The organism is Enterococcus sp. PF1-24 (genome assembly GCF_029893325.1).
Taxonomy (GTDB): domain Bacteria; phylum Bacillota; class Bacilli; order Lactobacillales; family Enterococcaceae; genus HY326.
Map to the genome: position 1 here is coordinate 1 of NZ_JARXWL010000007.1, position 115,194 is coordinate 115,194.

Below are 115,194 nucleotides of genomic sequence, written 5' to 3' on the forward strand. Positions count from 1 at the left end.
AATAAAGTGTTTGTACAGTCTTGCGACTGTTAAGCTCAATTGAATTGATTCGCTAGCATATTGCTTCGCTTTTTTAAATAATGTTTGTGTTCTTACCTATAGTAAGAACGTCCTACACATTTGGTTCGTTTTCTTTGTTCAGTTTTCAAAGGTCTACGTTGTTGCAAATGTTTCAGCAACTTTTATATCATAACAGTTAGCAATCAAATTGTCAACTGTTTATGAAACTTTTTTTGTAAAAAGTTTTGATATTTAATTGTTGTGAAACTTGCTTCAGATAACAGTTTTGTTAGTAGTGTGAACTGCTAAGTTTCTGTTTCCTTTTGAAGCGACTTGATTAGTCTATCATGGTGAAAAGTTTTCGTCAACTCTTTTTTTCAAAAAGTTTAAAAAGTTTTTTTCGTTATGATTGCGTCTCAAGCACAGGTAATAATATAACAAGTATAATGGGAGATTGCAAGTTGTTTTTGTGATTTTTCTGAAGTTTTTTTGATTGGTGAACTCTTCATGATTATTACTGTTATAACGTTCGTGATTTAACGGCATTCATACATTAATAGTTATCTAATTGTATGATTTTATAAAGACTTATCAATTGATTTACATAGACTACGCTTATTTTCATCATGCAAGACAAATCATTTCATTTCTTATATAGCATCGGAATAAATCGTATACCTGTGACAGTTTGCTCTACATCAGTATCTTCAAACCCTAAGCGCTGATAAACTTCTTTAGCATATGGTGATGAATTAACAGTCAATTGGTTAGCAGAAGAATTATTCAAAGCTGTATCAAATAATTTTTTCCCAATTCCTTGTCTATGGTATCTACCGTCAACAAAAAACAACGCTATATGGTTCCCACTTTTTCTAGTTGCAATTATCCCAACAAGTTTTTTGTTTATATAAGCTCCCCAAATAGCAAGTTGATTCATAAACGCTTGATTATTTAACGCCGTATCAAAAAATGCTTTTATGCCATCTTCAGAGTAATCAGGTGCTTCAAACTCCATAAAAACATCAGTAATCAATTTCGTTACAGCTTGCATATCGTTATCATTATTTATTAGTTGTATATCCATTGTTTTCAATCTCCCATTGCCTATGAAATACAAATTTTCAAATTTAGTATATCAAAATACTCTCTAAGTACAACAGATTCCTTACAATAAAAAAGAACCCTCCCGCAATTTTGCAGGGGGTCAGTTATTTTTATCTCATTGTTGGAAATAGTAATACATCTCTGATTGATTGTGCATCAGTTAACAACATCACTAAGCGATCAATACCGATTCCCAAACCGCCAGTTGGTGGCATACCGTATTCTAAAGCTTCTAAGAAGTCTTCATCTACGCCATGAGCTTCGTCGTTTCCTTGTTGACGTTCTTTTTCTTGTGATTCAAAACGTTCTCTTTGATCAATTGGATCATTTAATTCAGTGAAGGCATTAGCAAATTCTTTACCTACAATAAATAATTCGAAACGATCAGTAAAACGACCATCTTCAGGATTTTTCTTCGCTAATGGTGAAACTTCTACTGGATGACCGTAAATGAAAGTCGGTTGGCGCAAAGTATCTTCTACAAAAGTTTCAAAGAATTCATTGATAATGTGGCCAACTTCCATTGCATCAGTAATTTCAACATTGCGTTCTTTAGCTAACGCTCGCGCTTCTTCAAGCGTATAATCTTGCCAGAAATCCACTCCAGTTTGTTCTTTAACCGCATCAACCATGTGCAGACGTTTGAAGGCGTGGCCTAAATCAATTTCTTCACCAGCATAAGATAGCAAAGTTTTACCTAAAACTTTTTCAGCAACGTTGTGGTAAATACCTTCAGTTAAGTTCATTACATCTTGGTAGTCAGTGTAAGCCGTATATAACTCTAACATTGTAAATTCTGGATTATGTGTCGTGTCAGTACCTTCATTACGGAAAACGCGGCCAATTTCATAAACTTTTTCCATACCGCCGACAATTAGGCGTTTTAAATGAAGTTCTAAAGCAATCCGCAAGTACAATTCCATATCTAACGCATTATGATGAGTAGTGAAAGGTCGCGCTGCCGCACCACCGGCTTCATTGTGTAAAGTTGGTGTCTCCACTTCGATATAACCTAAACCATCTAAATAGCGACGAATTTCACTAATGATTTGGCTACGTTTCATGAAACGGTCAAAACTTTCACGATTACTAATTAAATCTAAGTAACGTTGGCGGTAGCGTTGTTCAATATTGGTTAAGCCGTGATATTTATCTGGTAAAGGGCGCAAAGCTTTTGAAAGCAATGTGATGCTTTGGGCTTTAATTGAAACTTCCCCCATATCAGTTTTCATAATTTGGCCAGTTACTCCAAAGAAATCGCCTAAATCACTATGTTTGAAAATTTCGTAAGCTTCATCGCCTACAGCATCTTTACGAACATAAATTTGAATTTGGCCTTCACGGTCTTGCAAGTGAGCAAAGCCAGCTTTACCTTTACCGCGACGAGTCATCATTCGACCAGCTACGCTAGCAGTTAACTCCATATCGGCAATTTCTTCTTTTGTATAGTTATCAAATTTTTCATGTAACTCTTCTGAATTATGAGTACGGTCAAAACGTTTTCCGAAAGGATCAATCCCTTGTTGTTGTAATTCTTCCATCTTTTGACGACGCACCAACATTTGGTCGTTCATTTCTTGTTGTGTTTGTTGTTCCTGTGACACGAAAATTCCTCCGTTCTCCATAATAATCTCTTACTTATAATGCCAATGAAAAGAAAAAAAAGCAATAGTTTAAAGCAAAAGTTTTCATTTTAAAGAAAAAAATTGCTTGACTAATGCTTTAATTATTAAACTTTAATTAGTTGGCTGCACTTTCAATCTTATCAACAAATTCATCTAAAATTTGAATAATCGTTGCTTGATCTTCCGCTTGATTAATCGCTACTTTAACTTTCGCTGCTCGCGGAATGCCTTTTAAATAGTAAGAAGCGTGTTGCCGAAACTCTCTAGCCGCCACTTTTTCGGTTTTCAAATCAACTAATCGTTGCAAGTGAACTTTAGCAATTTCGATTTTTTCACGGGGCGTCGGTTCCATAATTAGTTCCCCAGTCGCTAAATAATGTTGAGTACGCTGAATCATCCAGGGATTTCCTAAAGCCGCCCGACCAATCATCACGCCGTCTGCTCCCACTTCTTCTAACATTCGCTTAGCATCTTCTGGCGTACACACATCGCCGTTCCCCATAAAAGGTACGTGCAAATGTTTTTTAACTTCTTTTAAAATTTCCCAGTTAGCTTTGCCTTCATACATTTGCACTCGCGTTCTGCCGTGCATCGCAATCGCCGCTGCCCCAGCCGCTTCAGCCGCCAAAGCATTTTCCACAGCTAAAATATGTTGATCATCCCAACCAATCCGCATTTTAACCGTAACTGGAATCTTGACATTACTAGCGACCGCTTCAACCATTTCGTGAATTTTATCAGGGTCTAGCAGCCACTTAGAGCCAGCATCAGATTTAACTACTTTATTCACCGGACACCCCATATTGATATCGATAATATCAGCTTCCGTGTTTTCTTCAACAAATTTAGCCGCTTCAACTAAACTATCTTTGTTGCCACCGAAGATTTGTACACTTAAGGGATGCTCTCTTTCATCAATATAAAGCATCTCTAAGGTTTTTTTATTGCGAAAATGAATGCCTTGGTCACTAATCATTTCACAGACAACTAAGCCTGCACCAAATTCTTTCACCGTTACCCGAAAAGCAGCGTTGGTAATCCCCGCCATCGGTGCTACCACCACACGATTAGGAATTTCTACTGCGCCAATTTTCCACGCTTGCTTGTTGCTACTCATTTTCTCCCTCCAAAATCTCTTGTTTCAATGCTTCTAATTCAGTTTCGTTGTACAAGTACTTGTTATTACAAAATGAACAAACTGCTTCTGCTTGATGGTCTTCATCAATCATCCCTTGAATTTCTTCCACACCTAAAGTTATAATCGCTTCTGCAAAGCGTTCTTTAGAACAGTGACATTTAAATTCCACCGGCATTTTCTCTAAAACATCAATTTCGTCTACGCCTAAAACTTGTTGTAAAATTTCTTCTGGTGTTTGACCTTCAGCTAACATTTCAGAAACTAAACGGGTTTCAGCTAAACGCTCTTCAATTTTAGCAATCACGGCTTCATCAGCGCCAGGCATCATTTGAATCATAAAACCACCAGCCGCTTTAATGCTATCGTCAGTATCCACTAAAACACTTAACCCTACCGCTGAAGGTACTTGTTCCGAAACAGCTAAATAATAAGTGAAATCTTCGCCAATTTCCCCTGAAACAATCGGGGTTTGGCCAGAAAAAGTTTCTTTCAAGCCTAAATCTTTAATCACCGTAAAGATGCCTTCGGTTCCTACTGCACCGCGAACATCAATTTTACCAGCCGCATTCGACGGTAAACTAATATGAGGATTTTTAATATAGCCTTTCACTTCGCCTTTGCCGTTACTGTCAACGACAATCGCACCAGCCGGTCCATCCCCTTGAATTTTAACCGTTAATTTATCTTCACCTTTAACCGTCGCTCCCAAAAGCAAGGCACCAACCATCGTTCGACCTAAAGCGGCTGATGCAGTATGCCAAGTATCATGACGTTTTTGAGCTTCAGCGATTGTATCCGTTGCTTGAACTGCATAAGCCCGAACAAAACCATCGTAGCATAAAGTTTTAATTAAATAATCACTCATTTGTTTCACTCCTACTTCGTTTTAATGTTTCATTTTTTTCTCTACATATATCTATCATTTCATTAACTTAGTCCTTATGTATTTAGCTAAATAATTCAGCTGGCTTCACTAGCTGCAAATTTATAGCCCTGATATTTCAATAGGTCATTAGTGAATAATACTAGCTAGTAAAACTTTTTTCAACTCTTTTGTTTTATTTTATACCAGAATTAGTTCACAGCCACAAAGAAAGGTGAGATAACCAACGTTATCTCACCTTTCACATTTAGCTATTTGCTTTTACTCAGAATCAGTTGGTTCATCTTCTGGCGTAATTTCTACAACTTCAGCATTTTCAGCTGCTTGTTGTTTTTCTTCCGCTTGTTTTTGGGCGTCTCTTTCTTCTAAAGCACGTTTAGCTTCTTCGAAAGTTTGCGCTTCTTTTTCACTTGGGAAAGTTGTATCTTGATCGGCAGGCATTTGACCTTCTTCAAATAAAGATTTAATTGCTTTGGCATCCAATGTTTCAAATTCCAATAATTTTTCAGCAATTAATTTATGTTGGTCACGATGACTTTCGATAATTTCTCTTGCTTTTGCATGAGCTTCATTTAAAATACGACGAACTTCTTGGTCGATTTCAAAAGCCACTTGTTCAGAGTATGCTTTCGTTTGACCATAGTCACGGCCTACAAAAACTTGGTGATTACCTTCATATTGAACAGGGCCTAATTTTTCACTCATACCGTATTCAGTAACCATACTCCGGGCTAAAGCAGTTGCTTGTTCAAAGTCATTTGATGCACCAGTTGATTGAACATTGAAGATAATTTCTTCTGCTGTCCGTCCACCTAATAAACCAACGATTTGTTCAAACATATCTTCTTTAGTCATTAAGAATTGATCTTCTTTTGGTAAAGCAATCATGTAACCGCCAGCACGGCCACGAGGAATAATAGTAACTTTATGAACCACTCGAGCACGGCTTAAAACTAAACCAACGATTGTATGACCAGCTTCATGGTAAGCAATCATTTCTCTTTCGTGTTTGCTGATGACCCGATCTCTTTTAGCTGGTCCAGCAATTACGCGATCTTCTGCTTCATCCACATCAGAAGCATCAATTTTCTTCTTATTACGACGAGCAGCAACTAAAGCCGCTTCGTTTAAAACATTTTCTAAATCAGCACCGGCAAAACCTGGTGTTTGTTGCGCTACTACTTTCAAATCAACATCGTCTGCTAACGGTTTATTACGAGCATGCACTCGTAAGATTGCTTCACGACCTTTAACATCAGGACGACCGACTAAAATTTGACGGTCAAAACGACCTGGACGCAATAACGCTGGATCTAAAACATCCGAACGGTTAGTAGCGGCAATTACGATAACCCCTTCATTACCATCAAAACCATCCATTTCAACTAACAATTGGTTTAAGGTTTGTTCACGTTCATCGTGTCCGCCACCCATACCAGCACCACGTTGACGACCTACCGCATCAATTTCATCGATAAAGATAATCGCTGGTGCATTTTTCTTAGCATTTTCAAATAAATCACGCACACGACTAGCACCGACCCCAACGAACATTTCGACAAAGTCAGAACCAGAGATTGAATAAAACGGTACGCCAGCTTCACCAGCCACAGCTTTCGCTAGTAAAGTTTTACCTGTTCCGGGAGGGCCCTCTAAAAGCACACCAGCCGGAATCCGCGCCCCTAATTCAACGAAACGACGAGGATCTTTCAAGAATTCTACCACTTCAACTAATTCTTGTTTTTCTTCTTCCGCCCCTGCTACATCAGAGAAACGGACACGGTTAGCTTTTTTATCAGCTTCTTTGGCTTTGGATTTACCAAAGTTCATGACACGACCATTGCCGCCACCGCCGCCACTTTGTTGGCTAATCATCATATAAAAGACGAATAACACAAGTAACATTGGTACGAAACTAACTAACAGAGAAAGCCATAAACCACTTGAAGATTCTTCTTTCATTTTAATTTCCACGTTGTTGTCTTCTGCTAATTCAGTGACATTACTTAAAGTTGAATCATTTGGTAAAACGATTGTTGTAAACTGGCTGACTTTACCACCAGTACCGCCTAAAATTGATAGACCACCATCATTTTTAACTGTTTGATCCCGCTTATACTCACCGGTAATTTTATAAGCCCCACTAACGGGTTGAATAGAGAAAGATTTAACATTTCCGTCTTCTAACTGCTCAGTAAATTCCGAATACTGAATCTCTGCTGATTGAGAACTACCATTTCCAAAGAAGAAAGATACTCCCATAATCATCGCTAAGATTACGAGGATGTAGTATAAGGCGTTTTTCATCAAGCCATTATTTTTTTTATTCATATGCGTCCTCCTTGTTTAAAACCGCGATAGAGCAATCATCTATTTTTTCAATATTACTAGCAAAATTCCAGGTTTTTGCTACAAATATCTTAAAATACACTCTATAGCTAACTCGTAAATCTATCTCTTTAAATTTATGAATCAATTTTGACCATTTCATTGTACCACAACTAGCAACAAAAACAGAACTAATTTGATTGATAAATTTCAGGTTTTAAAACACCCACATATGGCAAGTTACGATAAGCCTCTGCATAATCCAAACCGTAGCCGACAACAAACTCATTTGGCACTTTAAAACCAACATAATCTGCTTCTAGTTCAATGACACGACCTTCAGGTTTATCAAGTAAAGTAACGATTTTAACTGAGTTCGCTTTACGGTATTTAAATAAATCAACCAAATAAGCTAACGTCCGACCACTATCAATAATATCCTCTACAATAACTAAATCGCGACCTTCAACATTGGTATCTAAATCTTTAACGATTTTAACTTCACCAGAAGAAACAGTGGCATTACCATAACTAGAAACATCCATAAAATCAATTTCTAATTGGGTATCAATTGAACGCACGATATCCGCCATAAAAGGTACTGCCCCTTTTAAAACACCTACGATTAACGGATTTTTCCCCCGATATTCATTCGTTAACTCAGCCCCTAATTCTTGACAGCGAGCGTCAATCTCTTCTTTTGATAATAAAACTTTTTCAATATCATTTGCTAACATACTTCATGTCCCCCTTATTTTTATCCATTTTAAAGTATTTATTTTTTTATTTAAATTTATAAATCAATGTGTACAGTATTGTATCAGTTTCAGCCGCAATACTCAAATTAGCAAAAACATAAGGCAGTAAAGCCAATACCTGTTCTGTTTGGTTCACGAGCACCCAAGCAGCGTCTCGCTCTCTCGTCGTAATTTTTTTATCAATAAAATAGCGACTCAGACGTTTAGTTAATTGCGGACTTAAAGCAATTTTATCGCCATCTTTTCGGTGGCGAATACTGAAAATCGCACTTTTTTCTGCTTTGAAAGAACCGGTAAAAGTTTGCCAATCCGCCACTTCGGCTGGCACTCGCACTTTTTCTGTCGCTGGAAAAATGCCTACCCATTCATTTTCTGAAAGATAAATGCTGTCCGCCAACTTAAACTCAGACTGCTGACTAGGCTTTTTTTTCAAAAAATATAAATTTTGATATTCCCGTAACAATTGCCACTGATTTTCAAAATCCATTTGCCATTGTGAAGTATCACTGGCAAGTAATCGTAGCAACTGTTTTAGCTGCCGCTGTTTACTTCCTACACCTTCTGCTAATAAAGTCTTCTGAAAAAAATATTCCCAAAAATAATATTTTTCACCAGCTGTTAATGCCTGCACATCAGCCACAACCACTTGGTAGCCATTATCAGCCACGCTAACCATTTGCTGATATAATTTTGCCATTTGCTGATTAATTATTTCTTGCGCCCAATTCACTTGCTGAGAAAAATCAGCAATGTGTTGCAAACTTTCAGTATTTTCTTTAGCTAACTGCGGCAAAATGTGATGCCTCACGCGATTCCGCTGATAGTCATCAGAAAAATTACTTTCATCTTCAAAGTACTGAATCTCGTAGGTTAAAGCAAATGCTTGCAATTCTTTTTTAGAAAAACTTAACAAAGGACGAATCAAACGACCACTAGCAAAATCCCGCACTGGTAAAATCCCTTGATGACTTTTAAAATCACCGCCACGCATCGTTTTCATTAAAAAAGTTTCCACTTGATCTTCTTGATGATGGGCCGTCAGTAATGTATCAAAGCCTTCTGTCGCCATCACCTCTGTAAAAAACTGATAGCGAAAATCCCGCGCCGCCGCTTCCGTTCCCACAGCTTGTGGTTTTTGCCAACGCGTTGTGTAAAAAGGTAATTGTGCCGTTAAACAATATTCTTGCAAATAACTTTCTTCTATTAAAGAAGCCTCACGTAATTGATGATTGACGTGAGCCACGCCTAAATGAAAACCAATTTCCCCTTGTAACTGTTGCATCAAGTGCAGCAAAACCATTGAGTCCACCCCACCAGAAACAGCTAACAGTAAACGACTCTCTCTTTGCCAGTAATGTTTTTCTAAGCCGATTTTTTTTAACTTAGCCAGCAGCTGATTCAACTTAAAATTCGCCTCGCTTCGCAATTTCAAGATTTTTTATTTCTATCAAAAAAAGAGAAGCAGACACACAGCCATTGACAAGCGTCTGCTCTCCTCTTACTTTTTTATTTCATATGACATAATTTAGTTGCGACGTCCGCCACGTCCGCCACGTTTACCTTCAGTATTTCTCTTTAAAGAAGTTAAGCGATCATCGCTGTCTTTCAAGAAAGAACTCATTAATGAATCGAAGTCTTGTTTATTATTGGCAGGTTGATTTTGACCAAAAGATTTCTTTGGAGCTGGTCTAGCTGGGCGTGGTTCCCGCTTAACAAACTCCCGCTTTTCTTGTGGTGGTTGCTCTTGTGTTTGTCGAATTGACAAACCAATTTTACCATCGTTACCAATTGAAGTGACTTTAACCGTTACCTCATCGCCAACACTTAATACATCATTAATATCTTTAATATAGCCATTTGATACTTCACTGATGTGTACCAAACCCGTTTTTCCAGAACCTAAATCAATAAAGGCACCAAAATTAGTAATTCCTGACACTTTCCCCTGTAACTTTGCTCCTACTTCGATTGACATAAAAAAAATGTTCCTCCTATTGTTTTTCACTCTTTCAATTTATATGAAATATATTTGTTTACTCTTTCATAAAGATAACTAAACTCACTGCAAAATTATTCGTTGCCTTGGTTTTCGTTAGCACCATCTGCTTCAGCGTTGGTAGTAGGATTACTACTTATTGCTTCATCGGCTTTTTTAGGTGTATAAATGTAGACACTTTCCCCAGGGCGAGAATAATAATAATCCCGTCGCGCTAATTTAGCTACATAACTTTCATCTTTCAGCAACTCAATATCCATCTGCAAATCTTCAAGATTTTCTTCAGCTGCTTGTTGCTCTTGTTGCGTTTCGACTTTTAAATCAGTTAATTTTTGCAACCGTTGATAATCGCTAAATAATTGGAAACCAACAATTGTGAAAACCACTAACGTAATCCCTAAAATCGCAGTTAACCTGCGCTTTTTAAAGACTAATTGTCGTTGTTGCCGTTGAAAATGAACATATTGTTCTTTTGCATATTCGGTATTCAGTTGGGTAATTTTTGTTTCTTTCGTTCTTTTACTCAAAAAAACCGCCTCATTCTTTCCCGTTATCTGTCTCATTATACCAACATCTAACAGCCTTGTCTAACCAAAATCGTTGAAATTCCCTTAAATTTCTTCTGTTGTTTGAATCCGTTCTTCTGAAACCACTGTATACATTTTGGCAGCATCATCTTTTTTGGTTGATTCATGCAGTTCAGCTACTTTAACTGTTAAGATTTTATTACCAAATTGCACTCGTAATTCATCGCCAACTCTAACATCGCTGGAAGATTTCGCTACTTTGCCGTTAATTTGAATGCGACCTTTATCCGCTACTTCTTTTGCAACAGACCGCCGCTTAATAATTCTTGATATTTTTAAAAATTTATCTAAACGCATTTTATTTTCCCCTCTTTAATAAACGTAATATTTTTTCACCTAGTGGAAACATTAACCATTCCCGCAACGTAAACAATTGCCAGTAAACAGCAGCAGTTATAAAACTACTTGCCCCGACAGCCACACTAACAACACTCCACAGCAGGGCTTGCCAACGCTTTTCTGCTAATTGAAAAAAATCAATGCCCACTAACAAAAGCCCGACTGTTAGCCCCATTATACCAAGACATTTAAGTAATGTGGAACCAAATTGATGTTCTCGCAAAAAAAAATTAATTTTTTTCGGCATAAAACAGATGAAACACAGTAAAGTCGCCGTTAAACCCAGCAAAGTCGCTAAGCTAGTCCCCACCGTTCCTAAGTAATAAGTTAGCGGACCAGTTGCGATAATTTTGATCAACAAACCCACACTAGCAGCTTTTAAAGCTGGCAGAAAGCGATTTTCACTTTGAGCAATGCTTTGATAAGCTTGAATCGCCCCCATCAAAGCTACCGCTAAAACAAACAAGGTTAAAGTCAGCTCACCGGCATGATCTTTAAATAAACTAAAATTAATTAACGGCGTTAACAGCGCTAAGCCCAGCGCCGCAGCGGCAGCTAAACTAACAGATAAACGCAAATAAATGCGGGCTAATTTTTCAAATTGCCCTTGATTTCCCGCTAACAAACGACGGGTTAAAATTGGCAGAAAACTGGCACTTAAAGCAGTGGCAACGACTAAACCTAATTGCACCAGCGGTTGTCCGCGATCAAAAATCCCTTTATCAATTTTAGCCGCTTGTTGCGATAATCCCTGTGCCACCAAACTATTTTTCGCAAAAAAGGCATCGACTAATTGAAACAAAATCAAGTAGCCACTATAAATGGATAATAAGCCACCTTCTAATAAAAAACGACCCAACAAGCCAGTTGATTTTTCCGCTGGTATCTTTACAAAATCAACAAGCTCAAGGCTTTGACGATTTAACTTACGGTCGTAACAATGTAGTAGTAGCAAAGCCAAACTACCACCAACCACCGCTCCTACCATCGCTAGCGTTCCCGTTTGATAAATATCCCACGCAAATTGCTGGAAACAAAAAGCAGCAATTAAGATAACTCCCACCCGCAACACTTGCTCAACAACTTGTGAAATTGCCGTGGGTGTCATTTGCAGGCGACTTTGAAAAGCTCCCCGATACGTCGCTAATCCCGGAATCAATAAAAAAGTAAAAGAAACCACTTGAATAAGGGGCTGTAAAGCTTGATCCCCCATTAAATGTGCGATTAAGCCACTACCAAAGAAAACAATCCCCCATAATAGCAAGCTCAGTCCCGTTAATAAAGGCAACAATTGTTGTAAGGCATTTTTCTCTGCAGCGGGGGTTTTAGCTTCTGCCAAATATTTTGAAATAAATTGTGGTAAGCCGCTAGCAGCTAAAGTCATCGCCAATCCATAAATCGGATAAACTTGTTGGTACACGTAAAAACCTTCGTCGCCAACGATATTTTGAAAAGGTACGCGATAAATGGCACTTAAGATTTTCACAATTAAAGAAGCACCGGTTAAAATCGCAGCACCTTTAATCATATGACGCATTTCTTTTTGTGGCATTTATCTCCCTCCTCGCTTTTAATTTATTGTTTTTTCTGTTTTTGATATTTCAATTGTCGTAACGCATGTACGAAACTAATGATTTCTTGCAACATTAACACCCGACTTAAATCTTTAGGAATCGTTAATTTAATCACCATTTTTTCTTTTTCCACCCCTAAAGATGCTCGTAATTTCGTAGCAGCTAAGGCTTCAAAAATTTGTTCCACTGAAAAAGTTTTCGTACCGACTTTACTTAACACCACCCGCACCACTTGTTGCTGTTTACGAATCACTTCCAACAACGCGCAATCGCCGTCCATTTTCAACTGACCAATCATTAATAAATAAGATACTTCATCAGGAAACTCACCAAAACGATCTAGCAAATCAGCTTCTAGCTCTTCTAACATCGCTTGGCTCTCTAACTCCCGCACCCGTTTATAAATTTCAATTTTTTGCCGTTCATCTTCGATATAAGTAGTTGGTAAATATGCATCAATCCCCAAATCGATTTCCACCGAAGTTTTTTGAATTTGGGCGTTTTTCCCTTGTTTACGGGCAACTGCTTCTGTTAACATTTGTGAATACATATCAAAGCCGACCGCATCAATAAAGCCATGCTGTTGGGCACCTAATAAATTCCCGGCTCCGCGAATGGATAAATCTCGCATGGCAATTTTAAAACCTGAACCTAATTCAGTAAAATCTTTAATCGCTTGTAATCTTTTTTCGCTGACTTCATTAAGAATTTTTTGTGGTTCATACATGAAATAAGCATAAGCCACTCGATTACTACGCCCGACCCGCCCCCGTAATTGATACAAAGTCGATAAGCCCATGTAATCCGCATTATCTACTAATAAAGTATTGGCATTAGGAATATCTACCCCCGTTTCAATAATCGTGGTAGTTACTAAAACATCATATTCCCCTTCAACAAATTCAAAAAGCGTATTTTCCAACTGAACTTCGGTCATTTGACCGTGAGCATAACCAATTCGCACTTCCGGCACCAACTCTTGTAGCTCTTCGACTTTTTGTTCAATCGTATCTACGCGGTTATATAGGTAGAAAACTTGTCCATCTCGCGCCATTTCCCTTTCAATCGCTTCACGAACGGCACCGGCATTGCGTTCCATCACATAAGTTTGAATCGGGTAACGATTAGCTGGCGGCGTTTCAATCACCGACAAATCGCGCACTCCTAACATGGACATATGCAAAGTTCGTGGAATTGGTGTAGCGGTTAAAGTTAAAACGTCAACTTGCGAGCGTAACTGTTTCAAGCGCTCCTTGTGTTTCACACCAAAACGCTGTTCTTCATCAATAATTAACAACCCTAAATCACTAAACTCCATATCTTTAGATAAAATCCGATGCGTTCCCACTACGATATCGACTTTGCCGGTTTTAATTTCTTGCAAAGTTTCCGCCTGTTGCTTTTTCGTCCGGAAACGGCTCAACAACCCAACATTTACCGGGAATCCTTCAAAACGATCTAACATAGTTTCATAATGCTGTTGCGCTAAAATCGTTGTTGGCACTAAAAAGGCAACTTGCTTGCTTTCTTTTATGGCTTTAAAAGCCGCTCGCAAAGCGACTTCGGTTTTACCAAAGCCCACATCGCCAACTAACAGACGATCCATCGGGCGAGCTCGTTCCATATCCCGTTTAATTTCAGCCGCACTCCGCAATTGATCTTCCGTTTCAGAATAAGGGAAAGAATCTTCAAACTCTTTTTGATATTGATCATCTGGTGCAAAAGCATAGCCTTTTTCCGACTCTCTGGCAGCATATAACTGAATTAAATCATCAGCAATATCTTCAATTTTAGCGGAAACTTTGCGTTTGGTTTTCGTCCATTCGCTACCGCCTAATTTATTAATTCGCGGCAATTTCCCTTCAGCCGCTACATATTTTTGAATTAAATTCAGCTGCGTCACGGGAATAAATAATTTAGCATCATCTTGATAAATAATCGACATATAATCTTGATGAACGCCGTCAATTTCTAACGTCTCCATCCCAACGTATTTACCAATCCCGTGATTAATATGAACAATGTAATCACCGACTTTTAGCTCGTTATAACTTTTTAAGCGTTCCGCATTAGAGACTGTTTGACGACGAGCACGTTTTTTTGTAGTTTTCTGGAAAATTTCTTTTTCGGTAATCACGACAATTTTTTCTTGTAGCAACTCAAAACCGGTTTGCAAATTGCCTTCGATAAATTGTAATTGCCCAGGAATCAGATTATCGGCGGTCGTTTCAACACCTTGAATCTCATAGTCTCGAAACATTTCATCCACTTTACGAATCCGCGCTTTAGTAGGCAGCAAAACAACGACCGTCTGCAATTGTTTTTGCCAACGATCTATTTCTGTTTTTAACAAAGGCATCTGGCCGAAAAATTGTTGCATATTACGATATTGAAAATCGATGATAGTGTTAAAACGTAAATTGCCCATGCCTTTTTTAAATAAAGAAAAGAAAGTAGTGTTTAACGAACTTTTGGTAATTAAATTGTGGCCTTCTTTCATAAATTGTTGCTCTGAAAAAACCCGCATTTCTTCTAAACGCTGTGTCTGCCATTCACCAGCTTCACGGTCAATTTCGCGATTGGTTTCCAACAAACGGGGGTAATCATCCATAAATAACAACATTTCTTCATCAAAATAATCCATCAAGGTGCTAGCTTCTTGATATAAGAAGGAAGTGTAATAATTAGCGATTTCACCCGGAACACCAGCTTCCCAAGAACTAATTAACTGACCAAAATAATCTTGTAGAAAATTCTTTTCCGTTAAATCTTGCGTAATCGCTAAACGCTTTTGCAAAGCTTCTTGCAACGCCACAATCCCTTGGTTTAAATTATCAGTCGAAAAAATCAATTCGGTAGCAGGACTAATCACGATTTCTTCAATGGTTTCTACAGAACGTTGACTGTCAGCTTCAAAATAGCGCAAAGAATCTATTTCTTCATCAAATAATTCCACTCGCACAGGATATTCACTATTTAAAGGATAAATATCAATGATGCTTCCCCGTAAACTAAATTCCCCAGGACGCCCCACCATACCTTGTCGTTCATAGCCCATCAGCGTCAATTTTTCTGCTAAATCATTCATGGCGACAACACCACCGATTTGCCAATTAAAATGAGCGGCTTGCCAGGTTTGTTTGGTAGGTAAAAATTTTCGTAGTCCGGCAATCGGCACGACAAAAATACCTTTTCCCCCACTAGTTAAAGCATCCAGCGCGACAATCCGTTGTTCCCGCGCTTCTGGTGAGGCAAAGGCCATTTCCGCCGTTAACATTTCTTCTACTGGAAACAAGAAAACTTCTTCAGCAGGTAAAACATTTATTAAATCATCGACTAAGCGATTGGCATAATACAAATTAGGCGTAGCCACAACGACACTTTTTTGTAAGCATTGATAGGCACTTACCATAATCAGCATCTTAGCCGAACTAGAAACCCCTGTCAGTAATTGCCGTGTATTTTTTTCTAATAAGGTTTCGTGCCATTGGCGAACCACCGTGTGTTGCCCCACAAACTCGATTAAATTCATAATTAAAGCTCCTTGTTCGTATTAAGGTATTAAATTTCCTTTGAAAATTTAGTTCGATTCTCACGCCGTATATCATTCCACTACTGCGCTTGAATAAGTGGAAGCTAGTTTAAATCAAGGAAATAAATTTTTCGGAAAAATTCACCTTTTTTTCTCACTACGCATACCATTCAACTACTTGTAACGTTGGTAAGTTGAACTGGCAACTAACATCCTTGTTCGTTTCAAGGTATTAAATTCTCATTAAAAAAATTAATTAAACTGATTCATTGTATCGATAAAATTATTTTTTTCCATATAAAATCCTAAAGCAGCAACGGCTTGGTCAAGGCTGTTTTCAATTAGCGGTTGATCCTCTTGGTCAAAAGGACTTAAAACATGATTAACGACACTCATTTTACCTTTCGGGCGACCAATACCGACTTTAACTCGATCAAAAACTTGATCATTTAAATGAGAAATAATGCTTTTTATGCCATTATGGCCGCCAGCACCACCTTTTTGGCGCAAGCGAATTTTACCAACATCTAAATCCAAATCATCATAAACAACTACCATTTCATCTGGATAAATCCCGAAATACGTCATTAATGGTACTACCGCTTTTCCTGATTCATTCATAAAGGTTTGCGGCTTAACTAAAAGAATTTTTTCACCGTTTACGAAAAATTCGCCGACTTCTGCTTGAAAACTATTTTGTTTGAAACTAACCTGATATTTTTCAGCTAAACGGTCCATCACCATAAAGCCAATATTATGTTTTGTCTTTTCATATTTTGTACCAGGATTTCCTAGGCCTACAAACATTTTCATATCTTATACCTCATCACTTTAGGGAATTAAGTCAAAAAACTTCATACAATTCATATTATATGAAAACCCACTTCCTCTAAGCCTTCCTTAAAAATTACAGTTTGCTTTGCATAGCACAAAATACTGGATAGCACATCGCTACCCAGTTTCTTCAACTTACTGAGTATATCATATTGGGCAGGGAGTTGTCCGCCTTTTTAAGTAAATTTAGCAAGATTTAACGAAAATTCTCCTTTGAATTTCTGCCTTTTTTTCAAACAACTAAGCAAAAAAACTAGTACAGCTAAAAAAACTGTTTTATTTTTCGAGCGTATTGCATGACAGATTAAAAAATAATTGTTATGATAAAGACATAAAAAAAGAATGATAGCACTTATTAGAGATTAGGAAGGACTGCATTATTATGCCTAAACATCAAAAAATTATTATCGTCGGAGATGGCGCGGTTGGTTCTAGCTACGCTTTCGCCCTTGTAACCCAAAATATCGCTCAAGAAATTGGCATCATTGATATTGCTAAAGAAAAAACAGAAGGTGATGCGTTGGATTTATCTCACGCTTTAGCTTTTACTTCACCTAAAAAAATCTATGCCGCTGAATACAGCGACTGTTCTGATGCTGATTTAGTTGTTTTAACCGCTGGTGCTCCACAAAAACCTGGCGAAACTCGTTTAGATTTAGTCAGCAAAAATTTAAAAATCAACCGTGATATCGTTACACAAGTGGTCGCTTCTGGTTTTGACGGCATCTTTTTAGTCGCTGCTAACCCGGTAGATATTTTAACTTATGCAACTTGGAAATTCTCTGGTTTCCCTAAAGAACGCGTAATCGGCTCTGGTACTTCACTAGATTCCGCTCGTTTCCGTCAAGCCATTGCCGAAATGATTAACGTTGACGCCCGTAATGTCCATGCTTATATTCTTGGCGAACATGGGGATTCTGAATTTCCAGTTTGGTCTCACGCCAATGTGGCCGGCCTACAAATTTACGAATGGGTGAAAAATAACGACGTCGACGAAGAAGCTTTAGTTAATATCTTCTTTAAAGTTCGTGATGCTGCTTACACTATTATCGAGAAGAAAGGCGCGACTTTCTACGGAATTGCGGTTGCACTAGCCCGTATCACTCGTGCAATTTTAAATGATGAAGATTCTGTTTTCCCCCTTTCTGTTTATTTAAATGGTGAATACGACCAAAAAGATATCTTTATCGGCGCCCCAGCCATTGTCAATCGCCAAGGTGTTAAACAAGTTATCGAAATTCCTTTATCTGACGCTGAAAAAGACCGCATGAATGCTTCTGCACAACAATTGAAAGCCGTCATTGATGAAGCTTTCGCTAAATTGGATGCCGAATAAATTTTATTATTCAGTTTCACTCTCGCTAGCCATGGCTGGCGAGAGTCTTTACATATTCTTACAAATCATTTTTAAATACCATATGTTATTTAATTTTTTTAAAAATATTCGTAGTTTCTGTACCGCAAACATGCCAATTTATGGTATTATATAAAATGGCATGTCCAATTTATGTTGAAGCATGTCGCTAATGTAAACAATTCGATTTAAAAATCGTTAGAATAAATGGAAGTAAGGAGCTTTTCCCATCATGAGTAGAGTAGCTAGACATCAAGAAAAACAACAAAAATCCCCGTCAAATTTCAAGTTCAACCTAAACGTAAAAGACTTATCAGTTATTATTCCGGTCGTCATCATTTTACTGTTAGCTTTAGCTTATCTTTTCGGTGGTGTTTATTATAATAATAAATTTACTAGTAAAACCTCTATTAACGGTTTAAGCGTCGGCGGATTAAACGCCAAAGATGCTCAAAAGTTGTTAGATGAGCATTACGCTACTCAAGATTTCTCAATTACCGACGATGGCAAAGAATGGAAAAGCATTCCTTTTTCTGAACTAGGTGTTAAAGCCAATTACGGCGATAAAGTAGCTACTGCATTAAAAGAGCAAAACAACTGGGCTTGGCCGGTCGCTTTATTTAAAAAGACCGATTTAAAGATGGAAGTCACTTCCGTTAACATTGACCAATTAAATACTTCCTTACAACCGATTTTCACAGAAATTGGCACTTTAAACGAAACTCGTAAACCAACGAAAGATGCGGCTTTAGTAAAAACTGATGCTGGCTTCGTAATTGAAAAAGAAGTGCAAGGAGACACTATTCACGTTAATCATTTCCACGAGGGTATGATTAATACTTTAGTTTCTGGTCAAAGCGAATTAGAGCTACACGATTATTTACATCAGCCTGGTGTTACTACTGAAGATACCAGTTTAAAAGAAAAAGAAGCTTCTTTAAACAATATTGCTAAAGTTAACGCGAATTATTCTATTAACGGTCAGCTAATTAATATTCCAACAACGCAAATCATGGATTGGTTAATTTTTGAAAATGGTGAAATTTCACTGAACCAAGATAAATTAACCACTTACGTCACTGATTTAGCAATCAATTATGATACTAGTGTTACAACTTATGGTAACCCTTCAACTTTCAACTCTACTTTAGCTGGTGAAATCACCGTACCAGCCGGCACTTATGGCTGGAGCATTTTAATCGCTGATGAAGTTGAAGCTTTAAAGCAAGATATTTTAGCTGGTGGCGAATTTACACGCTCACCAATTGTTGATGGTCCAACTGGCGCTGATCATCCATTAATCGGCAACACTTACGTGGAAGTCGATTTAGCAAACCAACACATGTGGTATTATCAAGATGGCGCTGTCGTAATTGAAACAGATGTCGTAACAGGTCGCCCAGGTATGAATACCGTTCCTGGTGTCCATTATGTTTGGAACAAACAAAGTCCTTCTATTTTAAGAGGGGATAATGGTGATGGTACGAAATACGAAACACAAGTATCTTACTGGATGGCGATTGACTGGATTGGTATCGGCATTCACGATTCCAACTGGCAATACGCTTATGGTGGTTCACAATACTTAAACGGCTATGGCTCTCATGGCTGTATTAATACCCCACCAGCTATCGCTGCCCAAATGTATGATATGGTGGCTATTCATACACCAGTTATCGTTCACTAAAAAATTAAAAATAGAGCATACGCTGTTTGGGCGTATGCTCTATTTTTTATATAATTTTAACCAACTACTTAGCGTTTTTTGCGTTTCTTTCCTTTACCTTTAAATAATTGTAGCCACAATAACGTTCCTAAGACAGCGGTCAACGCCCCCACCGAATCCAATAAGATATCTTGAAATAACGGGCTACGTCCACTGGTTAACATTTGATGATATTCATCTAAAGCCGCATAACCAGTCGCCGCCAACCACACCAAGACGGCAACGAAAAAGTATTCCGACATTTTTTTCGAAGTTCCTACAAATAAACTCCAACTCATGATAAAGTAAGTGAAAAAATGCGCCCCTTTGCGAATAAAAAATTCCACAAAAGCAAAATAGCCGGAATAAGCAACGCTGACTTCTTTCCCGCCATAAGTAAAAGCAATCCCACTTAAGCGACTTTCCAAAGGCTTACTAGCTAACCATTTTTCCAACAAAGGAATTAAAGATTGCTCCTCGTAGGGTTGTGAAGAAGAATAAAAAAGAATCCCCATCATCACCAAAGCAACTAACCAATAAAAATTGCCATTACGCAATTGTTTTTGTAACATCTCTACTGTCATCCTCATTTGATTATATTTTGTCTTTTCATTTTACCACTGAAACAGCTACTGTGCAGAAAATTTTTTACCTAATAAAAAAAGCCAAGACATTAATGAAATTAATATCTCAGCTATTGCTATTTGTGCTAAAAGTTTATAGTAACTCTTTTCGTAAAGTTGCATCTGCTTTTGCTGATAAATATTTAGGAGCGATATCTAAAACAGTATAAGCACCAAATAGTTTTTCCTGTGCCAAACGCCCACAAGCGCGAGCATAAGCAACTAAAACACTGGCAGTAAATTCGGGATTGCTTTCTAAATCTAAACGATATTCAATCACTTGCTTAGTCGTTTCCCCGGTAGTACCAACATGGAGCACCATGCCGCCGTGGGGCATCGCTTTATGATCACGATTCAATTCCTCTTGTGAAATAAAATGAACCTCAGTATCATAATCCGCAAAATAATTTGGCATCGTTACGATTTCTTCTTTAATCGCTGCCGCATCAGCACCTTCTTCTAAAACAATAAAACATTCTCTAAAATGTTTATCACGAGTTGTTAAAGTCAATTTTTCGCCTGCTTTTAACTTTTCAATAATTTCTTGATTAGGCACTGTGTATTGAGTCGCATCCGCCACGCCGGCAATTCTTCTTAAAGCATCCGAATGCCCTTGGCTAACCCCTTTTCCCCAAAAAGTATAGCTTTCCCCTTGTGGTAAAACACTTTCCGCATACAAACGATTCAAGCTAAACAAACCAGGATCCCAACCCGTTGAAATAATTGACACCGTTTGATGATCTTTAGCTACTTGATCAACATTAGCAAAATGCTCTGGAATTTTCGCATGGGTATCAAAACTATCAACAGTATTAAAGCTTTTAGTGATTTCTGGCGTTTGCACAGGTAAATCCGTTGCTGAACCACCACAAAGAATACAAACATCAATTTCAGCTTTTTTACTTTGCAAATCATCCATATGGTAAGCAGTTGCGCCTTCAGTTGTAACTTTTTCAGGTGCTCTACGAGTAAAAACTCCCACTAACTCCATATCAGGATTTTGTTTTAAAGCCCGCTCTACCCCACGGCCTAAATTACCATAGCCAATAATTGCAACTTTTGTCATTTAAATCACTCCTCATTCGTATTTTTGTATTAATTTTTCTTTGAAAAATTAGTTCGATTCTCATTACGCATATCATTCCACTAGCTTTTTTTACTTTGAATAAGTGGAACTGACATCCTCATATAAATATAATTAAAATTTAATCGAATCTCCATAAAGTCTATTATGATTATACTATAAAACTTGTTAAATTCCAGAAATTTTCACTAATGTTTTTAATGTTTTTCTTCAATTTATTTTTTCTTTTCATAAAGATTGCCAATCATAAACAAAAGTGCCACAATATAGCTATATTAAAAATAATCAATAAGGAGTTTTGCTCAATGACTATCGCAATTAATTGGGATTTAGAAAGTATTTTCGCTGGTGGAAGTGAATCCAGCGCCCTGCTTTCTCGTATGGAAGCCTTGCAAGCAGAAATCACCGCTTGGCAGACATTAGTTAAAAACTATCAGGGTAACAGTATTGCTGATTTGCAAACAATCTTGCAACAACAAGGAAAACTTACCAACGGCTTTTCACAATGCGCTACTTTTATTACCGCTCTAACTTCAGCCAATACCGCTGACACTAAAGCTATCGCACTCCAAAATAAACTTTATGCTTTGCTACCTGAAATTAAAAGTGTTGAAACAACTTTTTCAAAAAAATTAGCCGAAATTAGCGACAGCGATTGGCAAGTAATTTGTCAAAATATTGAAATTCAACCAGTAGCTTTTCGTTTAACTGAGATTCGCAAAGAAGGTCGGCAATTATTATCTGAAAATGAAGAAAACATCATTCACACTTTAGCGTTAGACGGCTTAAACGCTTGGAGTAGCCATTACGATACACTTGTGGCAACCATTCAAATTCCTTTCACTAACGAAGCTGGCACTACTGAATTGCTTTCTGCTGGTCAAGCCTTCAATAAAATGATGAGCAGCCCCGATAAAGAAGTTCGTAGCCAATTATTCGCTGCTTGGGAAGAAGCTTGGAGCGACAAAGCGCCGCTTTTAGCAGATACCTTAAACCACTTAGATGGCTTCCGGCTATCAACTTATAAACTTCACGGGGTAGCTGATTTCTTACAAGAACCATTGGAATATAATCGTCTTCAAAAAACTACCCTAGATACTATGTGGGCAACGGTCACGAATAACAAGCAAAGAATCATGGATTACTTAACCCGCAAAGCGCAACTTTTCGGCAAAGAAAAATTAGATTGGCAAGATCAAGACGCGCCAATTATTTTAGGGGATTTACAAGAAAAAACCTATACTTTTGATGAAGCTGCGGCTTTTATCACGAAACATTTTGCAAATTTCAGTCCTAAAATGGCAGAATTAGCGAAAATAGCTTTCAATAACGCGTGGATTGAAGCTGAAGACCGCCCCGGAAAACGTCCTGGTGGCTATTGTTCTGAATTACCAGAGTCACAAGAATCACGAATTTTTATGACTTATAGCAATTCCGTGAATGAAGTAGCTACTTTAGCGCATGAATTAGGTCATGCTTTTCACAGTTCTGTTTTGTGGGATTTACCACCAATCAATCAGAATTATGCCATGAACGTTGCCGAAACAGCCAGCACCTTCGCTGAGTTAATCGTCGCTGACGCTACGTTAAAAGAAGCGACTACTGTTGAAGAAAAAATTAACTTGCTAGATACGAAATTGCAAAATGCCGTAGCGATGTTTATGAACATTCACGCTCGTTATATTTTCGAACAAAATTTCTACAACGCTCGTCAAAATCGTTTTGTAGCCGCTGAAGAAATTAGCGAAATGATGTTAGCCGCGCAAAAAGAAAGTTATTTAAATCAATTAGGCAGTTACCACCCTCATTTCTGGGCAGCTAAGTTACATTTCTTTATTGATGATGTTCCTTTTTATAATTTCCCCTATACTTTTGGCTATCTATTCAGCATGGGGATTTACGCTTACGCTAATCAACATCCTGGTAATTTTGAAGATCAATACATCGCCTTATTAAGAGATACCGCCGTGATGACTTCTGAAGATTTAGCGAAAAAACACCTAAACGTTGATTTAACCCAACCAGATTTCTGGCAAAGCGCCATTGATATGGTTTTAGCAGATATCGACGACTTTATGGAATTGACAGCAGCATTTGTTTAAATAATTGAAAAAGTTCTTTAGTTCCTCACGAGCTAAAGGGCTTTTTCACTATAGATTTTTAATTTTTCTTAACATTCCAAGCGCAAACGTTTGTTTGTTCGCAAAATTTATGGTATAGTTACTAATGGAATTTCGTTATCAGTCAACGCCTTTCTATCAACAACTATGAAAGGAGAATGCACTATGACATTCGATAACAAAAAAATGCAATACCGGGTAACCCTAAATACGGATTTGAATTTATTTATCGCCTTCGATAAAATGAACCCAAATCATTTCGCAACAGGGATTACCATCGAAAAAGCAGTTGAAGAACTTCAAAAAACTGCCTAATTGTTAGAGCTATTAACCTTTAGTTTTAACAACTAAGAATCAAATTTTTTCTAGGAAAATTATTCCCAAAACCTTAAAGGAGTTTCTCTGATGGAAAATTGTAATTCTTCAAATTAAAAGCACCTTGCTAGTAATGAGCAGGGTGCTTTTGTTTTTTATTATGTTATTATTATCTTAGGTGGTGTTATTCATGAATAAAAACTTACTAAATACTTTTAGCTATTTCGGCTTACCGCTATTCATTCCAATCATAATTGCTGGTCTCTTACACTTTTTCTGGCAATTTCCGATGGCAATTTCTTGTATTGTCATCTATTTACTGTTGCTTTTTTTGCTTTTACCAGAAGACAATCCTTTCGCTGCTAGCTTGGATTATCGCACTAAACGCTATGATGCCACTTATAAAACTAATTCACCGACCTTTAAAAATAAACTGCTAACCAGAGAACTGATCCGCATGCTGCTGATTGTCATAGCTGTAATCATTGCTATTGCACAGCTTTGAAATAAAAAGCCCCTCACAAAAATTTTGTAAGGGAACTTGATTATTTTTGTCCGTAATAAGCACCCGGACCATGTTTTCTAAAATAATGTTTATCCAATAAGTATTGTGGGATTGTTTCACAATGAGGTTGAATAATTTCATTCATATACGCCATTTCAGCAACTTCATCTAAAACAATACTATTATCAACAGCTTTCGCTAAAGTTTCACCCCAAGTAAAAGGTCCGTGACCACGAACAATTACCGCTGGGATAGCTAGCGGATCAAGCTGTCTGTCATTAAAAGTTTCCACAATAACCTTGCCAGTTTCCATTTCGTAAGCCCGCTCCACTTCTGCCACTGTTAGCTGTCGCGTGCAGGGAACAGCCCCGTAAAAAGTATCCGCATGAGTGGTGCCGTAAGCCGGAATATCGCGACCAGCCTGTGCCCACATCACTGCGTGTTTTGAATGCGTGTGAATCACAGCATTCACTTTTTCAAAATGCTGATACAAAACAACATGCGTTGGTAAATCAGAAGATGAATTTAACCCCTCTGCCAATAAATTCCCTGCTAAATCAGTCACTACCATATCGGCAGCTTTCATCGTTTTATAAGGAACTCCACTAGGTTTAATTACGATTACCCCTAATTCACGATTGATTTCACTGGCATTACCCCAAGTTAGTTTTACTAAACCGGCTTCCGGCAAAGCTAAGTTCGCCGCAAAAACCCGTTCTTTCATGCCTTGAATGATTGCTTCTCTATTCAAGATAACCAGCCTCCTTCAAATAAGGGAATAAAAACTCCTTCGCCTTCTGAATTTCTTGCGCTGGTTGTTCACTTGTTTCACTCCACATTTCAATCAAAAATGGTCCGTGATAATTTAAACGTCTCAAAGTTTTTAAACAACCTAAGAAATCCACACAGCCTTCACCAAAGGGAACTTCTTTAAATTTCCCAGGGAAATCAACAGTTACAGCCAAAGTATCTTTTAAATGAATAGCCGAAATTTCGGAGATCCCCATCTCTAATTCATAAGCTACATCATTTTCTGGCCAAGCTGATAAATTCCCTAAATCAGGGTAAACCTGTAAATAAGGGGAAGGAATTTGTTCTTTAATTTTTAAATAGCGGGTAATTGAGTTAATAAAAGGATCATCCATAATTTCAATGGACAAAACGACTTCTTTGGCTGCCGCAATCGCTACGGCTTCCTTTAAATTTTCTACAAAATAAGCTCGTGAAGTTACGTTTTTTTCTTCATAATAAACATCATAGCCCGCTAATTGAATCGTTCGCACCCCCAAATCAGATGCTAGATCCACTGCTTTTTGCATAATCAATAGTGCTTCTTGACGCTTTTCAGGGTCTGCTGAACCAAAAGGAAAGCGACGATGACCACTTAAACAGATTGATAAAATTTTTACCCCCGTTTGATAAATGGCATCCACCACAGATTTCCGCTCTGCTTGCGTCCAATCTAAGCGACTTAAACGTTCATCGGTTTCATCAATCGACATTTCTACAAAATCAAAGCCTAGTTCTTTCGCCATTTCTAATCGTTTAAGCCAAGTTATATTTTTCGGTAAAGCTTTTTCATAAATTCCAATTGTTGTCATGATGCTTAACCCCAAATTCGTTGAATCTCAGCTTTAAAAGCTTGGGCAGCTACAACAGGGTCTTCAGCAGCCGTGATTCCGCGACCAGTAATAAAAGTATAAACATCCACACCAGCAAATAATTTCAAGGTATCTACATCTAAACCACCCGTAACTGAAACTCTAAAACCCATTTCAATTAGTTTTTTCACACGGTTTAAATCTTTTTCACCCCAAGTTTCACCAGCAAATAACGCATCGCGACTTTGGTGATAAATTGCTTGACTAATACCGGCATCTAACCATTGCTGCGCTTGTTCATAAGTCCAGTCCCCATATAATTCAACTTGGACTTCTTCAACTTCTTTGGCAGCAGCTTTCATGGTAGGAATAGTGGCACAACAAATAACCGTCATCCAATCCGCGCCAGCATCAGCACAATTTTTTGCTACTGTACCGCCGGCGTCAGCACATTTTGTATCGGCAACTACTTTTTTATTAGGAAACAATGCCCGCACACAGCGGATGGCTTCTTCCCCAGCTTGTAAACAAAGAATCGTTCCTACTTCTAAAATATCAACAATTTCACCAACTTTAGCAATATCAGCTACTGCACTTGGTAAATCTGAATGATCTAACGCAATTTGTAAATTTGGAATCCCCATAAACGCCAACCTCTTTCTTTTATTAAACAGCAGAAAGATTGGCTCAAATAATTTTTTTATTTGAAACCAGTCTTTCGCTATTATTTTTTGTTTATTTAAATTTATCTAGTAAATCTGTTTCTTTCACTTTATCTTGAACTTCTTTGGCAGACATAACATTTTTAATGCCAATAACCGTAATGCCTTTTGCCTTTGCATCTTCAAACATATGCAAGAAATTCATCGGCGTGAAAACTACATCATATTGAGCTGCAGAACTTTTTCCTTCAGCGATTGAGCAGTGATGGCTTTTAGTAATTTCAACACCTAAATCTTTTAAGCCTTTTTCAACACTTTTCTTCATCATTAAACTTGTTCCTGATCCGTTAGCACATGATACTAATACTCGCATAATTAATTCCTCCGTTTATAAATATTTTTTATCATTTAAAATTTAGATTTACGACGAAAATCATCGTAACCATTTTTATTCACTAGTTAGTTAAGCTGCTGTTGCTGCTTTTTGTTTAACATACTCATCATAATCATCAACAATTAAGAAGTAGCCTTTTGGATCGGCACGATATTGTAATTGTGGAATTGCTAATAAAATTATTACTACTAAGCCCACACCAATGAAACCTAAATATTTCATTAAAACAGTGAAAATTGGCCAAACTGTTGCCCAGTCAAACATGCCTAGGTAACCGCCATATTGCGCTAAACCAACAAAAGAAGCGATTAAAGCCGAACCGACAACTTGTAAAATTCCTGAGATGAATGGGAAAATACAAGCAGCCCGCACACCACCACGGTCATTTGCAAATAACGCAATAGCTGCATTATCAAAGAACAACGGAATAAAGCCGGCGATTACAATAACTGGTGATTTGAAGACAATTAATAAAATAATTGTTAAAAATTGCCCTAAAGCTCCAAATAAGAAACCTAAAGTAACTGCGTTTGATGAACCAAACGCTAGGGAAGCAGAAACATCAATCCCCGGTACAGCACCTGGTAATAAAGTATTTGAGATTCCTTGGAAAGATTCCGTTAATTCATCAACGAAAGTTCGGACCCCTAATTGTAAAATAGCTAGATACACCGCAAAGTATAATGAAGTTTCTAAAATGTAGAAGAAGAAACTTTGCCCTTCTGCCATGAAACCTGCACCAATCAAGTAATCTTGGCCTAAAACTACCATAATTACGCTAAAGAAAATCAACATTAAAATTGAAGTAGAAACCATGTTTTCATTAAACATTGATAAAAATCCTGGGAATTTAATATCTTCCAAACGACGGCTGTTTTTACTCTTAGTTTTTTCAGCTAAACGAGCAAAAATATAAACCCCAAACATTTGTTGATGGGCAATCGCAAAACCAGCCCCTTCTGTTAAATCTTGGCAAATACCAACTGTTAAGTTAGAGCCTACTGCCCAGTAGCAACCTAAAACAACACCCATAATTACTAAAATTTCAACACGACCTAAATCTGGGAAACAGAAAAGTAATAACCAAAAAGCAGTCGCTGCCTGTTGGACTTGCACATTCCCAGTTGTAAAGACGGCCCGTAATTTAGTATATTTTTTGAAACGAACTAATAAAATATTCATTACAAAAGCAATTAGCAATAAAATCATCGTATCACTAAAAGTTTTACCAAATTCAATTTCAATCCCTGCTGTTACAGCATTTTGACCAAAATACGGGTCAATTACCATCGCATCTAAATTAAAACGTTCTTTCAGCCCGACTAAAATCGGCCGAAAATTATTAACTAAACCGCCAGAACCAACTGATAAAATCAAATAGCCGACTGTTGCTTTTAAAAAACCAGCAACGCTTTCATAAAATGGTTTTTTCAATAACATATAACCTAATAACACGATGAAACCAATTAAAAAGGCGGGCTTCATTAAAATATTAGCCGCAAAATAAGACCAAGCTTTCATAAATATATCCATTATTTTTACCCCTGCTTTCTGTTTTTATTCAGCTAAAAATATTTGCTGAAAGATTAAATGTTGTATTTTTCAACTAACCCTTGATACTCTTCAAAGCTGTGAATCACCGATAAATCTTCTACCAAACCATCTGTCATTAACATTTCTGATAAATTAGCAATATTTTGAACATGTTCATCGCCATTTTTTGCAGCTAAAACAAAAAACAATTTGGCATTTTTTTCAGGATTACCGGCTTCGAACACAACATCTTCCGGCATTTTTGTAAATGAAATTCCTGTACCAAAAACGCCTTGACTCTGCTCAGAGGAATGGGGCATTGCTACACCAGGAATAATTACAATATAAGGGCCATATTTGCCAACACATTCAATAATTTCATCAACATATACTTGACTAATCATCTCTTTCTCCAGCATGTTCTCGCAACTCATTTGAATCGCTTCTTGCCAGTCTCGCGGTTGCTTTTTGCTAAAACGGACTAAATCATTTTCTAAAAAATATTTCAGCATGAGTTATTTCCTTTCGCATATTAGCTAACAAATTTTCCATTTGCTGACTAATTTATATTTTTTTCTCTCTAAAAAGCGAGACTGTAGCTGCTACTTACCGGTATTCGTCTCGCTTTTTATCAAAAAATATTACCTGTAATTATTTTATCCTATAAGAATGAAGGGAATGGTGTGTCATTTTCAACTGAAAAGGCATCATCAAAGCCACGGTAGAAATTAAATTCCATTTTATCTTTATCATTTGGATAAGTGAATTTACCACCCACTTGCCAGATAAATGGTTTAAATTGATAATTCAAGCGATCTTTTTTGAATTTCCAAATTTCAGTAATTTCTTTAGGATCCGCCATAAAGTTTGACCAAATATCATAGTGAACCGGGATTACAACCTTAGCATTTAGCGCTTCTGCCATTCTTAACATATCTACAGAAGTTACTTTATCGGTAATCCCCCGTGGGTTTTCTCCGTAAGCTCCTAAACAAACATCAATTTTGTATTCATTGCCGTGTTTAGCAAACATATTGGCATAATGAGAATCACCAGCATGATAAATATTCCCACCACTTGTTTCAAACAAATAATTAACCGCAATTAAATCCATATCTTGTGGCATTTTGCCTTTTAATATCATATTAGGATCTTCACAAGTCACTAAAGCCGTCCGATCAAAAGCTTCCAGAGCTACAATCGTTACATCTTTTACAGCGACACGGTCGCCAGGTTTAACCACGATTGTTTTTTCAGCAGGAATCCCCCAACCTAACCAAGTGTTAACGACTTCTTGCGGGCCGATAAATTTTGCGGCTGGACAATTTTGATGAACAGCGGCAGCAGTATTAATATCTAAGTGATCAGAGTGAATGTGCGTAACTACTAAAGCATCGACATCTTTCACTGCAAACGGATCAATTACAAAAGGTTGCGTCCGCAAGTTAGGTTGCATATTTTGAACGCCACTCATGCGCATCATTTGATGGCCTTTTTTCATAGTGCCATCTCCATGGCTACGTTTACCTGTGCCACACCATAAATCACATAAAATATTAGTACCTTCATGCGATTTTAACCAAATACCAGTACAACCTAACCACCACATTGAAACAGTGCCAGCTGCAACTTCTTCGTTTTCAATCTCTTCATTTAGATAAGTTCCCCATTCAGGAAATGTGGATAAAATCCAACTTTCTTTTGTTACGTCATTTACAGTTGCCATTGTCTATACCCTCCATTTTTACGAATGTTTTTATGAACGTTTCATTCGCAAAAGTTTTTTCCAGCGATAGAATTATTTTCTATCCATCTGCTTTACATGTTCATTTTACAGGGTTATTAATCGCTTTCAACTTATTTTTACGAATGTTTCGTAAAAAAACGGCAGTTTTAAGAATTTATAAACTTTATCCAAAAACTTTTATGAACATTTTGATTTTTTTATGATATATTATCATTAAGTAGCAATAAATGTTCAAATTCAGCATAATCTTGAAAAATATTTTATTAAAGGAAAGAGACTTTGAGTTTTATGACTTGAAGCATTAAATTAAGAGGTGGAAAAAATGCAGAAATTTTTATGGTCAGGTTATCGTTTAGGAAAAAGTGGTGTGATGTTGGCAATCTATGGTATTTTCGCTGCCTATATTGTCTATTTGGTTGTAACAGCACCCTTGTTAAGCACCAAATTAATTTTCGGTGGTGTCGGACTTTTTGTTTTAACAGTTGCTCTTTATTTCGAATATTTAAAAATTCTTTACGCCAATATGATTGCTAAATTAACCGTTGATTGCGATATTCCCAAAGCGGAAGAACTTCAAAACAAACTGATTAAAAGAGATTTTGCCAAAGGTTTTCAAAAATCACTAATACTATTTGACAGCTTATTGCTGATGGATCAAGGAAAATACACGGGATGTTCCTTACATTTACAAGAGCATCATGAATTTTTTCATGGCTCACTAGACTATTTATTCATTTATTATCATACCCAGTTACATTTGGCTTATTTTTTTAATGATCAAGAATTAGCGGAACGCACCTACAGTAAATTACAAAGTTTAAAAAATCAACCGAAGAAAAAAATGAAGCCGCTCTTCTCCTGGGATGAAATCGAAGGGGTTAACTACTTTATCAGCCAACGTTATAGCAAAAGCATCCAAGCTTTTGAAAAAGTAAATACAAACTTATTTAATCCGCGAGAACTTGTTTATTATCGCTATATGAAAGCTCAAACTTTGTTAGCCTTAAAACGCCAACAAGAAGCCAGTCAACTTCTGCAAGAAATGAATACTGAAAAAAACACGATTAAAATCGGCAGGTGAAAATTGATGAAAAATTCTAACGAAAATATTCAAAAACGACGAGAAGATTTAAGAAGCTTATTAAAAGAAGCTGGCACATTAACAGTTAGACAACTTAGTCAAAACTTAGCTGTTTCAGAATTGACCATTCGTCGCGACTTAGATATTTTAGAAAAAATGGGATTAATTCAACGACAACACGGTTCAGCCAGCTATATTCCAGAAACAACCCTTGAAGACTTTAATGCTGAAATCGAAAATATTAAGGAACGCATCGCAAAACAAGCTGCCAATTTAGTTCACGAAGGAGATACCGTTTTTGTAAACACCGGCACAACGGCCTTAGCTGCCTTAAAATTCATCCAAGATAAAAGGGTCACGATCGTTACTAACAATATTAAAGTAGCGACGGTGGAACATCATCCAGATTCTGTCATTATTTTTAGTGGTGGGGAAATTCGCTTTCCTAAAGAAACTTTAGTCGGCGATATTGCTATTGACAGTTTTTCCAGAATGCGTTCTGATGTTACGATTCTCGGTTGCTCTGGCTTAACCGTTCAAGATGGCTTTACAACCTCAGTTCTTCACGAAGCTAAAGTCAACGCAGCTATTTTAAAACACTCACCAGGCATTAAAATTGTCGTTGCTGACTATCGGAAAATCGGTGTTTCTTCTAACTATACCAGTGGTAGCTTAGAAGATATTGATGTTTTAATCACCGATAGCTTCGCTAACCCTGATGTTTTAAAAGAAGTTGAAGCTCACGATGTACAAATTATTCAAATTCCGGTTTAACAAATAAAATGAAAAGGAATGCCCTACTTTCATCGAAAGCAGCGGCATTCCTTTTCATTTCTTTAATTTTTTCGTTCAACCATTCGATAATAAACTTTCGATGTTAGTAGATAAACCGCTAAATAAAGCAAGGTAAAACCGACTACCGTAATCGTTGAAACAACGGTAATTAGTGTTTGATTCATCAAGCCAAATAAAACTAAGATTTTCCGAATAGCCGGTAAAGCAAATAGTAAATGTAAAGTCGCTAAGCCAATTGGGAAAAGGAAAACCATTAAAATCTGATTATGAATCGTGCTTTTAACTTCTTTATGGCTCATGCCAACTTTTTGCATAATTTCAAAGCGGCGAGCATCTTCATATCCTTCAGAAATTTGCTTATAATAAATAATCAAAGCCATCGCTACGGTAAAGCTCAAGCCAAAAATTAAACCTAAGAATAAGAAGCCACCGTTAAGTGTAGTCACGGCCTCTCGTTCAGCATCAACCGTAGAACCAATCACGTATTCCAAATCATCATAAGGTAAAGCTTCAGGTATCACTTCACTATTTTGTGTTGTTAGCCACGTTTCTAAACTTTCCGAAAAAGCAATTCGATTAGCGTGTTTTCCCGATACATTTGCCATAAAAGAGCTACCATATAGTACATATGCTTCTGCTACAGCAGTTTGATTAAGCTTTTCATTCAAGTCACTTAAGATTGCTTCGTCGCGAACAACTAAGACGAAGTTATTAAGGATACTGACACTTTGTTTTACCCAAGGAAGTTCAGCGATTTTTCCTTTAACTTTAAAGTTTTGCCCACCGATATTTAATGTTTTCCCTGAATATTCTCCTAAAACGTCTAATAACAAACATTCATCTGCTGCTAAAGTTTGATTATCACCAGTCATTATTTGATAATCGGAAAGAGAAATTATACTAATTTCTGCCATAATATCATTGGCACTAAAATTTCCCCGTTGTGTTAGCGTAAAATTTTCTCCTTGTTGGATCATTAGGGGTGCATTCAATACAGGGAAAAATAGTTGCTCGGTGACTTCAAGCTGATTTTCTTCAATTAATTGTTCCACCTCGCCAGCCAGATCTTCATTAAGCACATGAGTTTTCACTGAAACATCATAAGGATACATGTTCTGAATGGCTTCTTCACTACCAAAATATAAACCAGCTGTTGAAATCACAGTTACTAAAACCATCGTGCTTAAAATACAAATGCTTGCTAAACCAGCGCCATTTTGTTTCATACGGTAGAGCATTCCAGAAATATTAACAAAAGCTTTCGGTTGATAATAAAAATTTTTGCGTTTTTGCAAGAATTTCAACACAGCCACGCTGGTCGTAATCATCAATAAATACGTCCCTAGAATCACTAAAATAATCGCCAATAAAAAAGTTTCAATGGCAGAAATTGGTGATTGAATCGTCGCGGAAATATAATAACCACTCCCGAGCAACCCTACCCCAATCACCGCTAACAACCAATGAGCTTTCGGTGTTTTTTCTCCAGTACTAGAACCATGTAATAGCTCAATCGGGTTGGTTCTTAACAAATGAAAAATATTATAAATCAGTAGTAATAAATGAATTAACAAATATAAAGTTAAAACTGAAACTAGCATTTTGCCATTAAATTGAAAAACAAAATCGCTACCTAGTCCAGTCAATTTTTTTAAAACTAAAAATAGAAATTTACCAATAACTAGCCCTGAAGCTAAACCAGCAAGATAGGTTAAAAAACAAGTTAAACCACTTTCGATTAAAAGCATTAAACTTAAGGCTTTTTTATCCATCCCTAAAACATTATATAAGCCTAGTTCCTTTTTTCGCCGTTTAATAATAAAACTATTAATATAAAAGGCAAAAATCACTGAAAAAATCGCAATAATACTATTGCCAAAGGTAAATACTTGATAGACAATTTCAGCTTTCGGCATGGTTTGAATTCCTTTATTGCCAACGATTGTTTGAACTAGCAAATTTAAAATCACTAAAAAAGTTAAAGCTGCTAAATAAGGTCCATAAGTTGCTTTATTTTGACGAATATTTCGCCAAGCTAATTTGAAATAAAACATCAACTAGACCCCCTTTGTCAGCAAGACAGTTAAGGTATCGGAAATTTCTGCCATAAATTCTGATTGATTGCGTTCACCGCGATATAATTGATGGAAAATCTGCCCATCACGAATAAATAAAACCCGTTTAGCATGGCTGGCAGCCACAGCGCTGTGGGTAACCATTAAAATCGTTTGCCCCGCTTGATTAATTTCGCTAAATAACTCTAACAAAGCATCGGCTGAGCGAGAATCTAAAGCTCCCGTCGGCTCATCGGCTAAAACTAAAGCAGGTTGCGTAATTAAAGCTCGCGCCACTGCCACCCGTTGTTTTTGTCCGCCAGAAATTTCATAAGGAAATTTATCCAGCAAATCAGCAATGCCTAAAGCTTCCGCTAAAGGGGTTAGCCGCTGATTCATTTCTTTTAAAGGTACTCTTGATAAAACTAAAGGCAAAAAGATATTATCTTTTACATTAAAAGTATCCAATAAGTTAAAATCTTGAAAGACAAAGCCTAAATGTTCCCGGCGAAATTTCGCTAACTGTCCTTCTGGAATGCTACTTAAATTTTGCTGTTGCAACAAAACTTCCCCGCTAGTAGCTTTATCCAAAGTCGCTAAAATATTTAACAACGTACTTTTCCCAGAACCAGATTCTCCCATAATCGCAATATATTCGCCATCTTCAACCGTAAAATTAACATCTTTTAACGCTTCAACTTGATGACTACTTAACCGTGTCCGATAAATTTTTTTAAGATTGTTAACTTGCAATAATTCCATCTTGCCACTTCCTCTTTATAATTTAATACTGCTTTTAAGCTATGTCCTTAGTTTAAAAGAATTAACAAAAGAAAAACAGTTGCAATTACAGGTCCCAAAACTACAAAATTGTAATATGAAAAGCGGAACAAGCTGGTCAGCTCCCGAATAAAGTGCAAGAATAAATTATAGCGGTGCTTTTTACTGCGAATTTCTTCTTCACTTTATCGAGTGGAGCTAGCTTGTGCAGCTGGGTTATATAAAAAGCGGAGCGGGCTCGTTCAGCTCTCGAGCAAAATGCAGAATCAAATTATAGTGGCGTTTTCTACCACGAATTTTATTCTCATTTTGCCGAAGAGAGCTAGCCCCTGTAGCTAGACACCATGAAAAGCGGAGAAACTTGTTCTGCACCTACCAAAATAAAAAGCTAGCTAAGCTCGCCATCATCACTTATCATAATGATTTAAAAACCTAGCTAACTAACTTTAATATTTATCACTATTTTTAACGAATTCTCCGCCATAAAATCATCAACAGCCACACTGACAAGCCTAAGCTAATCACTACAACTAAAATCCAGCCAAAAACCGAATCCGTCAGGGGCAAATCCATATTCATGCCGAAAAAGCCAGTGACAATCGTCGGAATCGTTAGTAATAAGGACCAAACAGTTAATAATTTCATAGTATCATTCAAATTATTATTTAAGAGATTATTGTAAGTGTTAGATAATTGTTCTAAAACTTGCGCTGCTAAAGCCGCCATTTCGTTGGCCTGTTTGGCTTCAATAATCGCATCATCTAGCTGTTCTTTTTCAATATTGGTTAGCTGGCGATAACTATCAAAGGCCTTCAAGGTTTCTAATAAAACAGCATTTTGTTTGGTGGCGGTCACTAAATAAACCAACCCTACTGATAAATCTGACAAAGCCAACAAATGTTGATTAGTAGTATGTTGTCGTAATTTTTCATTCAATTTATCTCGGTCACGATTGACGTTTTCAATGAGCGGGAAAAATTGTCCCGCCAACTCAAATAAAATATGAAACAACAAACTATATTGACTTTGATTACTATTTTGATGCAACAAGTTTTCAATCAGCGGTACAAGATGCGCCGTTTCCTTTGTTGTAAAAGTAAAAAGACAATCCTCTTTAATAATAAAAGTCATCGGTCGCGTAGCGTAGTGATTATTTTGTTTTTCTTTTAAAGGCACATTGTAGACCACCAACAAAGCTTGATGCTCAAGATCATATTCCACCCGCGCCCGCTCGTTTCTATCTAAAGCATAGCCCACCATCTCATCGCTCAGTTGATATTTTTGCTGCAACTCACTAATAGTGGTACTTTCACTACTATCTACATAAATCCAATGATTTTTTCCTTGATTAAATTGACGTTTACTTTCCATAAAATCCCCTCAACATTCAGCAGCTTTAGCGCCTATTTCTACCATACTCTGCTATTTATTTTACTCCATAAAGCCATAGAAAAAAAGCTAACTATGGTAGCTAGCTCAAAAAAACGACTCTTATTTTTGAAATTAACAGTTATTTACGAATCTCCGCTAACTTTTCATCAATTAATTTTATCACATATTCCCGCGCAACTTCATCATCAACAAAGTTATGACGATCTCCGTCAATTTGAATTTTAGGGCTTTCGTTATAATCTTCATACCATTGATCATAGCGGCGATTTAACTCTTGATAATAATCATATAAAGAAGCATCAAACTCTAACTGCTCATATTCACGGCCCCGTTTTTGAATACGACTAAGCATCGTTTCAAAAGATACGCGAATATGCACTAACAAATCTGGGTGTTTCTTCTTGGCTGCATAAGGCAATTCTTCCAACATATTCCCTAACAGCTCGTCATAAACTTTAACTTCCGTTTCAGTAGCTCGCCCTAAATCAGCATTTAAATGAAAAAGTAAAGAATCTTCATAAATCGAACGATCCAAAATATTATTTTCATGCTGTAAAGCTTTTTTAATACTAGCAAAACGCTGATTTAAAAAATAAATTTGCAATAAAAAAGCATATTTTTCTGGTTCTGCATAAAATAATGGCAAAACTTCGTTATTATCAATCGCTTCATAAAACGCTTGACTATGTAAATGCTCGGCTAACATGGCGGTTAGACTTGATTTCCCCGCACCTATCGTTCCAGCTAAAACAATCACACTCATCCCTCACACTTCTATCTTCTTTTAAATTTTTCACAACGACTTCACTATACGCTTCTATGAATTTTTCGTCAAATTTTTTTGCTTCTATTAAAATTTTAATAAATCCGCCCTTTTCTCTTAATTTTTATTAAAATTCCCCAATATTCTTTAAGGTTTTCCAAAATCTACTTGTTTTCCTTCTACTAAGTGGCATAGAATAGGGAAGGCAAGTTAATGACTACGCGTTTTAAGAGCAAGTGAAAATTCAATTCCGCTACTCTTTATAGACGTTTATCCAACAAACAAATTTTTAACATATGAATGTAGAGGTTTTTCTTTTGAAATTAATCGGAAAAGGTGTCGCTTCTGGCAAAATTATTTTAATGGGCGAACACGCCGTAGTTTACGGTCAACCCGCAATTGCGATGCCCTTCTTAGCAACTCAAATCAAAGCTGAAATTACCGCAGCACCTGAGAATCAACTGATTTCCAGTTATTATCAAGGCTTGTTAGCGAAAGTCCCGCAAGCTTTAAAAAATCTTGTAACACTAGTTTACGCCTTACAATTGCACTTCGCTGATAATGACGGCTTGCAAATTACCATTGAAAGTAATATCCCCGCCGAAAGAGGTATGGGTTCAAGTGCTGCTGTAGCGGTGGCAATCACACGAGCTTATTTTGATTATCAAGAAACAGCGTTATCTGAAAAAGACTTATTAGCTTTTGTAAACTTATCAGAAAAAGTCGCTCACGGTAATCCTAGCGGCATTGATGCGGCGGCTACCAGCGGCCCTAATCCTTTGTATTTTATCCGTGGTGAAGAACTAGCAACTTTCCCTATGAATATTGATGCTTACTTAATCGTGGCGGATACTGGTATTAAAGGCCAAACCCGTCAAGCCGTAGCCGATGTTGCGGAACTTTATCAACAAAATGCAACTATTGAAGAAGTTATCCAAAATTTAGGCAAGTTAACAAAAACAGCTCGCCAAGAAATCATCGCCAATCAACCGCATATTTTAGGAGAGTTAATGACAAAAGCGCATCACTGTTTACAACAGCTAACGATTAGCAACACTAGTTTAGACCAGTTAGTTGATGTGGCCTTAGCTCATGGTGCTTTAGGTGCCAAATTAACCGGCGGTGGCCGCGGTGGCTGCCTAATCGCTTTAGCTAGCGATTTAACTAGCGCTGAAAAAATCGCAGCTGCTCAAAAACAAGCCGGCGCAAAAAACACTTGGATTCAAGGATTAGGAGGATTCGCTTAAATGCTACAAGGAAAAGCGCGAGCTTACACTAATATCGCCCTAATTAAATATTGGGGAAAAAAAGATGAAGACTTAATTATTCCGATGAATAGCAGTCTTTCTTTAACCTTAGATGCCTTTTATTCCGAAACACAAGTGACTTTTGACCCGCAACTTACAGAAGATATTTTTTATTTAGATGGCAACTTAGAAACCGGTAAATCTTCAGAAAAAACGAGTCAATTTCTCGATAAGATTCGTCAAATTGCTAACATCAAGACTTTTGCTAAAATTGAAAGTCAAAATTGCGTTCCCACAGCCGCCGGTTTAGCTTCTTCTGCTAGCGGTTTAGCTGCCCTAGCTGGAGCTTGCAACGCCGCTTTAGAGTTAAATTTATCAGAAAAAGACTTATCCCGCTTAGCCAGAAAAGGTTCTGGTTCCGCTTGTCGCAGTATTTTTGGTGGCTTTGCTGAATGGGTGAAAGGTGATTCGGATGAAAATTCTTTCGCTGAATCGATTGCCGCTGATGGTTGGGAAGATGAACTAGCGATGATTTTTATTTTAATTAATGACCAAGCTAAAGACGTCTCTAGCCGTGATGGTATGCGGCGGACAGTTTTAACTTCACCTTTTTATCAAGGCTGGTTAACAGCTGTCACTGAAGACTTAGCCACAACCAAAACGGCGATTGCCACAAAAGACTTTACTTTATTAGGGGCAACAGCGGAAGCCAATGCTTTAAAAATGCACGCAACCACGTTAGGGGCTAATCCGCCATTTACTTACTGGTCGCCAGATAGTTTATTCGCTATGAATCAAGTACGGCAACTACGCCAGCAAGGCTACGATTGCTATTTCACGATGGATGCCGGCCCTAACGTAAAAATTTTAACTAAAAAAAGCCAAGTGCCCGCTCTTTTACAAGAATTAAACAAAGTTTTTGCAAAAGAAAAATTAATTACCGCCCAAGCCGGCCCTGGTATTCAAATATTTTAAAAAATTAGTAAAAAGGATTTGAGTAAATGATTGAAGTTTCCGCTCCAGGAAAATTATATATCGCCGGCGAATATGCCGTGGTTGAAGCTGGTCAGCCAGCAATTATTGTCGCCATTGACCAATTCGTTACAGTCACTTTAAATGAAGCAAAACACAGCGGCAGCATTCAATCTGCCCAGTACAGCGATTTACCGATTCGTTGGACCCGCCGAAAAGGGGAACTCGTTTTAGATATTCGGGAAAATCCCTTCCATTATATTTTAGCCGCAATTCGCTTAACTGAAAAATATGCCAGCGAACAAGGTAAAAAATTACGCTTTTTTGATTTGAAAGTCACTAGCGAATTAGATAGCTCTAACGGTCGCAAATATGGCTTAGGCTCTAGCGGTGCCGTAACGGTTGCCACCGTAAAAGCGTTAAATGAGTTTTATCAGCTAGGTTTAGATCAATTAGCTACCTTTAAATTGGCGGCACTGGCTCATCACGAAGTCCTTAGCAACGGTTCTTGTGGCGATATTGCTGCTTGTTGTTATGGTGGTTGGATTGCTTTTTCAACCTTTGACCGTCAATGGTTAGCTGATGAAATCAACCAGCGCACTATCTCAGAATTAATCACTAGCAACTGGCCGAAATTATCTATTCAACCATTAACGGCCCCTAGCGATTTACGTTTATTAATTGGTTGGACCGGCAGCCCGGCCTCTACTTCTGATTTGGTTGACCAAGTCAACCACTCACGAAGTTCACAACAACAACGCTACAGTCATTTTTTAACCGAAAGCAAAGCTTGCGTGGAAGAAATGATTACTGGTTTTAGAACTGCAAATATTAATAAAATCCAGCAAATGATTCGTAAAAATCGTCATTTACTGCAAGAATTAACTTCTATCACTGGCGTAACCATTGAAACCAGTGCCTTAAAACAGCTTTGTGATTTAGCTGAAGAAAATGGCGGCGCCGCAAAATCTTCCGGTGCCGGTGGTGGCGATTGCGGTATCGCGATTACCAGTCAAAAATCGGGCATTCTGCCTTTAATGAGCGCTTGGGAAAATGCTGAAATCACGCCGTTACCTTTAAGAGTTTATCATCTCGAAAAAAGAAAGGACCGATAACTATGAGCAATCGCAAAGATGAACACCTTAATTTGGCAAATAATCTTTATCAAACTCAGCCAAACGCCTTTGATGATTGTCATTTTGTTCATCATTCTTTAAACGGTTGTTCACCAGCTGACGTTGATTTAAGCAGTCAATTAGGTCCATGGCAACTAGCAACTCCTTTTTATATTAATGCCATGACGGGTGGTAGCTATGAAACAGGAAAAATAAACCAACAGCTATCTTTAATCGCTAAAGAAACAGGTTTATTAATGGCTACCGGTTCCCTAAGCGCCGCTTTAAAAGACGCAACTTTAAAAGAAACCTTTCAAATTGTTCGTAAAGAAAATCCTCAAGGCCTGATTTTAGCCAATGTCGGTGCTGGTATACCCTATTCACAAGCTCAACAAGCCGTAGAAATGCTACAAGCTGATGGTTTACAAATTCATTTAAACTTGCCACAAGAATTAGTCATGCCTGAAGGCGACCGCCACTTTGATAGCTGGCAAAATAATATCGCTGAAATCACCGCTAAGCTTAACGTGCCTGTTATGGTGAAAGAAGTTGGTTTCGGCATGAGTCGTGAAACCATTCTGAAATTAGCGGATTTAGGGGTTAAAATAATTGATGTTAGCGGCCAAGGCGGCACCAGTTTTACCGCTATCGAAAACAGTCGCCGCTCTCAACAAGAATTTACTTATTTAAATGATTGGGGCCAATCAACTGTCGTTTCCTTACTTGAAGCACAAAGTTTGCCCCTAGCTGAAAATATTAGCTTCGCTGCTTCTGGTGGCATTCGTAATGCCTTTGATATTTTCAAATGCCTTTGTCTAGGTGCGCGAGCTGTCGGTATTTCCGGTACGATTTTACATAGTTTAATGACCACTGGCACAACGGCAACCATTGCTTTAATCCAACAATGGCAAAAGGAACTCCAAACGCTCTATGCTTTAGTGGGTGCCAAAAACTGGCAAGAATTACAACAAACTCAGCTGATTTTTTCTGGTTACACTAAAGATTGGTGTGAGGCTCGCGGAATTGATTTGCGTGGATATGGGTTGCGATAAATAAATAAACCACCATTTTATGTAGGAAATCTACATAAAATGATGGTTTATTATGGTTTAAGGTACTTCTTTTAATAAATAATTACCTGCTTGCCATAAACTAAGTTCACCTAACTCCAAAGATTTAGGAACATCAATAATTCGTTGATTGCTAGATCCTCTAAAAAATAACCCTTTATGATATTTTCCTTCTACAAAAGGACCATCTACTAATACATCAATCATTTCTAGTAATTCTCTATGACCATTTTTACTATTTATCAATTGTTCAAATAAATAGCCTGTCCACACCCAAATATCTTTTTTCTCAGAGTAAATTTCCCTAACTCTTTTTACTAACGGTAAACTAATTGCTAAGTTCGCAAATGGTTCGCCACCCATCAGGGATAATCCTTGAACATAAGGTAAATCAAGATCTTTTAATATTTGGTTTTCTAAATCAGAATTATAATACGCTCCGTAATTGCCATCTTGCAACTTCGGATTATAACATCCTTTACAATTGAAGGGACAACCTGATACATATAAACTACAGCGTACTCCTTCACCATCAACAAAATTCATCGGTTTATAATCTGCGTAGAATCCTCTATTTTGTATTTTCATTTTTTTACTCACGTTTCTTTTTTTTAGAAGAAAGCTGATTGATAAATTTAAGACTATATTCAATTGAAGGTCCAATTAATATTACACCAAGCAATGTCCCGATACCATAAATACTTCCCAACAAAATACCACTAACGACTAAAAGTAAATCTAAAAACATCCGAATATATTTTACACTAATATTAAATTTTTCTGAAAAAATCATCATCAAACCTTCTAGTGCTCCACAACCTAAATTTGCTTGTAGATAAATCCCGGTTCCTATACCTAAAATAATCGGCCCTAAAACACCATAAAGAAAAGCGTTGCCAATAAAGTAGTGATCAATTTTAAATTGTGATAAAAGATTTATGAAAAAACCTACCGAAAGACCGTTAATAACACTACCTATCCCTATTTTCTTACGATCTAACAAAAACACTAAAATTAAAATGATCACATTGAATAATTGAGAGGCTGTACCAAAACGCAAATTTGTGTGATTCAAAATCCCCAAAAGTAAGGTGCTGATAGGATCAACACCTAAGTTGGCAAACAAAAACATCTGAATTCCTACAGCTGAAATCAATGATCCAAAGAAAACTTGTAGGCTTCCCTTAATCGTTGATTTCATCAAGATTCACCTTATCACTTTTTTGAATTTCAATAGATTTACCTTTTACATTTGCATAAACAATAACTAAGATCAAAAAGGCACCTAAAATAATCCAACCCGTTTGGTTCAAATCACCAAATGAAAGATAAGAACCATAACTAAATAGAATTAAACTAATAACAGGTAAAATTTTAGTTAAAGGTACTGGTAACTTGAAAGCCGCTTTTTGATAAGCTTCTGGATTTTTCTTTACTAAGAAGAATAAAGCAAAAGCTGGAATAATCCCAAAAATCATTCCTACGCCATTTCCTAACATTGAGATGTATGTGATATCCATATCAGTAACAATTGGTAGCATCCCTACAATGTAGAAAATTAGCAATAAATAATGTTGTGTTCCGAAAGTTTTATTTCTTTTTGCTAAAGCTTTAGGGAACCAACCATCATCAATTGCCATCGCCAACCCTCTAGTACACCAAGAAAATACCCCATTTAAAGAACTAAAGAAGTTTGCTAAAGCACCACCAATAATGAAAAATACAAAAATTGGATTTGGTAAGATTTTTTTAGCAACTAATGTTAGTGGTTGAAAAGCTACTTCTTCAATTGGCAAGACCCCTGCCGCAACTACCCCCAAAACAAAATAGAAAACAGCTACTACTAAAGTTGAAAAAATCATGACAAAGGGAATTAGTTTCCCTGGATTTTTTGTTTCGCTACCTAATTCTGAAATATACTCAGACCCTACCATTGCAAAACGGAGTAGTGCTGAAGCAACGAAAAATTGAACTAAGCCATTGGGCATGATTGATTCCATTTCAAAAAATGGCTTAATATCAGTCACTTGTGGTAACCCGTAAATTGAAAACAAACCTAAAGCAGCTAGCAAACAAATGACTAAGACCGTTTGTAATTTAGCAGCCATCCGAATCCCCACAATGTTAATCGCAAAACATAAAGTCATAACAATAGCAGCCACTACTTTAAGATTAACAGCTACTAATGAAGAAAGATATTCAGCAAAACTGAGCGCATAAACGGCAATTACTAATTGACCCGTTACTAACAATACTACATAAAACAAACCTGTTTTTTTACCAATATAATCTCTAACATAAGTATACATCCCCCCATTAGAAGGAACTGCAGAACCTAATGCAGCAATACAGATAACTGGAAATAACGTAATAATTGCCCCTACGATAAATGCCCATGGTGTTCCATAGCCCGTTAGCCCTATACTTACACCAGTTAAAACCATGATTCCAGATCCGGTGATTTGCCCAATCGAAATACTCATTAAATCTAAGAAACCTAGCTTCTTTTCTTTCTTCATAATTATTCTCCCCTTTCGGATGATAACACAATCGGCTTCCCAACACTTTTAGCAAAAGCATAAATTTTAGCAGCATCTTCCAAATAAATACTAGAGATATAGGCACTTGATAAATCTTTTCCAATACTCATAGTTCCATGATTGGCTAACAAACAAGCTTTTCTTTCTTTTAAATAGGGTGCTGTCACTTTCCCTAACTCTACCGATCCTGCTGGAGCAAATGGTGCAACTTTAATATCACCACCGATAAATGGCTTCATCTCAATCAATATTTCAGGGATTTCTTCTCCGCAGACTGCAAAAGCAGTTGCATACGGTGAATGCGTGTGGACCAAAGCATAACTTTCCTGAAATTCTTTATAAATTTCAGTATGCATCGGCCACTCTGAAGAAGGTTGATGAGGTCCTTCTAAAATTTCTCCTTCCAAAGTAATCACTGAAATATCCTCAACAGTCATCTGTAAATAATCAATACTACTCGGGGTGATAACAACTTTATTTTCCTCATGCAAATAAAGACTAATATTCCCACTCGTTCCTGCCATTAATTTTTCACGATAAGCTTTTTGAGCAATTTCTAAAACTTGCTCTTTTGCTTCTGCAACCTTCATTATTCCACCTCAATCTGAACAATCGCATCTAAAGCGATTTTAATACTTTCATCGACTGTTCTTTCTAGTAATTGTGGATCTGGATCATTATCTTCAGCACTTTCTAAAACAGCCAAAGCTGAACCATCGACTGATAAAATTGAACCGGCTTTTTTGCCAAACATAGAAGCTGCTACATAAAGTGCTGCTAACTCCATCTCCAAGCCAATCGCACCGGATTCCGCCTGTTCAACAGTATTCGTTGGTAAAATCCCGCCGTAAAAAGCACCATGAGTGACAATCACACCATCAAAAACAGGTGCTGAGGATTTTCTCGATTCCGCTAATAATAAAGAGGTAATACCAAAATCAGCAATAGCGGGATAAGAACGTGGCACATACATATCAGTAACGCCATCTTCTCGTGCAGCTGCTGTCGCAACAATTAAAGAACCAGCTTTAACCTCTTGTTTTAATCCACCACAAGTTCCGACACGAATAATCGCTTCGGCGCCACCTTTCATCATACCAATAAAGGCTAACATCGCACCGCTTGCCCCAACACCATGAGAGATAACCATTAATTCTTTCCCTTGATAAGTTCCTTTGTAAGTCCAATATTCACGATTTCTTTGAACCTCTTGAACATCATCCAATAATTCAGCAATTTTTTTAGCTCTTTCTGGATCACCAACAGTAATAACCCGTTTGCTAATTTCTCCTGGACGAATCTGTAAACCTGGTAACATTTGATCTGTCATTTTCTATATCTCCTTCATTTTTAATAATGCTTCTTGATAATTTGGATTAGGATAAAGAATTCCTTTTTCAAAAATCATCGCTGTAATTAATTCATTAGGTGTAACATCAAAAGCTGGATTATAAGTTTTCACATTATCTGGTGCTGTTTGCTTCCCAAAACCATGAGTAATTTCTTTAGAATCTCGTTCTTCAATCGGAATCTCTTTACCCGTAGCTATCGAAAAATCAACGCTAGCAAAAGTTGAGGCCATATAAAAAGGAATCTTATGATGTTTCGCTGCAATGGCAACATTATACGTGCCAATTTTATTTACTAAATCACCATTGGCAGCAATTCGATCGCTAGAAACAATCACAGCATCAATCATACCTTGTTGCATGCAATAAGCTGCCATATTGTCACAAATTAAAGTGACATCAACTCCTGCTTCTTGCAATTCATGAGCAGTTAACCGAGATCCTTGTAATAAAGGCCGAGTTTCATCGGCAAAAACACGAATATCCATACCCTTTTCTTTCGCTAAATAGAAAGGAGCTAGTGCTGAACCTCTTTCAACAGTTGCATAGCTACCTGCATTACAGTGAGTTAAAACAGTCATGCCATTTTCTAACAAAGTAATGCCATACTCACCAATTTTTTTACAAGCATCAATATTTTCTTGGCGAATTTCATGACACTTCTCTAAAATTTCAGCTTTTAACTCCGAAACAGTTGCCACTTGTGTTTCACGACTAACTTTGCGAATTTTGTCAATCATTACAAATAATTTCACAGCTGTCGGGCGAGCAGTCGCCATATAATCAGCCACTTCTTCAACTTCTTGTTGGAGCGCAGAAATTGTATCCGCTTTCGATTTTTGAATTCCTAAATACACTCCATACGCACCACCGATACTTAACGCTCCTGCACCACGAATTGTTAATGTACGAATACATTCATGCATCAGTTCTGGTGTTTCCACACGGATGTATTCAGTTTCAGTAGGCAGTTTGCTTTGATCAAGAATAATAACGGCATCTTGATCCCAACTAATAGAAACGGGGACTTCTTTTTTCATAAATAAACCTCCTGTATTTCTTTGTATTTGTTGTTTACACCACATAAAATACAACAAATCCACAGAAAAAGCAACATTTTTTTGATAAAAAAGTTGTTTAATCTCCGAAAATGTTGTAAAATGTTGCTTGTATACAAAATAACTAGCTAGAGATTGGTGATCACATGTTAAAAGTTGATAGACATAAATTTATTCAAGAACAATTGCAAGAAAAAGGTAGTATTATGGTATCTGCGCTTAGTTTTGAGTTAAATGTTACAGAAGAAACTATTCGCCGTGATTTAGAAGAACTGGAACAGCAAGAGAAACTGAAAAGAGTCCGCGGTGGAGCTTATCTACCTCAGGAATTCGATAAAGAAGTGCCCATTCAAATCAGAGAAAATATTTACACGACAGAAAAAGAATTAATTGCAAAAAAAGCAATGGAGTTTATCTCTCCAAATGATACAATCATGCTAGATTCAAGCACAACAGCTTATCATATTGCTTTAAAAATAAAGGAAGCCAGAATAAAAGTCACAATTATTACTAATTCATTAAAAATTAGTCAATTAGCAGAAACAGCTACTGGTATTAAATTAGTCTGTACAGGTGGTGTTTTACGCCAAAGTTCAAATTCTTTTGTTGGATACAGCGCTACAGATAGCTTATCTCAATATTTTGCTGATAAAGCATTCGTTAGCTGCTCAACTCTTTGTTTAAAACAAGGAATGACAGACAATAGCTCCAGAGAAGGCGCACTTCGAAAAATTATGTTAGAAAATGCGCAAGAAAATTATCTAATTGTTGACTACACTAAATTTGACGCCCCTTCTTTATATAAAATTGCTGATTTAGCAGAAGTTGAAACCATTATTACTGATAAACCATTAAATAAACTAACAACGACGACTTTGTCAAATCAAAATATTAAAGTAGTTATCGCTACTGAATAAAATCTAAAAGCTGTTGGCGTTAGCACGCTCATTATTTACGATTAATCAACCAATTGTAAACGCCAACACCAAGAGCTAGATAAGGAGCTTTTCATGGAAAATTTCACTTATTATAACCCAGCTAAAATTATTTTCGGAAAGGGTAGCGAAGCTCATATCGCTACCGAAATTTCACTATACGCTAAAAATGTTTTATTAGTTTATGGAGGAAATTTTATTAAAGAACTAGGGATTTACGATGCCTTAGTTAAACAATTTGATGAAGTAAATATCACCTATTTTGAATTCAACAAAGTTATACCTAATCCACGTTTAGAACACGTGAAAGAAGCTATTACCATTTGCAAAGAAAATGAAATCAATTTCATTTTAGCAATTGGTGGCGGAAGCGCTATCGATACAGCAAAAGCGGTTGCTGTAGGTGCGTTAGACGATGGAGATGTTTGGGATTTTTACACAGGAAAACGAACACCTCAAACCGCTTTGCCAATCGGAACAGTTTTGACACTGCCTTCTTCTGGTTCCGAAATGTCAAATGCCTCAATTATTTCGAAAGACCTAGAGAAATTAGGTTTAGAACATGATTTAATCATTCCTAAATTTTCTGTATTAAATCCTGAATATACTTTAAACCTACCAAGTTATCAAACTGCGGTGGGTATTGCGGATATTTTTTCTCATCTTTTAGAAAGATATTTTTCTGAATCAGCCTATGTTCATTTAACAGATCATTTATTAGAAGGTGCAATGAAATCGCTTTTAATCAACTCTCAATTATTGCAAAAAGATAGTCATGATTATAACTGTCGCGCAGAAATTATGTGGAGTGCCTCTGTTGCACATAACAACTTATTAGATACTGGGCGCATTTCTGATTGGGGCTCTCATCGTATTGAACATGAGATAAGTGCGCAATATAATGTTACTCACGGGGAAGGAATGGCTATTATTTTTCCGGCATGGATGGCTTATGTAGCACAAGTAAAACCAGAGAAGCTGGCACAACTTGCTATTCGTGTTTTTAATCGTGATGCTATTGCTTATTCCATAGAGGAACTCGCTCTATTTGCAGTTAAAGATGTCCAAAATTTCTTTTTACAATTAGGTATGAAAAAAAATCTAACTGATTTACAAATAGATAATCGCGATTTTTCAATTATGGCGCAACGTGCAACTAAGAATGGTTCGGTGGGGCATTATATTACTTTAGATGCTGTGACAATCGAAGAAATTTTGACAATTGCTTTAGATAATCAATTTTAATGATCCTTTACTCAAATACTCTTATTTAAATCAACTATTTAAAGCTTAAAATAGAATTCAGAGAAATTCTTTTGAATTTTATTTTAGGCTTTTTTTATTTTCTAAAAAGGAATAACAGCACTTTGACTTCCCACAACTTTTTGCTTTCCACAAAGTAATGGGTTAGAATAACAGTTGTATTATCATTTTGAAAAATGATTATAAGAAGAAAGAAGTTGTTCATTCGTGCGCATTTTTGAAATTACCATTATTGTTATTCTTTTCATCAATACGGTTTCGGCAATCATTACTGTTTTCCGCAAACCTCGTAGCATTGCCAGCGTTTTGGCCTGGCTACTTACCTTAACTTTTTTACCTGGTGTTGGCTTTATTTTATACGCCTTCTGCGGTCGAGGATTGTCAAAAGAAAAATATCTCTTCCGTAACACCCCTGAAGAACAAAAAGACTTAAAAGTTGTTCACAAAAAAATCTACGCCGACAACCAATTGGTTCCAGACGCAAATATTAGTGGCGAAGATTTAAATATTCAAGCTTTGATTCATTACTTCAGCAATATGGATGGTTCGCCTTTAAGCAAACGGAATCAAGTGCAATTATTTACTGACGGTACCGAGAAATTCGAAGCACTTTTTGAAGATATTCGCCAAGCAAAAGAAACCGTTCATGTCGAGTATTACGCTTTTTTTAATGATAAAATCGGTAATCGCTTTTTAGATTTATTAGTAGAACGGGCACAAGCTGGCTTAGAAGTACGATTGGTTTATGATCCTTGGGGCGCCAACTCAAAAGCTAACTGGTTTAAAAAGTTAACTGATGCCGGCGGCGAAGTGCAATCTTTCATTACTGCTCGCAATTTAATTTTAGAAACTCGTTTAAATTATCACTTGCACCGTAAAATTGTGGTTTTAGATGGTAAAATCGGTTGGACCGGTGGCTTTAACGTTGGCGATCAATATTTAGAAACGACAGAAAAATTTGGCTATTGGCGCGATACGCATTTACGGATTGAAGGAACCGGTGCCTTAGGTCTGCAGCAAATTTTCTTAATGGACTGGAACGCCTCTGTGCAAGATCCTGCTAAAAAACTCACTTATCAGGAGCATTTTTTCCCAGAGCCTGATGTAACACTTGTTGGCAATACCAATTTGCAAGTTGTTTCTGACGGTCCTGATTCTTCTTTCGACATAATTAAAGGCGGATTTATCCGGATGATTTTAGCTGCCAAAAAATCAGTTTGGATTCAAACACCATACTTTATTCCTGACGACAGTATGGTTAACGCCTTGCTAATTGCGGCGCATTCAGGAATTGATGTCCGGATTATGATTCCTTGTATGCCCGATCATCCTTTTATTTATCGCGCTACTCAATATAACGCTAATGATTTTCATCGTCGCGGCTTGAAAATTTATACTTATGACAAAGGCTTCCTTCACGCTAAAACCATGGTAATTGACGGTGAAATTTGTACTGTCGGCTCTACCAACCAAGATACTCGTAGCTACTCACTAAATTTTGAAGATAACGTCTTTATTTACGATTCTAAAATTTCCGAACAACTAATGGAGTTATTCTTGAAAGATTGTAAAAATTCAACATTATTGACTGATGAAATGATTAAAAACCAATCGTTTTGGTTACGATTTAAACAAAATTTTTCAAGATTATTATCTCCAATTTTGTAGGAAAGAACAAAGCAGTTACAAATGATGAACTTATTTCATCATTTGTAACTGCTTTTATTATTATTGAGTTATTTGATGTAATTTCGAAGCATTTAAATAAATAATTCCAAATAAAATTGTTGGAGTAATCACAAAGCCAAATTGGGGTTTTAAAATCATCAATCCATAAATTGCTCCTAATAAAGCCATATTCAATAAACTTACGTACCACTTTTTCACTGCATAATAGAAAGCTAAACCTATAACTTTTTTACTTGAACTTTGTGGATTCCTTACTTGAAAATAGCAACTATTGATACTCACGATTAAAGCCAAACAAGCTATTATAATGAAAAATGGTAAAACCCACCGTCCCCATGAGTAATTCAAAAAGAAAAGACTATCTACTACCCCAATCATTATTCCTAGTATGCCAATCAGCCAATAGAAAAAACCTTTTTTCCAAAATTGACGATAAGCTCTAAAGAAAAAACGAACCGGTTCCACATCGCCGTTTGCTTTAAACTCATTAATTACAGCAAATAAGGAAATTATTCCTGGTCCAAAAGATATTAACGCCAATAAAAACCAAACTATATTTCTAGCATCAATAGCCAAACAAGCAACTACTAAAAAGAAAGGAAAAGTAACGATTAGTAATGATAAATTCCCCATCAAAATAATATAGGCCCAACGAAAAATTTTCATATAAATATTATTTTCAAAAGTTGGTTTACTAAACATTTCTTTTCCTCCCTCATCTCATCATTATATAGTTAGTTTTTCATTCCTGAAGTAGCAATTCCTTCAACAAAATACTTCTGCATTGCAATAAAGACAATTGCAACAGGTAAAATGGAGACAACAGAAGCTGCCATAATTAAAGCATACTCTGCATCGAATAAACCTACAAACATTTTCAACCCTAACTGAATCGTTTTATTTTCAGTTGAAGATAGATAAATAAACGGTCCCATATAGTCATTCCACGTATTTACAAAAGTAATAATCGTTAAACTTGCCAAGGCTGGCTTAGTTAGTGGTAAGATAATTTTGCGATAAATTCCCCATTCCGTCAAGCCATCAATTCGGGCACTTTCACATAAAGAATCAGGAATACTACTATAGTATTGTTTTAATAAAAATACACCAAAAGCACTAAAGGATTGCAACAGCACCAATGACCATAAAGTGTCTGTCAAACCTAACTGGCGCATCATAATAAATTGCGGAATCATATATGATTGCCAAGGAATAGCAATGGTTCCAATGTACGCTAAAAATAGCACATCGCGCCCTTTAAAATTCATTTTAGAGAAACCATAAGCCGCAAAACTTGAAGTGAATAGTTGGATTAAAGTAATTATTACACTTAAAAATCCAGTGTTTTTAAAAAAGGTTAATAACGGAATTCTCTCCCAAATAACTGAGTAGTTTTCAGGATGCCAAGTTTTAGGAATCCACTGCAACGGAATGCTGAAAACATCATTATTCGTTTTAAACGAAGCTGACAGCATCCAGATAAATGGAACTAAAGTCACAAGGCTTAACAGAATCAAAATAGCTATTAAAAAAATTGTTCCTACAGATAACTTTTCTTTATTAGCTTTTGATTTTTTCTTTACTACTGTACTTACCTCCATCATTTCTCACCTAAACTCTTTCTTGAATTTGATTCCATTTAAATTGAATGACTGTAATTGTCAACACAATAATAAATAAAACCATCGCAATCGCCGAAGCATAACCAAAATTAAATTTAACGAAAGCTTCATTATAAATCTGATACACCAATACATTTGTTGCTCTACCTGGCCCACCAGCCGTCATCACCTGCACCAAATCAAAAATTTTGAAACAGTTAATGACTAACATAATTGTTACAAAAAATGTTGTTGAACGTAACGATGGTAAAGTTACATTTGCAAATTGTTTCCATTTATTTGCGCCATCCATCGAAGCCGCCTCATATAATTCTCTTGGAATTCCTTGTAAACCAGCTAAATATAGAATCATATAATAACCCATCCCACGCCAGACACTAACAATTACAATCGCTGTTAATGCCCAGTCAGAACTAGAGGTCCAACCAGGAGGATTTTCAATAAATAGTTTCAAAAATTGATTAATCGGTCCCATTGTCGGATGAAATAACATATTCCATACCACCGCAATCGCCACTAAAGACGTTACATAGGGGAAGAAAAATGCTGTTCGGAAAAATTTCATTCCCCGAATTTTTTTATTTAATAAAATTGCTAAACCTAACGAACAAATCAAAGTTAACGGAACAACCCCAATTGTGTATAAAAAAGTATTTTTTAAAGAAATCCAAAAAGTTTCATCTTGAAGCATCTTAGCAAAATTTTTCAAGCCTACAAATTCTGGAGTAGAAAAAGAATCCCATGACATAAAAGCTAAAACCAGTGAAAAAGCTACTGGAATTAATGTAAAAACAAAAAATCCTAAAAAATTGGGTAAGATAAATGTATAAGCCATTAACGTATTTTTACGTCGTAAGTTTTTGTTACCTTTTTTCGCTACAGTCATTGCCATATAACTACTGTTATACCCTCATACTATTATTATAAATTAAGCAGGGATTAACAGATTCCTCCTCTCTTTACTAAGAAAAGGTTGGTCACCGAGTCTCCTAATGAACCAACCTTTCTCCTCAGAGCATTTTAAACAAAAAGCATCTAGTCATTTCATCAAATCTATTGCTTACTTATTAATACCATTTATTCAGCTTCAGATTTAACGCGTTTTTCCATATTAGCAATACCATCTTTAGGCTCTTCATCACCTACCATGATTAGTTCATGTTCTTCTTGTAAAATCTTATCAATAGCAGGACCATTTTTATCGATTGGAAATTCTAAAATAATGTTGTCTGGATTAAAAGCTTTTTGAGAAACTTCATCATTTGGCATACCTTCTTTAGCAAAGTACATACTGTTAATCTCTTCAGTTTTATAAGATGGTACTACACCTGCTTCAGCTAAAATTTTTGCTCCTTCTTCACCAGAACAAAAATCTAAGAATTTTTGTGCAAGTTCTTGTTTCTTAGAATTTTTATTAATTGCGAAAGCTGTTGGTGAACCAAAAGTAGTAATTTCTTTACCTTTTTCCAACTGAGGAATTTGTGTGATTCCCCACTCTACATCAGTATTTCCTGCTTCTTTTTGAGAGAAAATCCCTCCCATATACCATGTTCCCATATACATCATACCGGCTTTAGAGTTTTCAAATTGTGATTGATAAGTCACTTTTGTTGATTTCGCAGTTCCAAAATCCATTTGTGATTTATCAGCTTGCATTCTTAATGCTCGTTCATAGTAGTCTTCCATAAAATCATAACTAGGTTCAATTAAATTAGAACTATTTTGGGCAGCTGCAATTGCTTGAGTAGTTGAACGCCAAGTGTGTTGATACACACCATAAACTTGTTCATCAGGGTTAGATAATGTTTTAGCGATTTCTTCGTATTCATCCCAAGTTAGATTATCTGGATAATCAAGTCCTGCATCATCAAACATTTTTTTATTGTAATAAAGTACCCAAAAATCTGTACGATATGGTTGGGCATAAGATTTATCATCAATTTCGTACATTTCATAGCTTTCTTTAGCAGGATCAATTTCTAACTCTCCAATATGGTCTGTTAAATCTACCAATTGGTCTCTTAAAGCATAATTTGAATAAGAAAGCAAATTCTTCATTGTTAAAACGTCTGTTGTATCACCTGAAGATAACATAGTTGTTAGTTTCGTATCATAATCATCAGAAGCAATATCGACAGGCTCTATTTTAACACCAGGATTTGCTTCTTCAAAAGCGCGGAATAGTTTTTCAAATTCAGGAGTCGTATCATAATTCCAAGTTGTTACTGTCAAAGTTGTATCTTTTCCTTCGCCCGCAGCATCTTCTTTATTTTCTTTTCCTCCACCACAGCCAGTTGTTGCAAGTGTTGCCGCTAAAAATGTAATCGCCAAGCTTTTTTTCCATAATTTCATTTCGAGTACCTCCTATAATAAATTATCTCCAAGGGCTCCCCCTTAAATCCTTACCAATAACGATACCAAGTCATAGTTAATCGCGTCAGCGCCTCAACATAATAATAATCGCCCCATGACATGCATTCCTTTACGCCTTTATTCGAATTTTTATCATAAACACCTTCTAGCAATATGCCATTTGATTGTGGTGTATTCTTTGTTGTATAACCTTTACTTAGAGCAGCCATAATTTCTAACGCCACTGCTTCATAGCGTAAATGATCTCTATCTGATAATGGTAGTTGTCGTGATAACTCTAACAATCCGCAAGCGGCTATAGCTGCTGCAGAACTATCGCGTTCTTGACCACTTCCATCATTAAAAATCAAATCCCAATAGCAAATCTTATCTGCTGGTAATTTACTAATAAAATAGTCAGCTAATTTTTTTGCTGTATCAATAAAACTTTTATCACCAGTGTGCAGATAACTTAAAGTAAACCCATAAATCCCCCACGCTTGTCCTCTAGCCCAGCAAGATTCATCAGAATAACCTTGTGCTGTTTTACCACCGATTGCAGCCCCAGTTTCAGTATCAAAGAAATACGTATGATAGGTTGTAAAATTCGGGCGAACAATATATTTTTGGGTTTGTTTTGCGTGAGCATAAGCAGCTAATTGATATTTTTCATCCCCAGTTACTTGAGAAGCAAAATACAATAATGGTAGATTCATTAAACAATCAATAATCATTCGACCACGTTCAGCAGGATCATCTAAATTTCCCCATGCTTGAATAATTTGCGCTTTTTCACTATATCTTGTCATTAACAAATCAGCAGCTTGTATTGCCATTTTTTTTGAAGATTCATTTTTATTAACATAGTAGTCAGCGATTGCAGATAAAACATATAAAAAGCCAATATCATGAGTCTCCAATTCTATCTTTTTATCTAAACGATTTTGAAAACTTTCCATTTGCATTTTTATGGTTTCATCAAAAGCTGTTGAGTCAGTTAGTTCCTTCGCTAAAAATAGCATGCCTACCCAAAAACTCGCTGTCCAATCAACATTCTTTTCAGGTTGATAAACTAAATTTTCGCTAGCAGCCGGAATTACCATTGTTTTGAAGACCTTTTGATTCTCACTAATTTTTTCTAAAACAAAATCCACTTCTGATTTCAACCAAATCATTTCTTTTTCATCTGACATGTTTTCTCTCCTTGCAAAAGCTAAAAATTATGCTTACTAATTATTTTGTGTATACCTGATTTCCATTTCCGTTTGACCTTGTTCTACCACAATCGAATTTTCTTTCACACACACCTCTGGTATTTCAACTTTTTCATGAGGTAATTGCCCACCAACTAAACTCACCAATTGATGATTACCTACAGAGAGCTTTGCCTTGACATAAGGTAATACTGTAAGAGGATAGAATAAATTCGTATTCGGCTCAGTCCTTACAATTTCCGCTTCTTGATAGCCTTTAATCCCGATAGCATGACTTGTTCCGATTGAACTTTCATAACAAGCTATTAGATTTTCAACTTGTTCATTATTTTTTTCTTTCGGAACTGAAAAACCACCATCATAAACAAACAATTCTCGCTGATTTTGAATTTCATGAACTCGCAAATGCCAACCAGCATTTAGCGGAATAATTGTTGATTTGATTTCAACATCTTGCCAAGGCTGCCATTGATGAATGATTCGGTCTTCTAAAAACTCATAAGCCGTATCCAGCCCTTTGGTACGAAAATAGTGATCATCTTCTGACAAAGCCAAACAGCTATCAAAAGCTCCTTCATAATATAAATAATTACTTTTTGGCACGCTAAACCCAAAACGCGTGGAATAAACAAACTTACTATATTTCCCACTAGCATGATTTTGTTGATTGACAAACTGTCCTGCTGGAAAAGCTTGCAAGTGAGTCAAATCTTCATTAAATAAATAATAATTTTTACTTTCAGGCAATGACAGCTGACGCTTTTCAATGTTCAACGGAGTTGCCTCTGCTTGCCAGTAAGGATGATCTTCTGGAACTGCCAATAAAAGAAAACTCTTAAATGACCAATACGGTGAACCTGGCGCATTATAGCCTTCAGCGAACACTAAATTCTGATAATGGTAACCAACCGACAATAAATCATCTGTTGTCAAAATCTCTTGTTGCATCCAATTTTGCATATTTCTACTAAATAAACCTTTGATTTCACTCCAAGGAAGAGCTTCAACATCGGCAAATACTAATGCGCTAAAGAAAGAGCATTGTGCAAAACGATAAGTTAAACTTCTTCCAAAAGGCAATGCTTCGCCTGAAGCATCAAACCAATATTTAAAAGTTTGTGCAAACTCAATTGCTCGCTGTTTCATTACCGTAGTCCGTTCAGAATCTTCTTCCTCCATAAAACGGCAATAAACTAAGCTATAATAATGAATAGCAAAAGAAATGTAGTAATCAAATTGTGTTTCTTGTCCGTCAAAATACCAGCCTTTCCCAACGTAAAAAGAATCCATCAAATCCAAATCCGCTTGCAATATTTCTTCTGAATAAGACATCTGCATTTTTTTCATCGCTACATTTACTAAAATTCTAAAAAAGTGCCAATTATTTCTCGGAATTGTGTGATCATTTACTTGGATTAACCAAGCATGTAAATTCTGTTGTTGTTCCTTTGATAATAAATCCCAAACTTTTTCTTTATTCAATAAAAGCGTAGTACTTAAGGAAGCCATTTCAACTATCAATTGATCGAAATCTTGAACCTCTCCCCAATAATCAGGATGTTTCGGATCTGTTCCAGCAATAATTCCGGCTAAAAAGGTATTTAAAAAACTACTATCCCCCTGTGTCAAATAAGGAGCATACCCCCAAAGTGGTCGCATAAACGCCTCTACTTCTCTAGTTTCCTCGTTATATACGGTTCCATGGCTGCCTAGTTTTAAATGCCCCAAACGATCTTTTTCAAAAAAAGGTTTTAACGGAGCAAATAAATCGCTAAAACCTTGGCTCACTTCTTTTTTGGAAGAAAAAGTATTTTTTCGCAATCTTTTTAATATCGTAGTCATTATTTACTCCTTCTCAATTAAATCGGCTTTGATAAAACCGTAGTATTCTCCATAAACCGTCAATTCATCTGCAATTTGCAAAGGTATATCCTGTTGGTTAAATATCTGATACTGACTATCTCCACTTTTCAAAATAAAACGATCACCTTTTGAGATTATTTCATCTGAACTATCACTTTCAACAATTTCGCCAGTTAAACGAACATACTCATTTAAGGGAACTTCACCATTTTGTAACTCATCTTCACTGTACTCTTTGGCGTTTGTTTTCAAATTCCCGATAGTTTCTTTACTAAAATTATCATTTTCTTTACTTTCCGTTTGTTTACATGCACTAAACGGCAAAAAGACAAGTAAAATCAAGATGAATAGTCGTCCTCTCATAAACCACACCTCTGCAAAAACGCTTTCTTTAGATTTATAATACTTTTTTTTAGAAAAAAACGCAATCTTTTTTCTAAAAAAAGATAAAAAAATATTTTTTTACTAAAATAAAAGAACTTGCTATCTTTTCAAACAAGCAAGTTCTGATACTATTTTTATTTTATTTTTCTTTAACCATTTCAAAATAGAGTTTCGTAACTAACTGTTTCCCACACTGATAATGAAATCGAATTAAATACGCCGTCCGCTCTATTCCTTGATGATCATAAAATTTTTCTGATAAAATGACAGGTTTTGCAGCTTCGCTAAATATATAAAGACAAGCTTCTTTGCCAGCTAATTTCACTTTATTCTCTATAACTTCAGGAATAATCAAGCTTACAAAATTTTCAACCACTTTATTTTCTGGCTGCACAAACTCAAATGCATCTCGTAAGATAACTTTCTTTTCTTTAGGTAAAACTTCAAAAAATCTACTGCAACTGCTTATTTCAGCAGTTGCAGGATAAACACTCTCTAAGTTTAAACCAAAATTTATTTTGTCCTCTACTTCAACAAATTCTACTTGTTTTGCCGAAACAGCTCCCACCATCTGCTCTTGCTGATTAATGATAGGAACAGAATGCCCGTTACTTCGATTCACTAAAAATTCATAGCGATAAGCTTCATCAAAATATTGTTTCGTGTATTTACCTGCGCCAAGATCTGTTAAAAACAGCTCACTATCATCACTCAAAATAAAATGTCCTAAATCATTATGATTATGACTTTCAGCGTTAGAACCACCTTTTGTTGCAAAGAAAAATTTTTGTTGCGGATATTTCACTGTTAACCATTGGCTATCTGAAAAGTAAGTTGTACTTTTTTCTGATGTTTCTTCAAAAATTGTTTCTTCTGTCCAAATTAAATTGCGGTAAATATGGGCAAAGCGATAACAATGATCAAAATCAATTTTACTAATCCCCCTTAAAACTGGTGTGGTAACTTGCCAATTTTTCTGACAAAAGCTCACTAATCCACTCGGCAGCTGACTTTCATTATAATCAGAAAATGGTACAAAATTATTGCCTGAAATTTGCATAGCTGCGGGAAATTTAGCAATAGCTTTCGCTTTTTCTAGCACTAAATATTTATTTTCACCTAATATTCGCGCAAGCATCTCAGCATAATAAACATAATAACCAAAACCGTAAGCCCAATACCCAACACCTTCAACACATACACCGTCATCTGCAAAACCTTTTAGATAACTTTGCATAGCTAAATCTAAACGCTGAATGATTTTTAGTTGGCGAGCACTTTTAACAGGTAATAGCAACAGCGCCGCCATCCCTATAGAGCCTGCAATAACACTACTCCAGTTATTTTCTTTTCGCTCCCATTCCCAAGAAAAACTTTCAAAAGGCACAAAAATTCGTTGCTCAATTTCCCGCTCGATTCGCTCTTGAATCAATGGTGAAAGCTTTTCTTTTAATAAATTTTTAATTTCGGCTAACGCTTGTGCCGTTTCTGCAGCAAAAAGATCAATCCAACAAGGACTAGCGGAGCCAAAATTTTCTCCAGTTATTGGTAGATGAGCTGGTAATGCCCAACTATACTCGTTACAAATTTCCCAAATAGTTGTTTCTAGTAGCCGCAGTCTTTCATCATTTGTTTCTAAATGGACAGCTAATCCCAACACCGCTAACTGGCGACGTCTAGCAAAATATTGCTTTTCAAAAACTAAACGCTCCCCGTTCTTTAAATAATCCGTATACCCTGTTGGTGTTAAAAATGGTATTGTTCCAGCTTCACAATACTCATCCGCAGCTGCAATAATTTGTTTCTTTAAAGTAGTTTGAATTTTTTTCATAAGATAAACCTTTCAAAAATCATATTTTTTTACTATAATATTAGTAATATAAATCTTTTTTTGTAAAAAAAAAGAGACTTTACTTTATTTTCCTAAATAGAAAGGGTGAGCGTAATGGCAAACATAACTGATATCGCAAAAAAAGCTGGCGTTTCTATTTCGACAGTTTCTCGTGTTTTAAATCAAGATTCTTCTCTATCAGTTACTGAGAATACACGACGGAAAATTTTTGAAATTGCCGAAGAACTAAATTACACCAAATATAAAACTAAAAAGGCTAAAAAAACAGTTCAAAAAGACATTCCATCAATTCCTTCAAAGACCATCGCTCTCATGCAGTGGCGAGTTGGTGAACAAGAATTAGAAGATATTTATTATATGTCTATTCGCTTAGGCGCCGAAAAAAAAGCCCAAGAACTAAATTACAATCTAGTTAACCTGTCTGAATCCACCATTAATCAACAAGAAGCCGATGGTGTATTATGCATCGGAAAATTTGATCAACTTGCTATTCAAAATATCCTAAAGCAAAATGATAATGTTGTAATTGTCGGATCTAACTTTCCTTTAGATAATTTTGATACCGTTAATACCGATTTTAGTCAAGCAACTGAAATTGCCTTAAATCATTTACTTGATTTAGGCCATACTCGAATTGCCTTTATCGGTGCTGAGGAAACTGAAAACTTATATGGTTATCGAACGTACCGCACACCGACAACTAATATTTATCGAGACGTTATGAAGTCTTTAGGCCTGTTTAGAGAAGAAGATTTTTTTATTGAAATTGATACTACACTCTCTGTAGAAGTTGCCACTGATTTAACAAAAAAAGCTCTGTCCCTATGGAAAAATGATTTACCAACTGCCATTTTAGCTGCAAATGATTCAATGGCAATCGGTGTAGTCAATGTACTCACAGAGGCAGGTATCAAAATCCCACAAGATATTTCGGTAATGGGAATTAACGATTTGTCTTTTAGCCGTTATGTTAACCCGCCGCTTTCAACCGTTCGTGCTTTCACTGAAGAAATGGGAGAAATCGGTATGGAAACACTCCATAATCGAATTGTCAATCAACCTATTGCTCGGCGAGTAATGTTAAGCACAGAACTTGTTGTTCGTGAATCCACTGACAAGCCCGCTCGTTAAAATTATTATTTAAGGATTGAGAAAAAACAATTTTTCTCAATCCTTATTTTTATTATCAATGATCAAACTTTTATCAACAACACATCGTACATTTTTATTGATTTCTGATTTGTTAATAGCTCTCCTGTTAACAAATCCCTTTTTCCAATAAATTCCGCCGGCAACGATTGCTCTTCTTCTTTAAAATTAATAACGAAGAAATAGGCCTGTTGATTTTTTATACGACAAGTAATTTCTAAATTCGTTTCTACCGAAGTAATTTGTTGTAGCTCGCCTTGTTCAACTACATTTTTCAAAATCTCTGCTAACGATTGCTTATCTAGTTGTGTACCTACGTAAAATACAGTGCCTTTGCCAAATCTATTTTTAGTAACCGCGGGAGTTCCTGTATAAAAATTACTAGCATATTCTACGATACTTTCAGCAGTTTCTAAGTGGATAATATCTGCTAACAAATAGCCATTTCCGCTATTCCCTGATGCTAATTGAATTTTATTCTGCTGTTCCGGTGCTAAGGCGTCAATTTCTTCTACCCAAATGCCTGCTAATTTCCGCAAAGGCCCTGGGTATCCTCCCAAATATATATTATCGGACTCATTAACTATGCCGCTCATAAAAGTAGTCAAAAAAACGCCACCCTCAGCAACAAATTTTTCGATGGCCTCTTGCATCCCAACTTTTACCATATATAAAACTGGCGCTATAATAACTTTGTATTTTGAAAAGTCGTCAGTTGCTGAAATCATGTCTACCGAAATATTTTTTTCATAAAAATATTGATAATATTGATGAATTTGCTCTACATATTTTAAATCTTTATTTGGGCCACTAGTGTACTCTAACCCCCAATAATTATCCCAATCAAAAATCATACCCACTTCCGATTGATTATTACTTTCCAAAATTTCTGTAAGCTGAGCTAATTCTTCCCCAAGTTCAGAAACCTCTTTAAAAACCCGAGTATTTTCTGTACCCGAGTGAGCAATCACCGCTCCATGAAACTTTTCACAACCACCAACAGAACGTCTTAATTGGAAAAATTGAATCGTATCTCCGCCGTGCGCTAACGTTTGATAACTTTGCGCCCTCATTTGTCCTGGTTTCTTTAAAGAATTATAAGGCTGCCAATTTTGTTGACTAGGGGTCTGCTCCATCAGCATAAACGGCTTTTGCTTCAATCCTCTCATCAAATCATGAGTCATTGCAACCAAACTCCACGATGTATCATAAGCAGGATAATTATCCCAAGAAACAATATCCATTTCTTTAGCCCATTTGAAATAGTCTAAATTTTTATAAATCCCCATTAAATTTGTAGTTATAGGCGTTTCTTGATCATATTGACGAATAACATCTCGTTCCATCTTAAAATTCTCTAATAAACTATCCGAATTAAAGCGACGATAATCAATTGATATCCCCGCAAACGCCGTGTTTTGATAATCAATTCCATCGCTCAAAGCATTAGGTAAAACAATTTCATCCCAATCATAAATTGTATGACCCCAAAATTCCAAATTCCAAGCTTCATTCAACACTTCTATTGACTGGTATTTTTCTTTAAGCCAAACTCGAAAAGCTTTTTCACAATTTTCACAAAAACATTCCCCACCATATTCATTATTAATATGCCAACAACTCAAATGATCATAATGATGATAGCGACTTGCTAATTTCTCCACCAATGCCTTGGCATACTTCTGATAAACTAAGCTGTTAGGGCAAGCGTTGTGTCGTTGCCCAAATTTATGCTGTCGTCCTTCAAAATCAGTCCGAGCAACTTCTGGATATTTTTTAAAAAGCCACGCAGGCAAAGCGGCCGTCGAAGTTGCTAATACGATATCCATTTTTTTATCGTTTAACATCTCCATAATTTCATCTAATTCTTCAAAATTATATTCATTTTCACTAGGTTGTAGTTTAGCCCAAGAAAATACGTTAACGGTTGCAGAATTAATAGCTGCCTTCTCAAATAATTCCATATCTGTTTGCCAAATCTCTTTTCCCCATTGATTTGGATTATAATCGCCACCATATAAAACCCGTTGAAATTTTTTCATATAAAATTTCACTCCTCTTTGTTGTTTTCAAGAATAGTATTCCATTATATTTTAACCGCTTTCACCTTTTTGAAATATAATATGTTAAACTAGTTTATATAATATTCTGAAACTAAAAAAAGGAGAAAATTTATGCCTATCTATTTTCAATTAACCAGTAGTTCTTTGCCAATTTCTCTAGAGAGCATCGGTAATCAGTGGCCACAACCTAGCATCAAGAGACCACATGGTTATCCTTACTATCATTGGTTGCAAACAGAACAAGGTTGTGGTGAAGTTTTCATTGCTGACAAACGAATACTCCTTACCCCGGGGCAAGGAGTCCTTATTGCACCTTTTATTCCACATACCTACTCCCCAGTAACAGAGTGGCAAACCAATTTTGCTACCTTCAAAGGTGGAATAGTTACTGACTTTTTAAATACTATAAATATTCAAAGTTATATTCAAACCGAAGACTCTACTCATTTTTCTTTTTCGGATTGGATTAATCAAATGATTGATAATCATCAAAAAAACGCCTTAACTGACTCTGATTTATCAGTTGCTTGCTATCAGTTTTTACTATACTTTCATCAAAACAAGCCGCAAGAATTATGTCATATTCCCAGCGAACAAGAAAAATATCTTTTGCCAATAATCCATGAAATTGAAACAAATTATGCAGAACAACTTTCGATTGAAATTCTAGCTAAAAAAAACTACATTAGTCATCAATATCTAAATCGTATTTTCCGTCAACAATTTCATAAATCTCCTTATCAATACTTAATAGATTTTCGACTTAACAAAAGTAAAGAATTGTTAATTAGTCAACCTGAGCTAACTATTCAAGAAATCAGTTTCAGCGTTGGCTTCCAATCACCTAGTCAATTTATCGCTTTATTCAAAAAGAAAACAGCTTTCACACCTAAACAGTTTAGAAAGCTTTATTGCTAAACAAAAAACGTATGAAACACATTTATCAAATGCCGATTTCATACGTTTTTTATTTTTCATATCTTTAACATAGTACAATTTCTATAAATTAGTAACATAAAGATTGTCGGAGTTATCAGAAAGCCAAATTGCGGTTTTATAACCATCGTTATCACTAATAACAAAAATAGACACACGTTGATTATAGTAATATAAAATTTCTTTATTGAAAGACAAACTGACCATTTCAATATCTCGATATTTCTTTTGTTAGGATATATAATTCGAAAATAAATACCTTGAATCATAATTCCCATAGTAAAAACACTTAATACTAACAAACCAGGGAAAAGCCAAATAAACAACTGTGTTTTAGAAAAAAACACTATATCTATTAGCAAAATTAATAGACTTAATAACCCCATCAACCAATACCCCATTAGCTTCTTTGCTAGCTGTAAGATTTGTTTATTCAAATTTTCAGGAAATTGATACGCTTTGCTTGCTTCTCTATAAAATATAATCAAGAAACCAGCACCTATACTAATCCCTAATGGAATAAGTGCAATGAAAAAAATCAGTGCATTCCCTATACTTAACTCCAAAAAGTTAACTGCAAGAAATAGTGGCAAATTCAGCCCTAACATAAGCAAGTTTGCTTTCAAATAAAAATACACCATTTCCATCATTTTCATATAGATATTATTTTCAAAATTTTTCTTTCTTAACATGATTTTCTCATTTCTTATTAAAAATAGTTACTTATTCTTTCATACCAGAAGTAGCAATCCCTTCAACAAAATACTTTTGCATCGCCAAAAAGACTATCGCTACAGGTAAAATAGAAACAACTGACGCTGCCATAATCAAGGCATATTCTGCATCATATAAGCCCACAAACATTTTTAATCCCAACTGAATTGTTTTATTTTCTGTTGAAGATAAGTAAATAAATGGTCCCATATAGTCATTCCAAGTATTTACAAAAGTAATAATTGTTAAACTAGCTAAAGCTGGTTTAGTCAGAGGTAAAATAATTCTTCGATAGATCCCCCATTCGCTTAAACCGTCCATCCGAGCGCTTTCACATAAAGAATCAGGAATACTGCTATAGTATTGTTTTAATAGAAATACTCCAAACGCACTAAAGGCTTGTAATAAAACTAATGACCACAAATTATCTGTTAAACCAAGTTTTCTCATCATAATAAATTGCGGAATCATATATGATTGCCAAGGAATTGCAATAGTACCTATATAAGCTAAAAATAATAGGTCCCGACCCTTAAAGCTTAACTTAGAAAAGCCATATGCTGCAAAACTCGAAGTCAACAATTGAATCCCAGTAATTGTAATACTTAAAAAAGCGGTATTTTTGAAAAAGGTTGCTAATGGAATTCTTTCCCAAATAACTGAATAGTTTTCTAAATGAAATTGCTTTGGAATCCATTGAATAGGAATTGTGAATACTTCATTATTCGTTTTAAAAGAAGCTGAAACCATCCAAATGAAAGGAACCAGGGTAATCAGTGCTAGCACACTCAGAATAATTATTATAAATATATTTTTTATCCCACTATTTGATTTTTGTAGACTCTTTTTTTTATGATTTGTCGCCATAATTTTTCTCCTCGTTTTATAGTATTCGTTTTATTTTCACGTCCTACAACTATTTACCAATATTTTTAGATACGTATCTCATCAAGCCTTTTCTCGAACCTGATTCCACTTAAATTGAAAGATCGTGATTGATAATACTATTACAAAAAGAACTAAAGAGATTGCCGAAGCATAACCAAAGTTGAATTTGACAAAAGCTTCATTATAAATTTGGTAAACCAGTACATTCGTCGCTCTACCCGGACCTCCACCTGTCATCACTTGTACTAAATCAAAGATTTTAAAACAATTAATCACTAACATAATCGTTACAAAAAAAGTAGTTGAACGTAATGATGGCAAGGTTACGTTTACAAATTGTTTCCATTTATTCGCACCATCCATCGAAGCAGCTTCATATATTTCTCTAGGAATTCCTTGTAACCCAGCTAAATACAAAATCATATAATAGCCCATTCCACGCCAGACACTAACAATTACAATTGCCATTAATGCCCAATCAGAACTAGATGTCCAACCAGGAGGGTTTTCCATAAATATTTTTAAAAACTGGTTAATCGGCCCCATCGTTGGATGAAATAACATATTCCAAACAACCGCAATTGCTACTAAAGAAGTTACATATGGAAAGAAAAAAGCTGTTCGGAAAAATTTCATACCACGAATCTTTTGATTTAACAAAATTGCTAATCCTAATGAACAAATCAAAGTCAGAGGAACTACTCCTATAGTATATAAGATGGTATTCTTCAAAGAAATCCAAAAAGTCTCGTCGTGAATCATTTTTGTAAAATTAGCAAATCCTATAAACTTAGGTTTTGAAAAAGAGTCCCACTCCATAAAGGATAACACTAAAGAAAATACTACTGGTATCAAAGTAAATAGAAAAAATCCTACAAAGTTAGGTAATATAAAAGAAAACGCAATTAATGTTTTCTTATTTTTTTGTGAAGATAACGATTTTATATTTGTCATAAAAACCTCCCAATTTTACTGGTTAATAATCTCAATAGAATGTTTTTCATTACCATAAATCAGTAGCCTGCTTACTGATTTTTAACAAAGCTTCTACTAAAAAATAATCCGAATAGATTAATGCCACATTTTTTTCACCAGGATGATGATAAGCGACTGCCCCACCTTCAACAATTCCATCCAGCTGATCATCGAAATTACAATAATTTCCAAGTACTGCTTGTAACACTTTCTCTGCACCTGATACATAAATATGCTTTTCTTCGTCAGGAAGGTGTTCACTAATTTCAAGCAATCCACAAGCTGCAATCACCGAAGCGCTAGTATCTGTATTTAATTGAATATCAGGTGCTTTAAAATCAATTGCTGGAACATAATCCGTACTGGCGACATTAGCTAAAAAGTAATGGGCAACTTGTTGTGCTGTTTTTAGAAAAGTTTCTTTTTTAGTATACTTATAACTCAAAGCAAAACCATAAATAGCCCAAGCTTGTCCGCGGCTCCAAGCTGACTCACCCGAAAATCCCTGACCACCCAATAGCTCTAAAAATTCACCTGTAAGCGAATCAAAGTTACCGATATGACCGACTGATCCATCACTACGAATCAAATTTTTCTGAATAGTTTCTGCGTGCAATGTAGCAATTGCTGAATAACGAGGATCATTTAACTCATTGCTTGCCCAATAAAGCAACGGAATATTCATCATACTATCAATAATCGTCCACCCATCATAAGTATCATTCCACGCACGCAAATAATTACCATTATGATTAAACCTTGCTGCTAAAATTGAAGCAGCTTTCATCCCACGTAAATAGGAATCCGAATTTTTAGTAATACGATAATTAGCAACGGCTGTATGCAACCACATAAAGCCTACATCATGATGCAAATCAAAAAAATCTTCCATTGCTTGATCTAAAATTTGCTCAATTTGAATTGCTTTCTTTGAGAATATTTCATTACCACTATATTGGTATAGATGCCATAACATTCCTGCGAAGAAGCCATTCGTCCACCATGATATATCTTCCTCTTTCATATCCTTATACTTGCCCGCATCAGGAATATAAGGAATCCCTTCACCTAATCGCTCAATTTCACAAATCACCTTGTGTTGAATTTTATCCAAATTCTTTGCAACTTCCAATTTGACCATCTTTATAACTCCTTAACATCTATTTCTATTATATTTCCTGATTGCTTAATAATTACCTTTTGTTCAGCTATTATTATTTCAGGTTTAACTACTTCCAAAGATTTTTCAAAGCTGCCAACAAATCCATTTACGAAAAGTTGTTCTTCACCAGCTGATATTTTAGCCTTTAAATACGGGAAAACAACACAATTATATAGTAAGTTTTGGTTAGATAGGCGTTGAGATAGATGAGCTGACATTTTATCATCTAAACTAATTACACCACTCATTCCTATAGCAGAACAAACATTTAGAGATGTCTCGTTAGCTTTACGAGAAACACTTTTTTCTCCATCCCAAAGAACCGAAAAACCTCCATCTGTAATTGTTAAATTTCTATTTGATTTTATTTTATGGATTCTAAAATGCCACTCTTCAAAAGGAATAATAAATGATTCTATTATTACATCTGACCAAGGTTTCCATTTCGTATAAATATAATTTTCTGCTAGTGAAAAAGAGTCTGATTTTGTCCGAACTCGATAAAATTGATCATCTTCAGAAACAGCAAGAACATTGTCAAACCCACCTTTTTCCCAACCAATCAATCCCTTAGAGACATTAAACCCAAAATTAGTAGAATAGACAAACTTACTGTATTTAGCTTCACCATGAGTATGAGTTTCAACATATTGACCAGTTGGATAACAGCGAACTTCTTTTCCATTTTGATTAGATGTTAGGATCATTTGAGCTTCTGCTAACAAATGTTGTTGTTTAGGCATCGGAATGCTTTCTTGCATTTCCCATAAGTTATGGCTTTTAGGTAATGCCAACAAAATAAAGCTTTTTAGTCCCCAATATGGCGACCCTGGACCATTATATTCCTCTGCCATAACTAAATTTTCATAATAATAACCAATTTTCAAAAAGCCTTCTTTTGAAAAAATATCTCGTTGCAACCAATGCCGCAAATTATTTTTCAAAATCCATTTTGCTTCTGCCAAAAAGTCTTGATCCACTTGAACCAATAAATAGGCTGACCAAAAAGATGCTTGTGCAAACCGATAAGTTAAACTTCGACCAAAAGGAATTCCTCTCCCTTCAGTATCAAACCAATAGCGAAATGTTTGTGCAAATTTTTTTGCTCGTTTAAGTAATTTTTCACAGCGTTCTGAATCTTTCTCTTTGTAAAAATAAACATATAGTAAGGAATAATACTGAATAGCAAAAGAAATATAATAATCAATTTGCTGCGGAACCCCGTCATAGTACCAACCATTTCCCAAATAGAAACTATCAATTCTTTGAAAATCTATTTCTATTTGATTTTGTCTATCTAAGCCATAACAATTATCCAAACAGCAATTTACAAGAATTCTAAAAAATCGCCAATTATTATCCGCTGTTTGATAGAGATTGATTTGATCTAACCAACTAATCATATTTTTTTGATCTTCTATACACATTTCAGTTTTTACTTTTTCTTCATTCATTAATACAAAAACAGCTAACGGCGCCATTTCTACCATTAATTGGTTAACACCATCTACATCTCCCCAATAATTGTTCCCCTTCGGATTGACACCTTCAGCAATTCCTAAAATTAATTGTTTAAACAACGCATCTATCGGTTGTTCTTTATAGTAACCTGCATATCCCCACAATAATCGCAAAAACGTTTCTGCTTGTCGGATTTTTTCATTGTAAATAGTTCCTGAAGATCCAATTTTTACTAATCCGGTTGTTTGATTTAGCAATAAAGGTTCTATCGGTTGAACGATTTTAATAAATTGTTCTGCAAATTGAAGTTTATCCACCACTTTCCCTCCTATCGTTAGTACAACTCAACTACCCTAAAAAAACAATTTTAGTTTCTCAAAATTATTAACTCTCCTTTTAAGGATAATAAATCAGGTATCAGTTAACCTTCAACTTCAACCTGATTTATAAGTTAACCTATTCTGCTAAAACTTCAGCAACCCTTTTTTCCATTGTTGCAATTCCTTTTTTTACATCACTATCGCCAACCATAATCAGTTCGTATTCCTCATTGATAATTGCGGTAATCTCTGCAACATTAGTATCCGGTAAAATTTCCCAACCATTTTCATTAGGATTCATAGCACGTTGACTTTCTTCATCATTCGGCATACCTTCAACACTATATAAAGTTTTCATTACTTCATCTGATTGATAAGCTGGTGTCATACCAACTTGTGCAACAACCTTCGCACCTTTTTCGCTAGCACAGAAAGTTATAAACTCCTTAGCTAACTCTGCATTTTTTGAATGTTTATTGACTGCAAATCCTGTTGGACCACCATAAGTAATTACTTTACCTTTCTCGTTTTGCGGAAGAGAAGTTACTCCCCACTCGACTTCAGTTCGATTTTCCTTAGCAGCGTTGATTAGTTTGCCTAAGTAGAAACTTCCCATTGGCATCATTGCTGTTTTTTCTGTTTCGAATTGTGAAGAATAAGTAACACTAGCTGTTTTAATAGATGAATAATCCATTGTACTACCAGAGTCCTGCATTCTTAACCAACGCTCAAAATAATCTTCAGTAAAACCGTACACACCATCATTCAAATTTTTCTTCTCTTGATTGGCAGCCGTACATGTTAAAATTTGATTCCAAGTATGATGGTATGCTCCATAAACCTTTTGACCATCTTTTTCTGTTGTTAACTTTTCAGCTAAGGCTTCATATTCATCCCAAGTTAGATTTTCAGGATACTCGATTCCTTGTTCATCAAAGATTCTCTTATTGTAAAACAACATATAGATATCTTTTCTAAATGGTAAAGCATAATAACTACCATCTAAATCATAGCCATCTAAATTACCTTTAAAATTTTCTTTTCCTTCAATAGCATCTGCTTCTTCTGTTAAATCTAGCAATTGGTCTTTAGTTGCATAATTAACATAGCTGCCTACACCTTTAATAGCTAACACATCTGTTGTATCACCAGAAGCTAACATAGTAGTTATTTTATCTTCATATTGTGCAGCTTCAATATCGATAATTTTAACTTCAATACCTTCATGTTCTTCCTTGAAAGCTTCTACCAACGCTTTAAATTCTGGATTCGCATCATAACCCCAAGTTGCCATAGATAATATTTCTCCAGAACTCTCTTCTTCAGTTTTTCCACAAGCAGCAAAACCAAACAAACCAATTAACCCTAAAGTTACGACTAAAAATTTAAGTTTTCTCTTTATAATTTTCTTCTCCTTAACATTTATTAGTTTCTTTTCACAAAATTATTATATATAATAATAAAAGCGGTTTCTTTGCTAAAATAAACAAAAAATATGCAAAAACAAACTTTTTGTTTTTGTATGAAAATCTACTAATTAATGTACTGGTAAACTAAAAATGCTGTTACGAAAGGTTTTTTACTATGGATTATCTAATTGAGCACTTTCGAAAAGATATTGATTGCTTTTTTAATACTGAACCTCCGGGTATTACCTTACATATGCATAATCATATGGAATTATATTTATTAACAAAAGGAGAAGCTCGCTTTTTTATTGATAATAAGTCCTTTCTTTTAGAAAAAGGGAGTTTGATTTTTATTAATAATGATCAAGTTCACGGACCTAATCCTTTTCCTGGTGAAATTTTCGAACGCTGTGCTATTCATTTTTCACCAAATCTCGCTAGAAGTTTATCTTCTAATAAAACAAACTTATTGCAAGCTTTCGAAGAGCGAAAATCAATTGTCCAACTCAATCCAGCGCAATTGGACATTATGGCACCAACTATGTTGAAATTAATTTCAGAATTTCAACATCCATCTACTATTGGTCATGACTTGTTGCTATATTCTTTATTTATGCAAGTACTCGTTTATGCAAATCAATTTTCAGAGCCCACAAAAGCAGAAGAAACTTATCATTTTCCAGAATTGACTACTAAGATTTTAGAATATATTCAAACTCAAGTTTCAAATCCAAAACTTTCTTTGGAATCTGTTGCTTGTCAAATGAATCATAATAAAATTTACTTAAATCGAATTTTTAAAGAAGATTTGGGTGTGACTATTTATCAATACATCTTGCTGAGTCGCATTTCTTTAGCAAAACGATTATTAGAAGAAAACATTAGTGTACAACAGTGCTGTGAAAAATGTGGTTTTAATGATTATTCCAATTTCATTCGAGCCTTTAAACGAATCACAGGTATTTCTCCCAAAAAATATGCTTCTTCATTAAATGCATAATAAAAACCACTTTAATCACCCGTCACATAAACGTTTGATTAAAGTGGTTTGTTTTACTCTAAAATATTATTACCAAACAGTTCAATTTCTGTCAGTGCAGGAAACGGTGACGGATCTTCGGCTTGCTTCAAGTGGCTAAAAACAACGCTACTGGTTGTCCGTTTTTCAAAAGAAAAAGTTTGAGACCTAGCCGTTTTTACTGTAGCAAAGCTTTCTTTTGAACCATCAGAAAAGGTTAAGCAGACTTCTTCCCAATAATTATCGTGTGGAAAATCGGCTCTGAAGGTAAAAATAACTTTATCTAGTGCTACTTCTCTACCAAAATCAACAGTTAAAGCTGCGTTTGATTGTTGATTAATTCCCCATGATTGATAAGGATATGATCCGTGAGAAAGATTACCGTACACACCGTCAATTGCATTACAAGCAAAGAAAGTGGCATCATTACGGGTTTCCACATTTGCAAAAGCATGAGGATATGCACCATTGCTTTCTTTTTGATCATGCGGATTAAATGCTAAGTTACGATACATTTCAGCCTCAACAGTAGTTGCTACCCGCACACTAAGATAGTGGCGCTTGCTGGCAAAGCGCTGTTCCGGGCGTGCTTCTCTCGCGTTTTCGGTCATATCAACTTTATATTCCCAAACATGATCTTTTAAATAGATTAAGGTCGTATCTAAAGTTTCATCCAATTTAGCAACTAGATACACATCCTTTTTTTCAACTTCAATCCGAATCACATCGCCATCTTCATAATAAAATTCTTGAGTTGCAAGATCAACAAAGTCTTCACCAACGATTTGCAGCAAGCGTCGTTCTTCCTCATAATCATTTTTCCCTAGTTTTACTTGGCCTGTTTTGTCTAAAATTGCCAAAGAAATATTTGTCATTCAATCCCCTACTTCCTATTAAAAATATCAGATACAGAAAGAAGTCTCCAACGAATTGAAGACTTCTAAATTTTTAAGGTTGTTTACCAATATAAGCTAAGATCCCACCATCAACATAAAGAATATGTCCATTAACAAAATCAGAGGCTTCTGAAGCTAAGAAAATTGCTGGTCCCGCTAAATCAATCGGTTCTCCCCAGCGAGCTGCCGGTGTACGCCCCACGATAAATTGGTCAAAAGGATGACGCTCACCATCTTCTTGTTTTTCACGTAACGGTGCAGTTTGTGGCGTTGCAATATAACCAGGTCCAATGCCGTTACATTGAATATTATATTGACCATATTCAGAAGCAATGTTTTTAGTTAGCATTTTCAAGCCACCTTTTGCTGCTGCATAAGCACTAACTGTTTCACGGCCTAATTCACTCATCATTGAACAAATGTTAATGATTTTTCCTTGACCTTTTTCAATCATATCAGGAAGGACCGCTTTAGCCATGATAAATGGTGCATTTAAATCCACATCAATTACTTGACGGAAATCAGCTACATCCATTTCAATCATAGGTGTCCGTTTAATAATTCCCGCATTATTAACTAAGATATCTACACTACCAACTTCAGTTTTAATTTGTTGAATCATTTTTTGTACAGCCGTTTCATCTGTGACATCGCAGACATAACCTTTTGCAACGATACCAATTTCTTGATAATTCGCAATCCCTTGAGCAACAGAAGCTTGATCAATATTATTAAAAACAATTGTCGCTCCAGCAGTTGCTAGCGATTTAGCAATTTCAAAACCAATCCCGTAAACCGCGCCAGTTACTAAAGCCACTTTTCCATCTAAGCGAAACATATCCATCTTAAAATCCATTATTTACTCCTCCTTATTTTAAATCGTCCATGGCAACCATATCCATATCAGTGTATGTGATATTTTCTCCACACATCGCCCAAATAAATGAATAGTTGCTAGTCCCTACACCTGAATGAATAGACCAGCTTGGTGAAATAGCCGCTTGTTCATTCCCCATCACTAAATGTTTAGTTTCATCAGGAGTCCCCATCATATGGAAAATCTTAGTATCTTCTGTCATATCAAAGTAAACATAGGCTTCCATTCGACGTTCATGAGTGTGGCAAGGCATTGTATTCCACGCGCTACCTGGCTCTAAAATCGTGTAGCCCATTTGTAATTGACAACTTTCGCAAACATTCGGATGAATGTATTGATAAATTTTGCGTTCATTCAACGTTAAAGGCTCACCTGTTTCCATCGGTTTCACTTCATCAATACTAATTTTTACATTTGGATATTTATGATGCGCTGGTGTTGAACTAATATAGAATTTAGCTGGATTTTCTTTATTTTCAGAAATAAACACAACATGTTTAGTTTCTTTTCCGATATAATAACCATCTTGTTTTTTCATTGTTTCTTTTTTGCCGTCTATTTCAATATAACCTGGTCCACCAATATTAATGACACCTAATTCACGACGCTCTAAGAAATACTCAACGCCTAATTCTTTACTTAATACAATCTCTAGAGGTTTATCTGTCGGTGTTACTCCACCAAAAATCATTCTATCATTATGTGTATAAGTCAAACTAATTGTGCCAGGTACAAAAACTTTTTCAATTAAGAACTCTTCTCTCAACTCCGCAGTTGAATAATGTCTGATGTCTTTAGGGCTATGAGTGTAACGAGTTTCCATATTTTGCATTTGTTCATTCTCCATTCTTTTTTTAATTTACCGTACAATTCTTCCAGAACCTGCTGCTAAGAAAGCCAGTACTTCTTGTTGACTAAATTGATTGCAATCACCATGAACCGTGTGTTTAAGCACCGCTGCCGCTGTTGCAAAATCTATCGTTTCTTGCGAAGATAAGCCAGTTGCTAAGCCGTGTAAAACACCACCAGCAAAGGCATCTCCACCACCCACTCGATCGACAATTGGCTCAATTTCGTGAATTTGTGATTCATGATACTGTTGGTTTTGCCATAAAGTTCCTTGCAAGCAATTAGCGCTGGCCGAACGAACTTCGCGTAGCGTTGAATAAAATACTTGAATATTCGGATATTGTCGCTGCATTTCTTGATAGTAATAAACTAACGCTTCATTCTCTGATTTTCCATTAACTTCAGGAATGCCTAATAAATAAAGGGCATCCATTTTACCAGCCGAACAATAATCAACTAGCGGTAAAACTTGTTTTAAAAAAGCGGCTGCCGCCTGCTGACCCCACAACTTGCCACGATAATTTACATCAAAACTAATTTTACAGCCTGCCGCTTTTGCTTTTTTGATTAACGCTATCGTTAATTGTTGCCACGCTTCTGATAGCGCTGGGGTGATACCGGAAATATGAAAAATCGTTGCATTTTTAAATAATTTAGCTAAATCCCACTCTAACTCGGTCATTTCAGCAAAACTTGAAGCCGCTCGATCATAAATCACGCTAGCTCCTCTTCCCGCAACACCAGTTTCCAAATAATAAGTTCCTAAGCGCTTGCCACCGGTTAAAACAAACTCTGAAGAAACACCGTAACGTCGTAAATGTTTGTCAACCGCTTCCCCTAAGTCATTCTCAGGGACTTTACTGGCGAAATAAACTTCATGACCATAATTCGCTAAAGAAACAGCGACATTGGCTTCACCGCCACCATAATGGGCTTGAAAAGTTTCACTTTGTGGAATTCGCTGTCCTGATAAGGAAGACAAGCGCAACATGATTTCTCCTAAAGTTACAATTTTCGCCATAACTATTTACCTTTGATTGCTTGATACTTAGCAACGTACTCTTTAGCGATTTCTGTAACTTTAGCAAAATCACCAGTCGCAGCTGGCGCTAATAAATTTCCGCCGACACCGACTGTGATAACACCGGCTTTAAACCACTCTTCCATATTATCTAAACTTACTCCGCCAGTGGGCATAATATTTAATTGTGGCATTGGTGCTTTAAAGGCAGAAATTGCACTTGGACCATAAACACTACCAGGAAATAACTTAATGATATCTACTCCCGCTTGCAAAGCAACTTTCATTTCTGTAATGGTCATGCAGCCTGGTAAATAAGGGACTTGATACAAGTTACAAAGTTGTGCTGTCTCTGCATCAAAAGTTGGGCTGACAATATATTCTGCCCCCGCCATAATTGCTAATCGAGCAGTCACCACATCAAGCACCGTACCTGCACCAATCACGATTTCTGGGGAATCTTGATACATAGCTACTAACTCTCGAATGGCTTCATCGGCTTGCGGCACAGTAAAAGTTAATTCAATCCCCTTCATGCCACCAGCGACAATTGCCTGACTGGCTTGTATCGCTTCTGTTTTAGTTGCCCCGCGAACCACCGCAATCACACCGGCATTTTCTAAGCGAGTTAAAATATTAACACGTTTCACATTACCACTCTTTTCTTATTTAGAAATTTGCATTTACGATAAAGAAAACTACAGTTTTATTATACTAAAGCTGTAGTTTTTTTCAAGGTTTTTATAGAGTTTATTTTTTTAAAGAATTCATTAGCGCGGCTTCAATTAATTTTTTCGTTTCTTTAACCACTTGAACAATTTTGGCTTCTGTTGCTGGCGTTACGCGATATTTAGGCATACTTACGCTGAAAGCACCGAGGGTTTCACCTTGCTGCTTAATTGCGGCCCCGATGCAAAAAATATCTTTTTCCATTTCTTCGTCATCATAGGCAACTTGTTTACTACGAACTTGTTCTAATTCGCTAGCTAGTTTTAAAGGATTAGTAATTGTTTGCGGCGTATAGGCAAGCAAATCATGCTGGGCTAAATAGTCTTGATATTGGGCTTCAGAATATTCCGCTAACACCGCTTTCCCCATGGCAGAGCTGTATAAAGGTCGAGTGATGCCGATTTTTGAAGACATCCGAATCGTTTGATTTTTGGCTTCTAATTTATTTACATATAAAATTTCTTGATTGCTTACTACGCCAAGATGGATAGTTTCATCAATTTTTTCTTGGAGCGTTTCTAAATAAGGTAAAGTTAATTCAATCAAGTCTGTCTCTTCAAGGTTTTGATTCGCATAACGAATTAATTTTGAGCCTAATGTATAAGTTTTCTGACTACTTTTTTTAACATAACCAATTAATTGCAGTGTATCTAAAATTTTCAAGGTGGTTGAGTTGGTCATTTGTGTGCCTAAGGCGATTTCTTGTAAAGTCACTTCAGCATTTTCAGCAATAAAATCTAAAATAACTGCGGCTTTAATTAATACCGTGCCGTAAGGTTTTTGTTTTTCCATATTAATCACTCCTGTTTCTATATAAGAAATTATACCTTGCTTTTCCCAAATAGAAAACAAAAAAATACAAAATCATCTTTAATGACGATTTTGCATTTTTACAATATTAATAACTTAAAGGTTTCAACTCTAATTCATGAACAATATTACGAAAGTCCATCAAACCTTCTGCCAAGCCGCGAATTAAAACTTCTGCCGTGCCGATATTAGTAGCTAAAGGAATTTCATAAACATCACATAAGCGAATTAACGCTGTCACATCCGGCTCATGGGGTTGCGCCGCCAATGGATCCCGCAAAAAAATCACAATATCCATCAAATCATCTGAAATCATCGCGCCAATTTGTTGGTCGCCACCTAAAGGTCCCGATTTAAAACAATGCACCGCTAAACCGGTACTTTCCATCACACGACTGCCAGTCGTCCCGGTAGCATATAATTCGTGATCTTTCAAAATATCCCGATAAGCACTTGTTAATTTTACCATTAAATCTTTTTTGCGATCATGAGCAATTAAAGCAATTTTCATTTTTTCATCCCTTTCAGTTCTCTTTATCTATAATTTTCTATTTTATTCTTCGGCTTAAGTATACCAAAATTTCTTTTGCTAAGGAGATTTAATTGTAATTTCCTAAAAAATAGTAATAATTCCTAGTATATCCGGCGGGACTTTGCTACAATAAAAAGGAATATTTCTATTTAAAGAAGGAGACTTACAAATGATTGCAATTAGTGATTTAAAAGCAGGTATGACTTTTGAACAAGATGGCAAGTTAATTAAAGTAATGGAAGCTAGCCACCACAAACCAGGCAAGGGAAATACTGTTATGCGTATGAAATTACGGGACGTTCGAACAGGTGCTACTTATGATACAACAATGCGTCCTGATGAAAAAGTTCCTAAAGCACATATTGACACTAAAGCTGTTCAATATTTATATAGCCAAGATGACGTAGCAGTTTTCATGGATTTAGAAACTTACGAACAATATGAATTACCACTAACTTCTATTGAAGAAGAAATGAAATACATTTTAGAAAATATGGAAGTTAAAATTCAATTTTACGGTAGCGAAGTAATCGGGGTTTCTTTACCAACAACTGTTGTTTTAAAAGTAGTTGAAACACAACCTTCAATTAAAGGTGCTACAGTAACTGGTTCTGGTAAACCAGCAACAATGGAAACTGGTTTAGTAGTTAACGTGCCTGACTTTATCGAAGAAGGCGAAAAATTAGAAATTAATACAGCCGAAGGTAGTTATATTAAACGCGCTGGCAAATAATACAAAAGACTCTACCTTGCGTAGAGTCTTTTTGGTTGATTTTACCTAAAAGGCTGAGTTATAATAATTATGAAAAAGCTTTCTCTTAAATAAAAACAAATACTAATTTATTAATAAGGAGCTCAAAAAAATGAAATTAGCAATTGCCTGTGACCATGGTGGATTTGAAATGAAAGAAGCTTTAGTGAAACATTTAACTGCTGGTGGCTATGAAGTCACTGATTTTGGTATTGAAAACCCAGCTCAAGGGGTTGATTACCCTGATTATGCTGCCAAAGTTTGTCAGGCAGTAACCGCTAAAGAAGTAGCTAGTGGGATTTTGATTTGCGGTACTGGCATTGGCATGAGTATGGCTGCCAACAAATTTAAAGGCATTCGTGCTGCAGTCGTTGGTGATGTTTTTTCTGCTCAAGCTACCAAAGAACATAACAACGCTAACGTGATCTGTTTAGGCCAACGGGTACTAGGTGAAGGCTTAGCTGAAATGATTGTTGATACTTGGCTAACTGCTGAGTTCCAAGGCGGCCGTCATCAAAATCGGATTGATAAAATTAGTCAGTTAGAAGTTAATTTGTAAAATGCAACAACGCTCTTTAACAGTTAAGTTGAAGAGCGTTGTTTTTTGTTAGTTGAACCCGAAATATTGATTCGCGTTCGTGTATGAAATTTTTTCGATTATTTCGCCAATGTAATCTGAATCAGCAGGCAATTGTCCATCTTCCACCCACTCACTTATTAATTGACATAAAATCCGCCGGAAATATTCATGTCGCGGATAAGATAAGAAACTTCGTGAATCTGTTAGCATCCCAACAAAATTGGCTAAAATTCCACCTTCAGCTAAGGTCGTCATTTGATGACGCATCCCTGAATAGCTATCATTAAACCACCAAGCCGACCCAAATTGAATTTTCCCCTTAACATCTGCTTGAAAAGCACCCATCAATGCTACTAGCGGCAAATAGTCTTTAGCATTTAAAGAATATAAAATCGTTTTTGGCAAGTTTTCTTCCGAATTTAACAAATCAAACAAGCGACTAATACCTGCTTCAACCGCATCATCCCCCATAGCATCGCCACCACCATCTGGCCCATAGCTATTAAAGATTTTTGAATTATTATTACGGGTAGCCATTAGATGCAATTGTGCTGTCCAGCCTTTTTTTGCATACAAACGCATTAAATCTAATGCCAAACCAAATTGAAAATAACTAATTTCTGCTTCAGTTAAACTCTCACCAGCCATTCTTTTTTCAAAAATCTTCGCTAATTTTGTTTCTTCAATCTCTTGGTATGCTGTAAATGCTGGGAAGCTATGATCAGATAAGCGTCCACCAAGTTCATGGAAATAATCTACGCGCTTACTCAACGCCTGAACTAAAGTCTTATAAGAAGTGATCTTTTCACCACTATTTGTGCCTAATTGAAGCAAATAATCAAGATAACCTTCTGTTTGAATAGCTACAGCCTTATCTGGACGAAACGTTGGATAAACTTTAAAGCGTTTTTCTTCTTTTAACAGCTTTTGATGATATGTTAAAGAATCACTAGGATCATCCGTTGTACAAATAATTTTCACTTTAAATTGTTCAATTAAATTGCGAACAGAGAAACTTTCTTCCTGTAGTTTACGATTAGCTTGCTCCCAAATTTTCGGAGCATTTTTTTCATTCAACAAATCTTCGATTCCGAAGATTCTACGTAATTCTAAATGTGTCCAAACATATAAAGGATTGCCAATACACCCTTCCATTGTTTGTGCCCAAGCTAAAAATTTATCATAATCAGAACCATCACCAGTAATTAATGTTTCAGCAACACCGTTAGCTCGCATTAAGCGCCATTTATAGTGGTCGCCGCCTAACCAAGCCTGCGTAATATTTTCAAATTTCAAATCATCGTAAATTTCTTTAGGATCTAAATGACAATGGTAATCGATGATTGGCATGTTTTCCGCATAATCATGATATAACGTTTTAGCAAAATCATTTTTCAAAACAAAATCTTTATCTAAAAACATCTGCTTACTCCCAACTTTAAATAGTTTTAGTTTCTTTACTTTTAGCGATAGCTTCCCACAAACCTAGTAAATAACTGGCACCAATCGCGCGATCATACAAACCATAACCGGCACGTCCGGTTTCTCCCCAAATCATTCTACCGTGGTCAGGACGAATATAGCCATCAAAACCATTATCGTACATCGCTTCTAAAATTCTATACATATCTAAAGAGCCTTCAGTTGACAAGTGTGGCGCTTCATAAAAATCTTTATCATTACCTAAGTACTTAATATTACGAATGTGAGCAAACGGAATCCGATCCCGTTTACAAAATTCAGCTAAAATCTCATAAACATCATTGTTAGGATCTTCACCAATGCTTCCTGTGCACAAAGTGATTCCATTAGCTGGGCTATCAACAACATTACACAACCAATCTAGGTCTTCACGATTCTTAACAATTCGCGGTAAACCAAAGATTGAATAAGGTGGATCATCTGGATGAACAGCCATTTTTATTTCAACTTCTTCACAAGTTGGAATAATTGCTTTTAGAAAGTATGCAAAGTTTTCTCTTAGTTTTTGATCATCCACTTCTTTATAAGCTTCAAACAAGTTTTTAACTTGGGCTAAGCGTTCTGGTTCCCAACCAGGTAGCGTATAATCAGAAGTTGATTCTTCAACTTCTTTAACTATCTCTTCTGGATCCTTATCTATTCCTGCTTTTTCAAAAGCCATCGTTACAGAGCCATCTGGTAAAACATACTCTAAATCAGTTTTTATCCAGTCAAAAATCGGCATAAAATTGTAACAAATTACTTCAACTCCAAATTCAGCTAAATTGCGAATAGTTTCCTTATAATTAGCGATATATTGATCTCTTGTAGGTAAACCGATTTTTATATCATCATGAATGTTCACACTTTCAATTACTTTCAGCGTTAAACCATTAGCTTCAACTTCATCAACTAAAGCTTTGATTCGTTCTTTCGGCCACACTTCCCCTGCTGGAATATCAAAAAGTGTACCTACAATCCCTTTCATACCCGGAATTTGACGTATCTCTGATAATTTAACTTTATCAAATTCTTTACCATACCAACGAAATGTCATCTCCATAATAAATCCTCCAACTCTCAATAGATTAAAATTTATAGTTTCTTAAATAAAATATTTACTCGTTTACAACTTGATGTAATACTTTCCTTACAGCTCCAGCTTCTTTCAACATTTCAGTAAAATAGCCTTCAATCTGCTCGCCTAATCCAGCAGCGTATAAATCAATTCCAAATATTTGTTCATTCTTTAAAATCGGCGACACTCTTTGCTGAATATTACCTGTATACCCTAACTCTATCCCTCTTAATTTCCCTTGCAACTCTGCTAACAAAGGATCTGGGCTCGGAGCAAACGGCTGCCCTGCATCATCTATAGCCAATAAATAGCGCAACCAACCGGCTATCGCCAAAGGAATAAATTTTAATTCAGTCGCTGTTCCATGAATCGCCAGATGCTTTTTAATCGTTTCGCCAAAGCGAATTGCTACTTTTTGCGAAGTATCTGTGGCAATTCGTTGAGGAGTATCTGGAATCATCGGATTTGGTAACCGAAGTTTAAGCACCTCATCAATAAATGCTTTAGGGCTAATAATTTGAGGATCTGCAACAACAGGTAACCCTTCAATATAACCAATTCCTTTAATCAACTTAACAATATCTTCATCTTTCATCTCATCTGCAATCGAAGTATAGCCTAATAAGCAGCCATAAATAGACATTGCCGTATGTAAAGGATTTAAACAAGTTATAACTTTCATGACATCAGCTTTATCTACCGTCTCACGATTCGTCAGTATAACTCCGGCTTCTTCCAACGCTGGTCGTCCATTCGGAAAGCTATCTTCTATCACCAAATAATGCGTCGCTTCAGTGTTAGCAAAAGCCGCAATATTAGTGCCTTTTGTCGTATGAATAAGCGTTAATCCCTCAATACCTTCTTCTGCTAACCGATCAGCTACAAGCTGTGAAGGATTCGGCGTAATACGATCAATCATTGACCAAGGAAATGTAATTTTATCTGTATCTTGCAAATAATTAATAAAGTTTTCCGTTACTAACCCTTTTTCCAACCAGCCTTTCGCAATTTTTAAAATAGCGGTTTGAAATTGCTGACCATTTCGCGAAAAATTATCTGTTGAAATAAGCGCTAAAGGCAACATGCCAGCTTGAAAACGACTATAAAGCAAACTCGCAATAATGCTCATTGTATGCTGAACATTATCAGGGCCAGCATTAATATCTCCCTGAATCACCGCAGACAATTCACCTTGGGCATCTTTTAAAGAATAGCCTTTTTCTGTAATTGTTACCGTTACTAGCTGTAAAGAAGGGTTAGTAAAGATTTCCTTCACTTTTTCATAATTTTCTTTTTTGCTAGGTGGGCAATAATAACTAGCACTTGTGGCATTTAATATTTTTTTCTCTAAATTGCCATTTTCATGCATAATCACTTCTAAAATTTGATTATCAAAATCATGGTAAGCATGCTCAATGATTTCTTCATCAAAAGTTTCACAGACAATAACTCCAGTCTTCATCACGCCTTGATCAATTAATGTTTGTGCGATTTCTGCATGAAACGCCCGATATAAATTTCCACCACCAAAATGTACCCACTGTGGTTTTTTTTCGGTCTGTATTTGCAATTCTTTTTGTGAATGTTTTGGTCTTTTTATACTCAAATCTTCTAATTCATCTAAAGACACCATCGTATTCTCCTAGTTCTATTTTTTAATCAAATAATTAAAGCCGAAATCCTCGAGAAATAGCGGAACTCCTCTAAGAATTTCGACTTATTTCAAATCGTTAAAAAAGTTGAATTTTCTTGTTATCCTTTTATTTGTGGCATATGGAAACGATCATTAATTGCTTTAATCAAACTCAAATCGCATTTTGGCTTGCGATCGTAAGTCAATACTCCGTTAATTTCTTGTTCAACATCCGTTAACTGGGTGTAACAAAAACCGTATAAAATTTCAGAGGCATACAATGCCGCCATCACTCTACCATATTCAGAAACAAATTCTTCTTCATTTCCAACAGAGGTATAGCCCCAGCCCGGCTGACCAGATACATCAAACCCGATACCGCCAAATTCAGTTAACAGAACTGGCTCCCCTTGATGACTAAAACCATTGGCATAAATATCCCACGGTGAAGAGCAATAAGCTAAAATATTTTCTTTATTTTTTAATGTATCTTTAAAATATTGATATTTCGCTTCTTCCTCTTTATTTCCATGAGCGTAATTATGAATCGCACAAATATCACTTTCAGTTATTGCCCAACCGTCATTAGATATAACTAAACGAGTTGTATCTAATGAATGTAAATAGTGATACATAGTTTGTGAAAAATGCTGTTGTTGACGATTGTGTTGCACATCAGGAATTCCCCAACTTTCATTTAAAGGAACCCATGTAATAATACAAGGATGGTTGTAATCTCGCTCAATAATCTCTTGCCATTCAACCATCAAACGCTTAACTGCATCTTCATTATAAGCTGGAGCTGAAGCACATTCTCCCCATACTAGATAGCCTAATTTATCTGCCCAATATAAAAAGCGCGGATCTTCAGTTTTTTGATGTTTCCGACAACCATTAAATCCCATTTCCTTAGCTAGCTTTATATCTTCAATAAAAGCAGCATCTTCCGGTGCAGTCATTAAACTTTCTGGCCAATAACCTTGGTCTAAAACTAATTTTTGATAATAGGGTTTATTATTTAAATAAACCATCCCTCTTTGATGATGAATTTTTCTAAATCCAAAGTAGCTAAGCACTTGATCTTTAAGTTCACCTGCTTGTAGTAATTCAAATTGAATATCAAAGAGTTGTGGATTTTCAGGCGTCCATGAATAGCCATCACCATGAAAATTATGTCTAAAAATCATTTCATCAAATAAATCCATAGCTATATCAACTTTATTGCTAAAAATTTTTGTACAGCCAGCAGTAATCAAATCTCCTTTAAAAGTGATTTTATATTTCAACTTACTATTAGCTGCTGGTTGATTTATTTTAGCTTGAATTCTTATCTTCCCGTTATCATAAAGGGGAGTCATCTTTACTTTTGTAAGATAAATATCCGCAACTTCTTCTAACCAAACCGTTTGCCAAATCCCTGTAGTATTGGTATACCAAATCCCACGACTTTCATTTTCCCAAAATTGTTTTCCACGAGGGATTGATTCATCTTTTAAAGGATCATAAACTCTAACTACTAAACTATTTTCAGCACTCAAATAGTCTGTCACATCTACACTAAACGAAGTATGTCCGCCCTCATGTTGCATAACATGTTGACCATTCACATAAATATCTGCTAAGTAATCAACTGCACCAAAATGCAAGAGATATCTTTTGTCCTGTTGCTTTTTCAGCTGAATGTTTCGCTGATACCAAACAATTTCATGAGGCTCAGTTACATGAATACCACTCATTTTCGTTTGATATACAAAAGGAACATTAATTGTTTCAGTAAATGCTTGCTGACCGTTATACCACATTTCTTTACAGCCAATATTTTTGTCATCAAACATAAAATTCCAATCGCCATTCAAGTTCGTCCATCGTTCTCTGACAAACTGAGGTCTTGGATACTCATTTCTAAACGTCATCATTTCACCTTCACTTATCTTTTACTATTTTCTTTTAACGCCTTCCTTAATAAACATTTCTAATCAATTCAACCCATTGATTTTTTCTATCTGAATCATAAATACCACAAACCATCATTAAAGAATCTATAGCATCTTCACTAGCTAAATAGCTAAGATATGGATCTGATGCACCTGTAATTTTATTAACAAAAGTTTGAATCAAACGCTGATGCCCATTGCCCCAATAATCTTTTGCAGCCACACTGTCTGAATCTGTTGCTAGTAATACATTTTGATTATTAATCCATAATTCTTTATTGGAAAGTCGAACAATATCTTTTCCAAAATCAAAAGTTACAATTGGCGTCGGATCAGAAGAATAGTTATTCGAAGCATGGATCACCACCGGAACCGTTTCATCAATTAAAGCTGTCGCCATAGCTGCATCTTCCACTTCAATGTCGTTTTCAAGCAAAGATGTCATGATTTTCCCTTTAATTTTTTGCGGACATTTTACAAACCAAGAAATAACATCTAACGTATGAATGGCTTGATTGATTAAAACACCGCCACCTTCTTCTTGCCAAGTCCCTTTCCAATCAGCTTCACGATAATAATCTAAGTCTCTATGCCAAGTCACTTCACATTTCAAACCTTTTAACAGATTAAATCGCCCTTCTAACAGCAACTGCTTAAACTTAACGAAAGAAGGATTAAAACGATTTTGATAGCATACTGCATAATTTTTTTTGCTTAACTGAACAGCCCGACAAATTTCTTCAGCTTCTGTCACCGTGATTGCCATCGGTTTTTCACATATTACATGTTTATCGGCGGCAAGTCCCTGTAATGTCATTTCCTTATGCAAATAATGCGGGGTTGCGATAATAATGGCATCAATGTTTTTTGAAGCTAGTAAGTCTTGATAATCTTGATAAAAATCAGTCTGATATTCAGTCGCCAATTGCTTACCTTTTCTTTCATCAATATCACAAACCGCAACAAGACACGCTTCATCAATTACTTTTAACGCTTCTGCATGGACTCTGGAAATATTCCCACAGCCTATTAATCCAAAATTTATCATCTTCTCACACTTCTTTAAATTAGTAAGAGCCTTCTGTATCTAATATCTGCTCTTTTGTATCTTTCACTTGGGAAGTAGCGATACGTTTGTTTAATTCTGCTAAAAATAAATCTTCATCAATCGGCAAATCTACCCAACGCTCTAACCAAGAAGATAAATGAATCGCATTTGAAATACTCAAGCCAAAAATGCCATCTTCTGCAGGTGAAACTAGTTTTTCACCATTTAAAATATTATTCACAAAATTTTGCGTTACTTTGCGATGACCGGATTCCCCATCAAAAGTAACTGGAATCTTGATTTCCCAAACTTCTGGCTCACCAAAACCACCAGTATAAGTTTCATTCCATTCAGCTTCATCCACGACTGTTCGCCAAAATTTCAATTGTTCATCTTCAATCACAATTTTCCCTTGTGAACCAACGATTTCAAAGCGATTAGTTCCTGGCGTTTCAGTTGTAGTCGTTACAAAAACACCGGTAGCACCATTAGCATATTCTACATAAGCCGTTACTTCCGTCTCTACTTCAACTTCACGACGCTTACCATAATAAGCAAAACTATAAACTCGTTCAGGCATACCGCAAATCCATTGCCATAAATCCAATTGGTGTGGGTCTTGATTTAAAAGTACTCCGCCACCTTCACCAGCCCAAGTTGCGCGCCAGCCACCGGAATTATAATAACTTTGCGAACGATACCAGTTAGTAATAATCCAATTAGTCCGTCTCAACTCACCAATCTCACCAGCTTCAACTAACTCTTTAGCTTTTTGATAAATTGGATTCATTCGTTGATTGTACATCAGTGATAACGTTAACTCTGGATGTTTTTGTGATTCTTCAATCATTTCTCTGACTTTTTTTGTATACACACCAGCTGGTTTTTCTACTAAAGCGTGTTTGCCAGCTTTTAATGCCGCAATTGCTAAAACGGGATGATCATAATGTGGCGTTGAAATAATAACTGCATCCACTTCTGAATCTTTAAATACTTCTTCAGCATTTCCATAAAATTTATAGTTTTCGCCGTAACGCTCTTTAGCAGTTACTAATTTTTCAGGGTTGATATCACAAAATCCAGCTAACTCAACGCCTTGAATTTCACCTGAAAGAATATTATTAATATGCAAATTACCAATATTACCAATACCTATAATTACTACATTAACTTTTTTCATTACTTCCACTCCTGTTTCATGCCATCTACTAAAATAGTTTTTAATGCATCACTAGCTACTGTAAATAATTTTTCGCCGTCAGAAGCCTCTGCAGAAATTGAAACATTCTCTTTCTCTAACTCAGCAAAACCATCAAATATTGATAAATGAGGCTCTAGTGAAACAAACCCTCTAAAATCTTGACTAACTAATTCTTCTAAAACTCGTTGAACTTGGCCATCTCCCATGCCAGCCGGCGTTACTTTATGGTCGCTAAACTTAGCATCCTTAATATGCATATAAGCAATTTGATCTTTCAACAAATTGTAAGCTCGTGGATAAACTTCAACATCACACTGAACAAAATTTGCCGGGTCAAATGCAACTTTCAATTGTGGATTAGCTAATTCTTCAATTAAAGTAAAGCAACGTTCAGGAAGATCTCCGTAAATATCTTTTTCATTTTCATGAAGTAAAGTAATTTTCGGATAATCCTTAGCAACAGCTAAAAACTGACGCCAACGATTTAATACTTCTTCTTTAAAGTCATCAGCGTTTTTCCCTTCATCAATAAAGAAACTAAACATCCGAATATAAGGACTATTGAAAATTTCTGCGATAGCTAAAACATGTTTAAATTTCTCTAGATGTTCACTAAATGCCTCTTCGATATTAATCTTACCGATTGGCGAGCCAATACTGGAAACTTTAATACCTGCATCATCAAATTTTTGCTTATAAAGCTGTGCTTCTTCAATTGAGAAATCACTGACGTTTTTACCATCAATCCCCCGAATTTCAATATGAGAGATACCGTTTTTCTTTAATACACTTACTTGATTTTCAAAATCCGGACTGATTTCATCTGCAAAACCAGTAACTATAAAATTATCCATCTTTTTCTCACCTTACCTTATTTAAGTCATCAGTTATAACTACGCATACCAACGCTTAAATTAATTAATTTTTTTAGAAGCTAATCTATAAATTATTCCCCAAAACAATGCATTACCAAAAATAAAATTTAAGCCTTGAAGAAAATATCCAATGCTTAACCATAACATCAACAACAAAAAGATGCACAAAGTTCTAAAACTATAGCGCCAGCTGAAAAATACAGCCTTTTTTATCACTTCTTGCCAACTCGTTTCAGTTTGAAAAAATAGCAAACTATAAATACTAGCTACCACAATAAACATCAAGCTAATGTATAACAAAGGAAATAGCCAGTTTAGTTGCATCAATTCCATTAAAATATACGTATCTGTCAGGCAAAAGCTAATTACGGCTACTAACACTACACCTAAAAGGAACTTCTTTTGATAGCCAGCTCTCAAAAGAGCACTATAATCTTTAAACGAAATATTCTCTTTATCAAAAACTTGTAGTAACGTCACTAAATTAGGTACCACAAAAAGAAAAGCAAGCGCATAAAAGATATAAGTTTTTTCAGAAAACTTAAAAACAAGATTTACTATCGTCCAAGGTAAAGAATATAAAGTCATAAAGATACTTATTTTTACATAATCATAAATCGCACCATTAATCGCTTGAACTGATTTGGGTGAGATAATATTTTTAATACTTGCAAACATAACGATCTTATCCTTTCAAGCCACCTGTAGACATGCCATCAATAAATTGTTTTGATGCTGAGAAGAATAAAATAATTGATGGTAATAAAGCAATTACTGACATAGCAATAATTTGATTCCAGTTAAAATTACCGCTAGTTGTATCCATTGCCATTTTCAATGCTACAGATACTGGGAATTTTTCAACGCTAGAAATATAGATTAATGGCCCCATAAAGTCATTCATACTTCCCATAAATTCAAGCAAACCAATTGTTACTAAAGCTGGTCTAACAATCGGTAATAAAATTTTAAATAAAAACTGAATCGAGTTACAGCCATCCATCATGGCTGCTTCATCATAATCTCGTGGAATTCCTCGCATAAATTGGACTAACATAAAGATGTTAAAAGCACTTTGCGCAAATAAAGTCCCTGCGATTAATGGTACATAAGTATCTAAAAATCCTAAATCTCGCCATAATAAATACATAGGAATGGTTTTTACAACTCCAGGTAAAAACATGGTAGAAATCATAGCAGAAAACAAGATTTTCTTAAATGGAAAATCAAATCTTGCAAAGCCATAAGAAACGAAAACTGTCGAAATCAAAGTAAATACAACTTTAGGAATTACAATTTTGAAAGTATTGATAAAATAAGTTGCAAAAGTAAATTCCGTCCCTGTTTGCCAGCCCTTGATATAAGGCGTAAAATCAAAAGATTTAGGCCAAAAACCAATTGAACTAAATATTTCAGCATTTGTTTTAAAAGTTGCCCCTACCATCCAAATAATTGGATATAACATCAATAAAGCAACTGCTAACAAAATAACATAACGGATTATTGCACCAATTTTAATTGGTTTTTTTCTTTTTACATGAACTTGACTAACTGTATTATTTGCCATTTTCATCACTCCTCATCCACATAGTACACCCATTTATTTTGCGTTAAGAAAATAATTCCCGTAAAAATCATAATGATAATAAACAAGATCCATGACATCGCGCTGGCATAACCCATACGGAAAAATTTAAATGAGTAATTATAGATCATTAACGATGTAAATTGAGTTGCTTTCAACGGGCCACCACCTGTAATCAAGTAGGCACTGTTGAACTCTTGAAACGCCCCTACCATTCCCATAACTAAATTGAAGAATAATGAAGGCGTGATTAATGGTAGTGTAATTTTAAAGAATTGTGTGATTTTTTTCGCTCCATCTACTTCGGCAGCTTCGTAAAGTTCCACTGGAATATTTTGCAGCGCTGCTAAGAAAATAATCATTGATGAACCAAATTGCCAAACACGTAATAAAGAAACTACAATCATTGCTAAATTAGGATCAGATAACCATGGTAAAGGATCAATTCCAAAGATACCAATCGCTTGGTTAATCAAACCATCACCTGTAAATAAAAATTTCCAAATTACAGAAATAGCCACATTCCCCCCTAAAATAGAAGGAATATAATAAGCTGTTCGGAAAAAATTAATACCTTTAAGTTTAAAATTCAAAATTACTGCTATCAATAATGCAAAGACTAAAGAAGCGGGTACAGTTAAAATTGCGTATTTAAAAGTTGCTACTAATGAATTTAAAAACTCTTTATCAGCAAATAACTCTTTATAATTGGCTAAACCAATTAATCTCGGCTCACGAACCATAGTAAAGTCAGTAAAGCTGATATAAAGAGAATTCAAAAAAGGATATACTGTAAAGATACAAAAACCAATGACCCATGGCATCACGTACAATAATCCTGTCCAATTTTTCTTTCTCATAATCGTTTCTCCTCATTCATATTAAGGTAATAAATTTTCTGAAACTTATTATTCAGAAAAAAATTCATATTAAAACGCTTAAACAAAGTGAAAAACGCTGGGATAGCTTTTTAGAAACCCGTGCGCTTTCCACTATTAATTACTTACTCAATTGTACTTTTTACTTGTTCAACTGCCTCAGTCATACCATCAATTGTTCTTTGAGCTGCTTCAGATGAATCAATTTTCCCATATGAAAATTCATCAAATGCATCGTTGTATGCTTGCATTACTTTACTCATCTCAGTGTATTTGCTAAAAGTAATACCTTCAGTATTTTGTACATATTCATGAACATCTTTATCAATACCAGTAACTTGACCATCAGCCTCTAAAATATCAAAAGCTGTTTGGTTTGCTGGCACACCACGTGCTAAACTCATCGCTTTTACGCCTTCTGGTTCGTTTAATAAGAAATTCAATAGTTTTGCTGCCGCTTCTTGATTCTTAGAATTTTTAGAAACTGCAAACAACATAGATGGTTTATTAATAACTACTTGTTCACCATCTTTAGTTAATGTTGGAAAATTAATCAAAGCTAATTCTTGACCAGCTTCTTCCATATTTTTATATTCCCCAGAAACTTGCGCAGACCAAGTTGTCAAATTGCCATACTGTCCATCTAATAATTTTTTAGCTGGCGCGCCTGGGTTTGCATCTGCTTGTTCTTTAGTTTCTTGAATTGTTGGAATAACCCCTTTATCAATCAAACCTTTATACCAATCAAAAGCTTCCTTAACTGTTGCTTTATCATATTGAAAAGTTCCGTCTTCTGCTAAAATTGTTTTGCCTGTTTTTTGTTGCATATAAGTTAATAGTGCATAAGTATCAATTCGTGCAGGGAAAGCACCATCTTCAAATTTATCGGCTGCTTCAATATATTCGTCCCATGTCGTTGGAATTTCAACACCACGTTCTTCAAATGCTTTAGGGTTAATACACCATACGCGAGCATTTTCACTAAAAGGTACTGCATTTAACAAACCGTTAACTTTGCCTGATTCTAATGTTGTTTCATCATAGCCAGATAAATCCAACCCATCTAATGTACTTAAGTCTGCAAAACCTTCGCCAGTTGGTGAATATTGCGCAATCCAGTCATAGTTAACTTGCATGACATCTGGTTCAGTTTTACCAGTAATTTGTGTTGCCATTTTTTGCTCAACACCATCCCAACCGCTGTATTCTGCTTTTACTTTAATATCCGGATTCTCTTTTTCAAAGGCCTTAATCGCTGCTAAGGTTGCTTCGTGACGATCATCCCCACCCCACCAACTAATTCGAATCGTTGTTTTTCCATCATCAGCTGCTTCTTTTTTGCTGTTGCCACAGCCAGCTAACATTACCGCACTCATTAACAAAACCCCACCGATTGTTAACATTTTTTTGAACTTCATATAATTTTCCTCCTAAACCAAATAAACTTTTTTGTAAACAGTAGCTTTACACAGAAATCTTAACACCTGCAGAAAGCCTTTACAATCTTTTTTAAACAACATCCGTCACTTTCAACACAAAAATTAACAGTCACTATTCCAAACAATCAAAAACATTTTTTCTGTTAACTTTTTTGTTTACAGAAGTTGACACCTTAGTAAAACTGTCGTACACTTTCGTTTGAAAATACTTTTGTATTAAGGAGATTTATTATGTTTATTCAGTTAGATAACAACGGTATTAGCACACTTAAAGCTCTTTCTTCCGACACTCGTGTCACGATAATTCATCTACTTTCAAATGAACCATCTACAGTTAGCGAAATTGCTAAAAAATTGAATTTGAGCAAAGCTATCGTTTCTAGACACCTTCGTTTACTAGAAGATGCCAGAATCATTAAACTCGATGATTCTAAAAACAGTTCTGATAATCGAACTAAAAACTTTAAATTAGCTGTTGATCATATCGATATCGATTTTCCTAAAAAAATTCATTTACCTTTTCAAGAATCAATAACTGAAATAAAATTAGGCTATTTTTCAGATTTTTCTGCTGAACCAACTTGTGGTTTAGTCAGCGAAACTAAAGTTATTGGCGAATTAGATGATCCTCGTTCATTCGTTTCTAACGAGCGTATTGAAGCTTCTTTACTCTGGTTTTCTGATGGTTTTGTTGAATATGTCGTTCCTAATCAAATTCCTGCCGATGCTCATTTAGAGTTACTCGAACTCTCTTTAGAGCTTTCATCAGAGTTTCCAGAATCAAATAACAACTGGCCAAGTGATATTTCTTTCTTTATTAATGATATTCCTTTAGGCACTTGGACCGCTCCAGGTAATTACTCAGATGTCCGTGGAACCTTAACACCAAAATGGTGGGCAAGTACGTTGAGTCAATATGGTGTTTTAAAACATATTCGCGTCACTAATACCGATACTGGCATTGACGGTAAAATGGTTTCTAACACAAAATTAAATGATTTGAAGTTAGATACTTCACCTTTTATTAAAGTGAAAATCGGTGTCAAACCGGATGCAAAAAACAAGGGCGGCTTAACTATTTTCGGAAATGCTTTCGGAAACCACCCCCAAAATATCTTATTGAAATGTTTCTACTCAGATCATCACTAACATCTGTTTATGAATCTACATATTGAGCAGGAAGCTAATCTTCATCAGCTTCCTGCTTTAATATTCAATTGTACTTTTAACTTGTGCAACAGCTTCTGTCATGCCGTTAACAATTTTTTTGTTGTTTCAAACGTATTTTATAACAAATAAAAAAACGGATGAAATTTATCCGCTACACAGCGAAAATAGATTTCATCCGATTTATTATTAATAATTACATTTAAGCTAACATCATCGCTAAATTCGTTACTACTTCATCAGCTTCTGGCAGTTGTTCTTTCGTTCCAATACCAATCGTGCGCATACCTGCGTTTTTAGCTGCCTCAATTCCCGCTTCCGCATCTTCAAAAACAACACAATCATCAGGTGCTAACCCCAATCCTTCTGCTGCTTTAAGAAAAACTTCTGGGTCTGGTTTCGCTTTCGCCACTTTATTACCATCAATAATCACATCAAACAAATCAATAATATTCAAACCTTCCAAAATCATACCTGCATTTTTACTAGCAGAACCTAGCGCAATTTTCACTCCATTCGCTCTTAATTGTTCAATATAAGCTTTAGCTCCAGGTAAAAGTTCGGATTCATCAATGTTTTTAATCAACGCCACGTACTCATCATTTTTTTCTTCTCTTAAAACAGCTTGCTCTTCTTCTGTAAATGTTAAACCACCAATTTCAAGTAAAATCTCCAAAGAACGAACACGGCTAACACCTTTTAACCGTTCATTATGCTTTTCAGTAAAATTAAATCCTAATTTGTCTGCTAAATTTTTCCAAGCAATATAATGAAACTTAGCAGTATCTACGATTACACCATCCAAATCAAAAATTGCACCTTTTATTTCTTGCATATCATAGTCTCCTCTTTCGTAATTGTAATTTGATAAAGTTCATCTTGTAGCATAACATGAAAAGCGAGTTTCTGCCATTTCTCTGGCAAACGGGGATTTATTTCAATTTTGTTATCTTTAATCGTTAAGCCACCGAAACCAAGTACAGCTGCCATCCACGCACCGCCATTAGCAGCTGGATGAGTTCCACCAATATAGATTGTCCCTGCAAATTGTTTCGATTAACCACTTAAATCAACGGTAGCAGTCTTCATAAAATATGGGTATGCCCACTCTTGATTATCTACATCACAAGCTAAAAGTGAATAAATACAGGGGCTTAACGAAGAGCCATGCTCTGTTCGCGGTTCATAATATTCCCAATTTTTTTGTTTAACCCATTGCGAATATTCGTCTTTAAATAAATACAACATCAGGATTACATCTGCTTGTTTAATTACTTGGGTATCTGATGCCACTCCATAAGCACCGCCCCAATACTCTTTTGGATCCAAAAGGCGAGAGCGAACATCAGCAACTGAACAATCCTCTAAATTGAAATAACCATCAAATTGTTCAATCAAAGCTGTAGTTTCATCAGGGTGTGGCACATATATTTTAGCAAGCAACTCATCAATTTCTTGCAAATCATTTTGATACGCTAATTCTTCGATTAACTCGTTATAAAAAGCAGGATGCTCTGTTGCTAATAAATCACAAACTTTTCGAGCAGTCTCTAAAGTAAAAGCAACCATTTTATTTGTATAAGCGTTATTATAAACACGTTCATGATACTCATCTGGTCCAATTACATCAATCATTTCAAAACGCTCTTTTTCTCCTTTGTAATAGGCATAAGAAGCAAAAAAGCGCGCACATTCTAAAATTACCTCAGCACCACCATCCAGTAATAAAGAGTAATCTCCAGTAATACGATAACTTTCCCACAAACCATAAACAACTGCCCCACTGATATGAATTTGTTTATCTCTAAAATAAGTTCGCATCGGTCTTTTAGTAAAAACATCGGTCACGTTATAATCTGAACAAGCATCTTGCCCATTTTCTTGGCTCTCCCACGCATAAAAAGCTCCACGAAAGCCATATTCTTTAGCCTTAGCTCTAGCACCATCTAAAGTATTGATACGATAACGCATCAAATTTTTAGCTATTTCTGGATTGGTGTGTAAGAAAAACGGCAACATAAACATTTCAGTATCCCAAAAGATTGCTCCTTTATAAGTCTGTCCTGATAAACCACGAGCCGGAATTGACAAGCTATCCGAGTGATGTGGTGCAATAATCTGTAATTGATAGATACTGTAACGCAACGCCAACTGTGCTTCTTCATCACCTTCAATCTCCACATCAGCAATTTCCCAACGCTTTTTCCAAATAGCAATATGTTGGCACTTTAATTGCTGATAACCTTGAGTCATTCCTTCATGGGATAAACCCACAGCTGTAGTGATAGGATCAACTTCATCATCGTCTGTAACAACTGCGATAACTTTTGTTAGTTCATAAGTTTTACCCGCTTCTGCTTGAAACTCTATTTTTCGAAAAATTTGTTTATCAGTCTCTCTGATTATTTCTCTAGCTGTAAAATCATAGTAAATTGTATCGGATACAGAAATTACTTTTTTCAATTCTTGTGTTTTAGTTGTCAAGGAAATCGTTGAGCCTTCAGTTTTAAACTGATAATCAAATAAATGCGGCCCATTAATATCCCAAAATTCCAGTAGTAATAACTACCAAGCCATCTGAAGCTACTTTAACAGTATAGTGCAATGCCATTAAATGATGATTTTCGCTGCTAATAAATCGTTCAGCAGTAATCGTAACTGGGCCTTTCTCAGTGGAAAAAATTGTTTGCCGGCGATGTATAGCTTGCTTCATGTTCAACTCTTGTTGATGTGATTCCGGTTCCTGTTCAAGAAGAGACATTTCAGTGCCGTTTACATTCACTTTCGTGAAAAATGCATTCGGTACATTAATTGGCTCCCGCCAAGCTTCACCTACTTGATCATAAATTCCAGAAAGATTACATGCCACAAACTCATTCTTACCGTATTCTTCAAAGGTTCCACGATAGCCCATATAACCATTTCCCAGCATAAAAGTATTACCAAAAGTGACAGTATTTTCTTTTTGAAAGTTTTTTGTTATTGTCCAACTCATGATAGTTTCCCACCTTTTTTATTATACAAAACAAGACCGGACTAAAAAATCCGGTCTTCATTCTGTTACTCAGTCCGCCATTTTTCAGGAATTGTAAGTGTAAATATATCAGTTCCTATTTCATAAACCTGATCATAAATCGTGATTTCAACAGAGTGATTATTTACTACTTGAAAAGCAACTTTTTCACTAGTTACTTTTATTTCAATAACAGCCTGTTTGTACTCCACACGAAAAGTATAACTATCCCACGATTGAGGAATTGAAGGATTAAACAATAACATTGGGCCATCACTACGAAGACCACCAAATCCGTAAACAATATTAACCCAGGCTGCTGCAATTGAAGTTGTATGCAAGCCTTCATTCGTATTACGATTATAATTATCTAAATCCATTCGTGTTGCAAATCCAAAGAAATCAAACGCTTCCTCATGACGACCAATTTCAGCTGCTAAAATGGAATGAATTGATGGGGAAAGTGATGATTCATGAATTGTTCGTGGTTCATAAAATTCATAGTTCACACGTTTTTCTTCCGATGTAAATCGTTGATTATATAAAAATTGAAACATCAATACATCAGGTTGCTTAATCATGTCATTACGATAAATCCGATCATAAGACCAATGATTATATAACGGAAATTCTTCAACTGGAATTGAATGAATATCAATGTGTGGTAATTTAAAATAACCATCATGTTGCTCAAATAAACCTGTTTTTTCTTGTAGTATAACAGTTTTTTCAGAGCACTTTTGCCAATTGTTTAATTCATCGTCTGAAACACCTGTTTTTTCTTGTAATAAATCATACATAGTCGGTGCAAGTCGTTGTAGTTCACACAACACTTCAACTGTATAATCAAAAGTCTGTTGTGCCATATAATTAGTATAACCATTATGATTAACCATTACTTGAAACTCATCTGGCCCCATCACACCGAAGAAGCCAAAATCACCTTCTGGACTCCAGTCACCTCGAGCTGCTAAAAATCGTGAAATTTCAATCAACATTTCTGCCCCATGCCCATATAAAAACTCTTTATCTTCAGTTAGATGAACATAATGCCAAATACCATAAGCAACACCTGTGCTTGGCTGAAACTGAGTGCTAGCATGTTGCCACAAATCACAAGCTTCTTTACCATTCAAGGTAGCAATCGGATAACAAGCACCTGGGCAATCCAAATCACGGGCACGAACTTTTGCTTGTTCCAACGTATTATACCGAAACTCCAACAAATTACGAGCTGCTTTAGGATTATTGAACAGATAATATGGTAAACAACATGTTTCTGTATCCCAAAAAGCATGTCCACCATAAGCTTCTCCCGTCAGACCTTTAGCACCGATATTATTGGTTGGATCTTGTCCATGATAAGTTTGCTGTAGTTGGAAAATGCAATAACGAATTCCTTGTTGATTTTTATCATCGCCTTCAATCTGAATATCAAAGTTCGCCCAAACGTAATCCCAAAAAGTTTTTTGCTCCAACAATGCTTTTTCATAACCTAGCCCTTTTTGTAAAGCTAAAACTTTTTCTCCACGCGACCATAAGCTTTCAACACTCTCAGTAATTTTTTTCTCAACAACATTAGTAACCATTTTTTTGACAGTGGTTTCTTGACCTTCACTTAAGTTCAAAGTCATCTCATAACCAATAAATTGTGGCTGCTCTAACTTGTTCATCACTACATCTTGATTTATTTCTAATTCAAATCCTGAATAAACACGTTGTTCAGATGAAATTGTCTGTGATAAAATACTTGCTCCTTGCTCAGTAAATCCTTTTTTTTGTTCTTGCCAATAAGCTACATCTCTACCTGCATGAATGGTATTGAAATCCAAACCAAGCGTTGCAGAGATTACACCGGAAAAATTCTCTGGTACTAGTTGAATCACTTGATAACCATATTCTGCTCTTTCCATATGTAAAAAGCGTTGCATGCTGATTTTGATTCTTTTTCCTGATGCTAAAATCCAAGTAAAACTCCGAGTTAAAACGCCCGTTTTTAAATCTAGTTCACGACGAAATTTTTCAATTGTAGAAACATTGATGTCGAGTTGCTCCCCCTCAATGCTTAAGCGTGTATATAACCAATCAACAGCATTTACCATAAAATGCGGCTCCGTTACAACACCTTTATATCCAGTATACGTACTTTTAGTATTTTCATAAATCCCATTAAAATAACTACCTAAAAGAGACTCACTGGTAGTACCTTCTTCAAAATATCCACGAACACCCATATATTCATTGCCAAGTGAAAAAATTGATTCCGCAACTTGACTATATGATGGATCAAAACCATCTTCAATAATCTTCCAAGGATCAAGTACAAAATATTGATCAGCTATTTTTGCCATATTACGCCTCCATACCACTGTTACCAGTTTTTTTAGAGATTGGCTTTTCCAAGATGATCAACTATTCATCTGCATCAGCCAATCTTGCCAAAATTCGGACCATCAACCACAGATTTTCTCACCACTAGTTCTCCCATTAAAATTTTCAATTGATCTGCCTCATACTCTTTCTTTTCAAGAATATTACTAAGGGTTATCATTGCCAATTCACCTTTACTAACTTGATCTAACCGAATGGTAGTCAAAGGCGGATCATTTAATCGAGCATAGCGGATATCATCAAAACTAATGATTGAAATTCTATTTTGGTCATATATATTTTTTTCTTTCAAATAATGAATCAGTTCAACAGCTAAAAAATCAGCTGTAACTACAATCGCCGTAAAACGGTCTAAATTAGCTGCTATATTCCCTAAATCTTGTTTTTCATTGGTAAATACCAAATCCTCATCATAAGGAATCCCTCCGATTTTCAAAGCTTCTTTATAACCTTGAAAACGTGATTGTATAACACCCATACACTCAGGCTGAAAAGGATAGGTCAAAAAAGCAATCTGCTCATGTCCTTTACCTATTAAAAAGCTAGTTGCTGTTAAACCTGCTTGATAATCATCTGTATTAATAAACATCCTTCGATCCGGTTCGTTTAGTTCCACATAGCGTAAAGGTGATAAATGCGTATCAATAAAGACGATTGGAGCATCGATTTTAGCATTAATTTCTTCAAAAAAGGCTTCCGACACGCCAACTGCAATAAAACCTTCAAACTTCCAGTTACGTTGCACAGATTGAATATCTTCAACCGAAGTTACATTATGAATTAACGTAAAATAACCACGTTCTTTGGCGCAACGTTCAATTCCTTCCAACACTTCTGTAACAAAAGGATCAGAAAATCTAAAGCTTTCCGCTTCTGAATAATATAACAGTCCAATCAATCGAGATGAAGACTGCACTAAAGCACGGGCATTCATATTCGGCGTATAGTTATATTTTTCTATGATTTTTTCAATCAATTCGATTTTATCTTTAGAGACTCGGTGCGCTTTTTTATTGATTACATTTGATACTGTTGTGACGCTCACACCAGCCTCTTGCGCAATCTGCTTAATCGTAATTTTCATTTTAATCACCATTTTCCCAAAATTAGTCTATAGCCATTATACATGATTCCCTATCTAAGCAGTTGATTATTTTCCTGAACCACTGGCCACACCTGCAATAAATTGCTTTTGGAAAACCAAATAGATGATGATAACTGGAATGATTGAAATTGATGTTGCCGCAAACAATCCACCATAATCTGTACCATACTGACCATTGAACATTCGCAATCCAACAGAAAGCAGTTGTTTTTTTTCATCATTAATCATCAAGAAAGGCCACAAATAATCTTCCCAGCTCCATAAGAATTGGAAAATAGCCATACTCGCAATCGTATTACGAGACATCGGTAAAATAATCCGATGAAAAATAAAGAAATCTGATGCTCCATCTATTCGTGCAGCCTCTAACATTTCATCAGATATCCGTGAGATACTTTGACGAAATAGAAAAATGCCAAAACCACTAACCATCGATGGAATAATCAACGATTTATAAGTATCCATCCACCCAAAATTCATAATCATTTCATATTTAGGAATAATCGTAACTGCCCATGGAAGCATCATTGTTGACAAGGTAATTCCAAAAAGCAAATTACGTCCCCGAAATTTAAACTTAGCAAACACAAAACCAACCAATGCGCTAGTATAGATAATAATTACTGTTGTCAAAGTCGACACAAACAAGCTATTAAAAAACATGCGCATAAAGTCAAATTTTTCTTGAATCGTTGTATAATTATCAAAAGTTGAAGGTTTCGGGAAAATATTTCCACCAATTTTAACAATTTCTGAGTTAGTTGCAAAAGAAGAGATAAACATCCATAAAAATGGAATGACTGTCACCAAAGCAATCAAAAACAGCAGAATATTAAATATCCATCCACGTGATTTTTTCATCAGTCTAACTCTCCTTCCCCAGTAATTTTAAACATTATTATCGTCAAAATCGCAATAATAACAAAAAGAATAATCGCCATTGCTGAAGCTGTCCCAAAATTATATTTTTCAAAAGCTTCATCATAAATCAAATAAGAAATAACATATGATGATGTCCCTGGGCCACCTTTAGTCATAATCAAGATTTGAATATACGCTTGAAAATAACTGATTAATGATGTAATCACGATGAACAATGTCGTTGGTTTAAGTAAAGGCAAAGTAATATTAGTAAATCGTTGCCAAGCATTTGCACCATCCATATCGGCAGCCTCAAATACTTCTTCTGGCAACCCCATCAAACCACCTAAGAAAATTACTGTTGCATAACCAAAGTCCTTCCAAACAGTCATAATAATAATTGCTGGCATTGCCCATTTTGAATTCTGCAACCAGTTGATATCTAAGCCAAAAACTTTATTGATTAATCCAAATTGCGGATTGAACATCCATAACCAAACAAATGATACTGCAACCAGCGGTGTAATTGTCGGCATATAAAACATACCCTGAAAAAATGATTTAAAGCGAGTCAATTTAGAATTTAATAACAGAGCAAGCCCTAATCCTAATATCACGCGAAACAAAACAGAGAAGAAAGAGAAAACAAATGTATTTTTCATCGAACTCCAAAAAAGGTTATTCGTTAATACATCTTTAAAATTATCAAATCCAACCCAGTCATACTTATCAATCAAGGGATTCCAATCATGCAAACTACCAGCAAATGCTTTATAAATAGGATAAATAAGAAAAATAGCAAAATAAACAACTAGTAATGTCATCGTAATATTTCGCAAATTGAAGATTGGCGATACTTTTAAACGCTTTTCTTTCATACCCTGTCCCTCCTAATTCGTTTTAAAGTATTAATTTTGAAACTTTCATACTCTCATAAGAGTAAATGTGAGTGAAAGTTTATCGCTCTCACCCACATTCAAATTTCAAAGTTTACTTACCAGCCTCGTCATAAAATTCATAAGCTGAATCAAGTGAAACAAAATCTGTACTCTTCATTTCTGATTCCATTTTTGCCTGTCCATCTTTAATTGCTTGTTCCAAATCTTTGCCGTTATAAAGAACATCATCTAACGTTTGATCCCCTGTTTTTTCAACAGTTGCCGGGAAAGCACCAGGCCAGATTAAGCGATCAACACGTGGAGCAATTGCACTCAATACAGGATTTCCTAAAATTTCTTTGTCGTCAGCTAGCGATTTTTTAGTTGGGAATGACGCTAAAGTCAAAGCACCTTTTTTAGAGTATTCATCATTAGCCAAACAGAATCTTAAGAAATCTTGCGCAACTGCTTGTTGTTCTTCACTTTGATTTTTATTAATACCTGGCGTACTTTCACCATTATAACGATCATAAGCAAATGGTACTTCTTCAGTTGGTGTTGGTGTAGGGAACACGCCATAATCGATATCAGGATAATTTGTGTTCAAATCATTTAAAAACCAGCCCCACATATAAACCATCGCTGTTTGTCCATTACCAAAAGTTTTACCTGCTTCACCAAAATCTTTTGAACCGACTTTATCTTTTTCATAAAGATCTACTAAAAACTGCATATTTTCAACAGTTGTTGGATTATCATAGTTAGCAACTGAGCCATCTTCTTTAAATAACAGTGTTCCTTTTTGATAATTTAAACCTTCGTAAATAGCACTGTAATTTTCAAAATTATAGCTATAACCTGCTTGAACAATTTTACCATCTTCTGTTTTTGTTAATTTTTTGGCAACTTCACGGAATTCATCCCACGTTTTAGGAATATCAGCATCTGTTAAACCTGCTTCAGCCCACATTTCTTTATTGTAATAAATATTTCCGGTGTTGATTAAACTATCTGTATAATAAACTTTATCATCAATCACATGCGGTGCTACTGAAGTAAAATCAGCTTCCAAATCAGCTACAGAAATATCATATGGTGCTAAATAAGGAAAAATATTGTCATGTTGTGAATTATGAATATTGAAAATAGCTGGGCTATCTTTGCCTTTTAATGATAAAGGCAATTTTGTCCAATAATCATCCCACGGCTGCAATACAAATTTTATTTCTACATTGGGATAAATTTTTTCATATTCTTTTGCCATTTCACCAACAGGATCATTTTCTGTCCATGTCCAATAATCAATCTTAATTGGCTCGCCATCATTTACCAACTTGTTAGGGTCAAATTGAACAGCATCACCTATTACGTCCATTCCTTTGTCTGCCACTGAATCTTTTGTGCCAGATACTTCTTTCGTATCATCACCTGAAGAACACGCTGCCAGACTACCTACCAATAAAACCGAGAAAAGTGCTGCAAAAATTTTCTTTTTCATCATAGGACCTCCTAAAATTTTAAATAGATATCTCATTTAAGTTTAACGTTAAACTTAATATCACAAACAAAGTTTAACGTTAAACTTAAATATTGTCAAGCGCTTTCAAAGATATTTTTTTGCTTTTTTATATCCTGCCACCTTCTCTGTTATTTTATACTAAGCTTCACTTTTAACTCTCAAGGATTCCTTAACTTTTAGTTAGTTACCTCAAAAATTTAATTTTATTTGTCTCTACCAAAATATTTTTTTGCTGTCTGTTTATACAAAAAAACAGAAGAAATACTGATTGTCAATCACCCATTTCTTCTGCCTTATCTATTTTAAATTATACGTGTTAAAAAACAATTACATTTTTCATACCAACTGCTTGTTCAGCATTTTTCAACGCTTCCATAAACGAATCTATAGGATAAAGTTTCGTAATCAATTGATTTAGAGGTATTCTCCCACTAGCAATCAGTTTTTCAGACAAACGATAACCATTTAAACTCGCTCTAGTACAACCATAAACTCGTAATTGCTTGTAATGTAGAAGATTAGTATTCAACGGTACATTCTCTTTTTCTTTAGGTAATCCGCCAAAAAATAATAGTCGCCCATTCATTCCCATATAATTAAAGCTTTCCTCTTGAACTTTAGGCGCTGGAGCAGCAACTATACATAAATCTACCCCTTTACCACCTGTCTCAAACATAATTTTTTCTTGAAGATTATCACTGGTTACAATCGTTAATTCTGGCACTAATTCTTTCGCTGTATTTAAGCGATCTATTTGAAGATCATTCATTAATACTTTGCCTGCACCTCTATTTAAGGCTAGCATCGCGTGCATAATGCCAATTGGTCCTGCACCAACAATTAATACAGTATCCCCTGCGTTTACACCAGAAATTTCTTGTCCGTTAAATACACAGCTGAAAGGCTCAATAAGAGCAGCTTCTTCAAAACTAATCTCATCTTGCAACAAAGTGACATTTCCCTGACGAATTGCTTTTTCCGGAACCTTCAAATACTCTGCAAAACCACCAGGTAAATTGATACCAAAAGCTTCATACTCTGCACACAAGTGTGTGTTTCCACTTACACATTGATCACAAATTCCACATCCCATATTAGGGGCAACCGCTACACGCATCCCTTTTTCATATCCATTTACTAAATTGCCGACTTCTTCAATTACACCAGAAATTTCATGACCTAAAATTAAGGGATGCTCCTCATCCACATTTACATAACCATTTTTAAACATACGAACATCTGTCCCACAAATAGATGCAGCTTTAACTTTTATAAGAAGCTCTGTATCATCAATAATTGGTTTAGAAACTTCTGTCAATCGGATTTTTTCTTTTCCTAACAACTGAACAGCTTTCATCATTTTTTGTGACATTACTTCTCCTCCTGGATAGTTAATTATAAGAACAAAAATTTTACAACTTTCTACATTAATTGAACAATACGTTTTTCTAGTAACGAAGTTAATCCTGCGTGAACTAATTTAACAGCCATCATGCCATCATAGCCTGTTACTAAAGGTTCGGTATCATTTATAATACAATCTACGAAAGCTTGATCTTCTCTTACATAAGCTTCTTGAAACAGATAAGTCCAACTGTGCATTGCCGGTCGAACAATTTCCCCATTTTTTTTAGCCACAACAACCTTATGTTTACTTTGATCTCCTATTAACACGCTACCATTTGTCCCTAAAATTTCTACTCTAGCATCATAACCATATTGCACGTATTGAGCGCCATCTACCGCTCCTAATTTACCATCTGAAAATTGCAAATTTAAAGAAACAGTATCATAATAATCTGGATATTCCTGGCGAACTTCTGGTGAACGGAAATTGCCACCAATAGCATAAATAGATGCTACTTCACTTCCTGCAAACCAACGTAAAGTATCAAAATCATGGCTATTAACTTCACCAATCGGTCCACTACTTTTTGATATATCATACATCCAAGGTTTTGGTTCACTCGGTCCATGAGTAAGTGATTTAATTAAAACAACATCACCAATTTGTCCGGAATCCACTATTTTTTTAGCCTCTTGAAAACTTTCATCAAATCGTCGCATGAAGCCAACTTGTAATTTCACCTGATGTTCTTGTGCTGCTGCAATCATCTCTAAACATTCTTGTTCATTCATTGCTAATGGTTTTTCACATAAAATATGTTTTTTTGCTTGTGCTGCTGCGATTACAATTTCTTTATGATAAACAGTAGGTGTAACAACCACAACTGCATCTATATCTGGATTTTCAACAGCTTGTTTATAATCTGTATAAACATATTCTACAGCTAATTCTTCTTTAGCTTTTTGTAATGCTTCTTCTGAGGGATCACACAAAGCTATTAATTTCCCACCTGACACTTTTGCCGCCATATTGCGACCGTGAATTAAGCCCGCACGCCCTGTACCTATTAAACAAATATTAATCATTTCCACCGTTTCCCTTCCAACTAATAACTAATAACTAATCACTTACGCTTGTTCTCTTTTTTTAGCTCCAGCGATTTTTATTGCTGTCACCAAAAAACCACTAATTGCAGTTCCAATAACCAAAGCAATAATATAAAGTAATACATTAGAAACTGCTCCTGGAATTAAGAAAACGAAAAAACCGCCATGTGGTACTGCTATCCCACAATTAAAAAACATTGATAGAGCTCCAGTAATAGCAGAACCAATTGTAACTGACCCTAAAACACGTAACGGATCAGCCGCCGCAAAAGGAATAGCCCCCTCAGAAATAAACGAAAGTCCTAAAACCCAAGCTGATTTCCCAGCTTCTCTTTCTTCACTGGTATACAACTGTTTACCAAGAATTGTTGAAGAAAGTGCCATTGCTAATGGCGGAACCATTCCTGAAACCATAACAGCTGCCATAATTGTGCTTGTCTCACCTACTGCAAGGTTTGTCAATGAAGCTACACCGAAGAAATAAGCTGCTTTCCCAACCGGTCCAGCTAGATCAATAGCCATCATCGCACCTAGTATCAATCCTAATAAAACTGAATTAATCCCAGTTAAACTATTCAACCAATTCATAATTCCTTCGTTAATCGCAGTAATCGGTACTCCAACAATAAATTTCATAATGCCGCCAACAATTAATACTGAAAGAACTGGTAAAATCAAAACAGGCAATAATCCAGAAAATGCAGCTGGTAACTTTAAAAGTTTCTTTAATAATAAAATAGTATATCCAGCCAAAAAGCCACCTAATAACGCACCAAGAAATCCCGCGTTCATGCTTGATGCAACCATTCCAGCAACCATCCCAGGTACTAAACCGGGACGATCAGCAATAGAAAATGCGACATAACCACCAAGAATTGGCCACATTAAACCCATAGCTATACCACCAAGCTCATTAATTGCTTGCGCTAAAGCTCCTTCAGAATTAATTCCTCCGAATGCAAACGCTAGGGCTATACATAACCCACCTGCAACGACAAACGGAATCATATAAGAAACCCCGGTCATTAAATGGCTATAAATCCCTTTACTTTGTACTTTTTCGCTTTGTTGCGTTTCACCGTTAGTCATTTGGTAAACAGGTGCTGTTAATGAACGTTCCAATAAAGCTGGTCCGTCATTAATAGCTTCATTTACATCTACTTCAATTAATTTTTTACCATAAAATCGTTCTTTATTTACAGTTGTGCTAGCAGCTATCACAACTGCATCGGCTGCTTCAATATCAGAATCCGACAATACATTTTCAGCGCCAATTGAACCTTGTGTTTCAACCTTAATTTCATAACCTTTTTCTTTGGCTGCCATTTCCAAATTTTCTGCTGCCATATACGTATGAGCAATTCCGGTAGAACAAGAAGTAATTGCAACTATTTTCATCGATATTTCCTCCTTAGCATTTTCGTTATATAAGTTTTTTATACTTAATTATTCCTAAATTGATTAAATAGACAGTTTAATGAAAATATTTTTTTATTCCCCGATAATTGTATAGATTTCTTCTTTATCAACTGCGTTCATTAATCTATCTCGTATTTCTTGGTGCATCAATTTACGTGAAAGCTGGCTTAAAATTCGTAAATGCTCATCATTAGAGTTTTCTGGAACTGCAATTAAAAATAATAAATGTACTGGCTTCCCATCCATTGAATCATAAGCAATACCTTTCTGACTACGACCAAAAGCTAAACTGGGTGTCTGAACTGCAATGGATTTACCGTGTGGAATTCCTACACCAAAACCAATTCCAGTTGTTGATTCTTCCTCTCGAACCATTACCGCATCTAAATAGACATCTAAATCAGTTATTCGTTGACTTATTTTCATTTTTTCGGCTAATTCTTTTATTCCATCAATTTTTGTTTGACTATTCATTTCCAATACGATTAATTCTTCACTTATAAGTTCTTTTAATCCCATTTAGTTATTCTCCTTTTTTAATGCCTTATATTCTTCAACAATCGGAATTCCTGAACTAGTTCCCAAACGCTGTGCTCCTGCTTCTACCATCGCTAAAGCTGTCTCTAAATCACGGATACCTCCAGCAGCTTTCACTTTCACTTTATCCCCAACAATTTTTTTCATTAAACGAACATCTGCTAATGTTGCTCCACCTGTTCCAAAACCAGTTGATGTTTTTACAAAATCAGGTAATACTTCTCTAGCAATCTCACATACAGTAATTTTTTCTTCATCTGTTAAGTAGCAATTTTCAAGAATAACTTTACTTAATATTTTATTTTTTCGGCAAACAGCTACAATATCTTCCATTTCTTTACGAATATAATCAACATTTCCTTCTTTTAGTTCACCAACATTGATTACATAGTCAATTTCGTCCGCACCATTCTTGATTGCATTTTCTACTTCAAATACTTTTGTTTCAATTGTTGTTTGTCCTAAAGGGAATCCAATCGCTGCACCTACATGAACTGGGCTGTCTTTCAAAAGCTCTGCACATAAACTTACTGGAGATGAGTTAATAGCAACCATCTTAAATCCATATTCGTCAGCTTCTTGACATAATTTTTCAAATCCTGAATGTACCGCATCCGCTTTCAATAATGTGTGATCTACCAAATTTGCCAGTTCTTTTACAGTTAAATTAATTGTCATTTTATTTCCTCCTATATTTGAATTCGTTTTCATTCTAACATATATTTTCACTTTATCAACATATAAAAGCAAATGAAAATAGATATTTTTCATTTGCTTTTGAAAAGACAAAAAAAGACTAAAACATATTAAAGTTTTAGTCCATAATAACTACGCAATCGAAACACTTAAATTCAATCTTTTTAGTTCCTTTAACTTTTCATCGGTAATCTCATTATCCGTGATAAATAAATCTACTTCATTTGGTCTAGCAAATAATTTAAAACTATCTTTCCTAATTTTGCTAGATTCACAAAGTAATAATTTCTCTTTCGCAATTGTAAACAGAACTTTTTTCAATTCTGCAGTTCCAATATTCGGTGTAGAATAGCCTTTTTCTGGAGAAAAAGAAGTTGTTCCAATCACTGCTTTATCCACCAAAAAAGTTCGCAAAGATTCAATCACCATTTCCCCAGAAGCATACTGAAATCCATTACGAATAATACCGCCAATAAAGCAAATTTCATGGTTAGTTTCTTCACTAAGCATTGAAGCTATTTGTAAATCATAAGTAAGGATACGTAAATCTTTAACCGAACTATTTATCAATGCTTCAGCAAAAGCCAAACAAGATGTTCCTGTATCAATCACCAAAGAGTCTCCATCATTAAGTAAATCCACGGCTTTACGAGCTATTTTTCGCTTTTCATCTGTTAAAGTACGTACTTTGGGTTTATCTTCAAAACTTCTTTGAAGATTGCGAATCGCACCACCATGTGTACGCGTCAACAAGTGTTCTTTTTCTAATTCTCGCATATCTGTACGAATTGTACTTCCTGAAACTTGAAAAAGTTCAACTAAATCAACTACTTGAAGTCGTTCTTGTTCCTCTAACAAACGTAATATTTTAGCTTTCCGTTCTTCTGCGTACATAAATTTATTTTCGTCCAAATCCCCACCGCCTGTTATTTGCTTTTGATTGCTTTCATTTCAAAGCATAACATGATTAGCTGTGAAAAGAAAGGAATTCTGTAGATTGATTTTTATTCAGCTAACAACTATAAATTTTTTTATATTAAATAGCATCAAAATAAACTTAATAAAAAAACACCTTTCTTTTCCAAGAAAAATGTCTTTCACTCACTATTTATTAAAAATTTTAGGTCCTTTACGCATGTTTTTCTGATCGTTTTTTGGTGCGCTCATTTGTTTCGAACGACCGCCACCGGTTTGTTTCTTTTTAATCAGCTCTAACATTTTTTCTTTTGAATTCAAAATCTTCACCACCTTTAAACTTTTCAACTATATATCATCTTATTTTTTCTTTTTTTGCTTTTTTTCATCTTTTATAAAGAAAGATAAGGTAAATAACACGCTCAAGATTATTAAATAAATAAGTAACGCTTTTTTAGCATCTGATGAATCGACAAACCATAATGGTTTAACAGTCACTTTTTGGCTATATTTTTTGTGAAAACCAATTGTTCCATGACAAACAAGCAATACGACATTAAGCCATTTAAACTGACTAATAAATTCAGCCAAGCTGCGACTGTTTTTTTTCGTTTTATTAGTAAACTGCCCCCACAGAGTCAAAAATAATAATAGTATATTAGTAAACAGCGGAACTTTCCAGGCTGAATCATCCAACTGGACTATGATTGCAGTAATCAGCCCGAAAATTGGTACAACTAATAGATTTAAAGCGATAGACAATCCGTCATGTTCTTCTAAAAATTCCGCTAAGGAAAAACGTCTCCGTTTTCTTTTACGTTTATACTCGAAAGTATCGGCTTCAATTTGTTGTTGCTTAAGCCTTTTACGTTTCTTTTTGGAATTCAAAATTTCACCCTTTGTTATTTACTTAATTCATCATTCTTCTCAAAAATCAGCTGCTTTTAAAGTGTATCAAATTTGCCACTAATATTAAAGAAAATCTTTGGCTGTCTACAGATAAAAAACGTTATCATAGGCATTTTTGCTAATGCTGTGTATCAAAAAAGCAGTTAAGCCAGAAAAACAGCTTAACTGCTAAGTGATTTAGTCTTTTTTATCTTCGTTTAAAACTGCTTTACGAGAGACATTTACACGGCCTTGACGGTCAATTTCAGTTACTTTAACTAAGACTTCGTCGCCAAGTTTTACAACATCTTCTACTTGGTTGACGCGTTCGTTAGCTAATTGAGAAATATGAACTAAGCCATCTTTGCCTTTCGCTAAGTTAACAAAGGCACCGAATTTTTCAATTCGGACTACTTTACCTAAGTAAACTTCGCCGACTTTGATTTCTTTTGTTAATTCTTTGATAATTTGAATAGCTTTTTTGATCATATCGGCATCGGCAGAAGCAATGCTAACATTACCTTCTTGGTCGATATCAATTTTAACGCCTGTTTCATCAATGATACCGTTGATGGTGTCGCCACCTTTACCAATAACATCTTTGATTTTAGCAGGATCAATTTTAATCATTTCAATTTTTGGCGCGTATTGGCTTAACTCTTCACGCGGCGCAGCTAATGTTGAAGTTAATTCTTCTAAAATTTCCATCCGCGCTTTTTTCGCTTGAGCTAAAGCTTCAGTTAAAATTTGTTCAGTGATTCCTTGGATTTTAATATCCATTTGTAAAGCTGTAATTCCGGCTTTCGTTCCGGCAACTTTAAAGTCCATATCGCCAAGGTGATCTTCTAAGCCTTGAATATCAGTTAAAATAGTGTAGTTTTCACCGTCAGAAACAAGTCCCATAGCAATCCCTGCAACCGGTGCTTTAATCGGCACCCCAGCATCCATTAAGGCCAATGTTCCAGCACAAATACTAGCTTGTGAAGAAGAACCATTTGATTCCAATACTTCGGCTACTAAACGAATTGTGTAAGGAAATTCTGATTCGTCAGGAATTACTTGCGCTAAGGCTCTTTCACCTAAAGCACCATGTCCGATTTCACGACGACCTGGTGAACCAGCACGCCCTGTTGAACCAACAGAGAATTGCGGGAAGTTGTAGTGGTGAATGAATCGTTTACTATCTTCAACTCCTAAGCCATCAATAATTTGATGCTCTCCTAAAGGTGCTAAAGTACAAGCAGATAAAGCTTGCGTTTGGCCCCGTGTAAATAAACCTGAACCGTGTACTCGTGGTAATAAAGCCACTTCTGAATCTAATTGACGGATTTCATCTAATTTACGGCCATCAGGACGAATTTTATCAATCGTGATTAATTCACGAACCACATCTTTTTCTAAATCTTCAGCAATTTGTTTGACTTCTTTGTTGATGCTATCTGCTTCTTCAGTGTCAGCAAATTTTTCAGCATAAACTTCTTTAACTGTTTCTTTGACTTTTTCGATTTCATCTTCACGAGCCAATTTTTCTTCTGTCATTACAGCTGTTTTCATAGTTGCATAGTAAGCATCAAAAATTTCTTTTTTCAAGTCAGGATTAACTTGTAAAAGTTTTACTTCCATTTTTTCTTTGCCGACAGCGGCTACGATTTCTTCTTGGAAAGCAATCATTTCTTTAATTGCTTCAAAACCAAATAGTAAAGCACCTAGCATATCATCTTCAGAAACTTCTTTGGCGCCACTTTCTACCATGTTAATCGCTTTTTTGGTACCAGCAACAGTTAATTCAATATCAGTTGCTGCAGCTTGTTCAATCGTTGGGTTCAACACATATTCGCCAGCCACACGACCAACTTCAACGCCAGCAATCGGGCCATCAAAAGGAATATCAGAAATTGATAAAGCTAAAGACGAACCTAACATCGCTGCCATTGCTGGTGAGCAATCTTGCTCTACGCTCATTACCACGTTGGTTACTTGAACTTCGTTACGGAAACCTTCCGCAAACATCGGGCGGATTGGGCGGTCAATTAAGCGGGCAGTTAAGGTTGCTGCAGTACTTGGACGACCTTCTCGTTTAATGAAGCCACCGGGAACTTTCCCTACAGCATACATTTTTTCTTCATAATTAATAGTTAACGGGAAGAAATCAGTATCTTTTGCTTCTTTAGAAGCCACGGCTGCACTTAAAACCACTGTATCGCCATAACGAACTAAAACTGCACCATTAGCTTGTTTAGCTAATTGACCGATTTCTACTTGTAGCAGGCGTCCGCCCCAAGTTGTTTTGAAAACTTGTTTTTCTGTCATTTTTATTTTTCCTCCGTTTCGCTTAAAAGCAAACTTTATTATTTTTCGTTTTTTTAAAAGCGAGACGCTACTAAACAAATGGAAATAGCTAACCGTTAGCTGCTTTCATTTGGTTAGTAGAGTGTCGGTAAACTTTTAAAAAAACAAATTTTAATCTGGTTAGAAATTAGCAAAAAAGTGAGATTCCTTGGAACCTCACTTTCGCGTTGTTAATTAACGACGTAATCCTAAACGTTGGATTAATTCGCGGTAACGTTGTACGTCTTTATCGCGTAAGTAAGCTAATAAGTTACGACGATGACCGATTTTTTTCATTAGTCCACGGTAAGAATGATGATCTTTTTTGTGAACGCGAGCATGCTCATTCAAGTGATTGATTTCGTAAGTTAGTACAGCAATTTGTACTTCTGGAGAACCAGTATCACCTTCATGGCGAGCATATTCTGAAATGATTTGATTTTTTTGTTCTTTTGAAATTGCCATGAGTTCCACCTCTTTCTTCATTTTAATCCTATAACTGAGTAAAGCGTTGGTGAAGCACTTAACCAAGAAATAGGGCGGTATGTCAAGCATACAGATATACTTTACTTGAAATTACCAAAAAAAGCAAGCTTTAATTAAAAGAGCGGAAAGGGCTCGTTCAGCTCCCAAGTAAAATACATAAAGAAATTATAGCGGTGCTTTCTACCACAAATTTCTTCTTCACTTTATCGAGTGGTGCAAAGCCTCACAGCTGGATTACAGAAAAAGCGGGAAAAATACAAAATTACATTTTTTTGCTTGCTTTGTTTTTGCAGTATCTAAGCTTTTTATGTTAAACTATAAGGGCAATCTGCCTGATTATTATCAGGCCACTTTGAAAGGAGTCAACCTCGTTTGATTACAATGGATAATATTATTCGTGAAGGGCATCCGACTTTACGAAAAGTAGCTGCAGAAGTTGCACTACCACTTTCTCCTGAAGATATCGCTTTAGGAAAAGAAATGATGGAATTTTTATTGAATAGCCAAGACCCGATTAAATCTGAAGAGTTAGCTTTACGTGGTGGCGTTGGTTTAGCAGCACCGCAGTTAGATATTTCTAAACGAATTATCGCACTCCATGTTCCAGCTGATGAAGAAGATGCGGCGCCGGTTCTAAGTGCGGTCATGTATAACCCTAAAATTTTGAGTCATTCGGTACAAGATACTTGTTTAGGAGAAGGGGAAGGTTGTCTTTCTGTTGACCGAGAAGTCCCTGGTTATGTTGTCCGCCACGCTAAAATCACAGTTTCTTACTATGATATGAATGGCAACAAACAAAAAATCCGTCTTAAAGGTTATGAATCAATCGTTGTTCAACATGAAATTGATCATTTAAATGGCATTATGTTCTACGATCACATTAATGAACAAAATCCTTTTGCCTTAAAAGAAGGCGTCTTAGTCATTGAATAAAATTTAAATTTAAAAGTGGGGCAATCGCTGATTGTCCCACTTTTTTACTTATTCACGATTTTCCACTAGATGATCAGTCAATTTCTTTTTCCCACGATCTAACGCGTTCCGCACTTGATTCTCTGAAATATGTAGCAGCTGGGCAATTTCAGCTAAATCCATTTGCAATAAGTAACAACTCATGACTGCTCCCTCTCTTTCAGAAAACAACGTTTGATACTTTTGAAAATTTTCTTTTAAAATCATATTTTCCAAAATATGCGGTTGATAGTTCATGCCTTTGCGATAATTCGCTTCATCAACAGGTGCTAATTTCTCTAAAGAACAACTTAACACATCCGCTTTACGTTTCAAAGCGGTTTGTTTCCGCAATAAACTGTTAATATGATTTACAAAAGCTAACTTGAAAAAATGCCCTAGCGTCGCCCCTTTTTCCACATCGTAGCAAGTCAATATTTTATAAAAAACAATTTGACCTTCTTGGAGCCAATCATCATTATCAAAATTATTTAAACGGTATTTTTTCTGCAACTTAAATACAATCGGCTTATAACGATTAAATAATTGTAAAAATTCTTCTTGCTGCCTAAACGATTGAGATTGTGCCATTTGTTGTTCCTCCTTAAGATTCAAATGAACACAACAACAGCCTTTCCTACATCTTATCAAAATCTCTCGCTAAACAGCGCTTTCTTTTTTTGTTTTTCGCAAAAATTCCCGCTTGCAGGCAGGAATTTCTGAGAAAAAAGAATGAAAAACAAGGAAATCACAAAAAAATGCGTATTTCTTTATAGCAATAAAAAAGGAACTGACCCAGAATAGTGGGACATAATAAAAAAGCACTTCTTGTTGAATTCAAGTAAAATGAATTTAACAGGAGGTGCTTTTTAGCATGACAATGAGAGTAGCGTACCCGATTGAGGTAAAACAAGAAGTGATTCGCATGAAATTAGATGGAAAAGCAACTAAGGAAATAATGTCCACACTTAATATTAAAAACAAAACACAAGTTGAAACATGGTGGCGTTGGCATCGTAATGGAGAAACCCACCGGTTTCTTCAACCTGTTGGGAAACAGTATAGTTTTGGCAAAGGACCAGAGGACCTGTCTGAAGTTGACTACCTAAGAAATCAAAATAAGTTTTTAAAACAACAATTAGAAGTGATAAAAAAGTACAACGAATTGGAAAGGATGTGGAAAGAGACTCATTTATAGCCCTTGTAGAGTCATTGAAAGATCAAATGAGTATTAAAGAATTGTGCGAGCAATTTAAGATAGGTCGTTCCACATATTATCGATGGTTAAAAACAGCCCCCAAAGGATTAACTGATTTAGAACAATTAATTAAGGAACTCTGTTTTACACATAAATTCAGATACGGTTATAGAAAAATCACTGCGCTGGTGTGTCGAGTAAGAAGTGTCAGTAAGAATACAGTTCAACATATCATGCGTCGTTATGGGTGGAATTGTCGTACGAAAATGAAGAAAAGAACAAAAGTTGGGCAGCCATATAAAATAGTTGGCAATCATTTAAACCGAAGATTTTCTTCAAACAGTCAGTTAAAAAAATTAGTAACGGACATTACCTATCTTCCTTT

Annotated in this window: 108 protein-coding genes; 23 read left to right on the forward strand and 85 right to left on the reverse strand. The window is 35.8% G+C overall.

Annotated elements, in window-relative coordinates; genetic code table 11:
* Window positions 1–643 precede the first annotated feature (643 nt).
* From M2139_RS04460 to pth, 13 genes are all read right to left on the reverse strand, one after another.
* Window positions 644–1,084, reverse strand: a complete 441-nt coding sequence (locus M2139_RS04460) for a GNAT family N-acetyltransferase (protein ID WP_280737611.1) — start codon at window positions 1,082–1,084, stop codon at window positions 644–646.
* Between the two features lie 130 nt (window positions 1,085–1,214).
* Entirely contained in the window at window positions 1,215–2,708 is a 1,494-nt protein-coding gene (gene lysS, locus M2139_RS04465; protein ID WP_280737612.1) for a lysine--tRNA ligase, read from the reverse strand.
* Window positions 2,709–2,844: 136 nt separating this feature from the next.
* Window positions 2,845–3,846, reverse strand: a complete 1,002-nt coding sequence (gene dusB, locus M2139_RS04470) for a tRNA dihydrouridine synthase DusB (protein WP_280737613.1) — start codon at window positions 3,844–3,846, stop codon at window positions 2,845–2,847.
* The gene (gene hslO / locus M2139_RS04475) at window positions 3,839–4,732 is read right to left on the reverse strand and encodes an Hsp33 family molecular chaperone HslO (protein ID WP_280737614.1); all 894 of its coding nucleotides are present in this window, start codon (window positions 4,730–4,732) and stop codon (window positions 3,839–3,841) included. Before hslO ends, dusB begins: the two co-directional genes overlap by 8 nt.
* Before the next feature lie 279 nt (window positions 4,733–5,011).
* Complete coding sequence (gene ftsH / locus M2139_RS04480) at window positions 5,012–7,081, reverse strand: ATP-dependent zinc metalloprotease FtsH (RefSeq protein WP_280737615.1); 2,070 nt, start codon at window positions 7,079–7,081, stop codon at window positions 5,012–5,014.
* A 188-nt stretch (window positions 7,082–7,269) separates the two neighbouring features.
* The gene (gene hpt / locus M2139_RS04485) at window positions 7,270–7,815 is read right to left on the reverse strand and encodes a hypoxanthine phosphoribosyltransferase (protein ID WP_280737616.1); all 546 of its coding nucleotides are present in this window, start codon (window positions 7,813–7,815) and stop codon (window positions 7,270–7,272) included.
* Between the two features lie 46 nt (window positions 7,816–7,861).
* Window positions 7,862–9,238: a tRNA lysidine(34) synthetase TilS gene (tilS, locus tag M2139_RS04490; RefSeq protein ID WP_280737617.1), complete on the reverse strand. Its 1,377-nt coding sequence runs from the start codon at window positions 9,236–9,238 to the stop codon at window positions 7,862–7,864.
* A 123-nt stretch (window positions 9,239–9,361) separates the two neighbouring features.
* Window positions 9,362–9,811: a S1 domain-containing RNA-binding protein gene (locus M2139_RS04495; protein WP_280737618.1), complete on the reverse strand. Its 450-nt coding sequence runs from the start codon at window positions 9,809–9,811 to the stop codon at window positions 9,362–9,364.
* Between the two features lie 95 nt (window positions 9,812–9,906).
* A complete protein-coding gene (locus M2139_RS04500) occupies window positions 9,907–10,359 on the reverse strand; it encodes a septum formation initiator family protein (RefSeq protein WP_280737619.1) in 453 nt (150 codons plus the stop codon).
* 84 nt (window positions 10,360–10,443) lie between these two features.
* The gene (locus tag M2139_RS04505; protein ID WP_280737620.1) at window positions 10,444–10,716 is read right to left on the reverse strand and encodes an RNA-binding S4 domain-containing protein; all 273 of its coding nucleotides are present in this window, start codon (window positions 10,714–10,716) and stop codon (window positions 10,444–10,446) included.
* A 1-nt stretch (window position 10,717) separates the two neighbouring features.
* Window positions 10,718–12,310 carry an oligosaccharide flippase family protein gene (locus tag M2139_RS04510; protein ID WP_280737621.1) on the reverse strand — a complete coding sequence of 531 codons (1,593 nt, stop codon included), beginning with the start codon at window positions 12,308–12,310 and terminating at the stop codon, window positions 10,718–10,720.
* 23 nt (window positions 12,311–12,333) lie between these two features.
* Complete coding sequence (mfd, locus tag M2139_RS04515) at window positions 12,334–15,864, reverse strand: transcription-repair coupling factor (RefSeq protein ID WP_280737622.1); 3,531 nt, start codon at window positions 15,862–15,864, stop codon at window positions 12,334–12,336.
* A gap of 252 nt (window positions 15,865–16,116) precedes the next feature.
* Complete coding sequence (gene pth / locus M2139_RS04520) at window positions 16,117–16,677, reverse strand: aminoacyl-tRNA hydrolase (protein WP_280737623.1); 561 nt, start codon at window positions 16,675–16,677, stop codon at window positions 16,117–16,119.
* 403 nt (window positions 16,678–17,080) lie between these two features.
* Here pth and M2139_RS04525 point away from each other — a divergent pair, with 403 nt between their 5' ends.
* Both M2139_RS04525 and M2139_RS04530 read left to right on the forward strand, forming a co-directional pair.
* Window positions 17,081–18,034: an L-lactate dehydrogenase gene (locus tag M2139_RS04525; protein WP_280737624.1), complete on the forward strand. Its 954-nt coding sequence runs from the start codon at window positions 17,081–17,083 to the stop codon at window positions 18,032–18,034.
* Window positions 18,035–18,284: 250 nt separating this feature from the next.
* On the forward strand, window positions 18,285–19,739 hold the full coding sequence (locus M2139_RS04530; protein ID WP_280737625.1) for a L,D-transpeptidase family protein: 1,455 nt from the start codon (window positions 18,285–18,287) through the stop codon (window positions 19,737–19,739).
* Window positions 19,740–19,807: 68 nt separating this feature from the next.
* Here the strand turns inward: M2139_RS04530 and M2139_RS04535 are convergent, their stop codons facing one another.
* Both M2139_RS04535 and M2139_RS04540 read right to left on the reverse strand, forming a co-directional pair.
* Complete coding sequence (locus tag M2139_RS04535) at window positions 19,808–20,329, reverse strand: VanZ family protein (RefSeq protein WP_280737626.1); 522 nt, start codon at window positions 20,327–20,329, stop codon at window positions 19,808–19,810.
* A 145-nt stretch (window positions 20,330–20,474) separates the two neighbouring features.
* A complete protein-coding gene (locus tag M2139_RS04540; protein ID WP_280737627.1) occupies window positions 20,475–21,446 on the reverse strand; it encodes a diaminopimelate dehydrogenase in 972 nt (323 codons plus the stop codon).
* Between the two features lie 323 nt (window positions 21,447–21,769).
* Here M2139_RS04540 and M2139_RS04545 point away from each other — a divergent pair, with 323 nt between their 5' ends.
* The 3 genes from M2139_RS04545 to M2139_RS04555 all read left to right on the forward strand — a co-directional run bounded on the left by M2139_RS04545 (window position 21,770) and on the right by M2139_RS04555 (window position 24,404).
* A complete protein-coding gene (locus M2139_RS04545) occupies window positions 21,770–23,566 on the forward strand; it encodes a M3 family oligoendopeptidase (RefSeq protein ID WP_280737628.1) in 1,797 nt (598 codons plus the stop codon).
* A 183-nt stretch (window positions 23,567–23,749) separates the two neighbouring features.
* Window positions 23,750–23,899: a hypothetical protein gene (locus tag M2139_RS04550; RefSeq protein WP_280737629.1), complete on the forward strand. Its 150-nt coding sequence runs from the start codon at window positions 23,750–23,752 to the stop codon at window positions 23,897–23,899.
* A 190-nt stretch (window positions 23,900–24,089) separates the two neighbouring features.
* Window positions 24,090–24,404 carry a hypothetical protein gene (locus M2139_RS04555; RefSeq protein WP_280737630.1) on the forward strand — a complete coding sequence of 105 codons (315 nt, stop codon included), beginning with the start codon at window positions 24,090–24,092 and terminating at the stop codon, window positions 24,402–24,404.
* A 40-nt stretch (window positions 24,405–24,444) separates the two neighbouring features.
* Here M2139_RS04555 and M2139_RS04560 read toward each other — a convergent pair whose 3' ends face one another.
* From M2139_RS04560 to ulaG, 7 genes are all read right to left on the reverse strand, one after another.
* Window positions 24,445–25,155, reverse strand: a complete 711-nt coding sequence (locus tag M2139_RS04560; protein WP_280737631.1) for an L-ribulose-5-phosphate 4-epimerase — start codon at window positions 25,153–25,155, stop codon at window positions 24,445–24,447.
* A complete protein-coding gene (locus M2139_RS04565; RefSeq protein ID WP_280737632.1) occupies window positions 25,148–26,005 on the reverse strand; it encodes an L-ribulose-5-phosphate 3-epimerase in 858 nt (285 codons plus the stop codon). Before M2139_RS04565 ends, M2139_RS04560 begins: the two co-directional genes overlap by 8 nt.
* Before the next feature lie 5 nt (window positions 26,006–26,010).
* Window positions 26,011–26,649, reverse strand: a complete 639-nt coding sequence (locus M2139_RS04570; protein WP_280737633.1) for a 3-keto-L-gulonate-6-phosphate decarboxylase UlaD — start codon at window positions 26,647–26,649, stop codon at window positions 26,011–26,013.
* A 91-nt stretch (window positions 26,650–26,740) separates the two neighbouring features.
* Window positions 26,741–27,040, reverse strand: coding sequence for a PTS sugar transporter subunit IIB (locus tag M2139_RS04575; protein WP_280737634.1), 300 nt, complete (start codon window positions 27,038–27,040; stop codon window positions 26,741–26,743).
* Between the two features lie 90 nt (window positions 27,041–27,130).
* A complete protein-coding gene (locus tag M2139_RS04580) occupies window positions 27,131–28,594 on the reverse strand; it encodes a PTS ascorbate transporter subunit IIC (protein ID WP_280737635.1) in 1,464 nt (487 codons plus the stop codon).
* A 53-nt stretch (window positions 28,595–28,647) separates the two neighbouring features.
* Complete coding sequence (locus M2139_RS04585; protein ID WP_280737636.1) at window positions 28,648–29,106, reverse strand: PTS sugar transporter subunit IIA; 459 nt, start codon at window positions 29,104–29,106, stop codon at window positions 28,648–28,650.
* A gap of 149 nt (window positions 29,107–29,255) precedes the next feature.
* Complete coding sequence (ulaG, locus tag M2139_RS04590; protein ID WP_280737637.1) at window positions 29,256–30,320, reverse strand: L-ascorbate 6-phosphate lactonase; 1,065 nt, start codon at window positions 30,318–30,320, stop codon at window positions 29,256–29,258.
* Between the two features lie 343 nt (window positions 30,321–30,663).
* Between ulaG and M2139_RS04595 the strand changes: the two genes are divergently transcribed.
* Both M2139_RS04595 and M2139_RS04600 read left to right on the forward strand, forming a co-directional pair.
* The gene (locus M2139_RS04595; RefSeq protein ID WP_280737638.1) at window positions 30,664–31,422 is read left to right on the forward strand and encodes a hypothetical protein; all 759 of its coding nucleotides are present in this window, start codon (window positions 30,664–30,666) and stop codon (window positions 31,420–31,422) included.
* A 6-nt stretch (window positions 31,423–31,428) separates the two neighbouring features.
* Entirely contained in the window at window positions 31,429–32,196 is a 768-nt protein-coding gene (locus M2139_RS04600; protein WP_280737639.1) for a DeoR/GlpR family DNA-binding transcription regulator, read from the forward strand.
* A gap of 62 nt (window positions 32,197–32,258) precedes the next feature.
* On the opposite strand, the gene M2139_RS04605 is transcribed toward M2139_RS04600, so the two are convergent.
* The 4 genes from M2139_RS04605 to M2139_RS04620 all read right to left on the reverse strand — a co-directional run bounded on the left by M2139_RS04605 (window position 32,259) and on the right by M2139_RS04620 (window position 37,206).
* Complete coding sequence (locus M2139_RS04605) at window positions 32,259–34,271, reverse strand: ABC transporter permease (protein ID WP_280737640.1); 2,013 nt, start codon at window positions 34,269–34,271, stop codon at window positions 32,259–32,261.
* 3 nt (window positions 34,272–34,274) lie between these two features.
* Window positions 34,275–35,033 (reverse strand): ABC transporter ATP-binding protein, encoded by a 759-nt coding sequence (locus M2139_RS04610; protein ID WP_280737641.1) that lies wholly within the window; start codon window positions 35,031–35,033, stop codon window positions 34,275–34,277.
* A 483-nt stretch (window positions 35,034–35,516) separates the two neighbouring features.
* Complete coding sequence (locus M2139_RS04615; RefSeq protein ID WP_280737642.1) at window positions 35,517–36,422, reverse strand: magnesium transporter CorA family protein; 906 nt, start codon at window positions 36,420–36,422, stop codon at window positions 35,517–35,519.
* Between the two features lie 139 nt (window positions 36,423–36,561).
* A complete protein-coding gene (locus tag M2139_RS04620; protein ID WP_280737643.1) occupies window positions 36,562–37,206 on the reverse strand; it encodes a deoxynucleoside kinase in 645 nt (214 codons plus the stop codon).
* 317 nt (window positions 37,207–37,523) lie between these two features.
* Here M2139_RS04620 and mvk point away from each other — a divergent pair, with 317 nt between their 5' ends.
* Genes mvk through fni form a run of 4 tightly spaced genes read left to right on the forward strand, consistent with a single transcriptional unit; the run spans window position 37,524 to window position 41,592 of the window.
* Entirely contained in the window at window positions 37,524–38,453 is a 930-nt protein-coding gene (gene mvk, locus M2139_RS04625; RefSeq protein ID WP_280737644.1) for a mevalonate kinase, read from the forward strand.
* Window positions 38,454–39,428, forward strand: coding sequence for a diphosphomevalonate decarboxylase (gene mvaD, locus M2139_RS04630; RefSeq protein WP_280737645.1), 975 nt, complete (start codon window positions 38,454–38,456; stop codon window positions 39,426–39,428).
* A 26-nt stretch (window positions 39,429–39,454) separates the two neighbouring features.
* Window positions 39,455–40,540 carry a phosphomevalonate kinase gene (locus M2139_RS04635; protein WP_280737646.1) on the forward strand — a complete coding sequence of 362 codons (1,086 nt, stop codon included), beginning with the start codon at window positions 39,455–39,457 and terminating at the stop codon, window positions 40,538–40,540.
* A 2-nt stretch (window positions 40,541–40,542) separates the two neighbouring features.
* Window positions 40,543–41,592: a type 2 isopentenyl-diphosphate Delta-isomerase gene (fni, locus tag M2139_RS04640; RefSeq protein ID WP_280737647.1), complete on the forward strand. Its 1,050-nt coding sequence runs from the start codon at window positions 40,543–40,545 to the stop codon at window positions 41,590–41,592.
* 57 nt (window positions 41,593–41,649) lie between these two features.
* Here the strand turns inward: fni and nrdG are convergent, their stop codons facing one another.
* The 6 genes from nrdG to mtnA are packed head-to-tail and all read right to left on the reverse strand — an operon-like array spanning window position 41,650 to window position 46,539.
* Window positions 41,650–42,198: an anaerobic ribonucleoside-triphosphate reductase activating protein gene (gene nrdG / locus M2139_RS04645; RefSeq protein WP_280737648.1), complete on the reverse strand. Its 549-nt coding sequence runs from the start codon at window positions 42,196–42,198 to the stop codon at window positions 41,650–41,652.
* A gap of 4 nt (window positions 42,199–42,202) precedes the next feature.
* Window positions 42,203–42,811, reverse strand: a complete 609-nt coding sequence (locus M2139_RS04650; protein WP_280737649.1) for a YitT family protein — start codon at window positions 42,809–42,811, stop codon at window positions 42,203–42,205.
* Window positions 42,795–44,129, reverse strand: coding sequence for an APC family permease (locus M2139_RS04655; RefSeq protein WP_280737650.1), 1,335 nt, complete (start codon window positions 44,127–44,129; stop codon window positions 42,795–42,797). Before M2139_RS04655 ends, M2139_RS04650 begins: the two co-directional genes overlap by 17 nt.
* A 2-nt stretch (window positions 44,130–44,131) precedes the next feature.
* A complete protein-coding gene (locus M2139_RS04660) occupies window positions 44,132–44,740 on the reverse strand; it encodes a class II aldolase/adducin family protein (protein ID WP_280737651.1) in 609 nt (202 codons plus the stop codon).
* On the reverse strand, window positions 44,740–45,480 hold the full coding sequence (locus M2139_RS04665; RefSeq protein ID WP_280737652.1) for a nucleoside phosphorylase: 741 nt from the start codon (window positions 45,478–45,480) through the stop codon (window positions 44,740–44,742). The genes M2139_RS04660 and M2139_RS04665 overlap by 1 nt, the downstream gene beginning before the upstream one ends.
* A 3-nt stretch (window positions 45,481–45,483) precedes the next feature.
* A complete protein-coding gene (gene mtnA, locus M2139_RS04670; RefSeq protein WP_280737653.1) occupies window positions 45,484–46,539 on the reverse strand; it encodes an S-methyl-5-thioribose-1-phosphate isomerase in 1,056 nt (351 codons plus the stop codon).
* Window positions 46,540–46,703: 164 nt separating this feature from the next.
* Here mtnA and M2139_RS04675 point away from each other — a divergent pair, with 164 nt between their 5' ends.
* From M2139_RS04675 to cls, 3 genes are all read left to right on the forward strand, one after another.
* A complete protein-coding gene (locus M2139_RS04675) occupies window positions 46,704–47,474 on the forward strand; it encodes a DeoR/GlpR family DNA-binding transcription regulator (protein ID WP_280737654.1) in 771 nt (256 codons plus the stop codon).
* Window positions 47,475–47,567: 93 nt separating this feature from the next.
* On the forward strand, window positions 47,568–48,737 hold the full coding sequence (locus M2139_RS04680) for an iron-containing alcohol dehydrogenase (RefSeq protein ID WP_280737655.1): 1,170 nt from the start codon (window positions 47,568–47,570) through the stop codon (window positions 48,735–48,737).
* A 225-nt stretch (window positions 48,738–48,962) separates the two neighbouring features.
* Complete coding sequence (cls, locus tag M2139_RS04685) at window positions 48,963–50,423, forward strand: cardiolipin synthase (protein WP_280737656.1); 1,461 nt, start codon at window positions 48,963–48,965, stop codon at window positions 50,421–50,423.
* 60 nt (window positions 50,424–50,483) lie between these two features.
* Here cls and M2139_RS04690 read toward each other — a convergent pair whose 3' ends face one another.
* From M2139_RS04690 to M2139_RS04725, 8 genes are all read right to left on the reverse strand, one after another.
* Window positions 50,484–51,146, reverse strand: a complete 663-nt coding sequence (locus M2139_RS04690) for a DUF624 domain-containing protein (protein ID WP_280737657.1) — start codon at window positions 51,144–51,146, stop codon at window positions 50,484–50,486.
* Between the two features lie 32 nt (window positions 51,147–51,178).
* A complete protein-coding gene (locus tag M2139_RS04695; protein WP_280737658.1) occupies window positions 51,179–52,045 on the reverse strand; it encodes a carbohydrate ABC transporter permease in 867 nt (288 codons plus the stop codon).
* Window positions 52,046–52,055: 10 nt separating this feature from the next.
* Window positions 52,056–52,958, reverse strand: a complete 903-nt coding sequence (locus M2139_RS04700) for a sugar ABC transporter permease (RefSeq protein WP_348522595.1) — start codon at window positions 52,956–52,958, stop codon at window positions 52,056–52,058.
* 185 nt (window positions 52,959–53,143) lie between these two features.
* Window positions 53,144–54,418, reverse strand: coding sequence for a sugar ABC transporter substrate-binding protein (locus M2139_RS04705; RefSeq protein ID WP_280737660.1), 1,275 nt, complete (start codon window positions 54,416–54,418; stop codon window positions 53,144–53,146).
* Window positions 54,419–54,468: 50 nt separating this feature from the next.
* Window positions 54,469–55,611, reverse strand: coding sequence for a glycoside hydrolase family 88 protein (locus tag M2139_RS04710; protein ID WP_280737661.1), 1,143 nt, complete (start codon window positions 55,609–55,611; stop codon window positions 54,469–54,471).
* Window positions 55,612–55,647: 36 nt separating this feature from the next.
* Complete coding sequence (locus M2139_RS04715; RefSeq protein WP_280737662.1) at window positions 55,648–57,474, reverse strand: DUF2264 domain-containing protein; 1,827 nt, start codon at window positions 57,472–57,474, stop codon at window positions 55,648–55,650.
* A gap of 3 nt (window positions 57,475–57,477) precedes the next feature.
* On the reverse strand, window positions 57,478–57,858 hold the full coding sequence (locus M2139_RS04720; protein WP_280737663.1) for a hypothetical protein: 381 nt from the start codon (window positions 57,856–57,858) through the stop codon (window positions 57,478–57,480).
* Window positions 57,859–58,018: 160 nt separating this feature from the next.
* Window positions 58,019–59,710: a heparinase II/III family protein gene (locus M2139_RS04725; protein ID WP_280737664.1), complete on the reverse strand. Its 1,692-nt coding sequence runs from the start codon at window positions 59,708–59,710 to the stop codon at window positions 58,019–58,021.
* A 114-nt stretch (window positions 59,711–59,824) separates the two neighbouring features.
* Here M2139_RS04725 and M2139_RS04730 point away from each other — a divergent pair, with 114 nt between their 5' ends.
* On the forward strand, window positions 59,825–60,862 hold the full coding sequence (locus M2139_RS04730; protein ID WP_280737665.1) for a LacI family DNA-binding transcriptional regulator: 1,038 nt from the start codon (window positions 59,825–59,827) through the stop codon (window positions 60,860–60,862).
* Window positions 60,863–60,924: 62 nt separating this feature from the next.
* On the opposite strand, the gene M2139_RS04735 is transcribed toward M2139_RS04730, so the two are convergent.
* The gene (locus M2139_RS04735) at window positions 60,925–62,922 is read right to left on the reverse strand and encodes a beta-galactosidase (RefSeq protein ID WP_280737666.1); all 1,998 of its coding nucleotides are present in this window, start codon (window positions 62,920–62,922) and stop codon (window positions 60,925–60,927) included.
* 132 nt (window positions 62,923–63,054) lie between these two features.
* On the opposite strand from M2139_RS04735, the gene M2139_RS04740 reads away from it, so the two are divergent.
* Window positions 63,055–63,861, forward strand: a complete 807-nt coding sequence (locus tag M2139_RS04740; RefSeq protein WP_280737667.1) for an AraC family transcriptional regulator — start codon at window positions 63,055–63,057, stop codon at window positions 63,859–63,861.
* A gap of 56 nt (window positions 63,862–63,917) precedes the next feature.
* Here M2139_RS04740 and M2139_RS04745 read toward each other — a convergent pair whose 3' ends face one another.
* The 6 genes from M2139_RS04745 to M2139_RS04770 form a co-directional block, all read right to left on the reverse strand.
* Window positions 63,918–64,571, reverse strand: a complete 654-nt coding sequence (locus M2139_RS04745; RefSeq protein WP_280737668.1) for a hypothetical protein — start codon at window positions 64,569–64,571, stop codon at window positions 63,918–63,920.
* A 31-nt stretch (window positions 64,572–64,602) separates the two neighbouring features.
* Window positions 64,603–65,343, reverse strand: a complete 741-nt coding sequence (locus tag M2139_RS04750) for a carbohydrate ABC transporter permease (RefSeq protein ID WP_348522596.1) — start codon at window positions 65,341–65,343, stop codon at window positions 64,603–64,605.
* A gap of 198 nt (window positions 65,344–65,541) precedes the next feature.
* A complete protein-coding gene (locus tag M2139_RS04755) occupies window positions 65,542–66,435 on the reverse strand; it encodes a sugar ABC transporter permease (protein ID WP_280737670.1) in 894 nt (297 codons plus the stop codon).
* A gap of 49 nt (window positions 66,436–66,484) precedes the next feature.
* Window positions 66,485–67,597, reverse strand: coding sequence for a glycoside hydrolase family 88 protein (locus M2139_RS04760; RefSeq protein WP_280737671.1), 1,113 nt, complete (start codon window positions 67,595–67,597; stop codon window positions 66,485–66,487).
* A gap of 2 nt (window positions 67,598–67,599) precedes the next feature.
* Window positions 67,600–69,396 carry a DUF2264 domain-containing protein gene (locus M2139_RS04765; protein WP_280737672.1) on the reverse strand — a complete coding sequence of 599 codons (1,797 nt, stop codon included), beginning with the start codon at window positions 69,394–69,396 and terminating at the stop codon, window positions 67,600–67,602.
* Between the two features lie 139 nt (window positions 69,397–69,535).
* Window positions 69,536–70,693, reverse strand: a complete 1,158-nt coding sequence (locus tag M2139_RS04770) for a sugar ABC transporter substrate-binding protein (protein ID WP_280737673.1) — start codon at window positions 70,691–70,693, stop codon at window positions 69,536–69,538.
* Window positions 70,694–70,983: 290 nt separating this feature from the next.
* Here M2139_RS04770 and M2139_RS04775 point away from each other — a divergent pair, with 290 nt between their 5' ends.
* A complete protein-coding gene (locus tag M2139_RS04775; protein WP_280737674.1) occupies window positions 70,984–71,808 on the forward strand; it encodes an AraC family transcriptional regulator in 825 nt (274 codons plus the stop codon).
* Between the two features lie 53 nt (window positions 71,809–71,861).
* Here the strand turns inward: M2139_RS04775 and M2139_RS04780 are convergent, their stop codons facing one another.
* The 7 genes from M2139_RS04780 to mgsA all read right to left on the reverse strand — a co-directional run bounded on the left by M2139_RS04780 (window position 71,862) and on the right by mgsA (window position 77,519).
* The gene (locus M2139_RS04780) at window positions 71,862–72,701 is read right to left on the reverse strand and encodes a hypothetical protein (protein WP_280737675.1); all 840 of its coding nucleotides are present in this window, start codon (window positions 72,699–72,701) and stop codon (window positions 71,862–71,864) included.
* A 73-nt stretch (window positions 72,702–72,774) separates the two neighbouring features.
* The gene (locus M2139_RS04785; RefSeq protein ID WP_280737676.1) at window positions 72,775–73,578 is read right to left on the reverse strand and encodes a gluconate 5-dehydrogenase; all 804 of its coding nucleotides are present in this window, start codon (window positions 73,576–73,578) and stop codon (window positions 72,775–72,777) included.
* A 13-nt stretch (window positions 73,579–73,591) separates the two neighbouring features.
* The gene (kduI, locus tag M2139_RS04790; RefSeq protein WP_280737677.1) at window positions 73,592–74,431 is read right to left on the reverse strand and encodes a 5-dehydro-4-deoxy-D-glucuronate isomerase; all 840 of its coding nucleotides are present in this window, start codon (window positions 74,429–74,431) and stop codon (window positions 73,592–73,594) included.
* 27 nt (window positions 74,432–74,458) lie between these two features.
* Window positions 74,459–75,469 carry a sugar kinase gene (locus tag M2139_RS04795; RefSeq protein ID WP_280737678.1) on the reverse strand — a complete coding sequence of 337 codons (1,011 nt, stop codon included), beginning with the start codon at window positions 75,467–75,469 and terminating at the stop codon, window positions 74,459–74,461.
* Between the two features lie 2 nt (window positions 75,470–75,471).
* The gene (locus M2139_RS04800; protein WP_280737679.1) at window positions 75,472–76,119 is read right to left on the reverse strand and encodes a bifunctional 4-hydroxy-2-oxoglutarate aldolase/2-dehydro-3-deoxy-phosphogluconate aldolase; all 648 of its coding nucleotides are present in this window, start codon (window positions 76,117–76,119) and stop codon (window positions 75,472–75,474) included.
* A gap of 100 nt (window positions 76,120–76,219) precedes the next feature.
* Window positions 76,220–76,990 (reverse strand): IclR family transcriptional regulator, encoded by a 771-nt coding sequence (locus M2139_RS04805; protein WP_280737680.1) that lies wholly within the window; start codon window positions 76,988–76,990, stop codon window positions 76,220–76,222.
* 106 nt (window positions 76,991–77,096) lie between these two features.
* On the reverse strand, window positions 77,097–77,519 hold the full coding sequence (mgsA, locus tag M2139_RS04810; protein WP_280737681.1) for a methylglyoxal synthase: 423 nt from the start codon (window positions 77,517–77,519) through the stop codon (window positions 77,097–77,099).
* 190 nt (window positions 77,520–77,709) lie between these two features.
* Here mgsA and efp point away from each other — a divergent pair, with 190 nt between their 5' ends.
* Together efp and rpiB are read left to right on the forward strand one after the other, a co-directional pair.
* Complete coding sequence (gene efp / locus M2139_RS04815; protein WP_280737682.1) at window positions 77,710–78,273, forward strand: elongation factor P; 564 nt, start codon at window positions 77,710–77,712, stop codon at window positions 78,271–78,273.
* A 130-nt stretch (window positions 78,274–78,403) separates the two neighbouring features.
* The gene (gene rpiB / locus M2139_RS04820; protein WP_280737683.1) at window positions 78,404–78,850 is read left to right on the forward strand and encodes a ribose 5-phosphate isomerase B; all 447 of its coding nucleotides are present in this window, start codon (window positions 78,404–78,406) and stop codon (window positions 78,848–78,850) included.
* 48 nt (window positions 78,851–78,898) lie between these two features.
* Here the strand turns inward: rpiB and uxaC are convergent, their stop codons facing one another.
* The 11 genes from uxaC to M2139_RS04875 all read right to left on the reverse strand — a co-directional run bounded on the left by uxaC (window position 78,899) and on the right by M2139_RS04875 (window position 91,982).
* Window positions 78,899–80,293, reverse strand: a complete 1,395-nt coding sequence (gene uxaC / locus M2139_RS04825) for a glucuronate isomerase (RefSeq protein WP_280737684.1) — start codon at window positions 80,291–80,293, stop codon at window positions 78,899–78,901.
* A 16-nt stretch (window positions 80,294–80,309) separates the two neighbouring features.
* A complete protein-coding gene (gene uxuA, locus M2139_RS04830) occupies window positions 80,310–81,395 on the reverse strand; it encodes a mannonate dehydratase (RefSeq protein ID WP_280737685.1) in 1,086 nt (361 codons plus the stop codon).
* 55 nt (window positions 81,396–81,450) lie between these two features.
* Window positions 81,451–83,043, reverse strand: coding sequence for a mannitol dehydrogenase family protein (locus M2139_RS04835; protein WP_280737686.1), 1,593 nt, complete (start codon window positions 83,041–83,043; stop codon window positions 81,451–81,453).
* A gap of 119 nt (window positions 83,044–83,162) precedes the next feature.
* Window positions 83,163–84,956 carry a sugar-binding domain-containing protein gene (locus M2139_RS04840; protein ID WP_280737687.1) on the reverse strand — a complete coding sequence of 598 codons (1,794 nt, stop codon included), beginning with the start codon at window positions 84,954–84,956 and terminating at the stop codon, window positions 83,163–83,165.
* A gap of 46 nt (window positions 84,957–85,002) precedes the next feature.
* Window positions 85,003–86,025, reverse strand: a complete 1,023-nt coding sequence (locus tag M2139_RS04845) for a Gfo/Idh/MocA family oxidoreductase (protein ID WP_280737688.1) — start codon at window positions 86,023–86,025, stop codon at window positions 85,003–85,005.
* Window positions 86,026–86,044: 19 nt separating this feature from the next.
* Window positions 86,045–87,205: a Gfo/Idh/MocA family oxidoreductase gene (locus M2139_RS04850; RefSeq protein ID WP_280737689.1), complete on the reverse strand. Its 1,161-nt coding sequence runs from the start codon at window positions 87,203–87,205 to the stop codon at window positions 86,045–86,047.
* Window positions 87,205–88,080: a TIM barrel protein gene (locus M2139_RS04855; protein ID WP_280737690.1), complete on the reverse strand. Its 876-nt coding sequence runs from the start codon at window positions 88,078–88,080 to the stop codon at window positions 87,205–87,207. Before M2139_RS04855 ends, M2139_RS04850 begins: the two co-directional genes overlap by 1 nt.
* Before the next feature lie 60 nt (window positions 88,081–88,140).
* Window positions 88,141–88,779: a hypothetical protein gene (locus tag M2139_RS04860; RefSeq protein ID WP_280737691.1), complete on the reverse strand. Its 639-nt coding sequence runs from the start codon at window positions 88,777–88,779 to the stop codon at window positions 88,141–88,143.
* 7 nt (window positions 88,780–88,786) lie between these two features.
* Window positions 88,787–89,668, reverse strand: a complete 882-nt coding sequence (locus tag M2139_RS04865) for a carbohydrate ABC transporter permease (RefSeq protein WP_280737692.1) — start codon at window positions 89,666–89,668, stop codon at window positions 88,787–88,789.
* A 5-nt stretch (window positions 89,669–89,673) separates the two neighbouring features.
* Entirely contained in the window at window positions 89,674–90,546 is an 873-nt protein-coding gene (locus tag M2139_RS04870; protein ID WP_280737693.1) for a sugar ABC transporter permease, read from the reverse strand.
* A 143-nt stretch (window positions 90,547–90,689) separates the two neighbouring features.
* Complete coding sequence (locus M2139_RS04875; RefSeq protein ID WP_280737694.1) at window positions 90,690–91,982, reverse strand: ABC transporter substrate-binding protein; 1,293 nt, start codon at window positions 91,980–91,982, stop codon at window positions 90,690–90,692.
* Between the two features lie 252 nt (window positions 91,983–92,234).
* Here M2139_RS04875 and M2139_RS04880 point away from each other — a divergent pair, with 252 nt between their 5' ends.
* On the forward strand, window positions 92,235–93,152 hold the full coding sequence (locus tag M2139_RS04880; RefSeq protein ID WP_280737695.1) for an ArsR family transcriptional regulator: 918 nt from the start codon (window positions 92,235–92,237) through the stop codon (window positions 93,150–93,152).
* A 220-nt stretch (window positions 93,153–93,372) separates the two neighbouring features.
* Here M2139_RS04880 and pgmB read toward each other — a convergent pair whose 3' ends face one another.
* The 19 genes from pgmB to rpsO all read right to left on the reverse strand — a co-directional run bounded on the left by pgmB (window position 93,373) and on the right by rpsO (window position 112,639).
* Complete coding sequence (gene pgmB, locus M2139_RS04885; RefSeq protein WP_280737696.1) at window positions 93,373–94,005, reverse strand: beta-phosphoglucomutase; 633 nt, start codon at window positions 94,003–94,005, stop codon at window positions 93,373–93,375.
* Window positions 93,993–94,160 (reverse strand): glycosyl hydrolase family 65 protein, encoded by a 168-nt coding sequence (locus M2139_RS04890; protein ID WP_280737697.1) that lies wholly within the window; start codon window positions 94,158–94,160, stop codon window positions 93,993–93,995. Before M2139_RS04890 ends, pgmB begins: the two co-directional genes overlap by 13 nt.
* Before the next feature lie 66 nt (window positions 94,161–94,226).
* Window positions 94,227–95,654 (reverse strand): hypothetical protein, encoded by a 1,428-nt coding sequence (locus tag M2139_RS04895; protein WP_280737698.1) that lies wholly within the window; start codon window positions 95,652–95,654, stop codon window positions 94,227–94,229.
* A 52-nt stretch (window positions 95,655–95,706) separates the two neighbouring features.
* Window positions 95,707–96,165 carry a hypothetical protein gene (locus M2139_RS04900; RefSeq protein ID WP_280737699.1) on the reverse strand — a complete coding sequence of 153 codons (459 nt, stop codon included), beginning with the start codon at window positions 96,163–96,165 and terminating at the stop codon, window positions 95,707–95,709.
* Window positions 96,166–96,230: 65 nt separating this feature from the next.
* Entirely contained in the window at window positions 96,231–98,534 is a 2,304-nt protein-coding gene (locus M2139_RS04905) for a glycosyl hydrolase family 65 protein (protein WP_280737700.1), read from the reverse strand.
* A 74-nt stretch (window positions 98,535–98,608) separates the two neighbouring features.
* Window positions 98,609–99,658: a LacI family DNA-binding transcriptional regulator gene (locus tag M2139_RS04910; protein ID WP_280737701.1), complete on the reverse strand. Its 1,050-nt coding sequence runs from the start codon at window positions 99,656–99,658 to the stop codon at window positions 98,609–98,611.
* Between the two features lie 66 nt (window positions 99,659–99,724).
* Window positions 99,725–100,540: a carbohydrate ABC transporter permease gene (locus M2139_RS04915; protein ID WP_280737702.1), complete on the reverse strand. Its 816-nt coding sequence runs from the start codon at window positions 100,538–100,540 to the stop codon at window positions 99,725–99,727.
* Window positions 100,540–101,418, reverse strand: a complete 879-nt coding sequence (locus M2139_RS04920) for a sugar ABC transporter permease (RefSeq protein WP_280737703.1) — start codon at window positions 101,416–101,418, stop codon at window positions 100,540–100,542. The genes M2139_RS04915 and M2139_RS04920 overlap by 1 nt, the downstream gene beginning before the upstream one ends.
* A gap of 112 nt (window positions 101,419–101,530) precedes the next feature.
* Entirely contained in the window at window positions 101,531–102,916 is a 1,386-nt protein-coding gene (locus M2139_RS04925; protein WP_280737704.1) for an extracellular solute-binding protein, read from the reverse strand.
* A gap of 337 nt (window positions 102,917–103,253) precedes the next feature.
* The gene (locus tag M2139_RS04930; RefSeq protein ID WP_280737705.1) at window positions 103,254–104,309 is read right to left on the reverse strand and encodes a zinc-dependent dehydrogenase; all 1,056 of its coding nucleotides are present in this window, start codon (window positions 104,307–104,309) and stop codon (window positions 103,254–103,256) included.
* 50 nt (window positions 104,310–104,359) lie between these two features.
* Window positions 104,360–105,370, reverse strand: a complete 1,011-nt coding sequence (locus M2139_RS04935; protein ID WP_280737718.1) for a Gfo/Idh/MocA family oxidoreductase — start codon at window positions 105,368–105,370, stop codon at window positions 104,360–104,362.
* Between the two features lie 42 nt (window positions 105,371–105,412).
* Window positions 105,413–106,789: a fructose-specific PTS transporter subunit EIIC gene (locus tag M2139_RS04940; protein WP_280737706.1), complete on the reverse strand. Its 1,377-nt coding sequence runs from the start codon at window positions 106,787–106,789 to the stop codon at window positions 105,413–105,415.
* 93 nt (window positions 106,790–106,882) lie between these two features.
* Complete coding sequence (locus tag M2139_RS04945) at window positions 106,883–107,329, reverse strand: PTS sugar transporter subunit IIA (RefSeq protein ID WP_280737707.1); 447 nt, start codon at window positions 107,327–107,329, stop codon at window positions 106,883–106,885.
* Window positions 107,330–108,025: a deoxyribose-phosphate aldolase gene (deoC, locus tag M2139_RS04950; RefSeq protein WP_280737708.1), complete on the reverse strand. Its 696-nt coding sequence runs from the start codon at window positions 108,023–108,025 to the stop codon at window positions 107,330–107,332.
* A 150-nt stretch (window positions 108,026–108,175) separates the two neighbouring features.
* On the reverse strand, window positions 108,176–108,955 hold the full coding sequence (locus M2139_RS04955) for a DeoR/GlpR family DNA-binding transcription regulator (RefSeq protein WP_280737709.1): 780 nt from the start codon (window positions 108,953–108,955) through the stop codon (window positions 108,176–108,178).
* 192 nt (window positions 108,956–109,147) lie between these two features.
* Window positions 109,148–109,279 (reverse strand): hypothetical protein, encoded by a 132-nt coding sequence (locus M2139_RS04960; protein ID WP_280737710.1) that lies wholly within the window; start codon window positions 109,277–109,279, stop codon window positions 109,148–109,150.
* A gap of 39 nt (window positions 109,280–109,318) precedes the next feature.
* Window positions 109,319–109,846 carry a hypothetical protein gene (locus M2139_RS04965; RefSeq protein ID WP_280737711.1) on the reverse strand — a complete coding sequence of 176 codons (528 nt, stop codon included), beginning with the start codon at window positions 109,844–109,846 and terminating at the stop codon, window positions 109,319–109,321.
* Window positions 109,847–110,044: 198 nt separating this feature from the next.
* A complete protein-coding gene (gene pnp / locus M2139_RS04970; protein ID WP_280737712.1) occupies window positions 110,045–112,156 on the reverse strand; it encodes a polyribonucleotide nucleotidyltransferase in 2,112 nt (703 codons plus the stop codon).
* Window positions 112,157–112,369: 213 nt separating this feature from the next.
* The gene (gene rpsO, locus M2139_RS04975) at window positions 112,370–112,639 is read right to left on the reverse strand and encodes a 30S ribosomal protein S15 (protein ID WP_280737713.1); all 270 of its coding nucleotides are present in this window, start codon (window positions 112,637–112,639) and stop codon (window positions 112,370–112,372) included.
* Window positions 112,640–113,032: 393 nt separating this feature from the next.
* Here rpsO and def point away from each other — a divergent pair, with 393 nt between their 5' ends.
* Complete coding sequence (def, locus tag M2139_RS04980) at window positions 113,033–113,593, forward strand: peptide deformylase (RefSeq protein ID WP_280737714.1); 561 nt, start codon at window positions 113,033–113,035, stop codon at window positions 113,591–113,593.
* Between the two features lie 48 nt (window positions 113,594–113,641).
* Here def and M2139_RS04985 read toward each other — a convergent pair whose 3' ends face one another.
* Window positions 113,642–114,202 (reverse strand): sigma-70 family RNA polymerase sigma factor, encoded by a 561-nt coding sequence (locus M2139_RS04985; protein ID WP_280737715.1) that lies wholly within the window; start codon window positions 114,200–114,202, stop codon window positions 113,642–113,644.
* Between the two features lie 283 nt (window positions 114,203–114,485).
* Here M2139_RS04985 and M2139_RS04990 point away from each other — a divergent pair, with 283 nt between their 5' ends.
* Together M2139_RS04990 and M2139_RS04995 are read left to right on the forward strand one after the other, a co-directional pair.
* The gene (locus tag M2139_RS04990; RefSeq protein WP_280737716.1) at window positions 114,486–114,809 is read left to right on the forward strand and encodes a DUF5320 domain-containing protein; all 324 of its coding nucleotides are present in this window, start codon (window positions 114,486–114,488) and stop codon (window positions 114,807–114,809) included.
* Between the two features lie 26 nt (window positions 114,810–114,835).
* On the forward strand, window positions 114,836–115,194 hold a 359-nt coding region (locus M2139_RS04995; RefSeq protein WP_280739531.1), incomplete at its 3' end, for an IS3 family transposase.

Bases quoted from the DNA above. Each gene is read 5' to 3' on its own strand.
- M2139_RS04460 (WP_280737611.1), bottom strand. From the start codon at position 1,084: ATGGATATACAACTAATAAATAATGATAACGATATGCAAGCTGTAACG.
- dusB (WP_280737613.1), bottom strand. From the start codon at position 3,846: ATGAGTAGCAACAAGCAAGCGTGGAAAATTGGCGCAGTAGAAATTCCT.
- hslO (WP_280737614.1), bottom strand. From the start codon at position 4,732: ATGAGTGATTATTTAATTAAAACTTTATGCTACGATGGTTTTGTTCGG.
- ftsH (WP_280737615.1), bottom strand. From the start codon at position 7,081: ATGAATAAAAAAAATAATGGCTTGATGAAAAACGCCTTATACTACATC.
- hpt (WP_280737616.1), bottom strand. From the start codon at position 7,815: ATGTTAGCAAATGATATTGAAAAAGTTTTATTATCAAAAGAAGAGATT.
- M2139_RS04495 (WP_280737618.1), bottom strand. From the start codon at position 9,811: ATGTCAATCGAAGTAGGAGCAAAGTTACAGGGGAAAGTGTCAGGAATT.
- M2139_RS04505 (WP_280737620.1), bottom strand. From the start codon at position 10,716: ATGCGTTTAGATAAATTTTTAAAAATATCAAGAATTATTAAGCGGCGG.
- M2139_RS04510 (WP_280737621.1), bottom strand. From the start codon at position 12,310: ATGCCACAAAAAGAAATGCGTCATATGATTAAAGGTGCTGCGATTTTA.
- mfd (WP_280737622.1), bottom strand. From the start codon at position 15,864: ATGAATTTAATCGAGTTTGTGGGGCAACACACGGTGGTTCGCCAATGG.
- pth (WP_280737623.1), bottom strand. From the start codon at position 16,677: ATGAAAATGTTTGTAGGCCTAGGAAATCCTGGTACAAAATATGAAAAG.
- M2139_RS04525 (WP_280737624.1), top strand. From the start codon at position 17,081: ATGCCTAAACATCAAAAAATTATTATCGTCGGAGATGGCGCGGTTGGT.
- M2139_RS04530 (WP_280737625.1), top strand. From the start codon at position 18,285: ATGAGTAGAGTAGCTAGACATCAAGAAAAACAACAAAAATCCCCGTCA.
- M2139_RS04535 (WP_280737626.1), bottom strand. From the start codon at position 20,329: ATGTTACAAAAACAATTGCGTAATGGCAATTTTTATTGGTTAGTTGCT.
- M2139_RS04540 (WP_280737627.1), bottom strand. From the start codon at position 21,446: ATGACAAAAGTTGCAATTATTGGCTATGGTAATTTAGGCCGTGGGGTA.
- M2139_RS04545 (WP_280737628.1), top strand. From the start codon at position 21,770: ATGACTATCGCAATTAATTGGGATTTAGAAAGTATTTTCGCTGGTGGA.
- M2139_RS04550 (WP_280737629.1), top strand. From the start codon at position 23,750: ATGACATTCGATAACAAAAAAATGCAATACCGGGTAACCCTAAATACG.
- M2139_RS04555 (WP_280737630.1), top strand. From the start codon at position 24,090: ATGAATAAAAACTTACTAAATACTTTTAGCTATTTCGGCTTACCGCTA.
- M2139_RS04565 (WP_280737632.1), bottom strand. From the start codon at position 26,005: ATGACAACAATTGGAATTTATGAAAAAGCTTTACCGAAAAATATAACT.
- M2139_RS04570 (WP_280737633.1), bottom strand. From the start codon at position 26,649: ATGGGGATTCCAAATTTACAAATTGCGTTAGATCATTCAGATTTACCA.
- M2139_RS04575 (WP_280737634.1), bottom strand. From the start codon at position 27,040: ATGCGAGTATTAGTATCATGTGCTAACGGATCAGGAACAAGTTTAATG.
- M2139_RS04580 (WP_280737635.1), bottom strand. From the start codon at position 28,594: ATGGATATATTTATGAAAGCTTGGTCTTATTTTGCGGCTAATATTTTA.
- M2139_RS04585 (WP_280737636.1), bottom strand. From the start codon at position 29,106: ATGCTGAAATATTTTTTAGAAAATGATTTAGTCCGTTTTAGCAAAAAG.
- ulaG (WP_280737637.1), bottom strand. From the start codon at position 30,320: ATGGCAACTGTAAATGACGTAACAAAAGAAAGTTGGATTTTATCCACA.
- M2139_RS04595 (WP_280737638.1), top strand. From the start codon at position 30,664: ATGCAGAAATTTTTATGGTCAGGTTATCGTTTAGGAAAAAGTGGTGTG.
- M2139_RS04600 (WP_280737639.1), top strand. From the start codon at position 31,429: ATGAAAAATTCTAACGAAAATATTCAAAAACGACGAGAAGATTTAAGA.
- M2139_RS04605 (WP_280737640.1), bottom strand. From the start codon at position 34,271: ATGTTTTATTTCAAATTAGCTTGGCGAAATATTCGTCAAAATAAAGCA.
- M2139_RS04610 (WP_280737641.1), bottom strand. From the start codon at position 35,033: ATGGAATTATTGCAAGTTAACAATCTTAAAAAAATTTATCGGACACGG.
- M2139_RS04615 (WP_280737642.1), bottom strand. From the start codon at position 36,422: ATGGAAAGTAAACGTCAATTTAATCAAGGAAAAAATCATTGGATTTAT.
- M2139_RS04620 (WP_280737643.1), bottom strand. From the start codon at position 37,206: ATGAGTGTGATTGTTTTAGCTGGAACGATAGGTGCGGGGAAATCAAGT.
- mvaD (WP_280737645.1), top strand. From the start codon at position 38,454: ATGCTACAAGGAAAAGCGCGAGCTTACACTAATATCGCCCTAATTAAA.
- M2139_RS04635 (WP_280737646.1), top strand. From the start codon at position 39,455: ATGATTGAAGTTTCCGCTCCAGGAAAATTATATATCGCCGGCGAATAT.
- fni (WP_280737647.1), top strand. From the start codon at position 40,543: ATGAGCAATCGCAAAGATGAACACCTTAATTTGGCAAATAATCTTTAT.
- nrdG (WP_280737648.1), bottom strand. From the start codon at position 42,198: ATGAAAATACAAAATAGAGGATTCTACGCAGATTATAAACCGATGAAT.
- M2139_RS04650 (WP_280737649.1), bottom strand. From the start codon at position 42,811: ATGAAATCAACGATTAAGGGAAGCCTACAAGTTTTCTTTGGATCATTG.
- M2139_RS04655 (WP_280737650.1), bottom strand. From the start codon at position 44,129: ATGAAGAAAGAAAAGAAGCTAGGTTTCTTAGATTTAATGAGTATTTCG.
- M2139_RS04660 (WP_280737651.1), bottom strand. From the start codon at position 44,740: ATGAAGGTTGCAGAAGCAAAAGAGCAAGTTTTAGAAATTGCTCAAAAA.
- M2139_RS04665 (WP_280737652.1), bottom strand. From the start codon at position 45,480: ATGACAGATCAAATGTTACCAGGTTTACAGATTCGTCCAGGAGAAATT.
- mtnA (WP_280737653.1), bottom strand. From the start codon at position 46,539: ATGAAAAAAGAAGTCCCCGTTTCTATTAGTTGGGATCAAGATGCCGTT.
- M2139_RS04675 (WP_280737654.1), top strand. From the start codon at position 46,704: ATGTTAAAAGTTGATAGACATAAATTTATTCAAGAACAATTGCAAGAA.
- M2139_RS04680 (WP_280737655.1), top strand. From the start codon at position 47,568: ATGGAAAATTTCACTTATTATAACCCAGCTAAAATTATTTTCGGAAAG.
- M2139_RS04690 (WP_280737657.1), bottom strand. From the start codon at position 51,146: ATGTTTAGTAAACCAACTTTTGAAAATAATATTTATATGAAAATTTTT.
- M2139_RS04695 (WP_280737658.1), bottom strand. From the start codon at position 52,045: ATGGAGGTAAGTACAGTAGTAAAGAAAAAATCAAAAGCTAATAAAGAA.
- M2139_RS04700 (WP_348522595.1), bottom strand. From the start codon at position 52,958: ATGGCAATGACTGTAGCGAAAAAAGGTAACAAAAACTTACGACGTAAA.
- M2139_RS04705 (WP_280737660.1), bottom strand. From the start codon at position 54,418: ATGAAATTATGGAAAAAAAGCTTGGCGATTACATTTTTAGCGGCAACA.
- M2139_RS04710 (WP_280737661.1), bottom strand. From the start codon at position 55,611: ATGTCAGATGAAAAAGAAATGATTTGGTTGAAATCAGAAGTGGATTTT.
- M2139_RS04715 (WP_280737662.1), bottom strand. From the start codon at position 57,474: ATGACTACGATATTAAAAAGATTGCGAAAAAATACTTTTTCTTCCAAA.
- M2139_RS04720 (WP_280737663.1), bottom strand. From the start codon at position 57,858: ATGAGAGGACGACTATTCATCTTGATTTTACTTGTCTTTTTGCCGTTT.
- M2139_RS04725 (WP_280737664.1), bottom strand. From the start codon at position 59,710: ATGAAAAAAATTCAAACTACTTTAAAGAAACAAATTATTGCAGCTGCG.
- M2139_RS04730 (WP_280737665.1), top strand. From the start codon at position 59,825: ATGGCAAACATAACTGATATCGCAAAAAAAGCTGGCGTTTCTATTTCG.
- M2139_RS04735 (WP_280737666.1), bottom strand. From the start codon at position 62,922: ATGAAAAAATTTCAACGGGTTTTATATGGTGGCGATTATAATCCAAAT.
- M2139_RS04740 (WP_280737667.1), top strand. From the start codon at position 63,055: ATGCCTATCTATTTTCAATTAACCAGTAGTTCTTTGCCAATTTCTCTA.
- M2139_RS04745 (WP_280737668.1), bottom strand. From the start codon at position 64,571: ATGTTAAGAAAGAAAAATTTTGAAAATAATATCTATATGAAAATGATG.
- M2139_RS04750 (WP_348522596.1), bottom strand. From the start codon at position 65,343: ATGGTTTCAGCTTCTTTTAAAACGAATAATGAAGTATTCACAATTCCT.
- M2139_RS04755 (WP_280737670.1), bottom strand. From the start codon at position 66,435: ATGACAAATATAAAATCGTTATCTTCACAAAAAAATAAGAAAACATTA.
- M2139_RS04760 (WP_280737671.1), bottom strand. From the start codon at position 67,597: ATGGTCAAATTGGAAGTTGCAAAGAATTTGGATAAAATTCAACACAAG.
- M2139_RS04770 (WP_280737673.1), bottom strand. From the start codon at position 70,693: ATGGCAACTTGGGGTTATGATGCGAATCCAGAATTTAAAGCGTTGGTA.
- M2139_RS04775 (WP_280737674.1), top strand. From the start codon at position 70,984: ATGGATTATCTAATTGAGCACTTTCGAAAAGATATTGATTGCTTTTTT.
- M2139_RS04780 (WP_280737675.1), bottom strand. From the start codon at position 72,701: ATGACAAATATTTCTTTGGCAATTTTAGACAAAACAGGCCAAGTAAAA.
- M2139_RS04785 (WP_280737676.1), bottom strand. From the start codon at position 73,578: ATGGATTTTAAGATGGATATGTTTCGCTTAGATGGAAAAGTGGCTTTA.
- kduI (WP_280737677.1), bottom strand. From the start codon at position 74,431: ATGCAAAATATGGAAACTCGTTACACTCATAGCCCTAAAGACATCAGA.
- M2139_RS04795 (WP_280737678.1), bottom strand. From the start codon at position 75,469: ATGGCGAAAATTGTAACTTTAGGAGAAATCATGTTGCGCTTGTCTTCC.
- M2139_RS04805 (WP_280737680.1), bottom strand. From the start codon at position 76,990: ATGGAAAAACAAAAACCTTACGGCACGGTATTAATTAAAGCCGCAGTT.
- mgsA (WP_280737681.1), bottom strand. From the start codon at position 77,519: ATGAAAATTGCTTTAATTGCTCATGATCGCAAAAAAGATTTAATGGTA.
- efp (WP_280737682.1), top strand. From the start codon at position 77,710: ATGATTGCAATTAGTGATTTAAAAGCAGGTATGACTTTTGAACAAGAT.
- rpiB (WP_280737683.1), top strand. From the start codon at position 78,404: ATGAAATTAGCAATTGCCTGTGACCATGGTGGATTTGAAATGAAAGAA.
- uxaC (WP_280737684.1), bottom strand. From the start codon at position 80,293: ATGTTTTTAGATAAAGATTTTGTTTTGAAAAATGATTTTGCTAAAACG.
- uxuA (WP_280737685.1), bottom strand. From the start codon at position 81,395: ATGGAGATGACATTTCGTTGGTATGGTAAAGAATTTGATAAAGTTAAA.
- M2139_RS04835 (WP_280737686.1), bottom strand. From the start codon at position 83,043: ATGGTGTCTTTAGATGAATTAGAAGATTTGAGTATAAAAAGACCAAAA.
- M2139_RS04840 (WP_280737687.1), bottom strand. From the start codon at position 84,956: ATGACGTTTAGAAATGAGTATCCAAGACCTCAGTTTGTCAGAGAACGA.
- M2139_RS04845 (WP_280737688.1), bottom strand. From the start codon at position 86,025: ATGATAAATTTTGGATTAATAGGCTGTGGGAATATTTCCAGAGTCCAT.
- M2139_RS04850 (WP_280737689.1), bottom strand. From the start codon at position 87,205: ATGAAAAAAGTTAATGTAGTAATTATAGGTATTGGTAATATTGGTAAT.
- M2139_RS04855 (WP_280737690.1), bottom strand. From the start codon at position 88,080: ATGGATAATTTTATAGTTACTGGTTTTGCAGATGAAATCAGTCCGGAT.
- M2139_RS04860 (WP_280737691.1), bottom strand. From the start codon at position 88,779: ATGTTTGCAAGTATTAAAAATATTATCTCACCCAAATCAGTTCAAGCG.
- M2139_RS04865 (WP_280737692.1), bottom strand. From the start codon at position 89,668: ATGGCAAATAATACAGTTAGTCAAGTTCATGTAAAAAGAAAAAAACCA.
- M2139_RS04870 (WP_280737693.1), bottom strand. From the start codon at position 90,546: ATGAGAAAGAAAAATTGGACAGGATTATTGTACGTGATGCCATGGGTC.
- M2139_RS04875 (WP_280737694.1), bottom strand. From the start codon at position 91,982: ATGAAGTTCAAAAAAATGTTAACAATCGGTGGGGTTTTGTTAATGAGT.
- M2139_RS04880 (WP_280737695.1), top strand. From the start codon at position 92,235: ATGTTTATTCAGTTAGATAACAACGGTATTAGCACACTTAAAGCTCTT.
- pgmB (WP_280737696.1), bottom strand. From the start codon at position 94,005: ATGCAAGAAATAAAAGGTGCAATTTTTGATTTGGATGGTGTAATCGTA.
- M2139_RS04890 (WP_280737697.1), bottom strand. From the start codon at position 94,160: ATGGCAGCTGTACTTGGTTTCGGTGGCTTAACGATTAAAGATAACAAA.
- M2139_RS04900 (WP_280737699.1), bottom strand. From the start codon at position 96,165: ATGAGTTGGACAATAACAAAAAACTTTCAAAAAGAAAATACTGTCACT.
- M2139_RS04905 (WP_280737700.1), bottom strand. From the start codon at position 98,534: ATGGCAAAAATAGCTGATCAATATTTTGTACTTGATCCTTGGAAGATT.
- M2139_RS04910 (WP_280737701.1), bottom strand. From the start codon at position 99,658: ATGAAAATTACGATTAAGCAGATTGCGCAAGAGGCTGGTGTGAGCGTC.
- M2139_RS04915 (WP_280737702.1), bottom strand. From the start codon at position 100,540: ATGAAAAAATCACGTGGATGGATATTTAATATTCTGCTGTTTTTGATT.
- M2139_RS04920 (WP_280737703.1), bottom strand. From the start codon at position 101,418: ATGAAAGAAAAGCGTTTAAAAGTATCGCCAATCTTCAATTTGCGAAAT.
- M2139_RS04925 (WP_280737704.1), bottom strand. From the start codon at position 102,916: ATGAAAAAGAAAATTTTTGCAGCACTTTTCTCGGTTTTATTGGTAGGT.
- M2139_RS04930 (WP_280737705.1), bottom strand. From the start codon at position 104,309: ATGTCACAAAAAATGATGAAAGCTGTTCAGTTGTTAGGAAAAGAAAAA.
- M2139_RS04935 (WP_280737718.1), bottom strand. From the start codon at position 105,370: ATGATTAATATTTGTTTAATAGGTACAGGGCGTGCGGGCTTAATTCAC.
- M2139_RS04940 (WP_280737706.1), bottom strand. From the start codon at position 106,789: ATGAAAATAGTTGCAATTACTTCTTGTTCTACCGGAATTGCTCATACG.
- M2139_RS04945 (WP_280737707.1), bottom strand. From the start codon at position 107,329: ATGGGATTAAAAGAACTTATAAGTGAAGAATTAATCGTATTGGAAATG.
- deoC (WP_280737708.1), bottom strand. From the start codon at position 108,025: ATGACAATTAATTTAACTGTAAAAGAACTGGCAAATTTGGTAGATCAC.
- pnp (WP_280737712.1), bottom strand. From the start codon at position 112,156: ATGACAGAAAAACAAGTTTTCAAAACAACTTGGGGCGGACGCCTGCTA.
- rpsO (WP_280737713.1), bottom strand. From the start codon at position 112,639: ATGGCAATTTCAAAAGAACAAAAAAATCAAATCATTTCAGAATATGCT.
- M2139_RS04985 (WP_280737715.1), bottom strand. From the start codon at position 114,202: ATGGCACAATCTCAATCGTTTAGGCAGCAAGAAGAATTTTTACAATTA.
- M2139_RS04990 (WP_280737716.1), top strand. From the start codon at position 114,486: ATGACAATGAGAGTAGCGTACCCGATTGAGGTAAAACAAGAAGTGATT.